Here is a 107,435-nt window from a genome sequence, read left to right as displayed (position 1 = left end):
TTTAGTTTGTTCTCAATGTCCTGTATTTCATTATCAGAGACTTGTCTAAAGTCACAACCCTTAGGCAAGTACTCTCTGATAAGGCCATTGGTATTCTCGTTGGTTCCTCGCTGCCATGACGCATAAGCATCGGCAAAGAAGAAAGGGCTAAAGAGCTTTTGTTTCACCTTCTTATGCTGAGCAAACTCTTTACCATTGTCAGAGGTAATGGTCTTAACCTGCAACCTCACTGGCGCTAAGAGTTCTATCATTGCCTCTGATACTTGCTGTGCTGTTTTATGACCCACACGCTTCATCTTCAGCAGCCCCGTTTTACGTTCAACGAGCGTGACAATCGCTTGCTTGTGATGCTGACCGATAACGGTATCCGCTTCCCAATCTCCAATACGTGAGCGTTCTTCAACAATACAAGGGCGCTCATGAATCGAGACTCTGTCATTGATACGGCCTCGAGTCTCAGCGGTTAGACGCTGCCGGTATGGTTTTCCTTTACGTCTGAGACACTGCCACAATGTACCGCCCTGCCTCTTATCACGCCAAATATAGCGATAAATGCTCATATGACTGATACCAGCATGAACGCCAGATATTTGCTCAGGACTCCAGTTCTCTTTAAGCTTGTCTGTCACCCATGCCCAGAGGTCAGTCACAATAGTTGTGGCGTTGTTAGCCCGTCTGTCACAAGCCTTGTTATTAGCATGCTTTGCTCGGTAACCTCGTAGGCTTTTATTACGCCTAAGCTCTCTTGATATGGTACTGGGACTTCTGTTTAACACCCTCGCTATAAAATTAATACTATGTTTTGCCCCTTTAAGGGCATAAATCTGGTATCGTTCACCTAGGCTTAGATGTGTATAGCTCATGGTTGCAATCTCACTTTGGTCGGTGGATAAAAACTTTGATGCTAGCGCATCTAGGTCTTTTTTTCACCTTGCATTTGGTATTGCACTTCATGTGTTAATCTAAGTAACAATAAACTCTTTACCTGCTGTCCAGATCACCACCAAACTGATCAAAAATAAAATAATATAGTGGCAAATATCGACGAACTCTCTGCCAATATGCTGTAAACGCTCATGAAGATCTACATTTTTTTTAGACATGTGGGAACCTATCAACTTTTTGTTTGGTTGATTTGGTCTGATAATCTATAGCATCAGACGCCTTATCTATGAGCAATGAATATTCGAATCTATCATTTATTTAATCGTTGTACCAGTCTACAAACCTGCAGCCTTTTCTGCAGCTTCAACGGTTTGGCGAATCAAGGTATTGATCGTCATTGGCCCGACACCGCCTGGTACTGGCGTATAGGCACTAGCAATATCAGCCACGCCCGTCATCTCGATATCACCAACGCCGCCGTTATCCGTAGGATGGAAGCCGGCATCGACCACTACCGCGCCGGGTTTAATCCACTCGGCTTTAATCAGCTCAGGTACGCCGACCGCGCCAACGACAATATCAGCGCGCTGTACATGCGCTTGCAAATCTTCGGTTCTTGAATGGCAAATCGTCACAGTACAATTCGCATTTAATAGCATCATCGCCATCGGCTTACCTAAGATCGGACTACGCCCGACCACCACAGCCTGCTTACCGGATAGCTCGATATCATAGTGCGCTAGCAGATGCATGATGCCCTGCGGCGTACAAGAGCCATATGCCGCCTCTCCCATACTCATACGACCAAAACCTAAGCAAGTGACGCCATCAACATCTTTTGCCAAGTCGATTTGCTCAAAACAAGCACGCTCATCGATATGCGCAGGTACAGGGTGCTGTAATAAAATACCATGTACATCTGGATTATTATTGAGCTCGTCAATTTTTGCTTTGAGCTGCTCGGTGGTGGTTTCGGATGGCAGCTCCACCTTGATTGAGTCCATACCGATACGCTTGCAAGCATTGCCTTTCATACGTACATAAGTGGCGGAGGCAGGATCGGCACCGACCAAAATCGTCGCAAGGCTTGGGGTACGTCCCGTCTTATCCTTGAGCGTAGCCACGCGCTGGCTCAGAGACTGCTCTATCTGTTTGGCGAGCGCTTTGCCATCTAACAGCGTAGCGGATTTTTGCTCAGTTGATGGCTGAGTAGTGTTTGACGCACTTGACATGATAACTCCAAAGTTTTGGCGATGAACAGAAAGGAAACCCGTATAATTCACGCGTGATATTGTACCTCTGTTACAGTCAAAAGCCTACCCACTTATACCTATTAAAATGCCTTTCATAAGCTTAGCTGCTTTTTTATATCCAAGTTATATCCAAGTTATATCCAAGTTACATTGAAGCTTATTTAACACGCATTAAGCCTTTTTATCCCTTCTCACATTACTTACTAAGAGTGTCAGTAATAGTGCATATATTAAGATTTGCAGTAAGAGCTGAGCTTGCGATTCTTGCATTCTCACAAAGTTAAGCGAAGAAAAGTTAACTGGGCGGTCAATAGATTTGAAGTTACATCTGTGTTAGGTTATTGACACAAAAATCAAATACTAATGGTCTACTCCTTTGGTATTTATCTTTTTTAAGTTTCTATCTATGTCAGTTTATGACGTCAATGATAATTATAGTGAGGTGCGAATTTGCAAAACGAGTCACTGTTTCAATTTTCGGCGCTAACTGTTATTTTACTGTTAGTCGCTTTTTATGGGGGTACTTACTTACTCTCTTTACTGATCAAAAAAGACAAAGAATCGACCAGTGGGTTTATGGTCGCAGGGCACGGCGTTGGTTTCGGTATGGGCGCCGCTAGTATGACCGCCACTTGGATTTGGGCAGCCTCCTTTTATGCTGCGGCCACTTCTGGTTATAAATACGGTGTGTCCGGTCCGATTCATTATGGCTTTTGGGGCGCATTGATGATTTTATTCATCTACCCATTTGGCATGCGCTTTCGCGAACTGGCCCCTAACGGTCACACTTTAGGTGAGCTTATTCACGCCCGCCACGGCTCATCAAGCCAATTGATTTTAGCCATATCTAACCTTATGGGCAGCTTAATTAGCTTGATGGTCAACTTCACCGCCGCCGGCGCCTTAGTTTCCGTACTCTCACCGTTATCGTTTCAGACCGGTGTACTTATCGCTGGTATCGGCGTCTTAAGCTATACGCTAACCTCAGGCTTTCGAGCATCTGTCTTTACCGATTTCGCTCAGCTTGTCGCCTTAATGGCTATCGGCGTGGTAATTATTCCGGCTGTATTGTTCTCTATGGGTGGTCCTAGCGTCATGGTAGAAGGGCTGTCCAATCTAACTCTTGAGCAGCAAGACTTCTTTTCATCAGAAGCTTTCTTGCAGCAAGGTGCGCCTTTCTTCGTCGCGGTATTAGCATATGCTATCGGTAACCAGACGATTACCCAAAGGCTATTCGCCATTGATCAAGACAAAATCAAACCCACCTTTGTTACTGCCACTATCGGTTACGCAGGTATCGTCATCGGTCTAGGTATGATAGGTCTAATGGCTTTGACCATCGGTGTCGATCCGCTAAATGGCGATATGAATAATCTGATTCCGCAAATGGTCAGCACTTATCTGCATCCGATATTTATTGCGCTGTTCTTTATTTTAGTTATCGGCTCATTATCTTCAACGGCAGATTCTGATTTGTCTGCATTATCGACGATTATGATGGCGGACGTCTACGGTAAAAACATCGCCAAAAAAGGTCAAGTCAAACCAAGAACGATGATGCTAGTCGGCCGTGGTACGATGATTGTCGCCACCGCTGCTGGTCTGATATTTGCAAGCTTTAAGCTCGATATCTTAGTGATGCTCGTATTCGTCGGTGCATTATGGGGCGCGGTCGTCTTCCCGGTCATCGCAAGCGTGTTTTGGAACCGCGTTACCAATGTCGCGTTTACCTCTGCGGTGATTGTCGCCTTGATATTCTTCTGTATCGCTCGTTTTGAGCTGATCCCTATCACAGGTGTTACCGCTCTATTCTTCGAGGCGATGGCGAGTGTTGGCGCAGCTGTCGTTATTGGTCTGATGGTCTTTGGTTTCTTAGGCCGTAAGGCAGGTATGGGTGCAGCCCTGATAACGCTAATCTTGATGTTGATCTTTGCCACTGGCTTCTTACGTGATTATATGGTGTTAGTCGCTTCCCTAACGGCTTATGGCGTTAGTGCGATCGTCTGTACGCTAGTGAGCTTAATGGGTAATGAGCGCTTCGACTTTGATTTAATCAAACAACGCGTCGGTAACTATGATAAAAAAGCTAAGGTCGCCCCCGCCTCTAAGAACCCGTAAGAGGTAGGCTATAAAACTTAGCTTGATATAACTTAGCTTAATTTAGGACGGTTTTGAGTCTATAGCCACTATTGAAAACTGATTTAGTGGCTATGACTGAAACCCTATTTATTAGCCATAAAAAGGAGATAACATGGATAACACTTTTATTTACGGCTTGTATATCCTGATTTGGCCCGCTATCACTTTAGCCGTGCTAGTCTTGATTTGCACTGCAACCTATCGTGATATCAAACGAGCCAAACGCGATAACAAAGATATTGTCTAATCAATGTCATTAAAGCAAGCTAACTGCTTGTATTCGCTCTATTAATTAACACTTGCGTGCGTGCGACGATAAATAAGCACAATTTAGCCAAAAAATAGCTTGTATTTTGAATTAATTTTGCTAATATAGTGACCCTTGGCTGGGTAGCACAGTGGTTATGCAGCGGATTGCAAATCCGTAGACGCCGGTTCGATTCCGACCCCAGCCTCCACTTTTTAGCTCAATTATTGTTAGCGTTATTTTTGATAATTTAGCTCAATTTTGACTTGCATTATTGAGATAACGGCTTATAATAGCGAGCACTTATCTAGTAACTAGATGGTCTATCAGCTAGCTTACTTTTTTAGATAAAACAAGTTTTGCCCGGGTGGTGAAATTGGTAGACACAAGGGATTTAAAATCCCTCGCTCTAACGAGCGTGCCGGTTCAAGTCCGGCTCCGGGTACCATTATAGAAGTACGAAAAACCGCAAACCAACTATGGTCTGCGGTTTTTTTGTGTCTGATACTTTCTTCTATACTGCTTTATTTAGCTTAAGCTATGCACACTGAGTGTACTTATGCAAAGATAAAGCATGAAAAGAAAAGCGATCAGTTTAGACGGAAATATAAACCATCATAACCCTGCAGACAAAACCACACGTCTATAGATAAAAGCTGTCTTCTGCTTATGCAAAAGGCAGCTTTTTGATCCTTAATACTTTTATGTGTAGCTGATAGCTTGTCTAGCCATTCACTCATAGCAAGCTTTCATTATTCATAATTTGCCACTCACTGCTCAACACGACTGCTTCGCATCTAAAGGCTTGTATCCAACAACAATACTTTATTTTTTTTAAACATTGTTTTAAAACTATAAATATTATCTTTATAATCAGTAGTTTATAAATTACAGAAACTATAAAGAACTAGTTATCATCACTAACGGAGAACGGGGATGTTTATGGCAAACTTGTCATTCGAGCCAACTGATAAAGCAGTCTAAACCAAAGTATAGCTCTTCACTAAATTAAGGAGGAAAGGTGACTTCAACCAACTCTTGCGTGAAACAGTTACCTAGCTATATTCAGCCAGAACACTTTGCTGATTATTTATCCGCTCAGCAAAATTACGCTTTGTTTTTGGATTTAGATGGTACTTTGGCAGACTTCACCTTAGATCCCAAAGACAGTGTTATCCCCCAATCAACGATAAAGCTGTTACGACAGATACAGAGCTGCGGCGTTAAAATCGCTATCATCACCGGACGTAGCCTTGCTGAAGCTAAGCAAATGCTCTCCCCTCTAATGCTACCGATTGCTGCTACTCACGGACTAGAAATAACTTTTTATAATAGTACTACTGATGCCAGTACTATGAGCGACGATAAGAAAAGCTTGAATGCTACCGATATCGCCTACGTTAATAGCACTGAGCTTGCTGCAATAAAGCAAGATATCGTCCGATTTAGCTATCCTTATAGCGATCTGAGTATAGAAGATAAACCTTACTCTGTCGCTCTTCATTTTCGAAAAAATCCGGCTTTGGCGGATATAGCTTATAACATTGCGACAAACACCTTAAAAAACCACTCTGATTGGGAATTAAAACCTGGCAAATATGTCTGGGAGATAGCACCAAAAGGCGCTAATAAGGGTACCGCGATTGTCAGCTTACTAAAAAAAATGAGTGCTAATAATGAGCTTTGCCCTATCTTTATCGGTGATGATGTTACTGATGAAGCAGGTTTTATCGCTGTACAGGAGGTATGTAGCTCAACAGGAAAAGATCATAAAGTAAAAGGCATGGGTATTAAAGTGGGTAGTGAAACAAGCTGTGCCCGTTATCGCGTTAATGATATCTTTGAGGTCACCGTTTTACTCAGCAGCTTTTTAAGATTTTGCCAAACCTACTATGCTCCATCGTTTGCTATAGCAGACGTTAATTCCTCACTAGTACAGACAATAGGAGGTCAGTGATATGAGCCGCTTAATTGTCTTATCTAACCGTGTAAAGACGCCCGATAACCAACCTATGGCAGGGGGGCTTGCGGTAGCATTGCAAGATATTTTACAAGGAAACTCAGTTATCTGGATGGGCTGGAATGGTGACATTACCGAGAGCTGCAATGACGGTACTGACAATGAGTTTAGCAGTAATAAAAATAAAGCTTCAGTAGATAATGAGCGGTTACTTGCCGACACTTCTCTGACCTATATGACCACAGCATTCACCAGTGAGCAATATCGGCAATTCTACTGCGGCTTTGCCAATAGTGTGCTGTGGTTATTATTGCATGAACGCCCTGAACTCATGAACCAAGCTGCTGATGACTATCAGGGTTACCAAGAGGTGAATCGGCTTTTTGCTCATAAAATCAAACAAGTGATTGAGCCTGATGATGTGATTTGGGTACATGACTATCACTTTTTGAGTGTGGCCTACCATTGCCGAAGTCTCGGTATCACTAATCGTATAGGCTTTTTTTTACACATTCCATTTGCTCCCCTAGCGTTTTGGCAACAGCTTGACCAAAGTGCTGAGCTGATCCATCACCTTGCCCATTATGATGTGCTCGGTACACAGACTGAGCATGATAAGGCCAACTGTTTAGCGGTTTTACAACATTACTTAAACCGGCGCTTATTATCAAACAACCCTTTAACCCACGTACCTAAAGATATCTTAGCGACAAAGGATAGTTTTATTAGCGCCTATACACCAGCTGTCAAAGAGTTGCTAATTCAGTTAGATATAAAACCTGAGCATTCGTTAATAGTTAATGCCTACCCCATCGGCGTCAACGTCACAAAGATACAGCAACAGGTCGGGCATTTGTGGTCGCCTTCATTATCTGCCGATAAATCGAATAACCTTAAAACGCCTATAAAGCCTGCGGCTCAGCAGATTATCGCGGTAGATAGGATTGATTATTCAAAAGGACTATTGAAGCGTTTTTCGGCGTATCGCTCTTTTTTGCAGCAATACCCCAGTTATCAAACCCAGCTACAATTAAAACAAATTGCTTGTCCTAGCCGCTTAGACTTACCCGCTTACCAGCATCTCTACGATACGGTCAAAGTAGCTATTGCTAAGGCCAATCAGCAGCTTGCAACTAGCATGGATAAGACAGATAGCTTTGATCCTAAAACTTACAAAACTAATAGAGCGATGACTGACTGGCAGGCGATTGACTATAGTGAAAAGGTGCTAGATCACAAGGCTTTGATGATGCTGTTTTTGCAAAGTGATGTTGGCTGGGTCAATTCGCTCAAAGATGGTATGAACTTAGTGGCAAAAGAGTATATCGCAGCGCAAAATCCTGATGACCCTGGGGTGTTATTGCTCTCACGTTATGCAGGAGCAGCTGAGCAAATGCAAGATGCAGTCATTATCGATCCGCTACAACCTGCAAGTATCATTCAAGGATTAAGAGTAGCTTTGACTATGCCACTTGGCGAGCGAAAACTTCGCTATCAAAAACTACTGCAAGGGCTACAGCGAGATGACTTGCAAGCTTGGCAACAACGCTTTTTAGATGACTTATATAAGGATAACGGGCAGCAAACACCAAGCTTGAGTCCTGAACAAAGCGAACTACCTGAATCACAATGATAACTAGGAGATTTTCATGCTAGCGCCAGAGCCAAAACCCCCCTTATTATTAGCGATTAAAGACAGTATAGAAAATATCATACTCGCTAATAGGCAAGCTACGAACGCTTTTAGTTTAACTGATGAGTTACGTCATGACATCTTAAGCACTTTAGTCACTTATAGCGATAGAATCCCGCATCCAGCAAGTGGTGCCTCTAATACAAATAGTCGCTCATCGAACACTTTAATTCGCTGGCAGATTTTGGCGTACGTCGCAGGGATTGATTTAACGATTGCCAAATGGTTCGAATCGCATTTAGATGCTTTAAGTATCTTACGTGAAATTGGCTACGATCAGACGGCTGAAGGGTTATGGGCAGTGTGGGCAGCAGAAGGTCATCCTGATCCTATACGCTATGAGCAAGGTAAAGTGAGCGGCACAAAAGCGTGGTGCTCTGGTGCTAATAGTGTCGATTACGGCTTACTCACTTATCGCGACGAGCAGGGTCAGTCCTGTTTGCTGATCATAAATATGCATCAACAAGGCATTAGTATTGATAACAGCGCATGGCAAGCGGTAGGCATGCAAGCGACTGATACCGCTACTATCCAATTCAATGAGGTGACAGCCCATAACGTAGGCACGGCAGACGCCTATTTAGATCGAGTGGGTTTTTGGCATGGAGCCGCTGGCGTTGCAGCTTGTTGGTATGGGGCAAGCGCAGTAATAGCTGGTTACTTGATAACGGCTTATCAACAAAAACCAAACGATTATAAAGCTATGTATTTAGGACAAGTCAGTACAGCATTAGCAGTCACTCAGCAGTATTTTTATCATATTGCTGAGCTGCTGGATACTCAGCCGCAAAGCAGTCATGAGCTAGCTATTCGTCAGTTAAGAGCGCACGTCGAGCAACTAGCGCGGCAAGTCATAGAAGTCACTGGACAGGCTTTAGGTGCAGCGCCATTTTGTAATAATGCGCATTTTGCAAGATTAGCAGCAGATCTGCCTGTCTTTATTCGCCAAAGTCACGGCGCTTTTGACTGGCAACAGATCGGTAAGCTGGCTGGTGCGTCCACACACTCCTTATGTAAAAACGATTTGCTTAAGCAGGCAAGCTTATGGCAACTATAATGTTGAACAACGATGACGCTTTAGAAGATAGTCGTAATAATATTCATCCTATTGTTGGTGACCGCATCATTACAGGTGACGGCACCAGTCAGGACGCTTGGCAGAATTGGGCAGGGCTGCATAACATGCCGCGACTAGACGTGGCCACTAACTTCTCTTCACAGCAGCGAGTGTGTATTTTTGCACCCCATCCTGATGATGAAATCCTGGGCTGCGGCGGTCTACTACAACAGCTTGCCGCCAATGGTAATCATATTATATTGGTACATGTGACCAACGGCACACAAAGTCATCCTAATTCGCAGATTTACTCCCCAGCAAAACTCAATACCATCCGCCCACAAGAGAGTCTAGAAGCGCTTAAAGTGTTAGGTATCGATCATCAGGTCACGATTATTAGCCTAGATTTGACGGATGGTGAGGTGTTCGCTCAGCAGGCACAGTTCTATAAAAAACTAGCTGCTATTATCCAACCTGACGATGTTCTAGTGACGCCTTTCGTACATGACGGTCATCCTGATCATGAAGCTACGGGACAGGTCGTGGCCACATTTGCTAAACAACAGCAATTAGCTTGTTATCAAGTATTCATTTGGGCTTGGCACTGGGCTGAGCCTGCCGATAATCGTATTCCGTGGAGCCGCGCGATTAAAGTCGACTTGAGCGCTGAGCAATTACAACGCAAAACCGAAGCGATCGCTTGTTTTAAGAGTCAAATCGAGAGTGATACAAGTACCGGTAATCCGCCTATCCTATCGGCACAGACTATTGCTAGAATCAGCCAACTATGGGAGGTTTATTTATATGAGCCTAATGTCTAAATCTACTTTGCTAGTCGATACTGATCATCAGACTGATACCTATTCAGAGACTTATTTTGATGCCTTGTATCGCGATAGTAGCGATCCATGGCAGTACCAAACGCGCTGGTATGAGAAGCGCAAGCGCGATATGTGTTTAGCAGTATTGCCGCAAGCTCACTATGTTAGCGCTATAGAGCTTGGCTGTGGTAACGGCGTATTTAGTGAATTGCTGGCTGGGCGCTGTCAAAGCCTTTTAAGTATTGATGGTAATCAAAAAGCGGTGAAACTGGCCAAACAGCGCTTATTGAAGCATTCTAACGTCAAGCTAATACAAGGGGTAATTCCTCAGGCTTTATCAGACGGCCCAACTGCTGACCACCAGACTTATCATTTAATCGTTATTAGTGAGATTTTATACTATTTGCCTTTAACTGATATTGATAAAGTGATTACTTGGATTAAGCAAAGCCTTGCTCCCGGTGGCACCTTACTGTGTTGTCACTGGCGCTATAATATTGACGGCTTTGAGATGACAGGTGAAACTGTACATCACCGTTTACAGCAAGCGTTTAATATAGAGAAAAGTCTAGCTTTTACCCATCAAAGCCAAATAGTAGACAGTGATTTTTTATTAGACGTTTGGCAGCGCTCTGCGCAAACCATCGCTATGCAAGAACAATTAATATAATGAGTTGGGTCAAAGCATGATAACTAGCAAAATCGTCAACGATATAAAAATTGCTATTGTGATTCCGGCTCATAATGAAGCGTCAACTATTATGGATTGTTTGACCTCAGTTCAACTCGCTATTGAACAATTACCCTCCACTATTATTGCCTATCCCCTAGTAGTGCTAGATAGCTGCACCGATGAGACGCTTAGTCTGATCAGAAGTGCCCAGGTTGAATACAAGATTGAATACTTGACTTGTGACTATCGCTGTGTGGGACGAGTGCGAGACTTAGGGCTTTGTCATGCTATTGCCAACGGTGCGAATTGGCTTGCCTGTACCGATGCAGATTCAATGGTATCTGCAGATTGGCTCACGCAGCAAATGGCTCATATTCAGCAGCAGCCGACCGACATGATCTGCGGGGTAGTCAGTGTCAATAGTTGGGCACATTTAAGCAGTCAGACACAACAAGCTTATGAGGCTCATTATCAAGACATCATGGGTCATCGTCACATCCATGGGGCAAACCTCAGCTTTAGTCGTGAAGCCTACCTCGCCGTTGGCGGCTTTAGCCCTTTAGCTTGCCACGAAGATGTCGATTTGGTAAAGAGATTTGAAAATGAAGGCTATGCCATCACTTGGAGTAACAAGGTGCGAGTAACTACTAGCAGCCGCTTACAAGCTCGCGCAAAAGAAGGGTTTGCAGCGTTTTTAGCGAATTTAGAAAGGTCTGATTTACAGTAGCTTCAGCTCATCTTAATTGCCAGTACCTTAAGGACAATGGTGCTAAGTTCTAAGCTAAGAGCCTTCATTTATAAAACAAACGAAAGCAGTTATAGTTTCGCTTGTTTTTTACTTAAGCGCGAGTATCTGATGAATGGATAGTTCAGTTACCGCTAGATTTATCATGTATTTATTATAATTGTATATTATTCATCATTTATTGCACGCCATCTGCGGGGGTTTGATCTAAGTTTGAGTTATTTTCATTGACGTAGACTGTATCATCAACCTCTTGCTCATCCTCTGCCCCGCCTACCGTAGAGTAATACGCCTCAGCATCCTCATCTTCTGTAGAAGTCGTAGTGGTCGTTGTAGCGTCATCCGTATGAACAGGAGTCATTTCGCTAGACTCTATAGTAGTGTTATTTGAGACTGTTTCGCTCGCTTCGGTATCCGTTGTTTTTTCAGTTTCATTGCTGCAAGCCGTTAGTACAACTGTGCTTGCTAATAGAGCCATCGTAAGCTTACTTACTAGTAATTTCTTGCTTAGTAACTGGCTTAGTAACTGGTCCATGTCAATCTCCTCACTGTGGTTAGGCCAAAACTATTAGCCATGCTATTTATTAAAGATTAAGTTGAATGTACTTTTAATTTTAATAATAAATAACTGAACTAGTATGAGGGTTTTGTTTGCTTTCATTAACGATTTGCTAATGCTTTTACTTTATAAATGACAAGCACATCTATACTTCAATACGCCCTAAATACACAATTATTTGCAGAGTGTTATCTATTAAAAATGATTATACTGCCTAGATGCTAGCAATTAAGCCCATAACCCTTCAACATGAAGAGCGCTGGCGTGAATAGTTGGATAATCTGCAAAGCTTAGCTGATAGCCACCCGCCGTATTAGGGTTAATCGTACAAGACGCTCCTAATGGGAAGCTTGCTTTTTGCGCGATATGGCCAAAGCGCATGCCACTATATATCGGTAACCCTGTTAACTTGTGCAACTGACGAACGACAGTTGCTACATCATAGCGCTTATCATAGCTGTCCTCACCAGTTCCAGAAAATGCACCGAACACGATGGCTTGTTGATTTTTGAACACGCCTGCTAGATATAGCTCATAGAGCATACGCTCGATACGATAAGTCTGCTCACCGACGTCTTCTAAAAACACAATGCCGCCATCGATACGCGGTAGATACTCACTGCCTGTCAGTGCCGATACTACGCTCAAATTACCCCCCCAAATCGTTCCCGTTATTGAACGGCTATCGTTATCTGCCAAAATAGGCGGCAGCTTTGGACTGGTAAGATCGGCATTATCGACATCAATAGTAAGATTCGGATCGGTTAAAGCGGCTACAAATTGACGACAACTGATGCGGTCCGGCATGGCTTTACCAAACTCGCTATAGAGCATAGGTCCTGCCAGCGAGCTCATATTGGCTTTGGCGAGCAGCGCACATTGAATCGCGGTAACATCACTGAATCCGGTCAAGATAGTGCCACGCTCTTGCATAACACGGCCTAGCGTCGCCCAATCAACCATCGGCAATAGACGAGAAGCGCCATAACCACCGCGCACGCCAAGCAGCAGTTTTGGTGCGCTAATCGCGCCCGTCGCGATGTTTTGTAAGTCGCTTGCTCGCTGCGCATCAGTGCCAGCGAAACGTAGATACTGACGGCGGGCAACCTCAGGGTTTTGCACTTGCAAGCCAGCACAGGCTACGCGCTGCAATGCCAGCTGGTTGCGAGCATCATGACTGCCGACGTTTGAGCTTGCAAATAATCGCGTTTCGATGGTTGGCTTAATGCACTGTCTTGTCTGGTTTAACTGCTGAGATGGCGACTCAGACCCAGAGACTGCAGACGGTAACTCATCTTTAGTGAGCGCGGTCAGGTTATCAGTCACTAATAAATCGTCATTCGCCAACGCATTCACCATACTTTGGCTCGCTAATAAACTGGCGCTCGCTCCTACGCCCAAATGACGCAAAAACTGTCGGCGGTTGAGCTTAGATACTATTTTCTTAGTCATCACTATCCTACAAACTGTAATCAGACTTAATAAAACGATACATAATACCCTATCTAGTCATTTGGCGCTCAAGCTTACCCTTGCTATAGTAGCTAACAACAGCAACTAGCAAAATAGTGCGTAAAAACCATAATCAACGACAATGAATAAAAAACAAGGATTTTTTATATGAGTGATAAAAATAAAGAAAAAGATGATAAAGGGCTATTAGAAAGTATCAAGCTGATTGTCAGTAAAGAAGATAAAATAAAGGACCAAGTCGAAAGCGATCGCGGACTTGAGCGTTATGCCAAAGATTTACTGTTGCTCATGAGCTTAGTCAAAGACTATTATCAAGGCAATTATCGCAATATTCCTTACAGAACTATTTCAGCGGCAGTGATTGGTCTTCTTTATGTCCTAAACCCTATTGATATTATCCCTGATTTTATTCCTTTTATCGGTCATATCGATGACGCTTTAGTGTTAAAGTTTTGTTTAAAGCGGATGGAAAAGGATCTATCAAAGTACAAAAAATGGAAAAACGAGCAAACGGCAGCTAACGACAAAAATACTAATAAAAATATGGACAGTAAAGAAGACAAAGACTCTAAAGCAAAAGGTAAAGAAGAGAAGAAGTCAGCTAGAAAGGATAAAGATAGCGAGACTGATAAAAAATCATAAGATCATTAACTTTTCATTCTATTATCGCTGCACAATAAAACCACGGCCAATGAGAGTATCTCGTTGGCCGTGGTTTCGTTTGCTTATCTCTATTATTTTAGTGACAGCTATTCTAAGGGCATTTACTCTAGGGACAGCTACTATAAACCGTTAATCTGGGACATGGTAGCTGGACTTTTCTGGATTGAGTCCAAAGGAGAACACAAAGGTTGCAACGAGGCTATTGACGATAATAAAGGCTAGGTCAATATGGATATGCCCTAGCATATAGCGGCCAATCAACCAAGAGACAATCAGCATAACAATAAAAAAACCGCCCATATACCCTAAGATAGCGGGATGCTTTAGATTATAAGGCTGTTCTGGTGTTTCTTTATCTAAGACTTTTGTGCGAATCAACCAGCCTGCGGCATAAGAGAGGCCGCCTAACACCACGTAACTCAAAAAATTCATAATACCTGACTCGATCATTGACCATTTAATTATAGGATATTGCCACGTGCGCTACCGTCGATGTAGCGGCACTGATACTAACTAATATCAGCACTGGCATAAGGTTTAAATACTTTCATCGACGTTATCGATGACGATATTGGCATGCGGATCAGCCAAAATATCAGTATTGACCTCATCGCACTCGACGCGATAAATAGTATTAGCGCCGCGGTAAATATAAGACAAATACTCACTATCGAGCAAAGGGTCGATATTGGCATAAGCAGGTTTAACATGCGCTAACACTAGCACCCTATCAGGACGAGCGATGACCGCATCGACATTATCGGGATCGATCGAGAAGAATGTTGGAATCTCCTCATTGTCTACGACCTCTAATACTTCAGGATCATCCCAAACTCGCCCACTACTGGCAGGCTCTTTCATTTGCATGACCCACTTTCCATTTTGCTCACTGACTTTTATTTGTGCTGGTTCATCAAAGCTTACGGTATAGCATCCTGCAAATATAGAAACATCTGCCTGAGACACTGTAGACTCAACGCTTGTAGCTTCAGGGTCACTATCGCTACAGCCTGCTAGCCATAATACGCTACAGGCGGTTATACTAGTGAGCAAGGTCGTAAAGGATTTACCAATAACATCTGCGCCTTTAGCCATCGTCAAGTCTTCCTACATTATTGTTTTGGATTGGGATTTAAAGAGTGCCGTTATCATTCTAACAGAAAATGTGAGCGCTGCTTTTGAGATCTGTGATGATAGTGTTTTGTGTCTCCCAGTCGCCTTATCGGTTATAGATTTGCTATAATCAAACTCTCTATTTTAACATCGACCTTACTCCCTTACCGCTGAGTTTTTATGTCAGATAATCGTTCCGCCGCCCAAACTAAAGCTATGCAGACGGCTGCGTCTAATAAAGCAGACCCTTTAGCCGCCAAAGCCAATACTACTATCGCTTATACCGACGGCGCTTGTAAAGGCAATCCCGGCGCTGGTGGCTGGGGCGCACATCTTATTTTGAGTAATGGACAAACCAAAGATCTATACGGCGGTGAAGACGCCACCACCAATAACCGTATGGAGCTGATGGGCGCCATACAAGCCTTGCAGCATAGCGCACGCGATATTACCTTAGAGATCTGGACCGACTCAAGCTATGTCAAAAATGGTATTACCGACTGGATTGACGGCTGGAAAAAGCGCGGCTGGAAAACAGCAAGTAAAAAGCCGGTGGCGAATAAAGACTTATGGCAACAGCTTGACGCGCTATGCCAAAATCGTAAGGTAGAATGGCACTGGGTAAAAGGTCATGCCGGACACGCAGGCAATGAAAAAGCCGATGAGCTTGCCAATCTTGGTGTCACAGCCAGTAGTGAGCATGATGATCATTTATCTGCTGATAGTACCGCAAATAGCGCTGATGATAGTCGTAAAAAAAAAGCCGCGACTAATGAGTCTGCGCTTGATAAAGACGACTGGTTAAGCTTTGACCCTTTAGGACTCGATAACTTTGAAGACATTGACGGCATTGATAATGATGATAACGTAGATAGTATGGACAACAGCACTGACGAGCTTGAAGCTGAGGCGGACCCTAGTCCAGACCACATGACTGCAGTTCAATCGACTAGCCAGCCTTATCAGACCGCCGATACTCATTTAGATTTAGATGCCCATTCAAATACTACTTTAAATAGCACAAATGACGAAGATAACCCAAGCGTCTTGCCCTCTATTACGATTGATACTACGAGTACAGATATGACTGCCGAAACCGATTTACAGCACCCTGATACGCAAGCGGCTGCTTTGCCAGAATTCGATGGTGATACGAGCCGCGCCAACCCTAATTTCAAGCCGCTACTGCCAACGCCTACGCACCGCGGTGAGAGCAATCGTCAACTGATCATGGATACTGAGACGACGGGACTTGATGCGCTAAAAGGCGATCGCATCATCGAAGTGGGTATCGTTGAGTTGGTGGGGCGTAAATTCACTGGTGAAAAGCTTCATGTCTATATCAACCCGCAGCGCGGTATGGATGAAGAGGTGATACGTATTCATGGTATCTCTGAGGCCTTCTTACAAGATAAACCGACTTTCGATCAAGTTGCCCAAAAGCTTTATGACTTTATGGATGGTGCCGAAATCATCGCTCATAATGCCGCGTTCGATATGAACTTTTTGACTATGGAATTTGAAAAAGTCGGACTATCGGACTTTGCCCAGCGGGTACAAGTCACTGACTCACTGCTGATGGCTAAGCAGCAGTATCCAGGGCAAAAAAATACGCTAGATGCGCTAGTGCGCCGTTTAGATGTTGGTAAGCAAGACCGTACCTTTCACGGCGCTTTACTAGATTCGGAGATTTTGGCGGAAGTCTATCTGGCGATGACTGGTGGTCAAGTATCATTAGCGATTGAAGAAGATAGTGCTGGCGACGGCGGCCAGACCGCTCATGCTACCTTTGCCAATTTAGCCACGCTACTGCTGGATTCCAGCCAAGATGATAAGGCAAATCGCGATTGGTTTATGAATTTGGCTGAAGACTATCCAGTAATGAATGATAGCTTATCGAATTGGTAAGCTATGATAAGAAGTACTATGGAATTTAAACGCTATACGCTATCATCCGTTAATGGCTATTAATAATAATCGATAAGGGAACACGATGAGTCAGTCTGAGCAAACCACGTTGAGCGCGCCTACGCTTAGTATCACCAACTTTGACTTACCCTCTTTGCACTTATTGCATGATGAGGTCATAGTTACCCTAAAAAACGCTGAAATCCACTTGAGCGACTTTAATGACAATCAAGCACAAGCGCCTTTATTGCTCGAATCAGTCGAAGTCCTAACCCAGTTATCGCGTATTTTTGAGCTGATATCGCTTAAAGGCGGTCAAGTATTAAGCTTAGCGATCGCCCAAGGCTTGCAGCAGCTGCATGACAGTCAAGACAATACCAATATCGCGTTGATCATGGATCTCTCAGAGGCGATAATGACCTTAGATCGTTATGTTGAATTCGTGCTATTGACTGAGACCGTAGAGCCAAGCTTATTACTGCCGATTATCCATAAGCTACAAGCTTATGGCGATGAAGCACCTATTGATACTGACTACTTTGCCGACTTTGGCCGTAGCAGCGTGATCATCGCAAACCCTGAAGATAATTTTCAATCCTTGGATACACTCGGGCTTGATAGTCATTTATTAACCAACGTTTATCGTAACGGTCTTAGCATTTTATTGGCTAATACAGATTGTAATATCTCGACCCGTGAAGCTAAGAAACTCGAAGCAATGAGCGCTGCCTGTGCTTATATCGCAGGCCACAGTAACAGCTTATTTTGGCAAGCTGCTGCAGCAGCAATAGTCGATATTGAAACTCAGCTTCCTTTGTCTCTAAGCCAAAAACATACCTTAATCTACTTAGAACAGCAGTTTAATAGCTATCTGCCAGTGATGGATATTCGTTTTGCTGATCTGGTCAGCTTCGCTTGTAGCCGTGATAATGAGCAAGCGCAAAAGCTGCGTGAGCAGTACGCCAATAACCAGCTTGAGTCATCACAGCGCGAACAGATGAAACGCTTTTTGTTTGGCCCCAACCGCGCCATCACTGACATCTCAAACGAGCTCATCCAAGAAAAGATCAACCTCATCAAAGAGCAAGTGGATAGCTACGCACGCCGCAATACTGTCACCGCTACCCCTATCGAGCCTACTGATATCGCAACCAAAATAGCTAAGTTGAGCTCTGCCCTGCACCTATTAGGTCTAAGCGACACCGCAGCTCTGCTCACTAATACAGCTAACGCAGTTGCTAAGTGGGACCACCCAAAACCTGAAGATTTTGACGAGCTGCTGTTAGCGCTCATGTCGGCCGAAAATACTTCGATTACAATGGCAAAAATGCATACGCCTGGCGCGACTAACTTATCGCTGAATAACCAGCGAATCTCCTTGCATCAGCTTGATACGGCCTATGATGTTTTAGTACAAGAGAGCCGTAGTAACATCACAAAAGCCGAGCACGCCATCACCACTTATATCACTGCAGATGACGCGCATCTGTCCATGTTAGATGAGTTTCCAGAGATGATCTGCCAGGTCGCAGGAGCGCTACGTTTCTTAGAATTACCTGCTTTGGCAAATATGTTTAGTCAATTGGCAAGCTTCACCCAGACCTGTCTAACAAACGCACAGCCTCTAAGCGAGCAAACCCTCAGTCACATGGCGGATGTACTCATGTCCGTGGATTATCGCTTAGATGGTTTTGAGAATAATCGTCCCGTAAATAAACGCTCGCTAGATGTCGGTCAGCATAGCTTAAGCCAACTACTAGCCGCCTAAAGATTTTGGATAGATGTCAATGAGTGCTGCTTTTATAATCGAAAAAGATACTGTCTTATGTCGCAGGACGCCTAAAGGTTGGCAGCCCTTATCTATCGACTTCTCGGCTGATTCAGACCGCAACCTGCCCCCTTATCAGTTAGGCTGTGTCGAACTGTTAGAGAGCTTAGCGCCAAGCCATTGGCAGCAAAGTGCACATTGGCAAAGAGACAGTAGCAATAGCAGCATAAGTGATGAAGCTGTTCATCCAGCGAATAATGCTCCGGCCGCATATGCTATCAGCTATCACTATGCAAAAACCAATCAACTCACGCTACCGACTATCCGCGATGATATTGAGTCCATCTCAGCGGCAATCAACCAAACTGACATTCAAGCAAATGATGCTGATGACAATGGCGCTATAAACGCTTTTATCTCTTATCGGCAGCTGCTCACTCAGATTCCAGTAGCGCTCGCCGATCAGATCAGTCAGGCCATGCAGCTGCTGCGCTGGCAAGCGGATACTCAGTTTTGTAGTCGCTGTGGTGCGGCGGTCTGTGCAGCGGACTCTGGCGAGCGGGCGATGGTATGCAGCGTTTGCCGCTTACGCCAGTATCCGCGAGTACAGCCATGTGTGATTACGGCCATTACTCGCCCAAACCCTAAGTCCGGCGAGATGCAAATACTATTAGCGCATCATCACCGCTATGGTCAGACCACTCTGCCATTACAATATGGTTTGATTGCAGGCTTTGTAGAAGTTGGGGAAAGCTTAGAGCATGCAGTGGTAAGAGAAGTGTTTGAAGAAGTCGGTATTCGCTTATCAGACATTCGCTACGTCAGCAGTCAGCCTTGGCCGTTTCCTTCTAACTTAATGCTCGGCTTTCGGGCCAGTTATGACAGTGGCGATCTTGTGCTGCAAGAAGATGAGCTGTCGCACGCAGACTTTTTTGATTTATCAAACCTGCCAAAGATACCCTTCAAAGGCAGCATTGCTTACGACCTCATTGCTCAAATTGCTGAAGAGCAAGGGGTTACGCTTGCATAAAAGTCTATTTTGACTGCTAGTCATTATCTATATTATTTAGCCTCTATTATTTATTCTGTATTATTTATTACATGCCCGTTTTAAGGCCAGTACTCCATGTCTGACAATCATACTCACCCTTTACCGACTCGCCTAGCTGATCTGCCGCTATTATTCGATACTCGAGCGTTAGAGTCGCTACCAAAGGCGACGCAAATTAAAATCGCTCAGATCGATGCTTGCTTACCACAGACCCAATGCGGGCTTTGTGACCATCCGGATGGCTGCCTGCCTTATGCAAGAGCGATCGCCGTCGATGACGAACCTCATAACAAATGCGTACCTGGCGGACAGCCGGTCACCGATGCGATTGCCCAAATTCTGGTAGATAGCGATAGCAGTCATAGCTCTATTAGTAGCGCCAGTGCCGACACTCCTGTCATGGCCGAGCCCTCCAAGTGGCCGATAGATGACACGACGATGCGCCCAACCGAAGTGCGTGCCATTATCCGTGAAGACGATTGTATCGGCTGTACTAAGTGTATCCCTGCCTGCCCGGTCGATGCTATCGTCGGTACCGGTAAGCATATGCATACGATCTTTACCGATCTGTGTACTGGCTGCGAGCTATGTCTAGCGCCTTGTCCTGTCGACTGCATTGATCTAGTGACAGTGCATCGCGAGCTGACAGCTGCCGAGCGCGAACAAGAACAAGACGATCTGCGCCAGCGTTATCATACTCATCTAAGACGGGTCACCAAACAGCTGGCCGATAGTAGTAATGCCAAGCCCGTCGTCAGCATGGTAGAGGCTAAGCTCAATAATGTCGCGAGCCAAGCTCTCGATATCAGCGAGCAACAAGCCAAAAATACTATTGCGGCAGCAAAACTACGCAGCAAAATCAAAAAGCTAGAAAAGCAGCTAAGCGTGCGTCCCAATGCCGCTAAGCAAAGCGAGCTTAGCGCCTTACAAGAAGAGCTTGCCACCCTTTAATGGATGCTATAACGAACCACGCGATAAAAATCAGTCAAATTAAGACGTCATCTTATGAGTAAAACCGTTAAACATAAAACCGCTAATACGCCGCCATCGAGACTGATGCCTAAGCGCAATGTGCGGCCATTCTTTGAAAAGCTGGCGGCAACGATAGATGAGCCCGTCACTGAGCTGCACTTCAACAGTAACTTTGAGCTGCTTATCGCCGTTATTCTCTCCGCGCAAGCCACTGACGTCAGCGTCAATATTGCGACAAATCAGCTTTATCCTATCGCTAATACGCCCGAAGCCATTTATGCTTTGGGTGAGGAAGGACTCAAACCTTATATCCAGAACATTGGTCTTTATAATTCAAAAGCTAAAAACGTGATAAAGACTTGCCGCGACTTGATTGATAAGTTTGACAGTCAAGTGCCTGATAATCGTAAAGACCTTGAGTCATTGGCAGGCGTCGGCCGCAAGACTGCTAATGTGGTGCTTAATACGGCATTTGGTCAGCCCACTATGGCGGTCGATACCCATATCTTTCGGGTCGGTAATCGTACTGGCCTTGCAACTGGCAAAAATGTGCTCATCGTTGAGCAAAAGCTAGTCGCGCGTATTCCAGAAGATATGCTAGTAGATGCCCATCATTATCTGATCTTACACGGACGCTATACTTGTCAAGCGCGCACACCGAAATGCGGTGCTTGTCCGGTGTATGAGGAATGTATGTTTAAGGATAAAGCTAAATTTTTGGAGTTATGACTACTCAAATGAAGGTAACACCATGCGACTCTCTCCGCGCGACTCTTTGATATTTATGAAGTTTTAGATTTGTTTAGGACTCTTAAGAGTTTCGAGAGTTTAGTTGAGTCGTAAAGACGCTCTAGAGTTTTAGAGCAAATCACGGTAAGATATGGTAATTTTTTTGACTCATTTTTCTATTTTTATAACTTTTAATAAATACTGACTCGTTTTTATAACAGTCCCTGCCATTAAGCGATCATATTATGCGTGAATACAGTTTATTTACCTCAGAGTCTGTCAGCGAAGGCCATCCTGATAAAATGGCTGACCAAATCTCTGATGCCTTACTCGATGCCATTTTGCGTGAAGATCTGCACGCGCGCGTCGCTTGTGAGACTTTAGTCAAAACAGGCGCTGTCGTATTAGCTGGTGAAATCTCTACTACAGCTAACATTGATATCGAGCGTATCGTTCGTGATACGGTCAATGGTATCGGCTATCATCATTCGGACTTAGGTTTTGATGGTGAGACTTGCGCGGTTATCAACATGATCGGCAAGCAGTCGCCTGAGATTGCCCAAGGCGTCGATCGTAGTAGCCCAGAAGAGCAAGGCGCTGGCGATCAAGGTCTAATGTTTGGTTATGCCAGTAACGAGACGGATGTATTGATGCCCGCTCCTATCGAGTATGCGCACCGCTTGATGCAGCGTCAGTCTGAGCTGCGCCGTGCAGGCGAGCTGCCTTGGCTCCGACCTGATGCCAAAGCACAAGTAACACTCAACTATGATGGCAATCGCCCTGTCGCTATTGATGCGGTAGTACTATCGACTCAGCATGATCCTAGTATCTCACAAGCGGACTTGCAAGAGGCTATCATGGAGAACATCATCAAGCATGTGCTACCAGCTGATCTGCTGCATAAAGGCACGCGCTATCACATCAACCCAACCGGTAAGTTTGTGATTGGCGGGCCTGTCGGCGACGCGGGTCTAACTGGCCGCAAAATCATCGTTGATACTTATGGCGGTATGGCTCGTCATGGCGGCGGGGCTTTTAGTGGTAAAGACCCCTCTAAAGTCGATCGTAGTGCCGCTTATGCGGTGCGTTACGTCGCCAAAAACATTGTCGCAGCTGGCATTGCTGATCGCTGCGAAGTGCAGGTCAGCTACGCTATTGGTGTGGCAGAGCCGACTTCTATTTCTATCAACACTTTTGGCACCAACAAAATCGATAATGACGAGATTATTCGCCTGATTCGTAAGCATTTTGACTTACGTCCTTATGGCATCACGCGTATGCTCAATCTGCTGCAGCCCATGTATCAGCAGACTTCAACCTTTGGTCATTTCGGTCGTCCTGGGTCTGAGACCGCATTTACTTGGGAAAAAACCGATAAGGCTGAGATACTCAAAGCCGATGCCGGTCTGTAGTCCGAAAAGCAAGATTACTATCTATTCTATAAAATTTAGACTATTGAAATAACATACTATTTAACTCATTTACTTAACGGAGTCTTTTATGTCTGACGCCAATATGCCAAACGATACTACCAATACAGACAATATCGAAAACAATGTCGAGATCACTCCTGAGATGCAGTCTTTTTATCAGCGCGCTGATGAGATTATCGGCGTTGCTAATAGCCAACTCGGCGAAAAGGCACACTCAGGCCAAGTCGGCGCTTCCCTACTTTATGCTGCCGCGCGTTATAGCGCTTCGGTCGCCTCTATTGGCTTTGTAAAAGGGGAGGATTTTGCCAAAGAAAAAGAGGACATTATCGAGTTTTATACCAAGCAGTACCGCCAAATGCTCAGCGACAATCTTACTGACTACGCACAAAACTTCGATAACTATGTGCAGCTTAATAAAAACGATACAGTAGGCGAATAAACAAATTCTTAGCGTTTGCCTAGCTTGTTAGTTGCATTAAAGTCTTATGCTCATTAGTATCTCCCTATTAAACCCTAAGCTTAATCATAAGCTTAGGGTTTTTTATTGATATAGCCGTATGGTCAATGCCTACGAATCAGCTATAGCGCTACGAGCGTGCGTCTAAAATAAACTAAAAAGAGTAAGGCATGCCAGTCAAACTTATATCAGTGATACCCTCAAGCCTATGTAATAGCCTGAGATTTTCGCCAACGATAACAACTTAGTGGCTGACTGATGATAAATAAGCTACTATGAATTTGGACTTTGTCATTAATCAAGGTGACTAGATCGATGACAGGACATAATCAAACAATACTGATAAGGAGATACCACTATGAACCCTGTACTCAAATCATGGAGACTAAGCTCTTTATTACTAGGGTTGTCAGCTATTATGGCGTTAGCTGGCTGTAGTAATATTCCAAGTGTCAATACCCCAGACGATGCGGCTATTCATACCGTGGAATATGGCAAGCAGATATCTAGTGACAACCCTTTTACCAAATGTCCCCCTTATGACCCTGAGCAAACCATGTGTACCATGCAGTACGATCCAGTATGTGTCAAAACAAAGACCGACTCAGGATTCAACTATCGTACCGCGGGTAATGCTTGCTCCGCATGTGGCACAACCACTGCAATCGGTTATACCAAAGGACAATGTTCATAAACCAAAGCTTATAAACCAATGCTCATATTCAATGATTATGAATGTTTACCCGCTATCACCCATAAAAAAGCCCTAGCTTAATATATAAGCTAGGGCTTTTCTTACGAATGGTCATTTTTCTACAAAGTCAGATTAAACCTGTCTTACTTATCTTTGGGCTCTACGATTAAGTCAGGAGGCCCTGTTAACAGATCTTCATCACGGAACTCGTTAGCTGAGTTGTGTTCAGCAGACTCCTCAGTAGTGAACCACTGCTTATTACGATACAGAATCAGACGATCTCGGCTCAAACCACGCAGTAGTGAATACATCATAACCATAATCACGATAGCAAACGGGAAGCCTGAAACAATCGATGCCGCTTGCAGAGCCCCTAAACCGCCAGCTGCTAAGAGTACCGCTGCGATAACGCCTTCAGTACCTGCCCAGAATAGACGCTGAATCTTAGGCGGATTGGTATCACCACCAGAGGTCAACATATCGATGACGAAACTTGCAGAATCTGACGAGGTCACGAACCAAAGCACGATCATAATCACGATGAGTAGGTTGACCGCTGCAGTTAATGGATACGATTCCATTAGCTTAAAGATTGCGCTGCCAGTATCGGCTTTGACTGCCTCGATAAGACCAGGACTTGCCACACTTGGATCAGCTGCAGCCATCAGCTCCATGTGTACTGCTGAGCCACCAAAAGCGGTGAACCATAAGAAAAGAATAGTAATGGGGATTAATAACACACCCAAAATAAACTCGCGAATCGTACGGCCACGTGAGATACGAGCGACGAATACACCAACAAAAGGTGACCAGCTAATCCACCATGCCCAGTAGAAGATAGTCCAAGATGACTGCCAGTTATCTTGGCCTTCATAAGACTCAGTCCAAAGACCTAAAGGAATCACTTGATGCAAGTAGTTACCAACGTTTTCAACGAAACTATTAAAGATAAACTGCGTCGGACCTAAGATAATCACAAAGCTGAGCAAGATGACGGTGAATAAGATATTCAGATCACTTAAGCGCTTGATACCTTTATCTAAACCCAAAAACAGCGACATGCCTGCCAATACAGTAATAATAGCAATCAAAATGATTTGTGTAGTGATATTATTAGGTACACCAAATAGCGTATCTAGACCTGAGTTGATCTGTAACACCCCTAATCCAAGCGTCGTCACCACCCCAAACATCGTCCCAAATACGGCAAGTGTATCTACCGTATGACCCATAGGTCCATAGATTTTTTTGCCGAGTAAAGGATACAGGGTTGAGCGAATGGCCAAAGGTAGGCCGACACGATAATGGAAATAAGCCAACGCCAAAGCGACGATACCGTAGATGGCCCAAACATGAAACCCATAATGCAAAAATGAGATATTCATCGCAAGCTTAGCGGCTTCAACACTCTCAGGCGTGCCTAATGGCGGTGCCATAAAGTGATACAACGGCTCAGCAGTACCCCAATACAGCAAACCAATACCGATACCTGCTGAGAAGAGCATACCAATCCATGAGACTAGATTATACTCGGGCCTCTCAGTTTGATGACCTAGTCTGATATCGCCATAACGGCTAAATATCATATAGATACTCATGACTAAGGCTAGATTCACCACCACGATAAAGAACCAGCCAAAGCGCAACGAGACAAACGCTTTTGCCTCGTTAAACACCACTTCAGCTTGCTCATTAAAAAAAGCGCCGAAAATAATAAAGACCAAAATCAAAATAGCTGAGGTCAAGAACACAGGTTTACTTACCCGTGGAAAAGGGCCTAAGCGGCCAACTTTTACATGATCCATAGCGTGTCCAAAAGTTAAAATTGCGTCACCTTACCAAGATATAGGGTGATTATCAAATGCAGTATTAAAAATACAGTGGTTAATATGCAAAAATAATTTAGAAAGAATTAAGGATATTTTGCTATAGCGAATCGAACTTTGAGCCTTAAAAGCTATTATCAATACAATCGCTTAGGCTATTTTAGCTTTTATCATGGATATAAAAAAAGCCTCAATCTGTTTAAAGATTGAGACTAATAATAAAGTTTAACGTACTTAACTGAAGATTAATCGCCTTTGACGATCTTTGGCGGTCCTTTGAGTAGATGCTCATCGGCAAACTCATCAGCGGTATTATGATCGATAGACTCATCAGTAATAAAACGCTGCTGCGCACGATAAAGGATCAAGCGATCGCGGCCAAGACCACGCCACAGCGCGTACATCATGGCAAAAATGACAATGGCAAAGGGTAGACCTGCAACAATCGCTGCTGCTTGCAAAGCACTAAGACCACCTGCTGCGAGCAAGATTGCGGCAATAAAGCCTTCTGCCGTCGCCCAAAATAGACGTTGAATCTTTGGTGGATTGGTATCACCACCTGCGGTTAACATGTCAATGACAAAGCTTGCAGAATCAGACGAGGTGACAAACCACAAGACAATCATGATGACGATCAACAAGGTAATAGGCTTAGCGAATGGATAATACTCAACCAACTTAAAGATTGCGCTACCTATGTCTGCTTGTACTGCCTCTATTAGCCCAGGGCTTACTAGAGCAGGATCAAGTGTTGCTAACAGCTCCATATGGATAGCTACGCCGCCAAAGGCTGTGAACCAAAAGAACAAAATAGTCATCGGTATCAGTAGCACACCTAAAGTGAACTCACGAATTGTGCGACCACGAGAGATACGAGCAATAAACACCCCAACAAATGGTGCCCAGCTTACCCACCATGCCCAATAAAATATCGTCCAGCCACTTTGCCAATCGGTACCACTATACGACTCACCCCAAAAACTAAGTGGAACGATTGCCGCCAGATAATTACCAATGTTTTCAAAGAAGCTATCAAAGATAAATAGTGTTGGACCCAAAATAACCATAAAGGCTAGCAGTAGGCCGGTGAGACCCATATTGAGATCGCTCAAACGCTTGATGCCTTTATCAAGACCAAGCATTAAAGATCCGCAAGCCAGCAGAGTAATAAAGGCGATAATGACAAACTGAACAGCAAGACTATTCTGAAGACCAAATAGGTTTTCAAGTCCTGAATTGATCTGCATGACTCCTAAACCTAGCGAGGTCACAACGCCAAACATCGTACCAAAGACGGCTAAAATATCGACCGTATGTCCCCAGCGCCCATAAATCTTTTGACCCAATATAGGGTACAAAGTTGAGCGAATGGACAGCGGTAATCCGCGTCTAAAATGAAAATAGGCCAAAGATAACGCGACGATAGTATAGATAGCCCAAGCATGTAAACCCCAATGCAAAAACGAGACATTCATCGCCTGCTTAGCGGCCTCCATGGTCTCAGGCTCAGCCATTGGCGGCGCCATGTAATGGTATAATGGCTCAGCCGTACCCCAATAGACTAGACCGATACCGATACCTGCTGAGAACAGCATGCCAATCCAAGACCCCAGGCTGTACTGCGGCCGCTCAGTTTGCTGACCCAAACGTATATCGCCGTAGCGACTTGCTATAAGATAAATACAAAAGACTAAAGCCACGTTCATGAGTAAAATGAAGAACCAGCCAAAATTAGTCGTAATAAAGCTTTGCAGATAACTAAAAAGCGCACCAGCAGTCTCAGTGAAAAATGCGCCAAAGATAATAAAACCAATAATAAGAATACTCGATGTGATGAAGACGGGCTTGCTTACCCTAGGAAAAGGGCCAAGCCTTTCAACCTTTACGTGATCCATTCGTTAAATAACCTTAATTTTTTTGGAAATTTACCTTATCAAGATAACGCGCAACTATCAATTATAAAACAAGTACTTACAAGTCTTTATTGAATAGAAACAAAGTTGTAAGTCATCAATTAGAAAACATTATTTCACTATTGGTAAAACTACTGCCATGTTATATCATAGCATTATGATTAATTAACCTTGGTTTTACTGTGGTAATAAATGTAGCAATCTGCCGTTATCGCCATCTTCCAGTAGCCATACCTGACCATCTATGCTTGATACATTTCGTATTCTTGCGCCCATATCATAGCGATAGCGCTCACTGGCATTACCTGCCGCATCCATATCGACCACGATAAGCGCTTTAGAGGATAAGCCGCTCATTAATGCCTTGCCTTGCCATGCTGGAAAGTCATTTTGACTGCCTGAGGTGTAGATACTCAAAGACGATGGTGAAATAACAGGCGTCCAGCTCACTTTAGGAGGAGTAAATTCAGGACGAGTATCATGGTCGGGTATGTCTGTGCCAGAATAGTTACGACCGTTTGAGACCACAGGCCAGCCATAGTTATTGCCCTTGACGATTAAATTATACTCATCACCGCCACGCGGTCCCATCTCATTGCTCCACAATCTGCCCGACTCATCAAACGCCATACCGAGTACATTTCGATGACCCGTACTCCAAAACTGGGCGCTAATGTCATTATTGTTGGCATAAGGATTGTCACTAGGGACAGTCCCGTCAGGATGCAAGCGGATAATTTTACCAAGATTTAAGCTCATATCTTGCGCAGGCTGTTTTTCTTGACGATCGCCTGAGCTGATATAAAGGTAACGTCCATCAGGTGAGAACAATAAGCGATGACTATAATGCCCTTGCCCATCGATTTTTTTGTTTTGCTGCCAGATAGTGCTGATGTTTTGCAAACTTGGCTTCTCGGTATCTAAACCGCTGAGCGTCGCTTTGATAACCTTTGCCCCATATTTATTACTATCAGCACCACTGCCCGCTTCGGCGTGACTGATATAAATAGCATTACTTGCCCTAAAATCTGGCGCTAAAGTCACATCTCCTAAGCCGCCTTGTCCGCCATAAGCCACCTCTGGCACACCTGCGACTTGGGTTTTGACTCCTGTCTGCGTATCGACCACAAATAGCTCGCCCGACTTTTGCGTGACTAGCAACTCAAGCGCGTCATTTCCTGTTTTTGGTAGTGCAGCCATCGCCCATGGCTCATTAAAGGTTGCGATCACTTGGGTAGTAAAGCTAGGCTTGCTGTCTTCTGTTTGCTCGCTAGTACTAATGTCAACGTCTTGTGTATTGGCTACAGGAGTGGCTGATTCTGAGCAGGCCGCAGTGCTAAATAGTAGAGCGGCTACCATTAGCGGTAAACTAACTTGCTTGTTTTTACTTATCTTGCTGTCGATTGGCATAGCGTTCATCCTTTAATATCTTTAGTCTCATTTTTATTTATCGCTGACATCTGTCTTCTAATATAGCAAGCCTCATGTAACTTCGCCCAGAAATTATGCAACAAAAAACCCTTTATCTACTATGGCAGATAAAGGGTTAGTGTTACTTAGATATTGGCTCTCAATCTAAAATGACTATTAGCTCATTCTAAGCTTATTAAAAGTCAATCTATCATCTTGATCGACATCGACTTTGATGATATCACCTGCGACAAAGTCACCAGCCAATAGCTTTAATGACAATGGATTTTCGATCTCTTGCTGGATCGCACGTTTTAGTGGACGCGCGCCATACACAGGATCGTAACCAACAGCGACTAGTTTGTGCATCGCATCGGCTGACAGCTCGATATCCATCTCACGCTCTTGGAGACGCTGACGTAGACGCTGCAACTGAATGTCAGCAATACCAGCCATCTGCGACATGCCAAGCGGATGGAATACCACAATCTCATCGATACGGTTGATAAACTCTGGGCGGAAATGCTGTCCGACCGAATCCATCACCTCAGACTTGATGTCTTCATAGCTCTCGCCGACCATCTCTTGGATTTTGTGTGAGCCTAAGTTACTGGTCATCACAATCACCGTGTTTTTGAAGTCAACCACGCGGCCTTGTGAGTCGGTCAAACGTCCATCGTCTAACACTTGTAGCAAGATATTAAACACATCAGGATGCGCTTTTTCGACCTCATCAAACAGTATCACGCTATAAGGCTTACGGCGTACCGCTTCGGTTAACGTACCGCCTTCTTCATAACCGACATAGCCTGGAGGCGCGCCCACTAAGCGGCTGACGCTGTGCTTCTCCATATACTCACTCATGTCGATACGGATGATGGCATCCTCACTATCAAACAAGAAGTTGGCCAGTGATTTGGTCAGCTCAGTTTTACCAACCCCCGTAGGCCCTAAAAATAAGAACGAACCCGATGGGCGGTTGGGATCAGACAACCCAGCTCGGCTACGGCGCACAGCGTTGGCGACTGCTTCGACTGCTTCATCTTGACCGATGACGCGCTCATGCAGCTTGTCTTCCATCGCCAACATCTTGTCACGCTCGCCTTGCAGCATTTTGCTGACAGGAATTCCCGTCGCGGCTGCCACCACCTCTGCGATCTCGTTGTCCGTGACTTTATTACGCAGCAGTTTGGCACCGCCATTATCACCTGCCAGCTCTTTTTGCTCGGCCAAATCAGACTCTGTGATACGGCGCTCAAGCTGTGGAATCGTCTCGTACTGCAGCTTACTCATGGTTTCATAGTCGCCTTCGCGGCTGGCTTTATCATAAGCGATACGCGCTTTGTCCAGCTCGTCTTTTAGCTGCTGAGAGCCTTTAACCAGCGCTTTTTCCGCTTGCCAAATCTCATTGAGATCGGCGTACTCTTTTTCTAGCTCCTCGATTTGGCTATCAAGCACTTTACGCTCTGCTTGTGCGCCGGCATCTTCTTCGTTTTTGAGTACTTCGCGCTGCATTTTTAGCTGAATCAGACGGCTATCGAGCTTACCGAGTGCTTCAGGCTTACTGTCCATCTCCATGCGCAGGCGACTGGCTGCTTCATCGATTAAATCAATCGCTTTATCAGGCAGCTTGCGATCGGTGATATAACGATGGCTCATGCGCGCTGCGGCAATAATCGCGCTGTCTTGAATATCGACACCGTGATGCAGCTCATAACGCTCTTTTAGACCACGCAGAATAGCAATGGTGTCTTCAACCGTTGGCTCATCGACCAATACTTTTTGGAAACGGCGCTCAAGGGCGGCATCTTTTTCGATAAATTGACGATACTCATCTAACGTCGTCGCGCCGACGCAGTGTAGCTCACCGCGTGCAAGCGCAGGCTTTAGCATATTGCCTGCATCCATCGCGCCCTCTGACTTACCCGCGCCGACCATGGTATGCAGCTCATCGATAAACAAAATGACATTGCCCTCTTGCTTGGCCAAGTCACTTAGCACCCCTTTGAGACGCTCCTCAAACTCACCGCGGAACTTAGCACCGGCAATCAATGCACCTAAATCCAAGGACAACACTTCCTTACGGCGTAGACCTTCTGGCACATCGCCATTGATTATTTTTTGTGCTAGGCCTTCGACGATGGCCGTCTTACCGACACCTGGCTCACCAATGAGCACGGGGTTGTTTTTGGTGCGGCGCGAGAGCACTTGAATGGTACGACGTATCTCTTCATCACGGCCAATGACAGGGTCTAGCTTACCCATCTCGGCTTGTTCGGTTAGGTTAATGGTGTATTTATTGAGCGCATCACGCTGATCTTCTGCGTTTTGATTATTCACAGTTTCATCACCGCGAAGTTGCTCGATAACCGCTGCTAACTTATCTGCGGTAACCCCAGCACTTTCAAATATCTTTTTGGTTTCGCCTTGCTCCGCAAGTGCCAATAGCACCCATTCAGTGGCAATAAAATCATCGCCTTCTTTTTGTGCTTGGCGATCGGCTAGGTTTAAAATCTTTACTGAGTTTGGGTTTAGATTGACATCGCCTGTTGGGTTGCTAATAGTTGCTTGATTATCGAGCGCTTTGGCCACGCCATTTTTTAGCGCCGGAATGGATGCGCCGGCTTGCTGACAGATCGCGATGTTTGACTCATCTTGCAATAATACTGCTAATAAATGCACCGGATCGATACCGGTGTTATCACGCCCTAACGCTAAGCTTTGCGCTTCTTGTATTGCAGATTGCAACTTTTGGGTGAATTTCTCAAATCTCATATTGTTATCCTTTGATAATTTATCATGGCAACAGGCTTTTATAAGTATTAGGTTAGCCCGTTTGCCTTTGGTTGCTATCTATATAAGGTATAGTGACAGTCATTTCAAGCGAAAAACAATAAAAACCTTACTATTAGCAATGATATAAATCTAGTTTATTAATAAGTATTTATCAGTGCTATTTCAAGAATTTTTAAAGAAAAATAAGTACCTAAATAAGAGTTTATTGCTAATAAAAAAGCGCTTGCCCCATCCAGAACAAACGCTATAACTGGCTCATGAGACGATAAAAAACGCTAAGCTATTCTACAATTTCAATCGGCATTCCTGCTTTGTATACGCTCATAATCTCATCCATCTCATCATTAGTCACCGCAATACAGCCATCCGTCCAGTCACGCTGCTGCGTAATAGCCGCCAGATGACCAAGGCCGTTTTTTTGTCCATGAATCATAATATCACCGCCCGCACTGACCCCGCGTTTTTTGGCTTGGGCTTTATCAGCGGCGTTAGGATAACTGACGTGGATGGAGCGATAGTAGTTAGAGTTTTCGTTTTTATAATCAAGAATATAACTCCCTGTCGGTGTGCGCTCGTCGCCTTCTTGGCGCTTATGTCCCACTGGGCCATCCCCTAAAGCAATGTGATAAGTTTTGATTACTCGATCGCCACTTAATAGCTTTAATACCCGCTCGGACTTATCGACATAAACTTTATCGATAGTGACATCTGTATGGATAGCTTGATTGTGCTTGCTGCTATTTTTGGCTAAGGCCAGCGCGCTCACACTTATCATACTAACAACTATCAGCGTCAGAATAGCCAAAGAGAAGGGTTTGGTTTTGCGAGATGATAATCGAGAAAATGACATAGAAATTGCTTCTTATTAAGTGAGCTTAGTCACAAGATAACAGATCTCTATGCCAAGGTTTGTGCAGAAGTTATGAATAGAAAAAGAGCTAAGGTATCAGACCATACGAATCGCGCCATCTAAACGTATCACTTCACCGTTAAGATAGGCATTATCGATAATATGCATCGCTAGTTTAGCAAACTCTTCAGGAGCGCCTAAACGTTTTGGATAAGGGACAGCTGCCTCTAGTTGTTCGCGGGCTTTTTCTGGGATACTGTGCATCATCGGCGTCGCAAACACCCCTGGCGCTATCGTCATAACGCGAATACCATGACGCGTCAGCTCACGCGCTAGTGGCAACATCATACCAACCACGCCCGCTTTCGATGACGCATAACTGGCCTGCCCGACTTGCCCATCAAAAGCTGCAATAGACGCTGTATTAATAATAATACCGTTATCGGCATTTTGCGCACTATCAGCGTTGGTATTGGCGGCGACACACTTAGCAATACTAGCTGCCACCAAACGTGCGACATTAAACGAGCCGACTTGATTGATAGTAACGCCGCGTGTGAACGCCTCTAGATCCGCTGGGTTATTGTCACGGTCGAGTAGCTTTTGTACCACAGCGATGCCCGCGCAGTTGATAGAGCCTTGCAGACCACCAAAGTCCGTCTCGGCGGTAGCGACTGCCGCTTGTACATCATCGCCGCTGGTGACATCACAGCGCACAAAGCGAACGCTATCGCCAAGCTCACGGGCTAAAGCTGTCCCCGCCTCTTCATTGAGGTCCGCGATGACTACTTTTCCGCCTTGCGCAGTGATAGCGCGAACCACGGCTTCGCCTAACCCTGAAGCGCCGCCAGTGACTAAAAAACTGTTTCCCTGTACCTGCATGATATCTCCCTTATCGTTTGTAGATGATGACTCTTAGTGTATGTCTTCTTAGTGTATATATTATCGATTATATATACGATGCGCTTATATTGTTAAGATAGGAATAAATAAACTATCTTAACGATATAAAAGATAACAGCTTTATCTAAGAAGTCTTAGAGCTATTCATCTACTCATGAGTTATCCAAAAAACGAAGCAGCGCTTTTTCCTCTAAGCTCTGATACTCTCTAGTTCGTCCGCGCCGGGCTTGTTTATACTCTTCATAAAACTTGCCTGCTAAGAACTTCTCAATGATAATGGGATTAATGTAGGAGCTACGGCAGACGCTTGGCGTATTGCCTAACTCTTCAGCGACATCTTTGACCATCTCAGTGACTAACGTTTGCCGCAGTTTACTATCAGGGGCGCTCGCCAAAATGGCTTCACCATTACCGTTTTGTAGCTCATCGTATAAATAACTGGCGGCCAGCACACTGGCCATCCAAGTGCGAAAGTCTTTTGCGCTGTAGAGCCTACTTGTACAGTCCGAGGCGGCCTTGCTCTCCTCACACAGATGCAGGCGTAGATACTCATTCACATCAGAGCTATCAACCACGCGTTTGTCGCCATTGTCATCTAAATACTTAAAAATCTGATAGCCAGGCAGCTCAGAGCAAGACTGTACGATGTCTATCAAGCGCTCGTCTTGTAGCTCGATATGATGCGCTTTGGCACTTTTACCAACGAAATCGAAGGCCAAGCCATTCTCTGTTTCACTCACATGCTTACTACGTAAAGTACTAAGGCCGTAGCTTTTATTGAGCTTAGCATAGCGACTATTACCGATACGAATGAGAGTCGTCTCTAGCAACTTCACCACCGCCGCAAGCACATTATCATGCGATAAAGTCTCAGCTTCTAAATCTTTTTCGACTTGCGCGCGCAGATTAGGCAGGGCGCTCGCAAAGCCAATCATCGCCTCAAATTTGGCACGATCGCGCACACTATCCCACAGCTCATGATACAAATACTGCTTACGCGCCTTGCCATCGCGCCCTGTCGATTGGAGATGACCGTTTTCATGTTGGCATATCCACACCTCAGACCACATCGGCGGAATGACTAAAGCCTCAAAACGTTGGCGCAGTTTTTTATCTTTGACCGTATTGCCTGCTGCATCTCGATAGGTAAAGCCGCGACCATGACGGCGGCGGGTAAAACCCGGCTCATCATCGCTGACATAGCGCAGGTTTGCTTGCTTGGCTAGGCGCTCATAATCGTGACGCAAGTCATCGCTTATCGTCTGTTTGGTTGTCATAGCCCTGCCTTTTATTGTTTATTTATCCTCTTGTTTAAGATAAATAAAATCGACATGACTTGCTATGCAGTTGACGCAGATAATGTGTAATAGTGTGTAAAACTAACAAGATAAAAGGGTTATCAAAAGTTCGGTTTTCAGGCATAATTTAGCATCCATTTTTTATTGAAAGCATCTAAATCATGACTGAAGACAAAAGTATGCAAAATAACAATGTTGTGCAAAACCATGCTACACAAATAGCGCCGTTAACTGACGCAAATTATGAGTCGTGGCTAAGCCTTTGGCAAGACTATCTGACATTTTATGACACTAACTTGCCGCTCGACACCTCAAAAGCCACATGGCAAAAACTGCTTGATAGTGGCACGCCTGTTTATGGGTTTGGTGCATTTAAAGACAAGGTGTTGGTTGGCATAGTTCATGTGGTATTGCATCCCAATACATGGAATGAAACAGACTGCTGCTATTTAGAAGACTTATATGTCAGTGAATCTATTCGCGGACAAGGTGTAGGACGCGCACTGATTGAACAGGTGTATGAATTTGCCAGTGAGAAAAACTGCAATCGCGTTTATTGGACAACCCAAGACAGCAATCAAACCGCGCGCGTACTGTACGACAATCTTGCCAGCCTGACTGATATGGTGCAGTACCGCAAAAACTTATAAAAAAACTTTCATGTTGCTAAAAAAAACGCCAAGTATCAGTTACTTGGCGTTTTTCTTACTAATAAGCTTATTGTACAAAAATGATCTACTGACCATACTCGCATAAATACGCAGTCTCAACCTCAACTTTGACTTGAAATTTTTTGTCCGCTTCAATAGTAAACTGTTGACCGGCGGCAAAGGTCTGCCATTCGCTACTTTCTGGCAGTTTAACGGTCAACGCGCCGCTCACCACACTCATGGTCTCAAATTCGCTGGTGCCAAATTCATACTCCCCAATTTCCATCACGCCGACAGTCGCTGGCAGAGTGGCTGTCTGAAAGGCGATCGACGTGACTTTATCGTCAAAATAACTATTTACGCTTGGCATAAATTTTCCTTAAGTAATGGTGTTTAAAATGTGTTGATAAACCTTACAGTCCTGCTTTAAGGCTGGCTTCGATGAATTGATCGAGATCACCATCGAGTACGGCGCCGGTATTAAAGGTCTCAACGCCAGTACGCAAATCTTTGATCCGCGAGTCATCAAGGACATACGAGCGAATTTGACTGCCCCAACCGACGTCAGACTTATTATCTTCTACCGCTTGTTGGCTCTCCATGCGTTTTTGCATCTCAAGCTCATAGAGCTTAGCGCGTAGCATTTTCATTGCGGTGGCTTTATTGCCATGTTGGCTACGCTCGTTTTGACAAGTGACCACCACGCCGCTTGGTTCATGAGTAATACGTACTGCCGAGTCTGTGGTATTGACGTGCTGACCGCCAGCACCTGATGAGCGATAAGTGTCAATCCGCAGATCAGCAGGATTGATATCGATATCGATATCGTCGTCAATCTCAGGCGATACAAACACAGCCGCAAACGAGGTATGACGACCGTTATTACTATCAAAAGGCGACTTACGCACCAAGCGATGCACACCAATCTCAGTGCGCAGCCAGCCAAAAGCATAATCGCCTTTGATCTCGATAGTGGCAGACTTAATACCGGCGACACTACCTGAAGATACTTCGATAACCTCAACTTTAAAGCCGTGCGCCTCCGCCCAGCGTGTATACATGCGCAGTAGCATCTCCGCCCAATCTTGGGCCTCGGTGCCGCCGCTACCCGATTGGATATCCAAATAGCAGTTGTTCGGGTCCATCTCACCGCTGAACATCCGGCGAAACTCCAAATCGGCGACGCGTTTTTCAGCACTATCAAGCTCGCTTTGCACATCTTTGAGCAGGGACTCATCCTCGGCTTCGACCGCGAGCTCTAGCATTGCAGCGGCATCTTCAAGCGTAGTCTCAAGCGATACCACTATCTCGATGACGCTATCGAGCTGACTTTTTTCTTTGCTAATTTTGGTGGCACGTTCCGGATCGTTCCACAGCTCCGGACTCTCCATCTCTAAATTGACTTCCTCTAAGCGCTCTTGCTTACCATCGAAGTCAAAGATACCTCCGCAGGTCCTGTCCACGCGTCGATAAGTCTTTGATTTGCTCTTGATATGGGTTAATTTCCATCAGTGTTCCTGTATGTATTAAATAATAGTGTCTTTGTAGGCTGGGTTTTTAACCCAGCTTCAGGACTTTGTAAATTCAAAATGCTGGGTTAAAAACCTAGCCTACGCCAAAAATAATAATTATTAAAAGCGATGTTGTTGACTACTCATCGCAATAGCACTGCTAAATGATGATAAACTAAATCGACCAATCCTCAACCGCCCAGCGATTCGCCAATGCATGGGCATGCAAAGCCTTATCCGGCGATACGCAAACGGCAATATCTGCCCATTCTAATAACGGGATGTCGTTTTTAGAATCAGAGTAGGCATAAGTTTTGGTAAAGTGGATACCATCTTGCTGCTTTTTATCAAGCCATTTATCCAGATGATAAATCTTACCTTCTTGAAAGTTAGGCTTATCGGTTAATTTACCGGTGTAGCGCTCATCGACGATTTCAAGCGGCGTCGATAGTACGTTTGCCTCGGTGATGCCAAAACGCTGAGCGATAGCAGACACCACAAAGTTATTGGTCGCTGAGATAATCACCACCTCATGACCAAGCTCCACGTGCTCACACAACACCTCCATCGCCTTTGGGCGAATATGCGGCTCAATCTCTGTTTTTATATAATCTTCACGTAACTTATCAAGCCTGTCCATCGGTAAAGAGCTCAAAAACTGTGCGACAAACTCATTGTACTCAGTCGCATCGAGGGTACCTTCTATATAGTCATTATAAAACTTTTGATTGGCAGTGCGATACTGCGCCTCATCGACAAGGCCATGCTTGACGATATACTCGCCCCACAAATAGTCGCTATCGACATCGAGCAAAGTATGGTCTAAATCAAATAACGCTAAGGTGCGCGCATTGGCAGGGGCTGGTGTAGAAGTGTTATTCATAAAACATACTCGCTGAGGATAAAAGGAGCGTCCTAAAATAAGGACGCTTACTTACTATTCTTACTATTTAAGCTATCGGTTTTCTTATTATAAAACTTATAAAACTATTCAGGCGCTTGGATTTCGGTCAGACCTGTTTTGAACTTTTGACAGCGATCTGCGTAGTGCATGGCGGATAGCTTGAGCATCGCGGCCTGCTCATCAGTCAAAGTTTTGATCACTTTGGCCGGTGCACCCATCACTAGTGAATTATCCGGAATCTCTTTACCTTCAGTGACTAAGGCTTTAGCGCCGATAATACAGTTTTTACCGATTTTGGCTTTATTAAGTACTACTGCGCCGATGCCAATTAAGCTGTTATCACCGATCTCACACCCATGTAGCATCGCTAAATGCCCAATCGTCACATAATCGCCAATTTTGACTTCGATACCCGCATCAGTGTGAATCACGCTGTTTTCTTGCACATTGCTGTAGTCGCCGATATGAATACGCTCATTGTCACCGCGAATCACTGCGCCAAACCAAACGCTGGCTTGATGACCTAAATATACATCGCCAATGACTCGCGCCGTATCGGCAACCCAGCCATTAAAAGGGACGGCAAACTCAGGTTTTTTGTCTAAATACTGATAAATCATAACTATCCTTGTTTATTAAATAAGGGGCATACTACAGCGGCCCTATTATTATTGTCAAAACATCAAAAAACTAATAGAGAATATTAGGGCGTGTTGAACATTCGACCATGGCACTGACAGAGACTATTTTTTAGGCGATTTGCAGATAAAAATGGTAAGTTTAGTCGTTCTAAGCGTCTATTTTTATCAATAAAGCGGCAAAAAAGAGTCCTGTCCCTGCAGGCTGATGCTAAAATCGCCCTGGTCGTTGTGACTGTTTAAATAAAATCAGCTAGCCAATGCAATAAGCATTACCTGCAATTTTCACTTAGACTAGAACTATTTTAGCGATCAGCAGTGCGCATTTGTGAATGTTCAACACGCCCTATAGGTTTTATGGATTGATTGTCTTAAAATAAGGCCACGCAACCCTCACTGACGATGCAAATCATACCACTTTGAGAGTCACAGTAAACCCTTTTAGGAAGATGACTATGAATAGCAAATACTCCCTACCTCTATTAATACTCGTCAGCGGCACGCTAGCTGTAAGCCCTAGTTATGCTGACGACAGCTCTAGTATCGAAAAGGCAGGCAGCGTGGTTGCTGTTGCGATCCCTGCTATCGCTTATGGTAGCACTTATTATAAGGATGACAAAGAAGGACGCCAGCAGTTTTATCGAGGGTTTGGCACTACTGTTGCTACAACTTACGCGCTAAAAGCGGTGATAGATAAGGAGCGCCCTAACGGTGAGGGCGATAACTCTTTTCCCTCTAGTCATGCTTCAGCCGCTTTTCAGGGGGCAAGCTTTATTCATCGGCGCTATGGCCTTGAGTATAGCATTCCAGCTTATTTAGGCGCAGGCTTTGTCGCTTATAGTCGCTTAGACGCCGATGAGCACGATGCATTAGATGTGCTCGCTGGCGCAGCTTTGGGCATGGTGAGTAGCTGGTACTTCACCACTACCTATAATGATCAGTTAACCGTTGCGCCTAATTTATCGCCTGATTATTATGGCTTAAGCGTTAATTATCAATTTAAGTAATTTACTTGCACAATAAGACTAGCTCTCATTATCAAAGTTTAGTACAATGCTCAAAATCTGTGCCTAAGCGAGTGGACATGATGTAAGTTACTCTTCACCCCTATGTGAATTAAGTATCTTTTCATCTATTTGTCTTCTCGCTTTTTTGTGGGAAAATTTCAGCGATAAGCGGTTTTATAACGCTTTGAATTGGTATAAATTATCGATTATCCGCTGAAGTGACAACCACAAATATAGTAGCGCATTCATCATCAATAGCGGAGGCAAATCCTTGAATTCATCGACAACAACACAAGCAATTTTGGCATTAGCAGATGGGACGATTTTTCGAGGTGTCAGTATTGGTAGTACAGGTCATAGGGTCGGTGAAGTGGTCTTCAATACCGCAATGACAGGCTACCAAGAAATCCTAACTGATCCAAGCTACGCGCGCCAATTAGTTACCCTCACCTATCCTCATATTGGCAATACTGGTACCAACGCTGAGGACAGCGAATCTGGCAACACCCAAAGTCATGATAAAGTCTGGGCAGAGGGTCTTATCATTCGCGATGCCACTTTAACCACTTCAAATTTCCGTAGCTCTGAATCACTAAGCGATTATCTAAAACGTAACGATACTGTGGCTATTGCTGAGATTGATACCCGTCAGCTGACGCGTTTACTGCGCGAGCAAGGCGCCCAAAACGGCTGTATTATGACCGCGTCGAACGGCATTGAGGTAAGCGACTCAGACGTACAACAAGCCATTAAGCTTGCGCAAGAGTTTACCGGTCTCAAAGGCATGGATTTGGCAAAAGAAGCCACCCATCCAGAAGGTTTTGAATGGACGTCGGGCACTTGGGAATTATCCGATACGCTACTCAATCGTGATGCACCCGGTAGTCATGACAGCGGTACGGGCGGCTTCTTCAAGCAACTTGGCACGCACATCGAGCACAAATACGATGTCGTCGCTTATGACTTTGGCACGAAGACTAATATCTTACGTATGCTGGTGGATCGCGGCTGCAAGGTTACTGTGGTACCCGCGCAAACACCGATCGAAGAGGTGCTAGCGATGAATCCAGACGGTATCTTCTTATCTAATGGCCCAGGCGATCCGGCGGCTTGTGATTACGCTATTGACAGCGTGCGTCATATCATTGAAGAGACTGATATCCCTACCTTCGGGATTTGCCTCGGCCATCAGCTAGTTGGACTGGCTAGCGGCGCGAATACGGTTAAGATGAAGACCGGGCATCATGGTGCCAATCATCCAGTACAAGATTTGGGCACTAGCGCGGTGATGATTACCAGTCAAAACCATGGTTTCGCAATCGATGAAGATACCTTGCCGGATAATGTCAAATCAACGCATCGCTCATTATTCGATGGTACTAACCAAGGCATTGAGCTGACCAACAAGCCAGTCTTTAGCTTCCAGGGTCACCCAGAAGCGAGTCCTGGCCCTCATGACGCGGCTGAGCTGTTCGATAAGTTTGCGGCTATGATGGAAAAGGCAAAGGCTTAATAGACCTTAATAGATTTGCCCCACTCTTAACTCCTAGCATAAGTGTAAGCGTAGAGTTAACCTTAAAAACAAACTATCTAGGCGCTAAGACTTATCATAGCGTCTAAAATGGCAGCAGCTAAATATCGTTAAAACGAATTGCAAATTGTAGTAAGCATCTAAAAATCCCAATCCGCCAAAATAGGACTTAAAAACATTATGCCAAAACGTACCGACATAAAAAGCATTCTTATCATTGGCGCAGGCCCTATCGTTATCGGTCAAGCATGCGAGTTTGACTACTCAGGCGCACAGGCGTGTAAGGCCTTACGCGAAGAAGGTTACCGCGTTATCTTAGTCAACTCAAACCCTGCCACTATCATGACTGATCCTGTCATGGCGGACGCCACTTACATCGAGCCCATTACATGGCAGACAGTCGAGCAAATTATCGATAAAGAGCGTCCTGATGCGATTTTGCCAACGATGGGCGGTCAAACGGCGCTCAACTGTGCGCTAGAGCTAGATCGTAACGGTGTGCTAGAGAAATATGGTTGTGAGCTGATTGGCGCAACCAAAGATGCCATCGAGATGGCAGAAGACCGCGATTTATTTGACAAGGCGATGAAGCGTATCGGCCTTGAGTGTCCGCGCGCAGAGATTGCCGAAACCATGGAAGAGGCTTTTGCCACCCAAGAGAAAATGGGCTATCCGTGTATCATTCGTCCCTCTTATACGATGGGCGGCTCGGGCGGTGGTATCGCTTATAACCGCGAAGAGTTCATCGAGATTTGTGAGCGCGGTTTTGACTTGTCCCCTACTCATCAGCTACTTATCGATGAATCGCTAATTGGCTGGAAAGAGTACGAGACTGAAGTCGTGCGTGATAAAAACGACAACTGCATCATCATCTGTACCATTGAAAACTTCGATCCGATGGGCGTGCATACTGGCGACTCAATCACGGTCGCGCCGGCGCAAACCTTGACCGATAAAGAATATCAAATCATGCGTAATGCCTCATTGGCAGTACTACGTGAGATTGGTGTTGAGACGGGCGGCTCAAACGTGCAGTTCGGTATTAATCCAAAAAATGGTCGCATGGTCGTCATTGAGATGAACCCGCGTGTCTCGCGCTCCTCAGCGCTAGCCTCAAAAGCCACGGGCTTCCCGATTGCTAAAATCGCTGCCAAACTAGCGGTCGGTTATACCTTGGACGAGCTACAAAACGACATCACCGGCGGCGCTACGCCTGCCAGCTTCGAGCCGACGCTTGATTATGTCGTCACTAAGATACCGCGCTTTAACTTTGAGAAGTTCACGCAAGCCGACAATATATTATCAACGCAGATGAAATCGGTCGGTGAAGTGATGGCTATCGGCCGTAACTTCCAAGAGTCTATGCAAAAAGCCCTACGCGGCCTCGAGACTGGCGCAGACGGCTTCGATGAGCAAATCGACTTAGCGGCAGTGAAACCAGAAAAAGCGCGTAGCGAGATTATTAATCGTTTGACTGTACCAACTCCCGATCGCATCTTTTATATCGGCGATGCCTTTCGTATCGGTATGAGCGTGGAAGAGGTGTTCAAATTCACTAACATCGATCCTTGGTTCTTGGTACAAATCGAAGATGTTATCAAAACTGAAGAAAACGTAAAAGCGCTTGGCTTTGGCGACTTAAATGAGAACAATCTGCGCCAGTTTAAACGCAAAGGCTTGTCAGATCTACGTTTGGCTAAACTGCTTGGCATCTCACAAAAGCAGCTACGCGCTAAGCGTTGGGACTTAAATATCCATCCCGTCTATAAGCGTGTCGATACCGCAGCAGCAGAGTTTGCTACGAGTACCGCTTATATGTACTCAAGCTACGACAGCGAATGTGAGGCTGAGCCCACTGACAACAAAAAAATCATGGTCATCGGCGGTGGCCCGAACCGTATCGGTCAAGGTATTGAGTTTGATTATTGCTGCGTCCATGCGGCTCTTGCCATGCGCGAAGATGGCTATGAGACTATCATGGTCAACTGTAACCCTGAAACGGTCTCTACCGACTATGATACCTCCGACCGTCTCTACTTTGAATCTATCACTCTAGAAGATGTGCTAGAGATCGTCCGTATCGAGCAGCCTGACGGCGTTATCGTGCAGTTCGGTGGCCAAACGCCATTGAAACTGGCCCGCGCTTTAGAGGAAGCTGGCGTGAAGATCATCGGTACTAGCCCTGACGCTATCGACCGCGCTGAAGACCGTGAGCGCTTCCAGCACATGATTCAGCAATTGAACCTCACCCAACCGTCGAACGCACTAGCCACTAGTCTTGAGGATGGCTTGATAAAAGCCAAAGACGTCGGCTATCCGCTTGTGGTACGCCCGTCTTATGTACTCGGCGGCCGCGCAATGGAGATCGTCTATAACGAAGAGGAGCTCAAGCATTACCTGCGCACCGCCGTACAAGCGTCCAATGAAGCGCCAGTACTACTCGATCGCTTCTTAGATGATGCCGTCGAAGTCGATGTCGATTGCGTCTGTGATGGCACAGATGTAGTGATCGGCGGTATCATGCAGCATATCGAACAGGCGGGCGTGCACTCTGGCGACTCGGCTTGTTCACTGCCGCCTTACTCACTGTCAGATGAGCTGTGTGATGTGATGCGCGAGCAAACCATAGCGATGGCAAAAGAGCTTGGCGTTGTGGGTCTGATGAACGTACAGTTTGCGGTCAAAGGCGAGACCGTTTATATCCTTGAGGTCAATCCCCGCGCCGCGCGTACCGTACCTTTTGTCTCAAAATGTATTGGTACATCGCTTGCGCAAGTGGCCGCACGCTGCATGGCAGGTACGTCACTCAAAGACCAAGGTTTCACACACGAGATCAAACCTGATTTTTATGCGGTAAAAGAGTCGGTATTCCCGTTTGCTAAGTTCCCAGGCGTCGACCCCATCCTTAGCCCTGAGATGAAGTCGACTGGTGAAGTCATGGGCGTTGGCAAAACCTTTGGTGAAGCTTTTTACAAAGCGGTTATCGGTAGTAATGAGCGCTTGCCAGGTCTACCGACTGAAGGTGAAACCAAAACTGTCTTTATCTCAGTGCGTGATAGCGACAAAGAACAAATCGTTGCAGTCGCTAGTCAGCTACAAGACTACGGCTTTGAGATAGTCGCGACCACTGGCACGCAAGCGGTATTGGCTGATAACGGTATCGACTGTAAGCAAATCAATAAAGTCACCGAAGGTCGCCCGCATATCGTTGATGCGGTCAAAAACGGCAAAATTGACTTGATTATCAATACCACCGAAGGCAAACAAGCGCAAGAGGATTCGTTCTCTATCCGCCGTAACGCGCTACTAGGCAAAGTCTTTTATGTCACGACCTTAGGCGCCGCCGAAGCCGTTTGTAAATCTTATGCAATCGACTTGCCTTTCGATGTTTATAAATTGCAAGACTTACATGCAAGAGCTAAGCCTGTCGCTTAGTAGCACTCGCGGTCTGTATTGATATTCTATTGACTTGGCAGCTTAAATTCAGTAGATTAGACCTATCGTAAAGCATGTTTTAAAAGTTTATAAATCCTATTCGGCTTAAAAAAGCATAGTAGCATCACTGCTACTATGCTTTTTATTGTGCTTTGAGCAAGTCAATCAGCGTCTGTTAAACTTTTATTACTTAGCTTTTGTTAGCTGGCTTTAATTACATAGATTTATCTCCATAATCTTTATATACTCTCTCACACTCATTGCAACAACATAGCACCATCTCACTATTCACTAGGAGATGGTGTGCTGTTATTGGTTTAAGGAAAAAACATGCAACGTTATCCTATGACTCCCCAAGGTCACGCCGCTTTAGAGGCCGAGCTTAAACAATTAAAAACCATCGATCGTCCGCGTATTACCGCCGACATCGCTGAAGCCCGCGAGCATGGTGACCTAAAAGAAAACGCTGAATATCATGCCGCTCGTGAGCAACAAGGCTTCTGTGAAGCGCGTATCCGTGACATCGAAGCGAAGCTTAGCGCCGCGCAAGTCATCGACCCTGCTACCCTGAACAAAGAAGGCCGAGTGGTGTTTGGTGTCACCGTTGTTATCGAAAACGTCGATACGGAAGAAGAAAAGCAGTATCAAATCGTCGGTGATGATGAAGCGGACTTTAAAGCGGGTAAAATCTCCGTCAACTCGCCTATCGCGCGCGGCTTGATTGGTAAGTTTGAAGGCGATGAAGCCCGTATCGAGACGCCAAAAGGTATGGTTGAGTATGAGGTGATGAAGGTTATTTATAACTAATCAAGCTCAGCCCTAGCTTTCTATCAATACCTCAATGGATTAAGTTTCCTTAATCCATTGAGGTATTTTTATGCGTATTATTGCCTGCCTTATGCCTGCCTTAGCTCAGTAAATATTCATTGATGTACTTTTGGCAAATTACACAATGCTACTATTTAACTTCCTTATATTTAGCAGATAATCAGTTAACTTTTGAGCCAATCACGGACTGTCTACTTTATTATAAGGAATTTATGATGACTACGAACACTATTACGAATAAAACGGTTTTTGCAGCTACAATGACCAGCTTCGTGCTGTTCTCTTTTAGCGCCAATGCTGCTTCTGAGATTATTATCAATCAACCTGCGACTGGCAGTACTACTGTCGTTGAGCAGTATTCTGATGGCAATACGGCGACTATTACCGCCACCCCCAACGGCATCTCTATGCGAAATGGCATGCCCTACTCAGTGACGCAAGTGACTAGTGTGCCGCGTTATACAGTTAGTCAAGGATCATCGACTGTCGTTGCTAGAGGTCCGATAACCAGTCAAGTCACTCAGCAAATCGGTAATACGCCAATGACGACAGTGACTACTCCCATCCATACTGCTGCCCAAGTGATGACGCCAGTGACAACAGCTGCTGTCGTTAATAATCAAATCGTGACAAGCCCAGTCGTTACCAGTCAGACGGTGACCACTTTAGATACCCTACAACTGAACCCCACTTTTAGCACTCCTGGTGTCGTCAATGCTCATACTAAAGTGATGAAAATCCTAAAAGACAGTAGTGGCCGTGATGTCGCGGTCCCTGCTAATAGCATTAAGCCTGGTGATATCATCGAATATCAGACCACTTATGTTAATAATAGCAATCAGCCTATCAATGATGTGAATGCTATGGTTGCTTTGCCAAGTGGCGTAAGAGTGGTGTCGTTAAACAGTCCACTACCGACCTTAGCGACTACTGGCGGCGATAGCTATCAGACGATTCAACAAGTCGGTAATACTGTGACGGTGCAAGAGAATTATTCAGCTCTCAAGTGGAACTTGGCAAACCTGCCTGCTAATACGCCACAAACAGTCGTGATACGCGCTAAGGTGCAATAGTTTTATACTTAATCAATATTTAACCTCTTTATCTAAAGACGATAAGCCTTGATTCATTAAGGCTTATTCTATGTCATAGGCGACAACAGTTGTCGCATACTATTGATAATTTGCTATTAAATACAATGACTTAACGCCAAATTTGATAAAATAGCACTCTACTAATGAATGGGTACTATAAGTTATGGCAACCATCAATTATGACAGGCTACAAGGTAAGCTCAATATCTTAGCGGATGCGGCTAAATATGATGTCTCTTGCTCCTCCTCCGCTGGCACCCGTAAAAACCAAGGCGGCGGCCTCGGTGATGCCTCAGCGACAGGTATTTGTCACAGCTACACAGAAGACGGCCGCTGCGTCAGCTTGCTCAAAATCCTACTGACCAACCACTGTATCTATGATTGCGCGTACTGCACCTCGCGTAAAAGCAATGACACGCCGCGCGCGGCTTTTACGGTTGAAGAAGTGGTTGATTTGACCATGCAGTTTTATCGCCGCAACTATATCGAAGGGCTATTTCTAAGCTCAGGTATCTTTAAAAGTGGCGACTACACGATGGAGCGACTGGTGGAAGTGGCAAAGATACTGCGCACTCGCGAGCGTTTCAATGGTTATATTCATCTAAAAACTATTCCTGGCGCTTCAAAAGAGCTATTGTTAGAGGCAGGACTCTATGCAGACCGTCTGAGCGTCAATATTGAGATTCCGACTAAGTCAGGGCTTGCACTGCTTGCGCCTGAGAAGTCACATGATGAGCTAAAAGCGCCGATGGAAACGGTTAAAGAAGAGATTATCACTATCCGTGAGAGCCGTAAAACTCATAAAAAAGCGCCAAAGTTCACCCCAGCGGGCCAGACTAGTCAGATGATCGTCGGCGCTAGTAACGAGACCGATTTGCAAGTGATTCAGTTATCGAGCCACTTCTATAAACAGTACGACCTCAAGCGCGTCTACTACTCAGGCTATGTGCCGATGCTGTCTGATAATCGACTGCCTGCTATCGGCACGCCGGTACCTATGGTGCGTGAGAACCGCCTCTATCAAGCGGACTGGTTAATGCGTTTTTATGGTTTTGGCGCGCATGAGATCGTTGAGCCTGACTCGCCGTTTTTGGATTTGGACTGTGATCCAAAGCTCGCTTGGGCAATTCGTCATCGTGAGCATTTCCCCGTCAACATTCAGACAGCAAGCTATGAGATGATCGTGCGTATCCCCGGTATCGGCACTAGAACCGCACGAAAGATTATCAAAGCGCGCAAGTTCAATCAGCTGACTCTAGAGCATCTCAAAAAGATGGGCGCTGCGGTCAATCGCGCCAAGTACTTTATCGCGACTACAGGTAAGAATGAGCATCTCTCGCATTTGACTCGCAATAACTTTCGCCAATATGTGCTCGCGCAAACGCAAACCAAGTACAAAGATCAGCGCAGTGGTCAGATGGCGTTATTTTAAAAGGTTGGTTTAATTTAGTATGCGTAGGCTGTGGCTTTAGCCCAGCAAAAGTTATGTAGGATTATTATCGCAGACAATAAAAATAGTTTATGAAATAAGTAGTCTATTTTGTACTAGGTTTAAAAATCAAAAGCGCTGGGCTAAAGCGCCAGCCTACGGTAATAGCTAGCTACCTCAATCTAAATCACTGTGAGGGAATAATGTCAGTACTTAGTATCAATCAGACTTACTCTGTCGGTCATCTAACGCCGAACATCTTACTTTACGAGCCAAGCTTTGAGGGTTGGCTTAGCGCAGTCTATCAGGTGTATGAGCGTAAGCTGCAATATGATCAGTCCTTGCAATTGATCGCTGAAGATCAGTATGTACCCTCACTAATAAGCACCGCCGCTCATGTCACAACTGATGATGAGCAAGCTCAGCGCGTGCTTGTTAAGCTCAATAAGCTGCTTGGGCGCTCAGGGATGCGCCAGATCCTTTGGGGGTTTTTATCAGAAAAGCCTAACATCGGTACTACCCTATTTCATATCGTCAAATATGCTATTGATCATCCTAAACGCCAAGTGTTAGAGGATTTGGGACGTTTAGAGGTGTTGGAGCTTGCGCAAACGGTGAAGTCCGTACACCGAGAAAAGCACCGTATGGAGGCTTTTGTACGCTTTGAGCACACCACCGATGATATTTATTTTGCACGTGTTGAGCCGGATTTTAATGTATTGCCTATTATTGGCGAGCATTTTCGTCAGCGCTATCAAGATCAGCATTGGGCGATATACGACTTAGCGCGCGGTTATGGCATTTATTATGACAAAAGTCAGAGTACGCCATCACATCCTGCTGAGCTACAAACCATCACTAATCTTGATGAGGCAGTGCTACGTAATCCTGCTAGCATCCATAGCGTGGATGAGCAACGTTATCAGCGCTTTTGGCAAGGCTACTTTACCAACGTCAATATCAAAGAGCGTAAAAACACCCGTCTCCATAGACAGCACATGCCGCAGCGCTACTGGAAATATTTAAGCGAAAAACAAATACTGCCCAACGCTGATTACCTTGAGAAAAAAAGATAGCAAAAATCGTCAGACCACCTTTGCACCTACTTACAAACCTTAAGCGCTTTTATCATCCGTACTCTCGCTGTAAGGTTGAGTTTTACTCTTTTTTAACTGACAATAGCAGCTTACCTTTTTGATACTTTAAATCTTAACTTAAAGAGTGCTTGCCGCTATTATGATCGTTATGCGCTTACTATCTTCCTTAAAACACGATGAGTCCGAACGCGGAATCTTTCATCTTGGGCGCGCTTTGGTCAAGAACGGCCACACCTCTATTATCGTTTCTAGCGCGGATGAAGATAACGAACTGGTCAAGCGTCTAGAGCGTGATGGTAACTTATACCATCAGCTGCATATGAATAAAAAATCTTGGCGGTCTTTACTGCAAGTAGTACCGCTGCGTCATCTGATCGAAAAGTATAATCCAGATATCATTCATGTCCACTCTAGAACGCCGGCTTGGATACTACATTTGGCGCTTAAACGCGCCAAAGTGAAGCGCCGCCCGAAGCTTGTGTCTACTATGTATGGGTTTTATCCTATTAATAAGTACTCGCAGGCCTTGTTGGATGTGGATACTATCATCACCGTTTCTGACAGTGTCACTAACTATTTGATCAAAGGCATCCGCCGTGAGGAGCTTGGTCCTAGGCACATTAAGCGTATTTATCGCGGGGTCGATACGCGCCGTTATCCCTATCGGCACAACCCTTCTGTCTACTGGCTACGCCGTACCTTCGCTGAACACCCTGAGCTTGAGCACAAAAAATGGCTAGTGTTTCCGACGGTTATCGGTAACGAATATGGGCAAGAGTGGCTTATCGATATCTTAGGTAATCTACAAGAGCAGTTCCCTAACATTCATGTCATCATCATGGACGAAGATTACCGTGAAGGCGATGTGGTGCATGAAGACTTTCGTCAGCGCAGTAACACGTTAGGCTTAAGCGAGCGTATTACTTATGTCGGCAGTAAGCGTAACGATATGCGTGAGTGGCTGTCAGCGGCGAATATCGTCATGGCGCTCGCCAATCAGCCCGAATCTATCGGTATCAATGCCCTACAAGCGATCCATTTAGGTACACCGGTCATCGGTTGGGATCAAGCTGCCTTTAGTGAGATTTTGCAGCCCCTCTATCCGCAAGGCCTCGTCAAAAAATATAATGCTAAAGCGCTTTGCAAAGTAGTCAGAAGTCAGCTTGAGAGTGTCACGCGCCCTGAGATGACCAATAAATTCACTATGCGTAAAATGATTACCGAGACTCTAGGTATTTATCAGAAGCTGTATGAAGACTCGTTAATAGAAGGGCAGGCAAAACTGAATAAGCAATCCGATAAAAAACTAACCAAAACGCTTAAGTCAGCAGCGCAATCTTTGAACAAACCCTCTGATCATCTGACTGAACAGCAGCCAGTGAAAAAACGCCCTGCCAAAGACTCCATATCATTAACCAAGAAAAGCTGAGTCAAATCTAAAACACATCTAAAACATATCTAAGTTACCAGAGCTTTCATGTTTTATTACAAAAAGAGCCCAACCTTAAAAAGTTAAGCTCTTTTTTCTAACGTACTCGTATTGATACAGATACAATCATCATATTATACATACATAGCGACTCCCAAGCACTCTACGAGCTTGAGCAATGTTAGCTCACAGCGCTGCACCAGTATTTAATCGAGACATATTCTTCAATACCGTATTTTGAACCTTCTCGGCCAAAGCCAGATTGCTTGATACCGCCAAAAGGCGCTACTTCGGTTGAGATAAGGCCAGTATTATGACCGACGATGCCGTATTCTAATGCTTCGGTAACGCGCCATGAACGCGCATAGTCACGACTATAAAAGTAAGCCGCTAAACCAAAGATGGTATCATTGGCTTTTTGAATGGCTTCGGCTTCCTCTTCAAAAGTAAATATCGTGGCAATAGGTCCAAATATCTCCTCTTGAGCAATATCCATCTCGGAGGCGACATTCGTCACTACTGTTGGGTTAAAGCTTAGCTTTGAAGCATCATTTTTATCGCCGCCCGTCACCACTTTAGCGCCTTTATCGAGCGCATCTTGCAGCAGGGTTTGTACTTTTTCTAAGCCGTCCTCATTAATAAGCGGACCAATATCAACGTCTTCATCCATGCCATTACCGACTTTGAGCGCGGCGACTTTTTTGGTAAAGATATCTAAAAACTTATCTCTTACGCTCGCCTGTACATAGATTCGGTTGGCACAGACACAAGTTTGACCGGCGTTACGGAATTTTGAGGCGATTAGGCCATCAGCAGCGGCTTCTAAGTCGGCATCATCAAAGACAATAAATGGTGCGTTACCGCCAAGCTCTAAAGAGAGTTTTTTGATCGTCGGCGCGCACTGTGCCATAAGCGTACGCCCAACTTCAGTAGAACCTGTAAATGAGAGCTTTTTCACACGATTGTCGCTGGTCAAAACCTCGCCTATCATTGAGGATTTACCCGTGACTATCTGAATCACACCAGCTGGAATACCGGCCTGCTCAGCTAACACCACAAGCGCTAATGCGGAAAAAGGAGTTTGCGTAGCGGGCTTGATAACCACTGTACAGCCTGCCGCGAGAGCCGGTCCAACTTTGCGCGTGATCATCGCCGCCGGAAAGTTCCAAGGAGTAATAATGGCGCATACGCCTACCGGCTGCTTGATAATCACATGACGCAATGAGGTTTTGGTCGCCGGTATAACGTCACCATACACGCGCTTGCCTTCCTCAGCAAACCAGCGGATAAAGCTATTGGCATAAGCCATCTCGCCGCGCGACTCTGTCAAAGGTTTACCTTGTTCAGCAGTCATAAGCACAGCGAGATCTTCTTGGTTGTCATCAATCAGATCCGCCCACTTCTGTAACAGCTCACCGCGCTCTTGGGCTGTTTTGGCGGCCCACGACGCTTGTACCTTGTCAGCATAAGCTATGGTGTCGATGACGTCTTGTTCTGTGAGACTAGGGATAGTGCCTATGGTTTGCCCGCTAAAAGGGTTAGTGACCTCGATGGTCGCACCATCACTTGAGTCTTGCCAGCTATCTTTGATTAAGCATTGCTGTTTGAGCAGCTTTGGATTAGAAAGGGTTAAAGTATCAGACATTATTATTTTCCTTATTCTTAATTATATAGGATGTATCGATAGCCGTACGCCGATGTGTTTTTATTTATAGAAGCACATTTTATATACTGCTTTGATATGTCGGTGTAGTCGCTTGTATTTGCATCACTGTGATAGCGTATACCTTTGCAGTTGTAAACGGACTCCCTCATTATAAGAAGATGAGGAGAATATTTACAACGGCCACTAACACTTCTATTACTAATACTAGTATCAGCTATAAAACTCATACTAGGCTACCTTTTATGACCTCCCTATTTCTCATAGCATTCTCATAACCTTCTTAATATTCATTGTTACTTCTTGTTGTACTTTTAAATTCAAAATAAAAACGCACGCTAGAGTTAAGCGTTTAATAGCCAACCCCTAGCGTGCGTTAGTGTAAATCGATTAAGATAATTTAAAAGAAAGCCTGAATACCCGTTTGCGCGCGGCCTAAAATTAGCGCATGTATATCGTGGGTACCTTCATAAGTATTGACTGCTTCTAGGTTCATGACATGACGAATAATATGGTACTCGTCCGAGATACCATTACCGCCGTGCATATCACGAGCGCTGCGGGCGATATCGAGCGCTTTGCCGCAGTTGTTACGCTTAATGAGCGATATCATCTCAGGCGCTGCATTGTGTTCATCTAATAAGCGACCAACGCGAAGAGCGGCTTGCAGCCCAAGAGTAATCTCGGTCTGCATATTCGCTAGCTTGAGCTGAACCAGCTGCGTGGCGGCTAGCGGACGACCAAACTGTTTACGATCTAGAGTGTATTGACGGGCCGCTTTCCAGCAAAATTCTGCCGCGCCCATAGAACCCCAAGCGATACCATAACGCGCTTTATTTAAGCAACCAAAAGGGCCTTTTAAACCGCGAATATCAGGAAAAGCATTCGCTTCGGGTACGAATACCTTATCCATGACAATCTCACCGGTGATAGAAGCGCGTAGTGAAAACTTGCCTTCAATCTTCGGCGCGGATAGACCTTTCATGCCTTTGTCTAGGATGAATCCGCGAATTTTATCTTCATCATCTTTGGCCCAAATGACAAATACATCAGCGATCGGGCTGTTGGTTATCCACATTTTATTGCCCGTCAGCTCATAACCGCCATCGACACTGCGCGCACGTGTGGCCATCGAAGCAGGGTCAGATCCAGAATCTGGCTCGGTCAAACCAAAACAGCCTACATATTCGCCTGAGGCCAGTTTTGGTAGATACCTCTCTCGCTGCTCTTCAGTACCGTACTCATAGATAGGATGCATCACGAGGCTCGACTGTACGCTCATCGCCGAGCGATAACCTGAGTCCACCGCTTCGACCTCACGCGCTAGTAGACCATAAGCGACATGCGACAAGCCGGCACAGCCGTAGCCTTCGATAGTCACGCCAAGCAAGCCCATCTCCCCCATTTGCCGCATGATATTGCGATCAAAGCTCTCGTTACGATTGGCAGCAACGATACCAGGCATCAGCTCTTTTTGAAAAAACTGCCGCGCGCTATCACTGACCATGCGCTCTTCATCGGTCAGCTGGTCGCGCAATAAAAAAGGATCTTCCCAATCAAAGCTTGGGCTGGACTGCTTAACATTGTGCGTAGTACTGTGCGTAACATTGGTAGGTGCTTGCATATTGCTTTCCTTGGCTTTATAGCATAATTTGTGACGGGTTAGCTTATGATATATGGAATAAACAGTAAATCATAACGGTTCGTTTCATTTTAGTAGATAACAGCCGCTAGTCAAAAGCTGTGTTTAAAAGATGATAAAATCTTAATCACCAAGATGTTTGATGAGGTCTGGTCTTTGAAATAGCACACCGTTACGCAACTCTCATTTAGCCGTGATATTATAGACGTATAATATTTTTATACCTGCCTTTGAGCGGTTATTCATTGTCATACTGCTGAGTCGTCCCATGCCCCAATCTCGTACCAACCTAAACGCTGAACCCAAAGGAAGCCTTCCCTACCTTATCGGCGTATTGTTACGCTATAGTACCTTTGCCGCTGCTGCCTTTTTGTTTTTGGCAGGACTACTGCTGACGAATTGGTGGCTGATTATCATCGGCGGCCTGCTAGTGGCTTTAGGTATCTATGATATTATGCAATCCAAGCACGCCATCTTAACCAACTACCCAGTTGCCGGTCACGTCCGCTACGTCTTAGAGGATTTTCGGCCTGAGATACGTCAGTACTTACTAGAAGATGATAAAGAACAAGTGCCTTTTTCGCGCCAGCAGCGAGCGCTCGTGTATCAGCGCGCTAAAAACGTTAGCGACACCAATGCCTTTGGTACTTTAGATAATTTATATGCCCAAGGCAAAGAGTGGTTCTTACAATCTGCCCTTAGCCATCCGCTAGAAAAACAAGACTTTCGCATTACGGTTGGCGGCGAGCGCTGCATACAGCCTCATGATATGTCAGTATTTAATATCTCAGCGATGAGCTTTGGTAGTCTCTCTGCCAACGCCATTATGGCGCTTAATCAAGGCGCTAAGATTGGCGGCTTCACGCACGATACCGGTGAGGGTGCTATCAGCCCTTATCATCGCAAGTTTGGTGGTGACTTGATTTGGGAGCTTGGCACTGGCTACTTTGGTTGCCGTACTGCCGAAGGCAATTTTGATGCGCACTCTTTTGCCGAAAAGGCAGTCGACAGCCAAGTGAAGATGATTGAGGTTAAGCTATCGCAGGGCGCGAAACCTGGCAAAGGCGGCGTACTGCCAGCCGAAAAAATCACCCAAGAGATTGCCGATACCCGGCAAGTACTTACAGGGCAAGATTGTGTTTCGCCCTCTTCGCATAGCGCTTTTAGTACGCCGCGAGAGCTAGTCGCGTTTTGGCAACAACTGCGCGACTTATCAGGCGGTAAGCCTGTTGGATTTAAGCTGTGCATCGGTCAGCCATGGCAGTTTATGGCGATTGTCAAAGCCATGATGGAAACCGACAACTATCCTGATTTTATTGTCATCGATGGCGCTGAAGGCGGCACGGGAGCGGCGCCTGTTGAGTTTATGGACAGTGTCGGCATGCCGCTTATTGATGGCTTCTTATTCGTGCATAACACCTTAGTTGGTGCCGGTATCCGTGAGAAAATCAAGCTTGGCGTCAGTGGTAAGATTGTCTCAGGCTTTGATATTGCGCGTATGCTAGCGCTAGGTGCAGATTGGTGTAACTCTGCGCGCGGCTTTATGTTTGCTGTGGGCTGTATCCAGTCGCGCTCATGTCATACCAACACTTGCCCTGTCGGCGTGGCTACCCAAGACCCGTATCGTCAAAAAGCACTAGATGTCCCTAGCAAAGCAGAGCGCGTTGCCAGCTTCCACAAAAACACGCTGAAGTCCTTATCGAGTATCGTTGGCGCGGTAGGGCTTGAGCATCCAAGCCAGTTGCAGCCTTATCATATCGCTCGCCGCCTTGATGATGGGCAAATCAAGCTCTTATCGAAGTTCTTTTACTTTGCTGATGAAGGTGCGCTACTCGATCATAGCGCCCGCGCTGATGTCTTCAATCAGATGTGGGTGATGGCTGATGCTGATACTTTCTTACCAGATAATGATGCGCTCATCGCTTACAATAAAGACTCGCGTGATAAGGGTAAAAACACAAAGCTCAAGCACGAAAAAACGCTTGAAGATGTGACTGAAAACATGAATACCAATCTAAAAGAACAGTAATGTCTCTTAGCCTATCGACTACTCTGAATCGCCAGATACTGCAGCTTAGCGCAGCTTTCTTTTCAGCGGCAGCTTTGAGTGCTTGTCAGCCTTCTAGTACAGATAAGCCTGATAAAACAGCGCAGGTTTGGTCCTGTACAACTGAGCAAACTCCTTTTAGTTATAGTGCTTGTCGCATCGACAGCCAAGCACTAACCGAAGATCGTTATCAGCTAAAGCTGTTTTGGCAAGATGCTAATAAACAGACGCTACTGACTTTTGACAAACTTATTGACAGCCTACCGAGTACCCAGTCACTAAGCCTTGCGGTGAATGCAGGCATGTATAACGACAGCTACGCGCCCATTGGCTATACGGTCATCGAGGGCGAAGAAAAGCGGGCGCTAAACCTAAAAGAAGGCGGCGGTAATTTTCATCTGCTTCCTAATGGCGTGCTATGGTGGGATAAATCAGGCAAAATACAAATTACTGAGAGTCAGGCTTTAGATGACTTAATCAAAGACGATAGAGCCCAGCCTTGGTATGCCACGCAGTCAGGCCCGATGCTGGTAATCGATAATGAGATCCATCCTAAATTCAACCCTGACAGCCAGTCTTTAAAGTTTCGTAATGGCGTAGGCGTCTGTAGCGATGGCAGTATGCATCTGGTCAATAGCGAGAAGCCCGTGAGCTTTTATCAGTTTGCTGAGCTATTCAAAGAGGATCTGCACTGCCCTAATGCGCTATTCTTGGATGGTGGTATTGCCTCAGCGCTTTACGCGCCTAGCATCGACAAGCATGATAAAAAACAGATGGGCGTGATGATTGGCGTGGTTGATACTCAGTAAATACGTTAGATCTGAGTTATGAGCTAAATATAAAGCCTTACCTATTTGCTTAGCCATTAGTTTTTTGTACTTGGCATATCTCAGATATCAGCTTATGCCAGTCTTGCTTTAAGCAAAACTTATAAAATCTGATTTTTAGCGCGGTTTTTTTGCGGTATAAGGGGCTGGTTTGCCATTTACACAGGTGCTGCTCTATACTGGAGACGATATACGCTTCGCTAAAGCCTTTGTGATTACTTGGACTCAAGACCAATAAGTTGCTCATACATACAGGCGCAACGTCATAAAACAAAATGCGCTCCACCTCACTAATAGGCAGATGGGCTACTCGTTTGGCGATATACTCATAGCTTATCTCGTTATCAACAAACAAATCAGACAATGCCATCCATGCCACTTTTTTATCGCTAACCTCACTCATAGAACTTCTTTACGATCGCATGACATACCATGCCTTAGCTTAAAATTAGCACATCTATCTGCCCCTTAGTAGCTAATAGTGGCTAAATTTTGCTACAATAGCGCCAATTTTTATGCTAAACAGCAGCACCTTACAAATTACTGATTTTATTAACGTATTGAGAGACCATTATGGGTTTTAACTGCGGTATTGTCGGCCTACCCAATGTAGGCAAATCCACTTTATTTAATGCTTTGACCAAAGCGGGAATCGCCGCTGAGAACTTTCCCTTTTGTACCAAAGATCCCAACACAGGTATCGTGCCGGTACCCGATCCACGTCTCAAAAAGCTTGCCGATATCGTCAATCCTGAGCGCGTATTGCCAACAACGATGGAGTTTGTCGATATTGCCGGACTCGTCGCGGGCGCGTCAAAAGGCGAAGGCATGGGTAATCAGTTCTTAGCCAACATTCGTGAGACTGACGCTATCGCCCACGTGGTACGCTGCTTCGATGATGATAACGTGGTGCATGTCGATGGCCGCGTCAGCCCAATCGACGATATCGAAACCATCAATACCGAGCTGGCTTTAGCTGACCTCGAAGCCGTTGAGCGCGCTATATTGAACCTCTCCAAAAAAGCCAAAGGCGGCGATAAAGATGCCACTGCAATGCTTGAGGTATTCAAAAAGATTGAGCCCCTACTTGCAGAAGGCCGAGCGGCGCGCGCAGCCAACTTAGATGATGATGAGAAAAAACTGATCAGAAGCTATGGTCTTATTACCCTTAAGCCTACTATGTATATCGCTAACGTTAGTGAAGATGGCTTTGAGAATAACCCTTACTTGGACGCGGTGCGTGACTACGCTACGGGTGAAGACTCTATCGTCATCGCGCTTTGTAACCAAATCGAAGCGGAGATTGCCCAATTAGATGAAGAAGATAAAAAAGACTTCTTAGCTGAGATGGATATGGAAGAGGCAGGTCTTGATCAAGTGATTCGCGGCGGTTATGATCTGCTTGATATGCAGACTTACTTTACCGCTGGGGTCAAAGAAGTTCGTGCGTGGACGGTCGCTATTGGCGCGACAGCACCGCAAGCGGCTGGCGTGATCCATACGGACTTTGAGCGTGGCTTTATCCGTGCTGAGGTCATCGCTTATGACGACTTTATCGAGTATAACGGCGAAAAAGGTGCAGCTGCAGCCGGTAAATCGCGCTTAGAAGGCAAAACATACATCGTGCAAGATGGCGATATCATGCATTTTAGATTTAACGTATAATCTCATACGGTAATCCCTGTTTATTGAGCATTACACACTACTCATTCAGCCGGTGTTGGTACTTTATCAGCATCGGCTTTTTTTTATTTCTTTTTTGTTATATTATAACATATCTTATTTCTGACATATTTTGAAATTTCTATATAAATGAGGATTTTATGGTTACTAAATTTGCGGGTTTTGTACTTGTGGGAAGTGTCGCAATGGGGTCGTTACTGGGTTGTCAACCTAATACAGATACAGTCGATTCTGAAGCAGTCACCGAAGAACATGCTGAGCCTAGTCAAGAAGAACACGTTCATCATGAGCATGATGGACACGATCATAACGGACACGATCATGATGATCACGAAGGACATGATCACGCCAGTGCAGGCACACCGTTTGTTTGTGAGCCTACCACTACTATTAGAGTTTTTTATAATAATGATAGTACACCACAAACGGCCAGCCTACTCATTGATGGTCTCGAATACGATTTAAATGCTAGAGAAAGCACTGACAAAACAGTCTATATGAGCGATATAGGCCTAGATGACACTCATGGCATTATATGGCAAGTAGATAGAGATAAGGCAACTTTGCGCAATAAGACACTAGATGGCAGTGTGGCTATAGAAGAAGAAGATGTGATATTTAATTGCCAAAAATCTTAGTTGCTGGCTGTACCGAGAGTACTATTTTGTTATGCTAAAGGCTCCCTTGGTTCGGATATGTCACTATGCTAGGTACGCCAACTTCTTTATCGTCTCCTACCGCACAATGGTCTCACCTTCTCAACTCTCAACGTCTTGGTTCTACAAAAAAATTCGTTACTCATGGAGTTACCCGTTCCCAGTTCCATAAAGATTACGACAGATTGGTGTTTTCACACTCGTTTCGGCAGCTTAACCAAAAAACGCAGGTGCATCCTTTAACCAATCAGCTTGGCATCCACACGCGCTTGACCCATTCGCTAGAGGTGTCCTGTATCGGGCGCTCTCTTGGGATGATGTCTGCCGAAAAGCTCCATGAAAAGCTCGCTGGCGGCCTGCCTATTGGAGTGTCGTCGGCTGATGTTGGGGTGATAGTGCAAGCCGCTTGTCTGGCTCATGATATTGGCAATCCGCCTTTTGGTCATGCTGGCGAGTACGCCATACGTGATTGGTTTATTCATGCTGAGCGCCGCTCGGTACTAAAGCATTTAAGCGCCGAAGAGCGGTTAGATCTATTAGCTTATGAAGGTAACGCACAAGGCTTTCGGCTACTGGTGCGTAATGAGCATCATCCTGATAAAGGCGGTATGCGCTTAACTTGCGCCACGCTCGGCGCTTTTATGAAGTACCCTTGGCAAGCCAGCCATAGCAATATCATAGATTTTGATAATAGCTACCCCGTAGATAAAGTACAGAAATTTGGCAGTTTTGTCAGTGAAGCGCACCAGTTAGAGGAGCTCGCAACTTGCTTGCAGCTGCCACGCTCACAACTGCACGATGGCTTTGCGCGTCATCCGCTCGCTTATTTGTTAGAGGCCGCTGACGATATCTGCTACGCCTTGATAGACTTAGAGGATGGCATCCAGCTTAATATGCTCAATTTCAATGAAGTTGCAGAAATATTTTATCAGCTCATTGGTGAGCGCCCTGCTGCTATCACTTTACCAGCAAAGCTATCGGTCAGCCAGCAGTTGGCCTCTTTGCGAGCGCGCGCTATGATGCGGCTCGTCAATACAGTGACGGATGCCTTTGTAGATAATAGCGAGGCGATGCTAGCTGGCGAGCTGACTGGTAGTCTATTCGCCCACTGTGATGCAGAAGTGCAAAGCGGTATTACTCAGGCTAAGCTATTGGCTCGCGAGCGCATTTTTAATCATCCAAGTAAGGTGCGAATGGAGCTGATGGCCAATCAATGCTTGCAGCGATTGCTCGACGCTTTTATGCCGCTTGCTTGGACTGTATCGAATCATGCATCAATGCCCTTTGAGCAGCAGCGCCTGCTTAGCCTACTACAGCCGCATCTCAGCGAGCAACAGCGCCAGTTGTCTGACAATATTTATCACAACATACTGATTATTTTGGACTTTATTACCGGCATGAATGATCATGAAGCTTATCGGTTAGCGCAAGAGTTACAAGGTCACTGGGGCACGATGGTATAAGGTGTTTTTAGGCTATAATAAAAACCTAGTATAAGTGTTCTGATTTTATTCGTATTTTCATCTTTAAATCGGTATGATAAACAACAACTCAGCCACAATAGATATCTTATGAGCAGCCGCGAACAAAAAAAACTTCAAACCAGACGGGCTTTTTTTAATGCCGTTTTAGATCTGTGTATGACTGGGCAATCTTTTAGCTCGATTAGTCTGCGCCAAATCACTCGTGAAGTGGGCGTAGTGCCCACCGCATTCTATCGGCATTTCGATGATATGGAATCGCTCGGTCAAGCTTTGGTGATTGAGGAGCTTGGCGGTACGATGGCTACTTTAAGTGAAGGCTTGCATATCGGCAAGACTCGCAGCTTTGAGCGCCAGATCGCCAAGAGTATTCAGCTGTTCTTACAGATGGTCAGCGAGCAGCCCTACTATTGGCAGTTTCTAGTCAGTGAACGCTTTGGCGGCTCGGAGGCGGTGCGCAACACCATCGATAAACTATTAAAGCTGCATATACAGAGCTTATCAGAAGATTTAGCACTGCAGCCGGCTTTTAGTCACATCAACGACTATGACCGTCTTCTGCTGGCTGATGCTGGTATCAACATGTTTTTTTCTTGGATTATTGATTGGTTAGAGCTGACTTATTCTGAGGATCATGACGATGAAGCCGATTTGGATGAGATTGAGCGCAAAAAGCACCAGATGCAGCACAACTGTACTCGTCAAGCCCAGATGCTCTTTTATGGCGCTTATAATTGGAAATCTACCGAAGAGACTTTGCTTGATGAATAACGTCTACAATTCTTAAAGGATAAAACTAGCTTATTGAAAGTTAGGCGCAAAGGCCCAAAGCCGCTGCGACACTACTCTAACGGTCTTTGCGGATGTCTTATTAGAGCCGTCATTGTTGTTATTAGCAGCAACAGCAACGTTGTCAGTATTATTACCCTCAGAAGTATCGATTTTACTAATTAGCACTGTGGCAAATCTTTGTCGCGCTGCGCCTAAGTTAGCGCTATCGGTGGCAGTAATCAGCGCCGTAAAAGCTTGGCTATCGGCACCCAATAATGGCGTCAAAAGCTGACGCTGCTCAGTGCTGACCGCATTTAAAGGCGGCTGTTGCCAGATACTATCGACTGACTCGATGACTTGTTGCTTTTGCAAACGCTCTAACCCTTGCATCTGCTGCGCGCTGACATCCTCGACCAAAGCAGCCAGCACCTCAGGGTGAGCGGTATTGATATTGATCGGTAGATAATAAGGCACCGCAGTCAGATAAGGGCGCAAATTCGCTAAATCCTCCGCGCTCATATTAGGCATATCTTGCAGCTGATCAACACTGACGAACGGCTGATTGGGTAAAGCGGCGCTTAAGCCAGCGCCTTGTTGAGCATAAACTACGCCCTCCTCTCCGCCATCCTTATAGACTTCCCTATCCCCATCTTGCCAATCTAGAGCGGCGATAGCGATTTGTGGATCTAGATTGAGCTGAGTCAATAGCCGCTGAAAAACACCCAACGCGGCAACGTCTACTGTTCCGTCGTGATAAAGATTATTGATATTAAAGCGGGCGGCCTCATCGCGCAGCTCCATAGTCACGGTGTGCGACCCTAAAGGATAAGGTGGCAGCGGCTGCGCCCAAATATCTTGCAAACTATCGGTGTCATTGAGCATACTATCTGCTCGAATCAAAGTGACTGCCAGTTGCTGCGCGGCATCAATATCTTGTAGCAGTTGATTCTGATTGAATAATAAGCCGCTGCGACGAATGACAATCTTTTGACTAGCGAGCATAGCTCCTGCCACCACAGTGATACTGACCACCAATAACAGGATAGTCAATAAAGCCACGCCGCGTTGAGATCTGATTGCTATCGTCATAAGTCAGTTATTATTGCCAGTGTTGTTATTATCATTATTGCTATTACTACTGCTCAGCGCATTATCAGTCACAGGTAGAGGCTGCGGCGCTAACGCCCATTGCCAAGTAATCGGCATGTCCTGATAGGTAAAGCTAACGGCGACACCTTGTGGCAATAACTGAACGGTGTTTGCTGAGCTTGACTGCGTTACACCGTTGACTTTGTTATTAAGACTACTGCTATTCGCACTATTTTTATTGTTATTGGGAAAGGTATTAGCAGGCTCAGGCAGTAATGCTTGCCAGTTGGCAGCGGTTACGCCTTCGAGTAATACGCTATCTAAGCTCACATTTTGGCTCGTATTATCTCTGTCGCTTTGAATACGAGTATACTGACGACGAATCAAACGCTCGTCGGCAAAAATATAATCGACATGCTGCAAACTTGGGCTAGTTTGATAACGGGGGTCTGGATCAGCGAAACGCACAAAGCTTATCTGCTCGCTATATAGACGCATAAACGGCTCAGGCATCTGTACTGACGCAGTATCGCCAGTATTATTGCTCGGATTGTTATTATCGTTGTTATTGCCATTAGAGTCGTTAAGCTCACCTGCAGTTTGAGCATGAGGTGCTTGATAAGCAATAATCTGTCCCATATCCTGCTGCAGCTGCAAATAGGCGTACTGTAACGCTGCCAAATTATCCGCCTGCAATTGCGCCCTATCGCGCGCACGATTGACGCTATCGAATACTTGCCAGCCTGCCACCGCAAGCATCGCAAATATCGCCATAGCGACCATCAGCTCCAGCAAAGTAAAGCCGCGCTGCGCACTCATGGCGAGCCCCCATCATCGCTGTTATCCAAACCAAAGAAGGCGGCACGACTACTTGCTGTCTCAGGGTTACTGACTATCACTGTGATGTCCGTGACGACCGAACGCGGCTCACCATTGAGTATTGGCGCCACCTCAATAGTCACCTGTTTTAAGGCTGGGCTCAAAGTGTCGGCCACGCTCATCTGTACTTGCCAATCCCGTCCTTGCTCATTGACCGTTTGGCTGCGATTGGCAGTCAGCCAAGTCTGCTGAATACGTAAGTCAGCCGCAGCGTTTTGAGCAACGAAATGCGCTAAGGTTCGCGTTTTTAGGGTATCGACTGAAGACAGATAAGCGCTACTAGCACGGCTAGCGGCGACGGCGACGACGGCTAAGATAGCGAGCGCTACCATCACCTCAATCAAGGTAAAACCGCGCTCTGATCGGCGCACGTTTATCACTGAAGGGCTGTTAAAGGAGTAGCAAGGCTTATATGACGTATCAGGCACTTTTACAGAAGGCGGTTTATCTGTTTTTAGACTTAAGCGCGTAAATCTTTTGGTGTTCATACGCTATAACCCTTGCCCTATCATCATACTGCCATCCGGCATGATGGTAATCACCTCACCCACTAGCCGCGACTGATAACGCACTTCTATAGTGACAGGACTGGCTTGACCGGTCCCAAACCAGAGGGCTTGCGGCACCGCTTGTCCAGTAAACCACGGCTGTAGCGCCTGCGCTTTGGTGCCGCCATTGCTCGCGCTCGTATTACTAGACTCTAAGCTTTGAATCACTAAACTGACGCCTGCAGGCATCTGCGGCAAAACAATCTCTGGCTCTAGCTCCCAGCTTGGGGTCGCTACGGCCTCTTTTGGATCCGCAGACATGGCGGAGAGCTCCATGGCGTTTTTGGAGGTAGTATCGATAGCACCACTAGCGCCAAGGTTACCAGTAGCTTGATAGGCTATATAGGGATTGGAGAGACTGACGATCGCAGGGCTGATCTGTCCTTGTTTATCCGCTTGCAAGCTAAGCCCCATCGGCTGCATACGCTCAGCGGATAATAAGCGAACGTAGCTGAGTGAATCGGTTAAATGCTCATAAAAAGCTAAGTGTTTACGCGATTCACTGCTGCCAACAGACAAGCTAATCATACCGGCAAAGATGGATAAAATGACCACCACCACTATAATTTCTACCAAAGTAAAGCCAGTCTGCGCGTGTTTCATGATAGAAGGCAAACCTTAATCATTGATCATTAGCAATCAACAGCATTGCTCGCTGATGATTAGCTATTAATACTGAGTATTGCGGTGCTCTGCTGATTCTGTTTCGATTTGCTCGACGAGATCCTGCATGTCTTCATCATTGAGACTCTCATCAGCAGTATGCGCCGGATAGTGTCCAGGAAGATCTAGCATCTGCTGAACGAGCGCGTAGCGTAGCGTATCACGGCGACCCAGATAGCGCTGATAAAAGCTAGAATTAAGCAGTCCTGCCCCGCCTTGCCCCATCGCCCAAATCGTACACAGATAGTCGCGTGTGGTCATGCTGCTGTGCTGCTCTTTGAGATATGCACTGACGATATCGATCAGACGCTTCATACGCTGACGACGGATATCATAAAGCTCGGCAAATAAACGATTAAGCCCAGTCACTGAAGCGGCTAGACGCTCTTCAATCTGGTTGAGTAGCATCGCTTTTTGTGGGTTGAGTAGCTGCTGAAAAATCATCCGCGCTACCCCTGCTGAGGCGCAATCATCGACGCGGTTGATCTCAAATAGCTGCTCTTCGTAGCGAATAATAATGCGCAGATATAGCTCATCTTTACTAGAAAAATGCTTGTATAGGGTACCTTTGGCTAAATCAAGCTGATCGGCTAGGCTGTCTAAAGTAATATCACCATCGCCTGACTCAAGTAGCAACTGCTCAGCCATCGCTAAGATATTCTCTTCTCTTACTTTGAACTGGTGCTGACGACTCATAACTTCTCCTAAACTTGGTGAAATTAAGCATACAGTTATAGTTCAGCGCATCGTACGATTAACAACTCAGCTCTAAAGAGTCGCTAGTGAGGGGCAACTATAACAAGTAGCTATGCTTAGTAGTCAGTCATCGATTATCTTTGTCTCATAACAGCGGCTGGGCAAGGATACTCATTACCCAGCACTACTGGCAAATGCTTTTATTAAAAGAGATAAGAGAACGCTCAATGCTATAACAAACAAGATTTGAGTGCTCAAAGTTGAGCCATACGCCTTATTTATAAATGACTGACTGGTCATAGCATAACGACTTTAATGATATTGTGCTAGTAAATTTTCAAAGTTTTTTGCAGTTAATTGGCCGATCTCTTCGCTACTGCAGCCATACATATCAGCGATAAAGCTGGCGACATAGGGCACATAGGCCGGCTCATTGGGGCGTCCGCGTTTGGGCACCGGTGCTAAATAAGGGCTATCGGTTTCGATGAGTATCCGATCTTTGGGCATATTTTTTGCAGCTTCTTGAATCGTTTGGGCACTCTTAAAGCTGACAATACCCGAAAACGAGATGTAAAACCCTAGATCTAGCGCGCGCTTGGCAGTGTCCCAATCTTCAGTGAAACAGTGAATAATACCGTGCTCTGCGCCTTCAGACTTCAATATATCGATAGTATCTTCTTTTGCATCACGCATGTGCACCACTAGCGGTTTTTTGAGCTGTTGACTGGCATGGATATGACGCGCCAAACTGTCCTGCTGCGCAAGCTTATTTTCAGTGGACCAATAGTAGTCCAATCCCGTCTCGCCGATGGCCCAAACCTGCTCTTCTTTGGCCGTTTCCATCAGCCGCTCTACGCTCGCCGATTGCAAGACATCGATATCTTCGCAAGGATGGATACCCACGCTCATACCTAGACGCAGATCATCGTCGCTGTAACAGCTGACGATATCAGCGATCTCATCATATTCGGCAAAATCGCACATAATCGCCATCGCTCGAGTGACATTAGCTTCTTTCATAGCGGCAATGGCACCCGAAAGCTGACCGTCATATTTAGTCAAATCGAGACGGTTGAGATGGCAATGAGTGTCAGTAAACATAAATACTCTCTTTATAATCATTTAGCGAATAGTTTACTATTCATTGCTGTTAAGAAAGCGTTTTTCAAGGTTTCGTTTATGAGCTGCCAAGTCTATTTTTTTGCTAAATACACTATAACGGCACCACTCGCATCACCTCTTCTATTGTGGTCAGGCCTTCAGAGATACGCTTAGCACCAGACAGTCTTAGCGGCTGCACGCCTTCGCGGTACGCTTGCTGCTTAAGACTGTCTAGATTGACATCCGCCGCAACTAGCTTTTTGAGCTCGTTCGATAGCGGCATAATCTCATACAGGCCGATACGTCCTTGATAGCCAGTATGGCGGCAGTGCTCACAGCCTTTTGCCATATAGATCTGCGGCGGCAGTGTAGCGCGCCACGGCTGTACTAGCTCCTGCCACTGCAGCGCCATCTCACTATCGTCACTAAGTGCTTGTGCCTGTTTGCAATGCGGACACAGCGTTCTGATGAGTCGCTGCGCCATCACTCCTAGTATGGTGGCTGAGGTCAAAAATGGCTGCACGCCTAAATCATGCAAGCGCGGCAATGAGCTGGGTGCATCGTTCGTGTGCAAAGTTGAAAGCACTAAATGTCCAGTAAGCGAGGCTTGCACCGCCATGTTCGCGGTTTCAGAATCACGTATTTCTCCAACCATAACGATATCAGGGTCTTGACGCATGAGCGAGCGAATCCCATCGGCAAAATGCAAATCTATCGCGGGGTTCACCTGCATCTGATTGAAATCAGGCTCAATCATCTCAATAGGATCTTCGATGGTGCAGACATTGACCTCATCAGTGGCGAGCTGTTTGAGCGTACTATATAAAGTAGTCGTCTTACCAGAGCCGGTCGGCCCAGTGACCAAGATAATACCGTTTGGATGGCTAGTTAATTCGTGCCACATCTCGAGCTGCTTGCCGGAGAGGCCCAACTGTGCAAACGAGCGCACAAGCACTTCTGGATCAAATACACGCATGACTAGCTTTTCGCCAAAAGCCGTCGGCAAAGTCGATAAACGCAGCTCTGTCTCTAGGCCTTTATGAGTACGCGTCTTTAGCCGGCCATCTTGCGGTTTACGCTTTTCGGCGACGTTAAGCCGCCCTAAGATTTTAATCCGCGCGATCACTGCCATCAAAATCGCAATGGGCATCTCATACACAGTATGCAGCACGCCATCGATACGAAAGCGCACTTTACCCGTCTCGCGGCGCGGCTCTAAATGGATATCACTAGCACGCTGCTCAAAGGCATATAGCAGTAGCCAATCAACGACTTTGACGATATGCTGATCATTAGCATCGGGATTGGCATTATCGCCTAACTGTAGTAAGGCCTCAACGTTAGTGACGTCGGCGGCGGCGCGTCTATGGACGCTATTAGCGCCTGCGATCGCTTGGGTGACTTGATAAAACTCTTGGCGATAGCGGTTGATCTGATCTGGGCTGATATAGACGCTGCGATAGCTTTTATTACCAATTATTTTTTCGATATTGCTATGCCAGTCGCTATAAAAAGGCTGATCAGTGCCGATGACGATCTCATTAGCTGCCACCTCAATAGGCAAAATGTGCTGCGAGCGTGCATACTCAAACGACATCAGCTGCGTCACTGCTGGCACGTCCGTCTTTAAGGGGTCGATACGCACTAAAGACATATGAGCTTTAGCAGCCAGCCACTGATTGAGCCAAGCCAGTGTCAGCTTAGTATCGCCCTCTTTATCGTGCCCGTTAACTAATCCAAACTCGCTAATTGTAATCAGGGGGTGCTGAGACTTATCACGGCGACTGGTCATTACTAGATTATAACCGCGCTGATCGATCACCCTATCTGCTAGCAGCTCATCGAGACACCAGCGCAAATCTACTAGTAAAGAATAATCCGGAACCGACATAGTTATCTTCTTTTATTAGTCATTATTTAATGCTACTACACCACCTCGACCACTGAGCTAATCTGCAACTCCCCCGTCGCCACTTGGCAAAAGCTGACATCGACTGACTTGTAGCGCATGGTAAAGCTCGTATTAATCTCATTACGGCGGTAAGCGGGCCGAGGATCCTGCGCAATCAAAGCTTTTATTAACGGCAAATCTGTCGCCACTAAACGCTGCTGTATATCCTCAATAACGGACTTGCTGCTTATAGGTACGCGGCTTTTTATATCACTGTCGACCAAGACTGCAAACTGCTCCTGAGCATTAACCGTCATAGTAACCGCTGACGGGGTCGGCGATGCTGGCGCAAATCCGCTCGTCGCATGCTCAATACTATCACTATAAGCGACATAAGGCTTAATATCGATAATAGGCGTAGCATCGATTATATCGGCACCGCTGATAATCAGTATCACTCGGCCTGCGACCACCTCAATGCGTTCAAGCTTGACGACAGACAGACCCATCTGCGAGGGCCGATACATACTGCGGCTAGCAAAAACGCCGATCTTTTGATTGCCGCCGAGTCTTGGCGGCCTGACTTGCGGTCGAAAGGATTGGCTATTATAAGTGTCTTTATTATGATGAAACTGCCAGCTGAGCCACAGATGACTGAAAGCTTCTAAGCCGACAAAGGCTGCGGGCGTATCAAAAGGTGCAATCATCTCAATAGCACTCATTAGCGCGACTAGATTGGGCTGTCTTGGCGCCCCAAATTTCTGCGATAATGGCGCACGATGATAGCCAATGATAGGCGACATGTGGGTCTGTATTTGCTTACTCATGAGTTATTCCAAAACCAAAAACGCGCGGTCGTCAGAGACGCTCTATCAATCATACAAAAATAATCACTAACGATATTCCATTTTATCATGGTCAGTACGCATAACATGGCGGATTTTTATTTTGAAATTTGTTATGATGTGCCCCATTGTATATTGAGAATAACTTGCATCTGGCAGCTTGCCACTTGATGCGTTTATCGATTAATTAGAGGGCTTTATGTCAAAACTCCGCACAGAAACGGTCACAGACGTTCACCACTGGAACGATTCGCTCTTCTCTATCAAGACCACTCGCGACGATGGCCTACGTTTTCGTAACGGTGAGTTTGCGATGATTGGTATCTTAGTTGATGGTAGACCGCTACTGCGAGCTTACTCGATTGCTAGTCCTAATTATGAAGACCATCTAGAGTTCTTTTCGATCAAAGTACAAGACGGCCCACTAACCTCACGCTTGCAGCATATCAAAGTTGGCGATGAGCTACTCGTCAGTAAAAAGCCGACTGGCACGCTAGTCTTAGACGACCTACTGCCCGGTAAGAACCTTTACATGCTGGCGACTGGTACTGGCCTTGCCCCTTTCTTAGCCTTATCACGCGACCCTGAAGTTTACGAGCGTTTTGACAAGATTGTCCTCGTGCATGGCGTGCGTAACGTCGAAGATTTAGCGTACCGTGAGATGTTCGAAAATGAGCTGCCCAACGATGAAATCTTCGGCGACTGGTACAAAGAGAAGTTTGTTTATTACCCAACGACGACGCGCGAAGAGTTTAGAAATATGGGCCGTATCACCGACTTGATGGAATCAGGCAAACTGTTTGAAGATGTCGGATTGCCACAAATGAATAAGGACGATGACCGTGTATTGATTTGCGGTAGCATGCCGTTCAACGCTGATGTCTCTAGAATATTAGATGGTTTTGGTCTTACCGTGTCGCCACGTATGGGCGTGCAAGCCGATTACGTTATTGAGCGTGCCTTTGTAGGATAGGAAATACAGAGTAGAAATCTGCGCAATCAAGATAAATAATTCTTGACGGTGATAATTAGGCTGTTATAATACGCCACCTATACAGCGCAATCTGTAGCCCAATTCATAAAGCGCCTTGCTTTATACCTAACATGCCAGTGTGATGGAATTGGTAGACATGACGGATTCAAAATCCGTTGCCTTTAAAAGCGTGTCGGTTCGAGTCCGACCACTGGTACCACTATACGAAACCCTTACAGTCTATAGATTGTGAGGGTTTTTTATTGCGTGAATTATTTATAAATTGGTCGAGTAATAACAGCGTAAAATAAAATTTTGATACTATCTTGATACTTTAATACATCTGCATGTTCACGTATTATAGTGCTATAGTCGATCCTAAATAAAACTGAAACATTTTTGTCATGTGTTGTTGGTATGAATTTTACGCAGCCTCTGGAGTGACAAAGTCGCACAGCAAGCAAGAAAAATTTATACCAACGGCACTACACCGTTTTCGAAGTGTCTTAACTATATTAATATAATAACTGCGGCGTGACGGATGAATTATGAAAGTTAAGCTTAGTAAGAAGTTTATCGATTCAGTTGCATATGCTTCAAATGGTACAGACATCTACATGGATGAAGTATTAACGGGTTTTGCACTTCGTGTGGGTAAGCAATCTAAGAGATACACGCTTCATAAACGCATCAATGGTAAGCTCTATCGTGACGAAGTTGAAGAAACACATCTAATCACTTTGACTGAAGCTCGTGAAAAAGCGAGCACGATGATGGTCAACATAAAAAAGGGACTTGATGTTTACGATGGTTATCACGCTACTCCAAAGTTAAAAGACATTCAAGATTCTGATATACCAACACTTAATGAAGCATATACCTACTTTAAATCTATGAAGCCAAATCTTGCCAGCCGTACTATTGAAACTTATGATCAGCAAATACTTGGTCGACTCGATGACTGGCTTGATATATCGTTAAACGATATAACTAAAACTATGATAAGTGAAAAACATAAGGAAATCAGCAAATCTAGTCCAGCTCAAGCGAATGCTACTATGCGAGCTCTTCGATCAGTATGGAATTATTGTCAAGATAGCTTCTTAGATGACGATGAGGAGTACATAATAAAGGATCAACCCATTCGAATACTGAATGCCAAAAATGATTGGAACAAAATTAAACCTCGTACTCGTCATGTTGAAGAAGAGTATTTAGGAGTATATTTTAGAACTTTGATTGAACACCGTGACGGTAGTTCTTTCAAACAAGCATCTTATAGCAATAATGCTCGTGATCTTTTACTGCTTTTTATGTTTGCTGGAGTTCGCTTAAATGAAGCGCAGACACTAAGATGGGAAGATGTAGATCTTGACGCTGCTCGTATCGTTTTTAAAGCCACTAAAAATGGTTCTGATTACCATATGCCTACTGGAAAAATACTTCAAGCCATACTTAGTGAACGCTATAGATTGAGCAATGGAGAGCGTTGGGTATTTCCGAGTGATTTGAAAAGAAATAGCGACCACGTTAAAGATTTGAGCGGTAGTTATCATTCAATATCAAACAAAGCTGGCTTGCACATTACGCCTCACGATTTGCGTCGTACATTTGGCACTGTCGCTAATGGTCTTAATGTAACCTATCCAGTGTTAAAGAGACTGCTCAATCATCGTGAGGCTAAATCTAGTGATGATGTGACACTACATTACATACAGGTATCACAGCGACAATTACGTGAAGCTTTAGATGAGATTGAAGCTTTTTATTGCAAGCATATAGGAATGACTCAAGATGAGGTGATTAAGAGTCTCTTACAGACATAACTTCATATAATTTTTTAAAGTTCTGTACAACTAACTAATCGATAGAACATGTAATGACATTTTGATTAGGAGACATACTATGGGTATCAAACTTGAATTTGGTATGACACAGAATAGTAGAGATCAAAAAATCTGTGTTGATTATTGGGCATATGATCATAAGGAGGATTATCTTGAACATGTACAAATGCTATGGCAGAAATATAGAATCAGCTCAAATCTATTGTTTGAGACGATTGCTCAATGTTACGCTTGTTTAGATGATATGCTCTGTGAGTACTGTGCAAGTGCTTGCCCGGTAGAGATGCCAGCAGATATCCTATATATGCGTGCTCAAGATAGTTGGTGTTGTATGGTTTGAACCGCCCCGAGATTGTCGGAGACTCAACGCTCCAAGAGAATACGACAATGAAAACACGAAACTATACCCCTGAAATGAAAGAACGAGCCGTCCGTATGCTAGTTGAAGCTAAAGACGACTACCCATCCACATGGTCAGCCATCAAAGCCATAGCACCAAAGATAGGTTGTACGCCTGAGACCCTACGATCATGGCATAAAAAGCACATTGATAAAACCATTCCTGCAAAGATTCAAGCTCAAAGCCAAGCCGAGCGCATCAAAGAGCTTGAACGTGAGAACAAAGAATTAAAACAAGCCAATGAGATCATAAGGAAAGCAGCCGCTTTTTTCGCCCAGGCGGAGCTCGACCGCAAACCCAAGTAATGGTTGATTTTATAGATGACCACAAACAACAATATGGAGTCGAGCCAATCTGTAGAGTACTACCGATTGCTCCATCCACATACTATCGTGCTAAAGAGCTAGAAGAAAATCCTGAAAAACGTTCACAGCGTAGTCAGCATGATGACTTCTATCTTAATGAGATTAAACGTATTTGGAAGGACAGCAAATGCCGTTATGGTGCTCGTAAAGTCTGGAAACAGTTGAAATCTGAAGGTGTACATCCTGCACGTTGCACTGTAGAGCGGTTAATGCGGCAGCATGGTATGCAGGGTATTTGGCGAGGTAAAGGTAAGATAACCACTAAGTCTCGTGATGATCAAAAGCGTGCTGTTGATTTAGTTAATCGTAACTTTAATGCCCATCGCCCTAACCAGCTATGGGTTGCTGACTTTACTTACGTTAAAACATTGAGTGGTTGGGTCTATACTGCCTTTATCATTGATGTGTTTGCTCGCGCTATCGTTGGTTGGAAAGTATCAGATCGTATGAACTCTGATATGGTGATGGCGGCACTAAACCAAGCCATTGCAGACAGAAACAATCCTAAAGATGTGATTCACCATAGTGATAGAGGTGTACAGTACTTATCCATTCGCTATACTAATAAGATGGCTGATTCTGGCGTTATTGCATCTGTTGGTACAACCGGTAATTCATATGATAATGCGTTGGCTGAAACGGTTAACGGGCTTTATAAAACAGAGGTGATTGAATATTTAAAACAGCAGTGGCGGGATGCGTATGATGTTGAATTAGCAACCCTTGAATGGGTCGATTGGTTTAACAAAACTCGCATTCATAGTACGATTGGCTATGTGTCGCCTTTTGAGTTTGAGAGACGATACTATGATAGTTTTATTGAGTCAGACAAAGCTGCCTGACTCAAGCAATCAAGTCTCCGATATAGTCGGGGCGGTTCACTATGCTATATATAGCGTTAGTAGCCTTCGTTTAAATTGATATTTTACTCAGGTGAGGTTGTTAATATTAGGGTTTGAAGTTTGCTAAGAGTATGATGTGAATATCGCACGACCGCTAAGAGTATGATTGTTTATCCCAACCGTAGACTGTATCAATAGAACGTAAATAACATTTCACCCTCGGAGAAAGCCTATCAAGAGGATTACCAGTAAGATTGATACATCTCAAACTATTCAGCTGTGTAAAATTATCTGGCAGGTTTCTAAGATTACAATAAACAAGCTCAAGCTTAACAAGATTATTAAGCTCACCAATACTATTAGGTAGCTTGCCCAATTTACAATAACTGATAAAAAACTCAGTCAGACTCTTAAGTTGCCCTATGATTTCAGGCAGCTCTTTGAGGCTACAATGGTTAATATAAAGCTTCTCTAGATTAGTAAGTTGACCTACGCTATCAGGTAGCTTGTCAAACTTGCCATGACTAATAAAAAGCTCAGTTAAGCTAATAAGCTGCCCTATGCTATCAGGTAGGACTTCAAGCTTAGAGTGATTAAAATTGAGCTTAGTTAAGTTAACGAGCTGTCCGATGCTATCAGGCAATACTTTAAGTTTACAGTTGATAATATTAAGCTCAGCAAGGTTAATGAGGTGTCCAAAGCTATCGGGTAGCTCCGTTAGTTCAAGGTGAAGCAGGTCAAGGTGAGTTAAGCTCAAAAGCTGGCCTATGCTATCAGGTAGCTCTTCAAGCTCACAATGAGTAATAAAAAGCTCTGTAAGACTGCTCAGTTGTCCAACGCTGGCGGGCAACTCTTTAATACGACAACGATTAATATAAAGCTTGTTGAGGTTGGTAAGCTGTCCAATACTACTAGGTAGGTCTTTGAGATCACAGTTAATAAGATCAAGGTCATTTAAATTTTTGAGTTGCCCTATGCTGTCAGGCAAGTGCTTGAGCGGGCAATAACTAATAAAAAGCTTAGCGAGGTTAATAAGCTGCCCTATGCTGTCAGGCAGTTCTTCAATCTCACAGTGAACCAGATCAAGTACCGTAAGCTTAGTAAGCTGTCCTACGCTCCCAGGTAGATAACGAAGTTTACAGCGACCAATAAACATCTTAGTAAGGTTATGAAGTTGTCCAATACTATCAGGTAGCGCTTCGAGCTCACTTTGATCAATAAAGAGTTCAGTAAGATAACTCAGTTGCCCGATGCTCTCAGGTAATGCGACAAGTTTAGAGTGACTAATAGACAGTTTGGTTAGGTTAGTGAGCTTACCGATATTGGGCGGTAGCTGGCTTGAAGATATGCCACTGATAGTTATTTCTACTAGATTTGTAAGCTTGGTGAGCTCATCGGGTAGATAGGCTATTCTATAGACGTCTCTTGAGTGCTGCTCATCGAGTTCAGGCTCTACGATCTCTAGCTTTTTTAGGGCTAGCAATGGCTCTTTGTCACGAGGAATTTCAGAGTCCTTAAGCTCAAACTCATCTGCCCACGCCCATATTTTCTTAATCCAGTTGTCATCAGTATTTAACGTTTTATTAGCAATAGCAGACTGATGAATGTCTTGTTGGTCTTTATTGTTTGGATTCATAGCTTTATTCCTTATAACGATTTGAACTATTTTTTCTGTGTCAGAATAATATCGGTGTCCTGACGTGAGTTATGGATCTCAGCGCGACCTATAGTTGAGAGAGCTTGTAGCTAACTTGAGAGGGGTTTTTTACCACTCATGACCTGAAGAACAAAGCTTCCAGAGGCTGTGATCAGTAGGAAACCGTGAAAGGCTTCCATCGCGGCCATAAATCGTAGATGTCCAGTAGGCATGAGATCGCCTCGCCCAAGCGTTGTGAAGTTAACTAGCGAGAAGTAAAAGTAGTCCATAAAATTAAGGGAGCTACTATCGCTAGATGAGGACGATACGAGGTTACCGATTTCAAAGCCGTAAACAGCAATCCAAAAGCCAGCAGCGTAAAGCAAGGCCTCGAACGTGTGAGCAATTACAATTGAGCCGACTGCGACCCCAAGGCAGTGTCCCGGATGGCGCGACGGCGTCACAAACTGTGACGAGAATTTTAATACGCCATAATGTATTGCTGTGCAGACAGCGATTAGAATCGCTGCCATTATAATTGCCAGAATCATTTTTTATCCTTTTTGAGGAAGGAACGACATTAAAGGAAGATTACCCTATTTATTTTAACTAATCCTGTATAATTTTTTCACTATAGCTAACGACTACGCATAAGCACTAGAGTCTATTCAGATAGGTCATTACGCAGTCATTTGAATCAGTCAGCATATGTAGTAACAATCCTAGACCAATTATTCTATAGGGCTTTGGTAGAAATAGCATAGCCGCATAAACTGCCATTGCATAGTAAGTATGTAATGGATGAAAATTAATACTACAGCGATCAGGTAAGAAAACAGGTGTTGCTAGCAAGTGATCTAAATCTACCAGCATGGTTGCTAAAAGAATCAAATATACTCGTTTGTAATCATCACGAAAAAAAGTATAGGCAATAATCAACGGCATGCCAAAATGCAGGAAGTAGTGGATAACGGTTTGGATCATCATCTTTCCAATTCAGCATGATGTTTTATTGATAAGTTGGTATGCAGAATAATTAAACTAGTAAACGTTACTTAAGAAGCCAAAGCTACATGTTCATGCTATGTTCAGACTTGAAAAACAGGCGCAAAGCCACCCCCTGGTGTGCGAAAGTTAGTCGCTTGGCCTTGATAGATACGCCCAGCAGTTAGTAGCAGCTGTCCTGCATAGGTATAAAGACGTATATCTACCTTTCTAGTCGTCACCACATCATCAATCTTTATTGATCGCTCTGTAGCAGGGATAAAGGTCTGCGCAATATAGCTTTCATCTAAAATAGTCTCGAATACGCGGCGGGTAATCTTGCTGCCACGGTAAACGCCCTTACTACCATAACCAGCTACTGGCTTAAAAAACAATTGTCTCCGAGTACGCCATAATTCTGCTGCATCCTCTTTTGTAACCATTCTGGTAGTTGGTACTGACTTTTTTAGATATTCTGCATCATCATCACCTAGTCCCCACGACTGCAAAGTTTGCGTATCGGATAGTAAAGTCAGGTTGCGCTTATTAGCGAATATAGCATGGGCATGCGGATTGGGGGTTACTACTACCGCACCCTCTAAATAGGCACTTTTAAGCACGGCGTGGTTGGGGTTTTCAAAGGCGAAATCGACTAACCGATTATAGATCATATCAATGGGCTTGCTATGAGCTGTCAGTACACCATCAGCATAGTTAAGCTCAGACGGATCGAGTATAACGGTATCAATGCCTTTAGCTTGAAGTAGTTGGCAGGCCAGCTGAAACTCCAAATACATGAACTGGCTTTTGGGCTCATTATCCACAATAGCAATGCGATTGGGCATGCTAGTTGCCGATTGTCGCTGCCATTCTTGTATGAACATATTAGCGACCGCTTCTTCAAACCCATCAAGCATTTTAGTAGTAGCAACACTTTGCTCTGAGGGGCGACAGCAGTGTTTTTGTGCGCGGGCAAGTGCTACGTTTAAAAATGCGCCTCCAGCATTGGTATTGATCTCAATAAGCTTGGGGTCATCGCTCCCCAAGTGAAAGTCATAACCCATGAGGGCCCCTATTGGGCCTGGGTCGAAAGCAGCTATTTCTGGTGCCCACGACAGTACTTGCTGTTGATATGACGGTAGTCTAGCAGTCGACTCAATAGCTGCGATGATTCGCACCATTGCTTCTATCTCTGTCTTAGGGACAAACACCGGTGTCGCTGAAAACAGCTTATTAAGCTCATTGGCTCCTAGTGGATTATCTCTTGTGTTTACTAATTGATCTTGCAGGCTGTTATTAAGCGCTTTACGATCTAAAGTACGGCAATAGCACTCTTGATTAAGCTGATTTGCCAGATTATCATTCGTTTTGTTTTTATTATTAATTAGGAATTCCATTTAAATCTCATTACTAAGTTGAATGTACTGATAGGGTTTAGGGGACAGCCAAAATAAAAAAAGTGTCTTAAATGTTTAAGATAAGGTTATTTTTATAGTTACTTTACGAAATAGTCATTTTGCAAGATACTTAATTTGCAATATATCTAGTTTATAAATTAGCTACTTTGCAAGGTTATACGGTTTTACGCTCTTCTTTAATGAGTACTTTCGCTAAAAACAAACCTAACTCGAACAGTAGCCACATTGGAATCGCGAGCAATAGCATTGACACCCCATCGGGCGGTGTGACTACCGCTGACACAGCAAAACAACCGACGATGATATATCGGCGCTTACTCTCTAGACTCTGAGTGGATATGATACCGACCATTATCAATAATAAAGTAACCACTGGAATCTCAAAAGTGAGTCCAAATACCATAAATAACTTTAGCGCAAAGCTTAAATAACTGTCGATATCGGTCATAGGTATAACGTTTTGCGGAGCGAATAAAATAAAGAACTTCAATACGCCTTTGAGTACCACAAAGTAGGCAAAAGCGACACCAGAATAAAATAGGAATATCGAAGATATCAGCACTGGAATAGTGATTTTTTTCTCTTTTTTATATAATCCAGGCGCTATAAATGACCAAATTTGATACAGAATATACGGCATCACTACAAAGGCAGCAACGAAAATCGTCAAGCGAATAGGTGCCATAAAGTTCGAGGTAATATCAGTAGCAATCATAGTCGAATTCGCAGGCAGCTGCGCAACCAGAGGGTCTGATAAAAGATTGTAGAGCTCACGCGAAAACCCTACCAATGCTAAGAAGACGATCAAAACGGCTACGCATATTTTGATGAGATGCTTGCGTAATTCAATCAAATGCTCAGTAATAGGCATGTCGCTAAGCACATTCAGCACATTATCAGTCTCAACATTATGGGTAGCATCTGACGCCTTAGCATCTGTATTTGCTAACTTTCTTTGGCGACTTTTTTGGCGCTTAAATAAGCTCATTTATCCCCCTTCTCTATAGCTGAAGAAGAGGAAGTATCTGGCTGATGATTTTGCTGCTGAGGAGTGTTTGACTGATAGGAAGTATCTAAGCTTTGGTTTTGCGAGTTTTCAAACTTATCCATACTACCGCGCATCTCGGCTAACTCACGCCGCATGTCTGTCTCAGTCTGACGAATCTTTGCCAGCTCATCTTGCATCTGTTTTCGTGTCTCAGCTAGATCAAGCTCAGCTTCTATTTCAGATTGTAGAGTGGATACTGTACGGCGCAGTTTGGCATACCATTGCCCAGCGGTACGTGCGGCTTGCGGCAGTTTTTCTGGGCCCAATACGATTAAAGCAATGACGCCAAACAAGAGTAATTCGGAAAACCCAATATCAAACATAACAGTCACATATATTAATAGACTACTTAGTGCCGCTATTTATAAGCGGCGCGCTTCATATTTTAGGCTGGTCATCAGTGGAAATAGGGCTGATTTCCATATCATCAGCCTGATTACCTACACGCGTATTTAAATCATTACTTGCAGCTGGCGTACTATTTTCATGGCTAAGCACATGATTTTTGCGAGCATTCTCAGGTTCTTCATCTTTGACCGCTTCTTTAAAACCCTTCACCGCACCGCCTAAATCTTTACCTGCATTTTTAAGCTTGGCAGTACCAAATACGACCACCACTACGACCAATAAAATCAGCCAATGTGTAATAGAAAAGCTGCCCATAACGGTATCCTTATATTTTGTGATCTTGTTTAGACCAGTATGTGTCAGTGTGCTTTAGAACACTTTTTACCGTACCAGAATTATAGTTTCAAACGGCGCAATCGCAGCGCGTTAGCAATCACCGAGAATGACGACAAGCTCATCGCTGCCGCTGCTATCATCGGACTGAGCAGAAGCCCAAATATGGGATAGAGCACACCTGCGGCAATAGGAACACCAAGTGCATTGTAGATAAAGGCAAAAAACAGATTCTGTCTGATATTGCGCATGGTGGCGTGGCTAAGCTTATAAGCTTTGGCAATGCCCATTAAATCACCTTTTAGCAGGGTAATGCCCGCACTCTCCATCGCCACATCGGTACCGGTTCCCATAGCGATACCAACATTAGCTTGCGCTAGCGCTGGTGCGTCGTTGATACCATCACCCGCCATAGCGACCAATTTACCGCTGTCTTGCATTTCTTTGACGATACGGTTTTTATCCTCTGGTGAGACATCCGCATGAACTTCATCAATACCTAGTTTATTGGCGACTGCCTGCGCGGTTTTTTCGTTGTCACCGGTTAGCATCACAACTTTTAAACCTGCGTCATGAAGCAGTGAAATAGCCTCTTTAGTGCTTGGTTTAATAGGGTCAGCAACTGAAATAATACCAGCAGCTTTACCGTCTATAGCCACAAACATTACCGTTTCACCGTCTTTTCTACGGACATCAGCTTTAGTGGACAGCTCATTATCAAAACTATTTAGGCTTTCCATAAGCTTAGAGTTACCAATAGCGACTTTCTTACCATCGACCACGGCTTGTACGCCTTCGCCAGTAGTCGAATTAAAGTCAGTAGCTTTAGGAATAATGAGTGATCTTTCTTGAGCTGCTCTAACGATAGCTTCTGCTAAAGGATGCTCGCTAGCGCTTTCTACTGAGGCTACCAATGCGAGGAACTCGTCTTCATCTTGACCTACCTGCGCATCAATTGCGGTAAGCTCGGGCTTACCAGCGGTCAGTGTTCCGGTCTTGTCGACGACAATGGTATCGACTTTTTCCATACTCTCTAACGCTTCAGCATTTTTGATGAGGACGCCGTTTTGCGCGCCTTTGCCGGTACCAACCATAATGGACATCGGCGTCGCTAGACCAAGGGCACAAGGACAAGCAATAATCAGTACCGCAATCGCGTTAACCAAAGCATAGGCCATAGCGGGCTCAGGGCCGAATATCGCCCAGACAATAAAGGTTATGATAGAGGTGACAATAACAATAGGTACGAACCAACCCGCCACTTGATCTACCAAGCGCTGGATAGGCGCGCGGCTACGCTGGGCTTCAGCAACCATTTGTACAATTTTAGATAATACTGAATCTGCTCCAACATTGACCGCTTCGACTAATAGCGTTCCGGTGCCATTTACCGTACCACCAGTCACTGTATCTCCTGCTACTTTTGATACAGGGATTGGCTCACCCGTCACCATTGATTCATCAACACTACTATTACCATCGATCACTGTACCATCTACGGGTAGTTTCTCACCTGGTTTAACCCGTAGCTTATCGCCAGTGACGACCTCATCAAGCGAGACTTCGACTTCTTCACCGTTTTCATCGACACGTCTTGCGGTTGGTGGTGCGAGCTCAAGCAAAGCTCTAATCGCACCTGAAGTTTGACTTCTAGCTTTGAGCTCTAATACTTGACCCAGTAGCACCAAGGTTACAATGACAGCTGCTGCTTCATAGTAGACTCCGACTTGACCAGAGGCATCTCTGAAACTGTCTGGGAAAATATCGGGAAAAAAGGTCGCGACAATACTAAAAATATAAGCAGCGCCTACGCCTATCGCAATCAAAGTAAACATATTTAGATTGCGGCTTTTTATAGACTGCCAGCCACGAACGAAAAACGGGGCGGCGCCCCAAAGCACTACAGGGGTCGCGAGCACTAACTCAGCCCATTGTAAAACCTGTGAAGGTATACCATACTGACTAAAGTCAACTCCAAACATACCGCTCATCACATATATTAATAGCGGTACAGTCAACACGGTACATATCCAAAAACGACGAGTCATGTCGTCAAGCTCTGAGGTGTCCTCTTCACCGATAGTAAGCGTTTCGGGCTCAAGCGCCATACCACATATCGGACAACCGCTATTTCTAACGTCTCTCACTTCAGGATGCATAGGACAGGTATATACCGTGCCATCGTAATCAGCAGGTACTTTATCGTATTTACCGCCTTTAACAGATTTTACTCCGCTACTATCAGTATCCTTTCCATGACAGCTAGCGTGACTATCATCTTTAGCAACTTCGTCTTCAGGTTTAAGAAACATGCCACATATTGGGCAGTCACTTTTTTCAACATCTCTTACTTCTGGATGCATAGGACAAATATAGACCGTACCGCTATAATTTTCCGGTATCTTGTCGTACTTATCGTCTTCGACAGACTTTAACTCAGTACTATTATTAGCATCCGCTTTATGACAATGCGCATGACTATCTTCATGGTTGTTGGATTCAGCAACCTCGTCTTCAGGTTTAAGAAACATGCCGCATATCGGACAATCGCTCTTTTCAGTATCTCTAACCTCAGGATGCATCGGGCAGATATAAACCGTACCACTATAATTTTCTGGTACTTTATCGTACTGACCACCTTTGATAGATTTTTCATCGGCAATATGTTTCATAAAACCACTCCTTGAAGACAATAAATATTTATAATAAGTACAACTCTTAAAGCACTATCATCAATCCTCGATTGCTATTCATCTAATCATTAATCTAAAAACCTCTAAAAAATAATTTCTATACTTTTCAATTGGAATTTAGTTTTTATCACGCAAATACTTGAGCAGTGCCATGATTGTTAGTACTAGTACTGCGAAAAATAGTAGGGTGAATAACAAACAGATAAGCATCATAACCCAGCCCATGCCATACATCATTGAGCCGTTCATCATGCCATGCATTGACCCATTCATTATGATTTCTCCTCAGTCTAAACTGTGATCACTCCAACTCTTCAATTAATTTTTACTCGAACCGAAGAGGTTTACTGACTGTTAATATATCAATATCTTTAGCGCACTTTGGCGAACCAACGATATAGTGGCACGAACAAGATGGCGAAATACCAACCGTAAAGATATGATTCTACAAGTCCAATTAGAAAACCTGTCCATGTTAACCACTCAAAGCCAGGTAGTAGAGGTGCCCAAGCTTCGTGCATCGCTATCTGTTCGGGTGCGAGTAAACCAAACCCTATGCATAATAGATAACTAATAAGTAGAAACAACGATACACTATTGCCAACAGGGGCAATCCTTAAAGTACTTGTTGTTAAGTTTGATTTGACCATCTTAGTAATCCTCACTATTGTATGATGTGGTTCAAGCTCAAGATAACCAATCGTATCTAACCATGCTAACTCTAAGGATTTGTATGAATTAAAGCTTTATCCTGTATTGATATTACTTTTTAACTCGTGCGGCGGCGGCAAGTTGACGCCATTGACCCCATTGAGGAATAAACATTGGCACTTGCTGTTTGTAAGTAAGGTAGTCTTTACCAAACTCTTCAAACATATGCCGTTCCTCACGTCGAGCTAACCATGTGTATACAAGCACAATCACTGGAAACAGACCGATTGAAAACAGAGTTGGCCAATGCACCACACCCTCACCGAACAGTGCAATAAACAACCCGGTGTACTGAGGATGACGTACGTAGGCATAGAGTCCATCAGTTACTAAACGATTTTCCCCTCGTGCTTTGTGGACTTGGCGCCAACCTTGAGCAAAAAGACCGACTCCTAAAAATGCAATAGCATAGCCGAGTAGCATTGAGATCATCATGCCTGTCTCACCTAAACCAACAAGGGTCGACCATAAGCTAGCGCTGACATATTGGCTGTCCAAACCAAAAAACCGTACTAATAAATATATAGTGAGCGGAAAGCCATACATTTCTGCGTAAAGTGCAATAATGAAAGCCTGAACTACACCAGCACCCGCCCATTCACGCCAGTTCTTTGGTGCGAAATAACGGTAAAAGAACCAAGAAATCAGAACAATAACAATTAGTGCGAGACCCCAAGTTCCAGCGTGATTAAATGACTCATTCATAGCTTACTTTCCCTGTTGTCTTTATGAATATCGTATTGCATGAAATCAATTCTTGAAGATAGTAAGCAGACACTTAAATCTATGCAATTTTTAACCAAACAATTTTCTGTAAACTCTTTGATGTTACTGTCAATGATGGTCTGCAAGCGTATCTTTTTCGATAGCTTTTTTCCTCGCTGAAGATTTCAGGTAAACCTGCTCAGCCACAGCAATCACTACAATAGTGACGACTGCTACGCCAAGTACGAATGGATCTGAGTTTAGTTTAATCCAGACAAAACCGCCGAGAACCAACAGGTCAAGAAGTATGGCCACTATAGGCACCCACATCACCGCCTTTATATCCTGACGAAGGTATCGCAAAACACCCCAATGAATGGCGATATCCATAATTAGATAGAAAACAATGCCAAGCGCTGCAATTCGTGATAAGTCAAATAACGTCGTAAAAGCTAAACCCAACACCACAGTATAGACCAACGTATGTTTTTGAACGCTTCCCGGCATTCCCAAATGACGATGAGGCACCAGCTTCATCTCAGTCAACATAGCAAGCATACGAGAGACTGCGAAGATGCTAGCAAGGAGGCCGCCAGCGGTAGCTACCATTGCGATTGCAACTGTGAACCATAGACCATAGTCGCCAAGTGCTGGGCGTGCGGCGGCAGCCAAGGAGTAATCTTTAGTTTCGATGATTTCGGCAAGAGATAGATTACTAGACACCGCGAAACCGACTAGAGTGTAAATAACTACGCATATTGCGATTGATATTACAATGGCACGGCCGACGTTGCGATGAGGATTTTTTACTTCCGAGCCACTGTTGGTAATCGTGGTAAAGCCTTTAAATGCCAGTATGCCTAGCGCCGTTGCGCCAAGAAAGTCACCAACAGTATTAGTGTCACCTAATGTAGAAGAATCAACTGCAAAGCTATCAGCTAGCCAGATACCAACCAACCCGAATATAAGAATACCGACAATTTTTATAATACCGATAACCGATGCAACCCCCTGAATCCAACGATTACCAAGTAAATTGATAAAGAACGCAGCAAGAATAAGCGCGGCGCCAAGGATGGATACCATGCGACCGCTGTCATCGCCACCGAATAACTGCATAGTGTATGACCCGAACGTCCGGGCCAAAAAGCTCTGCGCTATAACCATGGAGAAATACATCAGCATGGCATTAAATCCAGTCGGTAAACGATCTCCGTATGCCTGATGCAGGTACATTGCAACACCGCCAGCCGACGGGTAAGCGTTAGAGATTTTGATATAAGAATAGGCACTAAAAGAAACAACGATTGCGGCGGCTAGAAAAGCAAGTGGGAAAAGCGAACCCGTCATCTGAGCCATCTGACCGGTCAGAGCGAAAATACCAGCACCGATCATGACACCGGTACCTAGCATAACTGTTCCTGATAATGTCAAACTATCCTTCTGATAGCGAGTCGTTCTATCTTGTTTCATACTTATTCGACCTTAATCTATTTCTTCGTAGAACTTCAGTTTTACAGGTTATTTTTGAAGTAAGGAGTAGGTATAGTTAGAATTAAAAGACGCGATATAGTAAATAGTTTTTAAAGAAGAGCTTACTTATTGGTATCATAATATATTATTCCAACTCATCAATAAGTGCTTGCATCTCACCGATTTCACGCTTTTGTGCTTCGATAATGTCATCAGCAAGCTGACGTACACGTGGATCTTCGATATCAGCACGCGAACTGGTCAAAATAGCAATCGAGTGATGCGGTATCATCGCCTGCATCCAATCCACTTGATCGACCGTTTGTTGTGATCTAACGCCCCATAAACCAAAGGCAAATAGCACGACACTAATCCCATAAACCATTAGATTGACCTTAGTCTTTTTATACATATTGGTCATAAAGGCGAGCATAATAATAGCCATCATAGCGCCCATATATAACGCCATATAAGCTCTGGTTTCGCTAAAATAAACGTGATCCCATTGATAAGTATTAAAATACATCATGATAAACATCACCACTGTGGATGTTAAAATCATGATTGTGAACTTTACATAAGGGTTCATTTGCTTCTGTTTATTATCCATATGGTTATTCATATTCTTGTCCTTAATTTAGTAAAAAGGCACCTAAATAAAGAGGTGCCTTTTTTTAGAGCTAGTGTTATAAACTGTTGTTACTTACATGGTTAACACTAGAACCAAAACATCACACCAGCAGTCAGACTATTAGAATCAACGTCTTCGTCCTCTTGACGACGTAAGTCTCGCGCATCACCCAAGGCGCTCTTGTAGCTGAAACCAACATAAGGCGCGAGCTGACGACTGAATGTCTCATAAGCCAGCCTAACTTCAGCTTCAAACTCATTAAATCCTTTAGTAATACCGTTATCGGTATCATCTTTACTAAAGGCAGTCAGCTCCAGCTCTGGTCTGACCACCCAACGCTGATCTAAGCGCCACTCGTACGCTGTCCCAAGATCAAGCTGGACTTGACCATCAGTATATAGATAAGCTCTTGCGTCAGTCTCAACGAAGTACGGCGCCGTACCAACAATGCCTGCCATGATTGCGGACTTATCGTTTTCAGTATTATAAGCAATACCCGCTTCTCCATTCCAGAAGATACCGAGCGGCTTCCAATAAGCGAGTGAGGTTAAGCTATCAATTTCTTTATCATCGTTAGTTTGAGCACTACCTTCACTGCGTAGAGTGACACGATTACTATCAGTACCGTACCACGTATCAAACTCAAAATCGATTTGGTCATTCTCAAACTGATAGCCCAAAGTTTCTACTGACACACCCCATAACGGTAAGCTATCCATCATCACAGGCTTACCAAAGCGACCATAGGGAACACCGTTCGAGTAGTCAGGACTGCGAGCATCAGCTGGAGCTTTACCACCTTGCATACCTCCTGACATATCCATACTGCCATGGTCCATGCCTGACATATCCATGCCACTATGATCCATACCTGACATATCGCCCGACATATCCATGCCACTGTGATCCATATCTGACATGTCACCTGACATATCCATACCACTGTGATCCATATCCGACATATCGCCTGACATATCCATACCACTATGATCCATATCTGACATATCCATACCAGACATGTCCATGCTGCTGTGATCCATATCTGACATATCCATACCAGACATGTCCATACTGCCATGATCCATGTTCGACATCTCAGCAGCGTTTGCTAAAGGTGACATTAGTAGCATCAAAGATGACATGCCAATAAACGGTAGACCTACTTTATATATTTTCATAATAAGGCTCATATTCGAAGGTTTATTAAACAACGGCAACTTCTCTAAACATCCCTGCTTCCATGTGATAGAGCAAGTGGCAATGCCATGCCCATCTGCCAGCTTCTCCGGTGACATCAAAGCTTATCTTTTGTGCAGGCTGTACCATTATCGTATGCTTACGTACTTGAAACTCACCTGAAGGCATCCGCAGATCGCTCCACATACCATGCAAATGCATGGGATGATTCATCATGGTGTCATTGACTAAGGTAATACGCACGCGCTCACCCGGCTTAATATTGACCGGTGCGGCATCTTTGAACATAACCCCGTCTAGAGCCCAAATATAGCGCTCCATGTTTCCCGTCAGATGTATTTCAATCTCTCTGGTGGGTTTGCGCTGCTCTGCCATTATCTCATCGCCGACAGAGCGCAACTGACTATAATTCAAAACCTTTCTATCAATGTTACGTAGATTAATACCAGGGTCATCAAGGTTCATACGCGGACTATCAACGCGCATATCGGACTTAAAGTCATATTCTGTTTTGGCATGTTTAGCGTTATAGCCATTCGATCCCATGGCGCCCATCATGTCGGCCATCGTCAGCCATTCGATTTTGTCCATAGCAGGTATCGCAGGACGAGCACCTTTTTTGGTAGCAAGCGTTGTCGCAACATAGCCTGACCGATCTATGTTTTGAGCAAATATGGTATGCGCGTCTTTAGTGGGCGTCACGATGACATCATAAGTCTCGGCCACCCCAATACGGAAATCATCGATATCGACGGGACTGACATCAATCCCATCCGTCGCGACGACTTTCATTTTTAGGCCGGGGATGCGTACATCAAATATCGTCTGCGCTGAACCATTGATAAAGCGTAGTTTGACAGGCTGTCCAGCCTTGACAAGTTGCGTCCAGTTAGCCGCTGTCGTTTTACCATTCATAAGATAAGTAAACGTGGTCTCACCAGATAAATCAGTAAAATCAGTCGGCATCATGCGCATCTGGTTCCACACTTTACGTTTATCATAAGCCGCCTCAAGATCCGTAGCGGCAATATCGGACAATAGCTTTTTAAAGTCTGGCAGATGATAATTATCAAAGTCAGCACGCTGCTTAAGTAGTTTTAGCAGATTATGCGGATCGCGATGCGTCCAATCACTAAGCAGGATAACGTGATCTTCCTCGATAGGATAGCGTTCGCGCCCTTTAGGTTCAATCACAATAGCCCCGCGCATACCGGTCTGCTCTTGGAAGCCAGTATGCGAGTGATACCAATAAGTGCCTGACTGTGTCAGTTTAAATTTGTACGTGAAGGTGCTACCCGCAGGAATACCATCAAAGCTGATACCCGGTACGCCATCCATCTCAAACGGCACTAAGAGGCCATGCCAGTGAATAGAGGTCGACTCATTCAGCTGATTATGGACTCGAATGGTGACCGTATCGCCTTCTTGCATCTTAAGCGTTGGCGCAGGCAGTGAGTCATTTATCAGCGTTGCCATGCTTGACTTGCCGTTGACCGTTATCATCTTCTCACTGACATAAAGATCAAATTCATTACCCGTTAGTATAGGTACAATGTGATCGGCTCTATCACTATTGACTACGACATTTTGGCTTTTAGTTAAAGCACTATTAGCCATCGTCGGTAGTGTGGATAGCATCGACGCGCCGAGCAAGGTGGATGACCCTGTCAAAAAACGCCTGCGGTTAAATCTGTTTTTATTCATAATATTGACCTAAGTTAATCCATGAAATGAGAGTTGAACTTATATATCTGATAACTTATTAATAGAACTACATCTGCTGCGCTGGCGACTCAATAGCCGCATACACTTGAGTGCTGCCATCCTTGTTCAATTGCATGACTTTATAGGGCATAAATTTATCTTGATATTCCATGCCCGGACTACCAACTGGCATACTCGGTACCGCAAGACCGATGGAATCAGTTGGCGGATTGGCTAGAAACTGTGCCATGTATTTGGCAGGAACGTGACCTTCAAAAACATAACCATTAGTAGTGACGGTGGTATGACAAGAGCGCATTTGCTGCGGGACACCGTAACGCTCTTTAAATAAAGATAAATCTGTAACGTCTTGCGCAGTTGCGCTTAGACCATGACCTTCGGCATAGCCTACCCATTCTTTGCAGCAGCCACAATTAGCATCTTTGTAAACTGTAGCCGAGACGTTTTGTAGAATTGTCGACCCAGTACCTGAATTAGCACTGACAGACATCATTTGCGGTTGTGGTTGCTCTATTTGAGCACTTTTGGTGGCAAGCGTTGGCTCAGTTTGAGTAGAATTTGAAACACTAGTATCGGGCTGACTACAAGCCATTACTGTTGACGTTGCTACTAGTAAAAGAGCAGAAGCTGATACCTTTTTATGTCCATTGCCCATTATATTTATATAGCGTCTCATAACTTACTCCTAAGCGTCTGCTTATCTGTTGAACTTTCTAAAGATTTATACCCTATAACTAGTAGTATAGGCAAAGTTTAAATCCCAAAAGGCAGCACTATTTAACACTGCGCTTTTATAAAGGAATATGGAAGAATTAATGCTGCATTCCAGCTCCACCTTCTGACATATCCATCATGTCGCTATTCAGTGACATATCCATCATGTCATCATCCAGTCTAGTGGTTAGCATGGTATACTGATTCTCATTTAACTCAGGTAGTGATCTAATAAAAGCGACCATTGCCCACATTCTATCGTCGTCATGAGAAGCACCCCATGCTGGCATGCCTGATGCCATAATACCGTGCTTAATCGCCCAAAAACTTTGCTGAGCTCCTGCATCCGTTTTATAACGATCAACTACTTGCGCATTAGTGAAATTAGGTGGCTTAGGGTATAGGCTCTCACTAAAATCAGTGCTCTCTACCCCAGGAGACAAATGGCAGCCTGCGCACATATCTTTGTAATCGGCACCGCCTGAGCTAATCATCTCTACTTTTTCTAAATCTGGAACAATAATGTCCTTGCTAGCGTAGGCTATTGAACGGGTGCGAGCCGTCTCCAAGAAATTATAAACCAATGGACTATGTCCTTGATCAGCGCCAATATTAATGACACCACTCATAACCACAGTAAAGACACCAACAATAGCGACCACGACAGTGAAAAGTACTCCTAGTAAAAACTTCATGGGTTTATCCTATAATCCATTTTCTTTAATACCCTACTCTTAGCGTCTACAAATATTTCCTACAAACCCTTATTACTGATTGATGAAACTATCTAGCAGTAATAAAGGATTTATAAAATCAATGTTTAAGAGTCACTTTTATCTGTTACGCAGTGTTTTTGGTACATTTGCTTCATTTTACCCATGTTAGCCATCATCGCTTTCATGGCAGGATCGCTCATGTCCATCTTGCTATGATCCATTTTTCCCATCATATCCATATGCTTTTGCATTTTTTCACAGTTCATTTGATCTTTTTCAGCATGCATTTTAGGATCATGTGCTAGAGCTGAGGTTGAAACGACTAGAGCGACGGCAGTGGCTACGATTGCTTTAGGTAAAGACTTTGATTTAAAGAGTGACATGGTTAATCCTTAATTGATTTAGTTGAGGGTACATAAAGCTTTAGGATATTAATTCAGTCTAAAGCATAACCAGTCTAAAGCATAACTTATTGATTCTGACAGAGAGATGACAGCAAGATGACAATATTGTCATCTTGCTACTTTTATATTTTAATCCGGCACGTATTCATTTAGTATGGCATCAGCATTTCTATCACGATCGCTACCATATTTTTTTATAAAATACTTTTCAGACTGCAGATGTTGATCTTGATGCTGAACTTGGCAAGCGACTCGTGCATCAACATAGCTTTTCATTTGAGCATCAGACATCTGCGCGTTATTGTGATCTAGATTTCTGGCAAACGTAGTTAAGTTATCGCAATTATCGATAATTGAAGTGCTTAGATTGGTAGTATGCGCATTAGCTGCTGATATACCGATAAGCATCGAAGCGGATAGCAGCACCACTTTTTTGAATGAACGATAGCTTTTCATATAACATCCTTAATAAATTATTAAATATTGAAACTAATTACCTGTAGTAATAATTCATAGTAGCTACTCGTATCAAGAATGAGCCGCTATGTACTATAGGTATAGATTAACAAACGAAGACTGACCATTTGATGACGAGCGCATGACATCTTTGTCAGATACCAGTCCGTTTTGTCATTTATATTGATTTGGGTATTATAAAATCATAATTATATTGAAGGATTACTATGAAAGTACTACTAGTAGAAGATGAATTAAAACTCGGCGAATATGTAAAAAAAGGCTTAAGTGAAGCAGGCTTCATTGTTGATCATCAGCTGACAGGTTTAGATGGCTACCATGCTATGATGACTGAAGAGTTTAGCGTGATACTCATGGATGTTATGCTGCCTGATGTTAGCGGTTTTGAGCTAGTACGTAATTACCGAGCGGCTGGCAAGCATACGCCAGTGTTATTTCTAACCGCAAAAGATGATTTAGATGACAAAATCAAGGGGATTGAGATTGGCGGTGATGATTATCTGACCAAACCTTTTGCCTTTGCAGAGTTAATAGTCAGGATAAAAAGCTTATTACGACGCGCCAATCAAGCCGACTATAAAAGTACGCTCATGCAAATAGCGGATCTCAAAATGGACATTGCCAAGCGCACTGTACATAGAGGAGACACGCCCATTAAACTAACCGCAAAAGAGTTCTCCCTATTACAGTTTCTATTAGAGCGCCGCGGTGAAGTATTACCACGCTCAATCATTGCTTCACAAGTATGGGATATGAACTTTGATAACGATACTAATGTGATTGATGTGGCAATAAGACGTCTGCGTATAAAAATAGACGATGAGTTTGATACCAAGCTAATTCATACTGTGCGTGGCATGGGCTACCGATTAGATGCTGTCGACGTTTCAGCTAGTAATAAAGCTGCCAGCGAAACGGAAGATAGCCAATATGATAAATAGATTGGACAATCGACGCTTACCCTTACTATGGCGAACTGTGTTTTTATTGACGATATTTGTCGTTTTATCGCAGTTGATAGTCTATATCTGGGTACAGCACTCTGTTAAAGGCCATTTTGAGCAAATGGATGCTGAAATCATTACCCACGCAGCCTTTAATCTACGTAAGCGCGTAACAGAGGCGGATAACCAAATAGCCTCTCAGACACTACCTAAGCCTCAAAGTCCATCAAACACTCAACAACCGCTAAGCTCGAAAGCTTCTTCAAATCTACTTCCTACAATAGCCACAGAAAATGATGATCACCTGCATTCATCAGCGCTAGATTACGATCTAAAAACTATCATTGCTGATAAAGAGGGGCGATTGCTATCTAGTACTCCCAAAAACTTTGCTAATGAATTAAGTGCCGACTTTAACCTATTATCATTACAGCAAAATCATGATGACAGACAGTTTGTAATAAATATTAAAGACAGACGTTATCGAGCTATGGTTATTGGAGACGATGACATGCTTGCCCTTATCGCCTTACCCATTGACGTGCATCATCAGTATTTATTACAGTTTAACCGTCAACTTAGTCTGATCCTATTTGCCATCACACTACTGTTGGTTTCAATAGCAGCCTTAAGCGTGTATTGGGGTTTTGCCCCTTTATCCACTATCGTGCAAAGGATGAAAGGTATTCATCCTGAAAGATTGAGCGAAAGAGTAATAGTTAGTGATATGCCATTAGAGCTAAGACCTTTAGCAGAATCCTATAACTCGATGATGGCTAAGCTTGAAAGCAATTTTGAGTCGTTGTCGCGATTTTCAGACAATATCGCGCATGAGCTACGCACGCCAATAGCGACGCTGATTACGCAAACGCAAGTCATGTTAAATAAGCCTAGAGAGGAAGAGGAATATGTCGAACAATTACATCAGCAACATGACACCTTAGAGCAATTATCGGCGATGATTAACAACATGCTACTGCTAGCAAAAACCCAAAAAGGACTGAGTGATTCGCAAGTGACTACTGTAGATACTGAGGTCCTAATCAATAAGCTGTTAGATTACTTTGAAATGATTGCCGAGGATCGTAAAATAACTTTTGTAAAATTAGGAGATTTTAAGGCAGTATTAGGCGATGAAGGTTTATTACAAAGGCTATTTGCTAATCTGCTATCAAACGCGATCTACTACGCCGCTAGTAATAGCGTCGTCACAATATCAGCCACTGTCAACACTCCAAATACTTCCGTTAATAATTATAAGATGCTTGAAGACGATCAAAGTAACACTCAAACCGCGAAGCAATCTTGGCTAGAGATAACTTTTACTAACCTTCTAGAAAAACCTCTAAACCAAAGCGAAGCAGATCGATTGTTTGAGCGCTTTTATCGTCATGATAAAACTAGCCAGCACCATTCAGGATCAGGTTTGGGTTTATCTATCGTTCAGGCTATTGCTAATGCTCATAAAGGGACGGTCAATATCACTAACAAAGATGAGTATTGTTTTGAAGTTACTGTAGGATTATTGATTGCTAAGTAGCATACACCTCAATATCCTAGTGTTCAAAATATTAATAATATGTAGACCTACTATAGGTCTATTTTATTTTGATAAGTCGAAAGGCTCTGAATGCTATTATTCATATAGTGTATAAGGCTAGATTATGAAGTCTAATTTTCTTAGGTGATGTTGTTGATATGGGGGTTTGTTCCAGACAAGGCACAAAGCGACGATAATGCAGATGCCTTAGCGAGATTTGTAACGCAGTATGGGGCAATTTTAGCATCAGCCCTCACGACAACAACAGGGACAGGACTCTTTTTTGCCGCTTCATCGTTAAAAATAAGCGCTTAGAATGACTAAACTTATTATTTTTAACATCGAATCGCCTAAAAAATAGTCGCTGTCAGTGCCATGGTCGAATGTTCAACACGCCCTATATTTTTTTAAAATTGAGGACAAATCTATGAAAGCCGTATCGTATGTTATCAATAACCATGATGATTTTAAAAATTCATTGGTAGATATTGAAAAAGCGAAGCCTACGCTTAAAGAGCGTGATGTACTAGTAAAAGTTCAGACAATCTCTGTGAATCCAGTGGATACCAAAGTGAGAAAAAATTCGTCTGAAGCAGACGATCGTATTTTAGGTTGGGATGCCGTTGGGGAAATTATTGAAATTGGCTCAAAAGTTACCTCGTTTAAAGTAGGAGACTCTGTTTGGTATGCTGGCGATTTAACCCGAGATGGTAGTAATGCTGAGTATCAAGCAGTCGATGAACGAATTATCAGTCTTAAACCAACTACCGTATCTAATGCAGAAGCAGCAGCATTGCCATTAACTGCAATAACGGCATGGGAAATGCTGTTTGATCGGCTTCAAATTTCAGAAACCGAAGTTGGCAGTATTTTAATTATTGGTGGTGCAGGCGGTGTAGGATCAATCGCTATCCAACTCCTAAAAGCAAAAACAAATCTGACCGTTATAGCAACAGCATCACGTGAAGAAACGAAATCTTGGGTGGAATCATTGGGTGCCGACCATGTCATTGATCATAGCAAAGATTTAAATGCACAAATCGAGACACTAGGCATTGCAAAACCAAAATACGTATTCTCTACCAATCATACAGAAACCTATATCAAGCAAATAGTTTCTCTGATTGCACCACAAGGCAAGCTTGGATTGATCGATGATCCACAAACATTTGATATTATGCCGTTTAAGACTAAATCTATTTCTATCCATTGGGAGTTGATGTTCACACGTTCAATGTATGAAACCGATGATATTGAAAAGCAAGGTGATCTATTGCAACAGGTTGCCCAATTAGTTGACCAGCAAAAAATTAGAAGTACCCTCAACCAAAATCTAGGCAACATTAACGCTGCAAACTTGGAGAAGGCGCATAAGTTGCTTGAATCAGGCAAGTCAAAAGGCAAAATTGTACTAGAAAATTTCTAGAGCGTGTCCCTAATTCAAGCGTTTATGACTAAATGGGCTAAAAATGGCTAAATCTTTGGCAAACGGTGTCAAATAGCTGACCAATATCTTGATATTACCTGCGCTATTTTTCTTGTTTGCCTTTAATTTATCTCATTTTTATCATCATTTTTAAAATAGGGACAAGCCCTAAAACAAATTCAAGGTGAAATAATGACTATTTCAATAATTGCGAACTTTAAGGCAAAATCAGATCAAAAAGAGACGTTAGAAGCGCTTTTAAAAAGTGTAATAGAGCCTACGCTTCAAGAAGAAGGATGAACCGCCCCCGGTAGTGTTCAAAATTCTGTCGCAACAATGCGACCCTTATAACCTAGTGCTTTCATAGTTTTTTTAACCTTACGCATACCCCATAATTTGATAAAGGCTTTCTTTTGACCCTGTAGTAGATCATCTAAGTTATCACCGACATGGTGAGTATTGGTAAACGTGATTAGATACACTGCACCACCTTGAGTCGTCCAGTTGTCCATACCTGTACTTAATTCTTGTCTTCTACCCTCACTAATTTAGGCTGAACATACAGGGCACACCCAAACAGAAACACAGCGTTGAACATTACTAAAATGAGCCTTTTCTCTTTTCTCGTTATATCTAACATCAATCCCACTGTCGTTTGAAATGCGATACCGTAGGCAACCCCTGACCCTTTCAGTGGGTAATAATCGAATTGACTCATTTTGTAACTCGTACTTTTCGGCTCGTTTTAGGGCATCCCTCTGTAGCCCTTTATCTTCAGGCGTGGCCTGCAATTTCTTATATATACCGAGAGATTAAACAACGAGAACAGACAAATGGCGAACATCAACGCACAGCAGAACGATTTACTCACCAAGTTATTAGGGAAGTCCAAAATGAGATAAACCCACAGCAGAGCAAGGGCATGGAACGCTAACGTCTCTTTATGACATTTTGCTCAGGGTTTTCATTAAAAAACAAGATTGTGCTTTAATTCGTAACTAGCTATAATCATTAGACTTTCTATAATACAAGGCAATAAATATGCAAGCACATTGGTTATTTTTGGCAGGGGCAATTTTGAGCGAAGTTTTTGCATCCTCAATGTTAAAATTGAGTGAGGGTTTTTCTAAGCCTTTGCCAACTGTTGGGGTTGCAGTTGGGTTTATCGTGTCATTTTATTGCTTATCATTGGCACTTAAAACTTTGCCGTTAGGTACGGGATATGCTATTTGGGCAGGGGTCGGATTGGTTTTGACATCTTTGGTTAGCATCATGTTTTTTGGTCAAAAAGCCGATTTAATGGGAGTTATTAGTATTGGATTAATTTTGCTAGGCGTGATTTTACTTAATACCATGTCGCATATGTCAGGGCATTGAAATCAATAAAAAAAACAACCGCCAAGCATGGCGGTTGTTATGTGTAGAACAATGCGACTTCAAGTGTGAACCGCCCCGACTATATCGGAGTCTGGTTTACTTGAGTCAGGCAGCTTTGTCTGACTCACTAAGACTATCATAGTATCGTCTCTCAAACTCAAAGGGCGACACATAACCAATTTTACTATGCAAACGGGTTTTGTTAAACCAATCGACCCATTCAAGGGTTGCCAGTTCAACATCGTTCCCACCAGTCCAGTTTTGCTTTAAATAATGAATCACCTCGGTTTTATACAGCCCGTTAACCTTTTCAGCCAACGCATTGTCGTATGAATCACCTTTGGTACCAACAGAGGCAATGACGCCAGAATCCGTCATCCTAGAAGTATAGCGAATGGATAAGTACTGAGTCCCGCGATCACTATGATGAATGATATCTTTGGGATGGTTTCTATCTGCTATTGCTTGATTTAATGCCGCCATTACCATATCAGTATTCATACGATTAGAGACTTTCCAGCCCACAATAGCGCGGGCAAACACATCAATGATAAAAGCGGTATAGACCCAGCCACTCGTTGTCTTGATATAAGTAAAGTCTGCAACCCACAACTGGTTAGGGCGATGGGCCGTGAAATCACGGTTGACTAAATCATCAGCGCGTTTTTGGTCATCACGGCTGTTGTTGGTAATCTTGCCTTTGCCACGCCAGACGCCTTGCAGACCATGCTGTCTCATTAATCGCTCAACCGTGCAGCGTGCGATATGGATACCATCCGCTCTCATCTGCTGCCAGACTTTACGCGCACCGTAACGGCATTTACTGTCCTGTCAAATACGTTTCATCTCACTGATATAATAGTCGTCATGCTGACTACGCTGTGAACGTTTTTCAGGCGTTTCTCCTAGCTCTTTAGCCCGCTAATAGATAGGTTTGTCTGCGTCCACCGATACTACTGCTGACATATAAAAGGGAAACCAGCTCGATGCTGGCATAACGGACAAGCCATGCTGCGCCAATAGGATCTGAGATGGGGGTATTCATTATGAGTGGCTCAATCGATTATAGATAAGCTATTTTGCGTAAAAACAATTATGAATGCAATATAATGATTATAATGAGGCATTATTGCATTAAAACGATTTTCGTATGACATTGCGATTCCTTTAAATCAAGACCAAAGATCACGTTGAGTCGATATTTAAAACACCTCAGCTATTAACCTGCTTTAAGACACGATAAACGGTAGCTACGCCAACACCAACCGCCTTAGCGATCTCTTCTTTTATCATATTGTTTTGACTGGCCAATGCTTTAATACGATTGTGTTTTGCGGTATTGGCTTTCTTACCAGTGGGTTTATAGCCACTGTTGGCCAATCCTTGTTTAATGCGCTCTCTACGCTTGTCATTATCAAGCTTTGCCATGGTCGCTAATAAATCGATCAGCATATCGTTAATCACTTTTAGAATCTCACCTGTCATACCGTCACTCATCGTATGTGTGGTTGGTAGTCAGCCACCACCAATCGTAAGCCCTTGTCTTTAATACGCTGCTTTAGAATCGCAAAATCATCTTGAGATAGCCTGCTTAACCTATCCACGCTTTCAACCAATAAAATATCGCCTTGCTCGGCGTCCTTTAGCAACTTAGCTAATACTGGTCTATCGAGCTTTGTACCACTGAAGTGCTCAACGTAATCAACATAGCTATCACCATAGCGGCTACTGAAGGCAACCAAATCTATTAATGCTCTAGTAGCGTCTTGGTCCTTAGTGCTGGCTCTCACATAAATACGAACGGACATAATGCCCCTCTATTACTTAGACTTAATAATTGATGTTCATTGATAATAGCAAGATATTACTATCATTTAATATCAAAAAAAGTCAAATGATAGATAGGTTATCGTTTAGAGGTTTTATGTTTTGGGTATAGTGCAATGGGAAGATAGAACTAAGACAATTAAAGAGCTGATTAAAGAACTCCAAAGTTTTGGGGATCAAAACTTGATTGTTATGATAACTAATGATGAAGGTGAAACATTTAACTCGGTAAAGTTGGTTAGCAAAGGGTTTGTAGCTAATAAAGATGATCCTGATAAATATAAGAAAGTTTATTTTGCTTTACACTTCTAAGCTTTAAGACCATCTAAGACAGTTAGTTAGTTTTTTTAATCCCTAAACCCATGAAAATCGGTTGGGGGATGATTTTTTTGCCGTGTGCAGAGAAAAGCAAGTCAAAGATTTTTTTACTAGCTGCTTTAGCGATAACCATTATTTAAGACAATCTCGTTAAAGCAGCTATGACCTAACCTTTAAATGTTAAAAGTAAAGGGTAAATTTGAAAAATTAAGGAGTTAAAATGACTTTACGACATTCTTCTTCACGCTTTTCGAAAATTTCATAACCTTTAGCAGCGTCAGACAAATTCATACGGTGAGTAATAATAGCTTCAGGTGATAAATCACCATTTTCAATATACTCTAATAACTGTGGTAAATACTTGTGTACATGGGTTTGGCCCATTTTGAAAGTAAGCCCTTTATCAAAAGCGTCACCAAATAAGAAACCATGAATGGGTCCTGCATACACACCAGGAACACTAACGACCCCGCCACGACGCACAGCTGCAATACATTGACGTAAAGCTGCACCACTTGACCCTTCAATTTTCAAATTGGTCATTATTGTTTCTAGCATACTGCCTTTGGCTTCAAAGCCAATCGCATCAATAACGCCGTCAACGCCGCGATGTCCTTTGGTCTGTTCAATGATGAATTCAGCAGCATCTACCTTATCGAAATTAACCGGAATAGCCCCGTACGTATCTTTGGCATACTGCAAACGGTAGTCATTATGATCTACCACGAAGATCTGCTCAGCGCCTAACATTTTGGCACAAGCTGCTGATAACAACCCCACAGGACCCGCACCATAAATAGCTACGGTTGAACCTTTAGTAATATTGGCATTAGTCACGGCCTGCCAAGCAGTTGGTAAAATATCTGATAAAAATAAAACCTTCTCATCTGACAGTGAGCCATTTACTTTGAACGGATTAAAATTACCTTTAGGAACCCGTACAAATTCTGCTTGTCCACCAGGAATCCCACCATATAAATGGCTAAAACCAAATAAAGCAGCCGGTGGCGGAATTATTTTTTTATTAATAGCAGCGCCTGGGCCTGTATTTGTAGTCTCACAAGCGGACATTAGGTCATGCTGACAGAAAAAGCAGTTACCACATGCAATAACAAAAGGAATAACAACTCTATCGCCTTTTTTAACAGCAGTGACTTCAGAGCCTACTTCTTCAACCACACCCATAAACTCATGACCGAAGATATCGCCTTCCTCGGTTGCAGGCATTTTGCCACGATATAAGTGTAAATCTGAACCACAAATTGCAGTTGCAGTCACACGTAAAATAACATCATCTTTTTCTTGCAGTTTAGGCTCTGGGACATTGTCCACTCGCACATCTTTAGCACCGTGGTAAGTTAAAGCACGCATAATTTCTCCAGTTAAGTAAAGCTTGCAAAATCTCGATAAACAATAATCTGTGATAATACAAGATGAAAGTTATTAGAATTAATGGTTTATGTTATCTAAGTTAAGTATTACTCAATTATATTAGCACCTTGAAAAAAAAGATTTATAATCAACGTGTGTTAAAAAGGTTGCGTGTTGTAAGTAAAAAATTGTAGTGGTCAACTAGGGTGTGTTGACATATATAGAATAATCGATAATCATAGTGTTATGACTAGATTAACCCTAAGTGATGCCCAGTGGGCAAAGATAGCACCGTATTGTTCAGGTAAAGAGACCGATGTTGGTAGAACAGCGGTAAATAATCGACTATTTATCGAAGCTGTTCTATGGATTGTCCGAACAGGTAGTCCGTGGCGAGACTTACCCCCTGAATTTGGTAACTGGAACAGTGTTTATAAGCGCTACCGTCGATGGGTAAAAAGCGATAGATTCAGTAAGCTATTTAATGCTCTGAATGACTCAGATTTAGAGTATGCCATGATTGATGGCACTATTGTTAAGGTACATCGTCATGGACAAGGCGCAAAAGGGGGGCTTGTCATCAGGCAATTGGCAAATCAAGAGGCGGTATGACCACTAAAATCATGGCAATGGTTGATGCATTAGGCAACCTTGTTGATTTTACTTTATTGAAAGGACAACAGCATGACATGGCTGGCGTTAAACCTTTAATTAAAGACAAAGAGTTTGGTGCACTGCTTGCCGATAGAGCCTTTGACACGGATTGGCTACTGCTAGACTTAGAAGAGCGTGGTAGCAAAGCGGTCATACCCCCTAAACGCTCTCGTTTAAAGCAACGAGATTTCGATAAAGAAATGTACAAGTGGCGTCACTTAATCGAGAACTTCTTCTGTAAGCTGAAAGATTTCAAGAAAATTGCCATGCGTGCTGAAAAAACGGATGAGTCGTTTGCTGCTAATATCTATTTAGCAGCGACGATTATCCATTTACGGTAATTGTCAACACACCCTAATTTAGGACACTAATAAAATTCAAACATACATCGCCATTCCTTATAACCCTGAGTCGAGAACGGATAATAATTATAAGCGTTGGGGCAACTTTTATGACCGCCAAGATCTTGTAGTGGCATAATTAAATCGGACCATGTTTAAGAGGTTATACTACCCCAAAGAGGATAATTAGTATGACTACCAAACGCCAAAAATACACCCGAGAATTCAAGTTAAAAGCCATTAGCTTAGTCGTTGAGCACAAACGCAAAGTTGCTGAGGTTTCCCAGTCGCTAGGCATTGGTACTTCCACCTTAGACAATAGGTTGACGCGCTACCTAGCGTCTAAGTTTATGAAAGGCATGGGACTAATGAGCTGTCAGCTCAAGACGCATAAATACCAGCAAGCTGATCAAGAACACAAAGCCCATGACAATCTCTTAGATCGCAACTTTAGCCCAGAAGCGCCTAATCAAGAGTGGACAGGTGATGTAACCTATGTCCGTATCAAAGGTGGCTTTAGTTATCTAGCCGTTGTTTGAGATTTGTATGCCCAGCGTGTGGTCGGCTTTTCTATGCCAGACTCACCTGACAGTGCTCTGACCGCTAAAGCGCTGCAGATAGCGTATCAAACCAGACTTAAACCTAGTGGCGTCCTGTTTCATTCCGATCAAGGTACCCATTACACCAGCAAGAAGTTTGCTGATTCAGTCGCTGGTTGTGACGGTATGATACAAAGTATGAGCCGTCGTGGTAATTGTTGGGACAATGCCCCAACTGAAAGGTTCCTCAGGAGTTTTAAAACGGAGTGGATGCCAAAGAGCGGTTACGAGGATATGGATGCAGCATCGGCCGCCATTATTGATTATATCTGGGGCTACTATCAAACCGTGAGACCGCACCGTTTCAATGATTATTTATCACCAGCAAATGATTATTTATCACCAGCAGAAAAAGAGAGACGTTACTTTAACCAAAATCTCTTATCAGCTGTCCTAAATTAGTTGACCACTACACTTTTAGCCTGTCAACGATAAAATCTATCATCGCCAGTACTCGGTTTGGCGATGGGCGATGTCCGGGGTAGACCGCATAGAGATTGATCAGCTGATGTGTAAAAGAAGTAAGCACACACTCTAAACGTCCTGCTTTAAGGTCTTCCTCAATGTCGAATTCACCTTTTACAACCACACCTGCACCATTAATAGCCCATTGGCGTAGTACACCTCCATCATTGGCCAATCTGTTGCCGGATATTTTAACTGCAAATGATTTTCCTTGTTCGATAAAGTGCCATTCCGATTGCGAAGCGTTGGGACGAGCTAAAACCAGACAGTTATGCTGTAAGAGCTCTCTAGGATGCGTGGGCTTCCCGTTGTTTACCCAATAAATCGGGGCTGCACATACGTAGCGCTTTTGACTCATTAATCGGCGTGCTTTGAACTCTGAATCGACCAGAGGTCCGGTTCGAATGGCGAAATCAAAGCGTTCACCGATCAGATCCACGACACCATCCGATAGATGAAGATCCACTTTTATTTGTGGGTGTAACTCTAGAAATTCATCAATGATCAATGGTAATCGAGTACGACCAAAATCATTGGTTGCTGTAAAACGAATGGTTCCTCGTAGTGGTCCATTTTGATTAACATGATCAAGCGCTTCTTTTATTTTTCCGAGTATGGAGCGGCAGTGATGCAGAAACTGCTCTCCCTCCGGTGTAAAGTACATGCGCCGAGTAGTACGCATAATCAGTGTTACGCCTACGTACTGCTCTAATTTTTGTAATGCTTGCGTGACTGCTGAGGGAGCGATGTTCCTTTGTCTGGCTACTCCAGCCATAGAGCCGATATCGTGAATATCCACATATATCTGCATTAAGTCAAGTCTGTCCATTATTCAATATTCCTGAATAAACTATTCTTTATATGGTTAATTATTAGTTGATTTAAATATTGTATCATAAAGACCAATTAACGATTTAGGCAGAATAAAATGACAACACCACTGATACAGAGCAATGATGGTCAAGGCTCACTGAAAGGCAGAAAATTTTTTATTGTTGGTGCAGGCTCAGGAATGGGGGCGGCGCTTGCAACGATGGCGGTCGCTCGTGGCGCCAAAGTGGCCTTAGCTGGGCGAAAGCAAGATAAGTTGGATAAGGTTGCAGCAGAACTGGGTGACAGTGTATTAGGTACTTATGCGCTAGATATTAGTGATGCGAAGCAAGTTGATGTAGCACTTGCAGAGCAGGCGCCATACGATCACATTGTATCGACCGCTGCTGATCTGGTGTTTAAGCCATTTTTAGAGTTGTCGGATATGGAGATTCAAAGTATGGTTGCCAGCAAGCTTTATGGTCCGATCAACTTAGCGCGTAGCGCTGATAAGCACCTGACAAATTCAGGCTCTGTGTTATTTTATTCAGGCCTTGCCGCTTATCGACAAGGAGTAGGCTCGTCTATTGTTGGTGTTGTAAACATCGCATTAGAAAGCCTTGTGGCTAATTTAGCCATTGAAATGAAACCAAAACGTTTTAATGTTATTTCTCCCGGAGTCGTCGATAGCGCAACTTGGGATATGCTCAATGATGAAGATAAAGCTGCTCTCTTTAATGATGTCGCTCAATCGCTTCCTGTTGGACGAGTTGGTCAAACGAAAGACCTCTCTCACGCAGCATTGGCTATTCTTGAAAATGGCTTTATTAATGGCACCGTGGTCAATGTTGACGGCGGTGGTCGTATCGCCTAATCTATAAGACAATTAATTTTTGATACCAGCCACTGCTAGTGGCTGGTTTCTATCAAAAAAGTTGACGTTACCTAAGGAGATATAATGCAACCTCATATGCTTGTCGTAGGTGGTTCAGGTGTGACCGGAAACGGGGCTGTTGTCGCATTACAAGATGCTGAGTGGAAGGTAACAACTCTTTCAAGAGCGATTGAGCCTCCCCATGAGACAGCACATTTATCTGCTGATTTACTTGATAGAGCTTCACTACAGAAGCATTCAGACAGTCTGGCCCATGTGACTCATATTTTTTATGCAGCAATCAAACCCTCCGATGATGCAAAGACAGAAGCGGAAGAAAATAGCTTGATGTTTAAGAATATCATCGAAAGTGTGATAGCCGCTGGGGCGGATTTGAAGCGGGTGATATTTCTGCAAGGGGGCAAGGTTTATGGTGCTCATCTTGGTGTGTATAAAACGCCAGCTCGAGAGGATGATAGCCGTCATTATCCACCAAACCTATATTTTGAACACGAAGACTATGCTCGCACGTTAGAGAGTAAAGGTATCAGGTGGACCGCTTTGCGACCGGATATCATGATTGGTCATTCGCTTGGTTCTGCTATGAATATGGGGAACTTGATTGGTCTCTATGGTACGTTATGTAAACACTTTGGCGTTGCTATGCAATTTCCGGGTTCTGCAGCGGCTTATAGTGTATTGATCAACTTTACGACTGCGAGTTTATTGGGTGAGGCGGTCGTGTGGGCGGCCGACAACGAAAAGGATGGTGCTTATAACGTTACCAACGGTGATGTATGTCGCTGGAAGTATCTCTGGCCAAAAGTGGCGGAATGGTTCGGACTGGATGTCGGCGAGCCACAGCCAATTAATCTTCAGCAACGTTTGAATCAGGCATCAGATTCCGAATGGAAGAATATTGCAACTCGATATGACTTGCGAGAGCCTGATATTAATCGTATTGCTCAAGGCAGTTTTGGTGACTTCCTTTTTCATGTCGAAACCGATGGGATATTTGATGTGACGAAAGCTCGTCAGGCTGGATTCAATGAAATGAGTTTGCGTACAGATAATGAAATCATTGAGCATTTAGACAACATGGTAAAAGATGGATTAATTCCCAATCCCCAAACTATGTAATGATTGTTTTTCTCAAATTTTTTTGAAAGTCATCATTAGATTAAAAAAGTTGCTGGGTATCAAGAAGCTGGTGTCGTCACGGACGAGACGTTTAATCACAAGCTGAATGAGATTATCAGTACGCTTTAAGCTTTGATGTAACTGAAAGAGATGAATAAAAAAACACTCAACTTGGTTGGGTGTTTTTTGTTAAATAAATCTCTAGACAATAAGTAAAGGTTAGTACTCTGCTTCACTAACTATTGTGCTATCTTTAGAGTTGTTGCCAAATAACTAAAAGTAGTTTGTTAAAAGGAATTTGAAAGTGGCCGAAAACTCTAAAAAAGAGCAGAAACCACCCTCGATGTTAGAAATGAGTGAAATGCTTGATAGGGTTCGGAGTCAAATGTACCCGTTATCTTACTGTAGTGGTCAAATATTTTTAGACAGTACTTAAGAGGTTTTTGTTGAAATAAAGTCTCTCTTTCTCGCTCGGTGTTAAATACTCATTAAAGCTGTGTGGTCTTACACTTTGATAATATACCCAAATATAATCATTTACTGCCTGCCGAGCCTCATAAATATTGTCATAGCCGTTTTTTGGCATCCACTCTGTCTTAAAGCTTCTAAAGAACCTCTCTGTAGGTGCATTGTCCCAACAGTTGCCTCGTCGGCTCATACTATGCGACATACCATTGCACTTGGCTACGCATTTAGCATACTCTTCACTGGTATAATGACTGCCTTGATCTGAATGAAACAGCACGCCACTAGGTTTAAGTCTGGTTTGATACGCTATCTGCAGCGCTTTAGCGGTCAGAGCACTGTCAGGTGAGTCTGGCATAGAAAAGCCGACCACACGCTGGGCATACAAATCTCAAACAACGGCTAGATAACTAAAGCCACCTTTGATACGGACATAGGTTACATCACCTGTCCACACTTGGTTTGGTGCAGTGGGCGCAAACTGACGGTCTAGTATGTTTCCATAAACTTTATGGAATTTTTCACAACGCCTGTACTTATGTGATTTTATAAGAAATTCTACGTTTGAGCTGTGTTAGTTTAGGGGATAGTTACAGAGCCTACGCTTCAAGAAGAAGGGTGCTTGAAATATGAGCTTTATATTTTAGCGAAAATGACTCGAGTGAATATTTCTTCTTAGAAGAATGGCGTAGCAGGGAGGATTTAGATATCCATATGGCCTCTGATTATATTCAAAGTTTATTTGGTAATATCCAATCGCTCATTGAATCAAGTGATATTGTAGAAATCAAAAAAATATAGCTGTATATAGAAAATACCGCTAACCTTTAAGCTTAGCGGTATTTTTTTGTCTATTACTTCTACAAATTAACCTTCTATAAAAAACCCTACTCAGCTGCATCTATCTTTTCATTGAGCGCGTCTGCCATGGCATCATCGATAATATGATCTTCGATATAATTGACGACAGCGTGGACAGTAGTCAAGTCCATCTCTCTGATGCCTAATTTATTGAGCTCAGCGTTAATAGACTCTAAGCTTATGACATCGTCAGGATTTCCCAATAAATGCTCGTCAAAACCGTCGTGAACGAACCAATAAAGCTTCTCAAGTACGGTGTTCTTTTCGGTCAAAGTCGAGTAGCCATCGCCTTGTATAAATAAGTTAAAATGATACGGTATTTTGATATCGTTGATATAAAAGGTGCGTAGACAGTCGATGGTAAAAGCTTGTGCATTATCAATGTCATCATTAGCGCTCTCTTTAACAAGCTCGCCCAATAGCTGATAGTCGCCTACTTTGATTTTATGATTATAAATAATAGCGGCGTCGCCAATAGCGTCAAAAATCACGGCGCTGATATCTAAGGTATTATCGTCGATGTCATAAAAGGCTTTTAGCGCGGGCAAAAACTCGGTGAGCTGATCGTCAGGCACTTCGGTCAAAAACTGCTGCTCATAGATAGTAATCATGTCATCAGGAGAATAGAGATTGACGTTATCTGTCTCATTTCTACCTGTGGGTATCAGTGGAATCAGGTTAAAGGGATTGTTATTGGTCATGCAAAGCAGCCTTGTACTAGAGATTTGCGGTATTGATGTCTGTGGCTATTATTCTAGCGCGTAACACCGATTAGGGCGTCACAGAATCTATAACGAGCATTATCGCTTATTTAGGCTTGTTTTGATATATGCTCTACTCTCGCAAAACTCCAAGTATAAAAGTAACAGGGTTAAGTGGCACGTAGACTAGGGTTTTAGTCTCATAGACTTATAAGTGGTTATATAGGCGATTGTCTTACATATCGCAAATCGACATTGCTGATAACTATGGATTTATCGGATCATTTGTCAAAAACCCTCTATAGCTATTTTCTAAATAGCTCTTAGAAGATAGCTATAGAGAGTTAAGTCATACTCTTATAGAGTCATCATATAGTATCGTTTATCACGATATAACAAGGCAACTCTTCGATCTTAAATTCTGGGCTAAATGATAATATTACTTCAAACTAAATAGCCATACTAACCGGACTAAATTCTTCTTCTATAGGACTTTGTCCGACTGCGACTATCCTTATAGGTACCGCAAAAGCCCAAGCTCTACCATGATTACAATAAAAATAATCATTATCAAAAGACACGATATAAGCGGTGAAGTCGTTACCATAGTGATCTAACATGGCCTCCTCATCACTCTCATCGCTTATAGCGCACCAAACTTTTGTACTGCCACTCATCAGCATTGAACGGGTCAAATCACTACCTACTATTTTAGTACTATTCATCATAAGCTCCTTAATTATTGAAACTCTAAAATG

General features: G+C 44.0%; 101 protein-coding genes, 3 tRNA genes, 4 pseudogenes and 1 other annotated feature. Of the genes and pseudogenes, 51 read left to right on the top strand and 57 right to left on the bottom strand.

Annotation, left to right across the window (positions count from 1 at the left end; all coding sequences use genetic code 11):
• The 3 genes from W234_RS0106465 to folD form a co-directional block, all read right to left on the bottom strand.
• Positions 1 to 863, bottom strand: an 863-nt coding sequence (locus tag W234_RS0106465; protein ID WP_025644112.1) for an IS30 family transposase, incomplete at its 3' end; no start/stop codon positions are given.
• Positions 864 to 962: 99 nt separating this feature from the next.
• Positions 963 to 1,103 carry a hypothetical protein gene (locus W234_RS14320; protein WP_227501893.1) on the bottom strand — a complete coding sequence of 47 codons (141 nt, stop codon included), beginning with the start codon at positions 1,101 to 1,103 and terminating at the stop codon, positions 963 to 965.
• 117 nt (positions 1,104 to 1,220) lie between these two features.
• A complete protein-coding gene (gene folD / locus W234_RS0106455; RefSeq protein WP_025645821.1) occupies positions 1,221 to 2,117 on the bottom strand; it encodes a bifunctional methylenetetrahydrofolate dehydrogenase/methenyltetrahydrofolate cyclohydrolase FolD in 897 nt (298 codons plus the stop codon).
• Positions 2,118 to 2,603: 486 nt separating this feature from the next.
• Here folD and W234_RS0106450 point away from each other — a divergent pair, with 486 nt between their 5' ends.
• From W234_RS0106450 to W234_RS0106405, 10 genes are all read left to right on the top strand, one after another.
• A complete protein-coding gene (locus W234_RS0106450) occupies positions 2,604 to 4,256 on the top strand; it encodes a sodium:solute symporter family protein (protein ID WP_198013321.1) in 1,653 nt (550 codons plus the stop codon).
• 133 nt (positions 4,257 to 4,389) lie between these two features.
• Positions 4,390 to 4,524 (top strand): putative transporter small subunit, encoded by a 135-nt coding sequence (locus W234_RS14800; protein ID WP_213017893.1) that lies wholly within the window; start codon positions 4,390 to 4,392, stop codon positions 4,522 to 4,524.
• Between the two features lie 137 nt (positions 4,525 to 4,661).
• Positions 4,662 to 4,735: transfer RNA gene (locus W234_RS0106440), tRNA-Cys, on the top strand.
• 150 nt (positions 4,736 to 4,885) lie between these two features.
• A tRNA-Leu gene (locus W234_RS0106435) sits at positions 4,886 to 4,972 on the top strand.
• 573 nt (positions 4,973 to 5,545) lie between these two features.
• On the top strand, positions 5,546 to 6,481 hold the full coding sequence (gene otsB, locus W234_RS0106430) for a trehalose-phosphatase (protein WP_025645818.1): 936 nt from the start codon (positions 5,546 to 5,548) through the stop codon (positions 6,479 to 6,481).
• Position 6,482: 1 nt separating this feature from the next.
• Positions 6,483 to 8,117, top strand: coding sequence for an alpha,alpha-trehalose-phosphate synthase (UDP-forming) (locus tag W234_RS0106425; RefSeq protein ID WP_025645817.1), 1,635 nt, complete (start codon positions 6,483 to 6,485; stop codon positions 8,115 to 8,117).
• Positions 8,118 to 8,133: 16 nt separating this feature from the next.
• Positions 8,134 to 9,234, top strand: a complete 1,101-nt coding sequence (locus W234_RS0106420) for an acyl-CoA dehydrogenase family protein (RefSeq protein WP_051397391.1) — start codon at positions 8,134 to 8,136, stop codon at positions 9,232 to 9,234.
• Positions 9,222 to 10,055 carry a PIG-L deacetylase family protein gene (locus tag W234_RS0106415; RefSeq protein ID WP_025645813.1) on the top strand — a complete coding sequence of 278 codons (834 nt, stop codon included), beginning with the start codon at positions 9,222 to 9,224 and terminating at the stop codon, positions 10,053 to 10,055. The genes W234_RS0106420 and W234_RS0106415 overlap by 13 nt, the downstream gene beginning before the upstream one ends.
• Positions 10,048 to 10,725, top strand: coding sequence for a class I SAM-dependent DNA methyltransferase (locus tag W234_RS0106410; protein WP_025645811.1), 678 nt, complete (start codon positions 10,048 to 10,050; stop codon positions 10,723 to 10,725). Before W234_RS0106415 ends, W234_RS0106410 begins: the two co-directional genes overlap by 8 nt.
• A gap of 43 nt (positions 10,726 to 10,768) precedes the next feature.
• The gene (locus W234_RS0106405; protein WP_025645810.1) at positions 10,769 to 11,455 is read left to right on the top strand and encodes a glycosyltransferase; all 687 of its coding nucleotides are present in this window, start codon (positions 10,769 to 10,771) and stop codon (positions 11,453 to 11,455) included.
• Positions 11,456 to 11,651: 196 nt separating this feature from the next.
• On the opposite strand, the gene W234_RS0106400 is transcribed toward W234_RS0106405, so the two are convergent.
• Positions 11,652 to 12,008, bottom strand: coding sequence for a hypothetical protein (locus W234_RS0106400; protein ID WP_025645809.1), 357 nt, complete (start codon positions 12,006 to 12,008; stop codon positions 11,652 to 11,654).
• Between the two features lie 252 nt (positions 12,009 to 12,260).
• Positions 12,261 to 13,484, bottom strand: a complete 1,224-nt coding sequence (locus W234_RS0106395; RefSeq protein WP_025645808.1) for an LD-carboxypeptidase — start codon at positions 13,482 to 13,484, stop codon at positions 12,261 to 12,263.
• A gap of 168 nt (positions 13,485 to 13,652) precedes the next feature.
• On the opposite strand from W234_RS0106395, the gene W234_RS0106390 reads away from it, so the two are divergent.
• Positions 13,653 to 14,147, top strand: a complete 495-nt coding sequence (locus W234_RS0106390) for a YkvA family protein (RefSeq protein WP_025645807.1) — start codon at positions 13,653 to 13,655, stop codon at positions 14,145 to 14,147.
• Between the two features lie 150 nt (positions 14,148 to 14,297).
• Here the strand turns inward: W234_RS0106390 and W234_RS0106385 are convergent, their stop codons facing one another.
• A complete protein-coding gene (locus W234_RS0106385) occupies positions 14,298 to 14,600 on the bottom strand; it encodes a hypothetical protein (protein ID WP_025645806.1) in 303 nt (100 codons plus the stop codon).
• Between the two features lie 105 nt (positions 14,601 to 14,705).
• Positions 14,706 to 15,263: a hypothetical protein gene (locus W234_RS0106380; RefSeq protein WP_025645805.1), complete on the bottom strand. Its 558-nt coding sequence runs from the start codon at positions 15,261 to 15,263 to the stop codon at positions 14,706 to 14,708.
• Positions 15,264 to 15,461: 198 nt separating this feature from the next.
• On the opposite strand from W234_RS0106380, the gene dnaQ reads away from it, so the two are divergent.
• The 8 genes from dnaQ (at position 15,462) to W234_RS0106340 (ending at position 24,293) form a co-directional block, all read left to right on the top strand.
• Positions 15,462 to 17,189, top strand: a complete 1,728-nt coding sequence (dnaQ, locus tag W234_RS0106375; protein ID WP_025645803.1) for a DNA polymerase III subunit epsilon — start codon at positions 15,462 to 15,464, stop codon at positions 17,187 to 17,189.
• Positions 17,190 to 17,274: 85 nt separating this feature from the next.
• Positions 17,275 to 18,957 (top strand): hypothetical protein, encoded by a 1,683-nt coding sequence (locus tag W234_RS0106370; RefSeq protein WP_025645801.1) that lies wholly within the window; start codon positions 17,275 to 17,277, stop codon positions 18,955 to 18,957.
• 19 nt (positions 18,958 to 18,976) lie between these two features.
• Positions 18,977 to 19,987, top strand: a complete 1,011-nt coding sequence (gene nudC / locus W234_RS0106365) for an NAD(+) diphosphatase (protein ID WP_025645799.1) — start codon at positions 18,977 to 18,979, stop codon at positions 19,985 to 19,987.
• Between the two features lie 96 nt (positions 19,988 to 20,083).
• Entirely contained in the window at positions 20,084 to 20,959 is an 876-nt protein-coding gene (locus W234_RS0106360) for an RnfABCDGE type electron transport complex subunit B (RefSeq protein WP_025645797.1), read from the top strand.
• Positions 20,960 to 21,013: 54 nt separating this feature from the next.
• Positions 21,014 to 21,709: an endonuclease III gene (gene nth, locus W234_RS0106355; RefSeq protein WP_037059157.1), complete on the top strand. Its 696-nt coding sequence runs from the start codon at positions 21,014 to 21,016 to the stop codon at positions 21,707 to 21,709.
• A 245-nt stretch (positions 21,710 to 21,954) separates the two neighbouring features.
• Positions 21,955 to 23,121, top strand: coding sequence for a methionine adenosyltransferase (gene metK, locus W234_RS0106350; RefSeq protein WP_025645793.1), 1,167 nt, complete (start codon positions 21,955 to 21,957; stop codon positions 23,119 to 23,121).
• 88 nt (positions 23,122 to 23,209) lie between these two features.
• Positions 23,210 to 23,581 (top strand): DUF3144 domain-containing protein, encoded by a 372-nt coding sequence (locus W234_RS0106345; protein WP_156923964.1) that lies wholly within the window; start codon positions 23,210 to 23,212, stop codon positions 23,579 to 23,581.
• 376 nt (positions 23,582 to 23,957) lie between these two features.
• Positions 23,958 to 24,293, top strand: a complete 336-nt coding sequence (locus tag W234_RS0106340; protein WP_025645789.1) for a hypothetical protein — start codon at positions 23,958 to 23,960, stop codon at positions 24,291 to 24,293.
• Between the two features lie 143 nt (positions 24,294 to 24,436).
• On the opposite strand, the gene W234_RS0106335 is transcribed toward W234_RS0106340, so the two are convergent.
• The 7 genes from W234_RS0106335 to W234_RS0106305 form a co-directional block, all read right to left on the bottom strand.
• A complete protein-coding gene (locus tag W234_RS0106335; RefSeq protein ID WP_025645787.1) occupies positions 24,437 to 26,098 on the bottom strand; it encodes a BCCT family transporter in 1,662 nt (553 codons plus the stop codon).
• Between the two features lie 266 nt (positions 26,099 to 26,364).
• Positions 26,365 to 28,014, bottom strand: a complete 1,650-nt coding sequence (locus W234_RS0106330; protein WP_025645785.1) for a BCCT family transporter — start codon at positions 28,012 to 28,014, stop codon at positions 26,365 to 26,367.
• A gap of 195 nt (positions 28,015 to 28,209) precedes the next feature.
• On the bottom strand, positions 28,210 to 29,442 hold the full coding sequence (locus W234_RS0106325) for a PQQ-dependent sugar dehydrogenase (protein ID WP_025645783.1): 1,233 nt from the start codon (positions 29,440 to 29,442) through the stop codon (positions 28,210 to 28,212).
• Between the two features lie 177 nt (positions 29,443 to 29,619).
• Positions 29,620 to 32,217, bottom strand: coding sequence for an ATP-dependent chaperone ClpB (gene clpB / locus W234_RS0106320; protein WP_025645781.1), 2,598 nt, complete (start codon positions 32,215 to 32,217; stop codon positions 29,620 to 29,622).
• A 301-nt stretch (positions 32,218 to 32,518) separates the two neighbouring features.
• A complete protein-coding gene (locus tag W234_RS0106315) occupies positions 32,519 to 33,088 on the bottom strand; it encodes a L,D-transpeptidase family protein (RefSeq protein WP_025645780.1) in 570 nt (189 codons plus the stop codon).
• A 96-nt stretch (positions 33,089 to 33,184) separates the two neighbouring features.
• Positions 33,185 to 33,970, bottom strand: coding sequence for an SDR family NAD(P)-dependent oxidoreductase (locus W234_RS0106310; RefSeq protein ID WP_025645778.1), 786 nt, complete (start codon positions 33,968 to 33,970; stop codon positions 33,185 to 33,187).
• 173 nt (positions 33,971 to 34,143) lie between these two features.
• A complete protein-coding gene (locus W234_RS0106305; protein WP_025645776.1) occupies positions 34,144 to 35,268 on the bottom strand; it encodes a DNA topoisomerase IB in 1,125 nt (374 codons plus the stop codon).
• 182 nt (positions 35,269 to 35,450) lie between these two features.
• On the opposite strand from W234_RS0106305, the gene W234_RS0106300 reads away from it, so the two are divergent.
• Positions 35,451 to 35,939: a GNAT family N-acetyltransferase gene (locus W234_RS0106300; protein ID WP_227501894.1), complete on the top strand. Its 489-nt coding sequence runs from the start codon at positions 35,451 to 35,453 to the stop codon at positions 35,937 to 35,939.
• A gap of 85 nt (positions 35,940 to 36,024) precedes the next feature.
• Here the strand turns inward: W234_RS0106300 and W234_RS0106295 are convergent, their stop codons facing one another.
• The 4 genes from W234_RS0106295 to W234_RS0106280 form a co-directional block, all read right to left on the bottom strand.
• Positions 36,025 to 36,309 carry a pyrimidine/purine nucleoside phosphorylase gene (locus tag W234_RS0106295; protein WP_025645772.1) on the bottom strand — a complete coding sequence of 95 codons (285 nt, stop codon included), beginning with the start codon at positions 36,307 to 36,309 and terminating at the stop codon, positions 36,025 to 36,027.
• A gap of 43 nt (positions 36,310 to 36,352) precedes the next feature.
• Positions 36,353 to 37,448 (bottom strand): peptide chain release factor 2 gene (prfB, locus tag W234_RS0106290; RefSeq protein ID WP_198013319.1). Its coding sequence is split into 2 segments (ribosomal slippage): positions 36,353 to 37,375 and positions 37,377 to 37,448, totalling 1,095 coding nucleotides; the frame shifts between segments, so codons are not numbered across the junction.
• 177 nt (positions 37,449 to 37,625) lie between these two features.
• Positions 37,626 to 38,333, bottom strand: a complete 708-nt coding sequence (locus W234_RS0106285; RefSeq protein ID WP_025645769.1) for an HAD family hydrolase — start codon at positions 38,331 to 38,333, stop codon at positions 37,626 to 37,628.
• Positions 38,334 to 38,437: 104 nt separating this feature from the next.
• Entirely contained in the window at positions 38,438 to 38,974 is a 537-nt protein-coding gene (locus W234_RS0106280) for a gamma carbonic anhydrase family protein (RefSeq protein ID WP_025645768.1), read from the bottom strand.
• Between the two features lie 473 nt (positions 38,975 to 39,447).
• On the opposite strand from W234_RS0106280, the gene W234_RS0106275 reads away from it, so the two are divergent.
• The 8 genes from W234_RS0106275 (at position 39,448) to W234_RS0106240 (ending at position 50,842) form a co-directional block, all read left to right on the top strand.
• Positions 39,448 to 39,999 carry a phosphatase PAP2 family protein gene (locus W234_RS0106275; RefSeq protein WP_025645766.1) on the top strand — a complete coding sequence of 184 codons (552 nt, stop codon included), beginning with the start codon at positions 39,448 to 39,450 and terminating at the stop codon, positions 39,997 to 39,999.
• Between the two features lie 271 nt (positions 40,000 to 40,270).
• Entirely contained in the window at positions 40,271 to 41,512 is a 1,242-nt protein-coding gene (gene carA, locus W234_RS0106270) for a glutamine-hydrolyzing carbamoyl-phosphate synthase small subunit (protein ID WP_025645764.1), read from the top strand.
• Between the two features lie 198 nt (positions 41,513 to 41,710).
• Positions 41,711 to 44,965 (top strand): carbamoyl-phosphate synthase large subunit, encoded by a 3,255-nt coding sequence (gene carB / locus W234_RS0106265; protein ID WP_025645762.1) that lies wholly within the window; start codon positions 41,711 to 41,713, stop codon positions 44,963 to 44,965.
• A gap of 330 nt (positions 44,966 to 45,295) precedes the next feature.
• Entirely contained in the window at positions 45,296 to 45,772 is a 477-nt protein-coding gene (greA, locus tag W234_RS0106260; protein WP_025645760.1) for a transcription elongation factor GreA, read from the top strand.
• A 236-nt stretch (positions 45,773 to 46,008) separates the two neighbouring features.
• On the top strand, positions 46,009 to 46,866 hold the full coding sequence (locus tag W234_RS0106255; protein ID WP_025645758.1) for a hypothetical protein: 858 nt from the start codon (positions 46,009 to 46,011) through the stop codon (positions 46,864 to 46,866).
• A gap of 184 nt (positions 46,867 to 47,050) precedes the next feature.
• Positions 47,051 to 48,319 carry a putative DNA modification/repair radical SAM protein gene (locus W234_RS0106250; RefSeq protein WP_025645756.1) on the top strand — a complete coding sequence of 423 codons (1,269 nt, stop codon included), beginning with the start codon at positions 47,051 to 47,053 and terminating at the stop codon, positions 48,317 to 48,319.
• Positions 48,320 to 48,519: 200 nt separating this feature from the next.
• Positions 48,520 to 49,392: a TIGR03915 family putative DNA repair protein gene (locus W234_RS0106245; RefSeq protein WP_025645754.1), complete on the top strand. Its 873-nt coding sequence runs from the start codon at positions 48,520 to 48,522 to the stop codon at positions 49,390 to 49,392.
• Between the two features lie 160 nt (positions 49,393 to 49,552).
• Positions 49,553 to 50,842: a glycosyltransferase gene (locus W234_RS0106240; protein WP_025645752.1), complete on the top strand. Its 1,290-nt coding sequence runs from the start codon at positions 49,553 to 49,555 to the stop codon at positions 50,840 to 50,842.
• A gap of 181 nt (positions 50,843 to 51,023) precedes the next feature.
• On the opposite strand, the gene W234_RS0106235 is transcribed toward W234_RS0106240, so the two are convergent.
• Together W234_RS0106235 and W234_RS0106230 are read right to left on the bottom strand one after the other, a co-directional pair.
• Complete coding sequence (locus W234_RS0106235; RefSeq protein ID WP_037059151.1) at positions 51,024 to 52,487, bottom strand: NAD-dependent succinate-semialdehyde dehydrogenase; 1,464 nt, start codon at positions 52,485 to 52,487, stop codon at positions 51,024 to 51,026.
• Positions 52,488 to 52,905: 418 nt separating this feature from the next.
• Positions 52,906 to 54,129, bottom strand: coding sequence for an acyl-CoA dehydrogenase (locus tag W234_RS0106230; protein WP_025645748.1), 1,224 nt, complete (start codon positions 54,127 to 54,129; stop codon positions 52,906 to 52,908).
• A 286-nt stretch (positions 54,130 to 54,415) separates the two neighbouring features.
• Between W234_RS0106230 and W234_RS0106225 the strand changes: the two genes are divergently transcribed.
• Both W234_RS0106225 and W234_RS0106220 read left to right on the top strand, forming a co-directional pair.
• Positions 54,416 to 56,176, top strand: coding sequence for an FMN-binding glutamate synthase family protein (locus W234_RS0106225; RefSeq protein WP_025645746.1), 1,761 nt, complete (start codon positions 54,416 to 54,418; stop codon positions 56,174 to 56,176).
• Positions 56,176 to 57,003: a phosphodiester glycosidase family protein gene (locus tag W234_RS0106220; protein ID WP_025645744.1), complete on the top strand. Its 828-nt coding sequence runs from the start codon at positions 56,176 to 56,178 to the stop codon at positions 57,001 to 57,003. Before W234_RS0106225 ends, W234_RS0106220 begins: the two co-directional genes overlap by 1 nt.
• A gap of 49 nt (positions 57,004 to 57,052) precedes the next feature.
• Here W234_RS0106220 and W234_RS14165 read toward each other — a convergent pair whose 3' ends face one another.
• Positions 57,053 to 57,424: a hypothetical protein gene (locus W234_RS14165; RefSeq protein WP_025645742.1), complete on the bottom strand. Its 372-nt coding sequence runs from the start codon at positions 57,422 to 57,424 to the stop codon at positions 57,053 to 57,055.
• A gap of 170 nt (positions 57,425 to 57,594) precedes the next feature.
• On the opposite strand from W234_RS14165, the gene ychF reads away from it, so the two are divergent.
• The 4 genes from ychF (at position 57,595) to W234_RS0106195 (ending at position 61,612) form a co-directional block, all read left to right on the top strand.
• The gene (gene ychF, locus W234_RS0106210) at positions 57,595 to 58,686 is read left to right on the top strand and encodes a redox-regulated ATPase YchF (RefSeq protein WP_025645740.1); all 1,092 of its coding nucleotides are present in this window, start codon (positions 57,595 to 57,597) and stop codon (positions 58,684 to 58,686) included.
• Positions 58,687 to 58,844: 158 nt separating this feature from the next.
• On the top strand, positions 58,845 to 59,342 hold the full coding sequence (locus W234_RS14660) for a hypothetical protein (RefSeq protein WP_025645738.1): 498 nt from the start codon (positions 58,845 to 58,847) through the stop codon (positions 59,340 to 59,342).
• Between the two features lie 65 nt (positions 59,343 to 59,407).
• Positions 59,408 to 60,823: a deoxyguanosinetriphosphate triphosphohydrolase gene (locus W234_RS0106200; RefSeq protein WP_025645736.1), complete on the top strand. Its 1,416-nt coding sequence runs from the start codon at positions 59,408 to 59,410 to the stop codon at positions 60,821 to 60,823.
• A gap of 108 nt (positions 60,824 to 60,931) precedes the next feature.
• Positions 60,932 to 61,612, top strand: a complete 681-nt coding sequence (locus W234_RS0106195; RefSeq protein ID WP_025645734.1) for a TetR family transcriptional regulator — start codon at positions 60,932 to 60,934, stop codon at positions 61,610 to 61,612.
• A 30-nt stretch (positions 61,613 to 61,642) separates the two neighbouring features.
• On the opposite strand, the gene gspK is transcribed toward W234_RS0106195, so the two are convergent.
• The 8 genes from gspK to tsaA all read right to left on the bottom strand — a co-directional run bounded on the left by gspK (position 61,643) and on the right by tsaA (position 69,306).
• Positions 61,643 to 62,701: a type II secretion system minor pseudopilin GspK gene (gspK, locus tag W234_RS0106190; protein WP_025645732.1), complete on the bottom strand. Its 1,059-nt coding sequence runs from the start codon at positions 62,699 to 62,701 to the stop codon at positions 61,643 to 61,645.
• A gap of 3 nt (positions 62,702 to 62,704) precedes the next feature.
• Entirely contained in the window at positions 62,705 to 63,520 is an 816-nt protein-coding gene (locus tag W234_RS0106185) for a prepilin-type N-terminal cleavage/methylation domain-containing protein (protein ID WP_025645730.1), read from the bottom strand.
• Positions 63,517 to 64,068, bottom strand: a complete 552-nt coding sequence (gene gspI / locus W234_RS0106180; RefSeq protein ID WP_084212631.1) for a type II secretion system minor pseudopilin GspI — start codon at positions 64,066 to 64,068, stop codon at positions 63,517 to 63,519. The genes W234_RS0106185 and gspI overlap by 4 nt, the downstream gene beginning before the upstream one ends.
• A 3-nt stretch (positions 64,069 to 64,071) precedes the next feature.
• Entirely contained in the window at positions 64,072 to 64,731 is a 660-nt protein-coding gene (locus W234_RS0106175) for a prepilin-type N-terminal cleavage/methylation domain-containing protein (RefSeq protein ID WP_025645727.1), read from the bottom strand.
• A 66-nt stretch (positions 64,732 to 64,797) separates the two neighbouring features.
• Positions 64,798 to 65,487 (bottom strand): TetR/AcrR family transcriptional regulator, encoded by a 690-nt coding sequence (locus tag W234_RS0106170; protein WP_025645725.1) that lies wholly within the window; start codon positions 65,485 to 65,487, stop codon positions 64,798 to 64,800.
• Between the two features lie 312 nt (positions 65,488 to 65,799).
• The gene (locus W234_RS0106165; protein WP_025645723.1) at positions 65,800 to 66,588 is read right to left on the bottom strand and encodes a TatD family hydrolase; all 789 of its coding nucleotides are present in this window, start codon (positions 66,586 to 66,588) and stop codon (positions 65,800 to 65,802) included.
• A 112-nt stretch (positions 66,589 to 66,700) separates the two neighbouring features.
• Positions 66,701 to 68,479, bottom strand: a complete 1,779-nt coding sequence (locus tag W234_RS0106160; RefSeq protein WP_025645721.1) for a GspE/PulE family protein — start codon at positions 68,477 to 68,479, stop codon at positions 66,701 to 66,703.
• Between the two features lie 35 nt (positions 68,480 to 68,514).
• Entirely contained in the window at positions 68,515 to 69,306 is a 792-nt protein-coding gene (gene tsaA, locus W234_RS0106155; protein ID WP_025645719.1) for a tRNA (N6-threonylcarbamoyladenosine(37)-N6)-methyltransferase TrmO, read from the bottom strand.
• Between the two features lie 217 nt (positions 69,307 to 69,523).
• Between tsaA and W234_RS0106150 the strand changes: the two genes are divergently transcribed.
• The 5 genes from W234_RS0106150 (at position 69,524) to W234_RS0106125 (ending at position 73,751) form a co-directional block, all read left to right on the top strand.
• Positions 69,524 to 70,297: a ferredoxin--NADP reductase gene (locus W234_RS0106150; RefSeq protein WP_025645717.1), complete on the top strand. Its 774-nt coding sequence runs from the start codon at positions 69,524 to 69,526 to the stop codon at positions 70,295 to 70,297.
• A 133-nt stretch (positions 70,298 to 70,430) separates the two neighbouring features.
• Positions 70,431 to 70,517: transfer RNA gene (locus W234_RS0106145), tRNA-Leu, on the top strand.
• Positions 70,518 to 70,845: 328 nt separating this feature from the next.
• Positions 70,846 to 72,123: a tyrosine-type recombinase/integrase gene (locus tag W234_RS0106140; RefSeq protein WP_025645715.1), complete on the top strand. Its 1,278-nt coding sequence runs from the start codon at positions 70,846 to 70,848 to the stop codon at positions 72,121 to 72,123.
• 79 nt (positions 72,124 to 72,202) lie between these two features.
• A complete protein-coding gene (locus tag W234_RS0106135; protein WP_025645713.1) occupies positions 72,203 to 72,484 on the top strand; it encodes a hypothetical protein in 282 nt (93 codons plus the stop codon).
• Positions 72,485 to 72,531: 47 nt separating this feature from the next.
• Positions 72,532 to 73,751 (top strand): IS3 family transposase gene (locus tag W234_RS0106125; protein WP_413771572.1). Its coding sequence is split into 2 segments (ribosomal slippage): positions 72,532 to 72,820 and positions 72,820 to 73,751, totalling 1,221 coding nucleotides; the frame shifts between segments, so codons are not numbered across the junction.
• Positions 72,807 to 72,923, top strand: a sequence feature (AL1L pseudoknot). Its footprint overlaps the gene before it by 117 nt.
• A gap of 154 nt (positions 73,752 to 73,905) precedes the next feature.
• Here W234_RS0106125 and W234_RS13765 read toward each other — a convergent pair.
• The 19 genes from W234_RS13765 to W234_RS0106030 form a co-directional block, all read right to left on the bottom strand.
• Positions 73,906 to 75,387, bottom strand: coding sequence for a leucine-rich repeat domain-containing protein (locus W234_RS13765; protein ID WP_025645706.1), 1,482 nt, complete (start codon positions 75,385 to 75,387; stop codon positions 73,906 to 73,908).
• A gap of 110 nt (positions 75,388 to 75,497) precedes the next feature.
• Positions 75,498 to 75,938, bottom strand: a complete 441-nt coding sequence (locus W234_RS0106115; RefSeq protein WP_025645703.1) for an ion channel — start codon at positions 75,936 to 75,938, stop codon at positions 75,498 to 75,500.
• Between the two features lie 106 nt (positions 75,939 to 76,044).
• Entirely contained in the window at positions 76,045 to 76,371 is a 327-nt protein-coding gene (locus tag W234_RS0106110; RefSeq protein ID WP_025645701.1) for a DUF6122 family protein, read from the bottom strand.
• 104 nt (positions 76,372 to 76,475) lie between these two features.
• On the bottom strand, positions 76,476 to 77,768 hold the full coding sequence (locus W234_RS0106105) for a hypothetical protein (protein ID WP_025645699.1): 1,293 nt from the start codon (positions 77,766 to 77,768) through the stop codon (positions 76,476 to 76,478).
• Positions 77,769 to 77,943: 175 nt separating this feature from the next.
• Entirely contained in the window at positions 77,944 to 78,777 is an 834-nt protein-coding gene (gene tatC / locus W234_RS0106100; RefSeq protein WP_025645697.1) for a twin-arginine translocase subunit TatC, read from the bottom strand.
• Positions 78,774 to 79,160 carry a Sec-independent protein translocase protein TatB gene (tatB, locus tag W234_RS0106095; RefSeq protein ID WP_025645695.1) on the bottom strand — a complete coding sequence of 129 codons (387 nt, stop codon included), beginning with the start codon at positions 79,158 to 79,160 and terminating at the stop codon, positions 78,774 to 78,776. The genes tatC and tatB overlap by 4 nt, the downstream gene beginning before the upstream one ends.
• A gap of 55 nt (positions 79,161 to 79,215) precedes the next feature.
• Positions 79,216 to 79,500 (bottom strand): Sec-independent protein translocase subunit TatA, encoded by a 285-nt coding sequence (gene tatA, locus W234_RS0106090; RefSeq protein ID WP_025645693.1) that lies wholly within the window; start codon positions 79,498 to 79,500, stop codon positions 79,216 to 79,218.
• An 80-nt stretch (positions 79,501 to 79,580) separates the two neighbouring features.
• Positions 79,581 to 82,190 carry a copper-transporting P-type ATPase gene (locus W234_RS0106085; RefSeq protein ID WP_025645691.1) on the bottom strand — a complete coding sequence of 870 codons (2,610 nt, stop codon included), beginning with the start codon at positions 82,188 to 82,190 and terminating at the stop codon, positions 79,581 to 79,583.
• A 138-nt stretch (positions 82,191 to 82,328) separates the two neighbouring features.
• On the bottom strand, positions 82,329 to 82,484 hold the full coding sequence (locus W234_RS14525; RefSeq protein WP_156770962.1) for a hypothetical protein: 156 nt from the start codon (positions 82,482 to 82,484) through the stop codon (positions 82,329 to 82,331).
• Positions 82,485 to 82,582: 98 nt separating this feature from the next.
• Complete coding sequence (locus W234_RS14920; RefSeq protein WP_025645689.1) at positions 82,583 to 82,861, bottom strand: DUF5676 family membrane protein; 279 nt, start codon at positions 82,859 to 82,861, stop codon at positions 82,583 to 82,585.
• Between the two features lie 112 nt (positions 82,862 to 82,973).
• On the bottom strand, positions 82,974 to 83,627 hold the full coding sequence (locus W234_RS0106070) for a methyltransferase family protein (protein ID WP_025645687.1): 654 nt from the start codon (positions 83,625 to 83,627) through the stop codon (positions 82,974 to 82,976).
• 129 nt (positions 83,628 to 83,756) lie between these two features.
• Positions 83,757 to 85,100, bottom strand: a complete 1,344-nt coding sequence (locus W234_RS0106065) for an APC family permease (protein WP_037059147.1) — start codon at positions 85,098 to 85,100, stop codon at positions 83,757 to 83,759.
• A gap of 145 nt (positions 85,101 to 85,245) precedes the next feature.
• Positions 85,246 to 85,722 carry a DUF305 domain-containing protein gene (locus tag W234_RS0106060; RefSeq protein ID WP_037059145.1) on the bottom strand — a complete coding sequence of 159 codons (477 nt, stop codon included), beginning with the start codon at positions 85,720 to 85,722 and terminating at the stop codon, positions 85,246 to 85,248.
• Positions 85,723 to 85,817: 95 nt separating this feature from the next.
• Positions 85,818 to 86,909 (bottom strand): copper resistance protein B, encoded by a 1,092-nt coding sequence (locus W234_RS0106055; RefSeq protein WP_025645681.1) that lies wholly within the window; start codon positions 86,907 to 86,909, stop codon positions 85,818 to 85,820.
• 25 nt (positions 86,910 to 86,934) lie between these two features.
• Complete coding sequence (locus W234_RS0106050) at positions 86,935 to 88,632, bottom strand: copper resistance system multicopper oxidase (RefSeq protein ID WP_025645679.1); 1,698 nt, start codon at positions 88,630 to 88,632, stop codon at positions 86,935 to 86,937.
• Between the two features lie 67 nt (positions 88,633 to 88,699).
• Positions 88,700 to 89,329 (bottom strand): DUF411 domain-containing protein, encoded by a 630-nt coding sequence (locus tag W234_RS0106045; protein ID WP_025645678.1) that lies wholly within the window; start codon positions 89,327 to 89,329, stop codon positions 88,700 to 88,702.
• A gap of 136 nt (positions 89,330 to 89,465) precedes the next feature.
• Entirely contained in the window at positions 89,466 to 90,062 is a 597-nt protein-coding gene (locus W234_RS0106040) for a c-type cytochrome (protein WP_025645677.1), read from the bottom strand.
• Between the two features lie 125 nt (positions 90,063 to 90,187).
• On the bottom strand, positions 90,188 to 90,466 hold the full coding sequence (locus W234_RS0106035) for a hypothetical protein (protein ID WP_025645676.1): 279 nt from the start codon (positions 90,464 to 90,466) through the stop codon (positions 90,188 to 90,190).
• A gap of 150 nt (positions 90,467 to 90,616) precedes the next feature.
• Positions 90,617 to 90,943, bottom strand: coding sequence for a hypothetical protein (locus W234_RS0106030; RefSeq protein ID WP_025645674.1), 327 nt, complete (start codon positions 90,941 to 90,943; stop codon positions 90,617 to 90,619).
• 227 nt (positions 90,944 to 91,170) lie between these two features.
• On the opposite strand from W234_RS0106030, the gene W234_RS0106025 reads away from it, so the two are divergent.
• From W234_RS0106025 to W234_RS14655, 4 genes and pseudogenes are all read left to right on the top strand, one after another.
• Entirely contained in the window at positions 91,171 to 91,905 is a 735-nt protein-coding gene (locus W234_RS0106025) for a heavy metal response regulator transcription factor (protein ID WP_025645672.1), read from the top strand.
• Positions 91,895 to 93,448, top strand: a complete 1,554-nt coding sequence (locus W234_RS0106020) for an ATP-binding protein (RefSeq protein ID WP_025645671.1) — start codon at positions 91,895 to 91,897, stop codon at positions 93,446 to 93,448. The genes W234_RS0106025 and W234_RS0106020 overlap by 11 nt, the downstream gene beginning before the upstream one ends.
• Before the next feature lie 427 nt (positions 93,449 to 93,875).
• Entirely contained in the window at positions 93,876 to 94,874 is a 999-nt protein-coding gene (locus W234_RS0106010) for a zinc-binding alcohol dehydrogenase family protein (protein WP_025645670.1), read from the top strand.
• Positions 94,875 to 95,066: 192 nt separating this feature from the next.
• Positions 95,067 to 95,171: pseudogene (locus tag W234_RS14655) on the top strand (putative quinol monooxygenase); the annotation flags it as partial.
• 20 nt (positions 95,172 to 95,191) lie between these two features.
• On the opposite strand, the gene W234_RS0106000 reads toward W234_RS14655, so the two are convergent.
• Complete coding sequence (locus tag W234_RS0106000; protein ID WP_025645669.1) at positions 95,192 to 95,386, bottom strand: hypothetical protein; 195 nt, start codon at positions 95,384 to 95,386, stop codon at positions 95,192 to 95,194.
• Positions 95,387 to 95,915: 529 nt separating this feature from the next.
• On the opposite strand from W234_RS0106000, the gene W234_RS0105990 reads away from it, so the two are divergent.
• Positions 95,916 to 96,251: a DMT family transporter gene (locus W234_RS0105990; protein ID WP_025645667.1), complete on the top strand. Its 336-nt coding sequence runs from the start codon at positions 95,916 to 95,918 to the stop codon at positions 96,249 to 96,251.
• 105 nt (positions 96,252 to 96,356) lie between these two features.
• Here W234_RS0105990 and W234_RS13755 read toward each other — a convergent pair.
• The 3 genes and pseudogenes from W234_RS13755 to W234_RS13750 form a co-directional block, all read right to left on the bottom strand.
• Positions 96,357 to 97,172 (bottom strand): annotated as a pseudogene (locus tag W234_RS13755) (IS3 family transposase); the annotation flags it as partial.
• Positions 97,165 to 97,296 carry a hypothetical protein gene (locus W234_RS14850; protein WP_264673169.1) on the bottom strand — a complete coding sequence of 44 codons (132 nt, stop codon included), beginning with the start codon at positions 97,294 to 97,296 and terminating at the stop codon, positions 97,165 to 97,167. The gene W234_RS14850 and the pseudogene W234_RS13755, both read right to left, overlap by 8 nt.
• A gap of 167 nt (positions 97,297 to 97,463) precedes the next feature.
• Positions 97,464 to 98,059 (bottom strand): annotated as a pseudogene (locus W234_RS13750) (recombinase family protein).
• 130 nt (positions 98,060 to 98,189) lie between these two features.
• On the opposite strand from W234_RS13750, the gene W234_RS0105975 reads away from it, so the two are divergent.
• Entirely contained in the window at positions 98,190 to 98,390 is a 201-nt protein-coding gene (locus W234_RS0105975) for a hypothetical protein (RefSeq protein WP_156923965.1), read from the top strand.
• 213 nt (positions 98,391 to 98,603) lie between these two features.
• On the opposite strand, the gene W234_RS0105965 is transcribed toward W234_RS0105975, so the two are convergent.
• Positions 98,604 to 99,767: a zinc-dependent alcohol dehydrogenase gene (locus W234_RS0105965; protein WP_025645663.1), complete on the bottom strand. Its 1,164-nt coding sequence runs from the start codon at positions 99,765 to 99,767 to the stop codon at positions 98,604 to 98,606.
• A 246-nt stretch (positions 99,768 to 100,013) separates the two neighbouring features.
• Between W234_RS0105965 and W234_RS14315 the strand changes: the two genes are divergently transcribed.
• The 3 genes from W234_RS14315 (at position 100,014) to W234_RS13745 (ending at position 101,763) form a co-directional block, all read left to right on the top strand.
• Positions 100,014 to 100,762, top strand: a protein-coding gene (locus W234_RS14315; RefSeq protein WP_156923961.1) for an IS5 family transposase whose coding sequence is annotated in 2 segments (ribosomal slippage) — positions 100,014 to 100,344 and positions 100,344 to 100,762 — 750 coding nt in all. Because the reading frame shifts where the segments join, the coding sequence is not laid out codon by codon here.
• A gap of 191 nt (positions 100,763 to 100,953) precedes the next feature.
• Entirely contained in the window at positions 100,954 to 101,301 is a 348-nt protein-coding gene (locus W234_RS14310; RefSeq protein WP_084212630.1) for a transposase, read from the top strand.
• A gap of 3 nt (positions 101,302 to 101,304) precedes the next feature.
• Positions 101,305 to 101,763: an integrase core domain-containing protein gene (locus tag W234_RS13745; protein ID WP_084212629.1), complete on the top strand. Its 459-nt coding sequence runs from the start codon at positions 101,305 to 101,307 to the stop codon at positions 101,761 to 101,763.
• Positions 101,764 to 101,770: 7 nt separating this feature from the next.
• Here W234_RS13745 and W234_RS0105945 read toward each other — a convergent pair whose 3' ends face one another.
• Complete coding sequence (locus W234_RS0105945) at positions 101,771 to 102,655, bottom strand: LysR family transcriptional regulator (RefSeq protein ID WP_025645657.1); 885 nt, start codon at positions 102,653 to 102,655, stop codon at positions 101,771 to 101,773.
• A gap of 99 nt (positions 102,656 to 102,754) precedes the next feature.
• On the opposite strand from W234_RS0105945, the gene W234_RS0105940 reads away from it, so the two are divergent.
• Positions 102,755 to 103,510, top strand: coding sequence for an SDR family oxidoreductase (locus tag W234_RS0105940; protein WP_025645655.1), 756 nt, complete (start codon positions 102,755 to 102,757; stop codon positions 103,508 to 103,510).
• Between the two features lie 84 nt (positions 103,511 to 103,594).
• Complete coding sequence (locus tag W234_RS0105935; protein ID WP_227501895.1) at positions 103,595 to 104,650, top strand: SDR family oxidoreductase; 1,056 nt, start codon at positions 103,595 to 103,597, stop codon at positions 104,648 to 104,650.
• Between the two features lie 421 nt (positions 104,651 to 105,071).
• Here W234_RS0105935 and W234_RS13740 read toward each other — a convergent pair whose 3' ends face one another.
• Positions 105,072 to 105,503, bottom strand: coding sequence for an integrase core domain-containing protein (locus tag W234_RS13740; RefSeq protein WP_084212628.1), 432 nt, complete (start codon positions 105,501 to 105,503; stop codon positions 105,072 to 105,074).
• A gap of 201 nt (positions 105,504 to 105,704) precedes the next feature.
• Here W234_RS13740 and W234_RS13735 point away from each other — a divergent pair.
• Positions 105,705 to 105,916: pseudogene (locus W234_RS13735) on the top strand (putative quinol monooxygenase); the annotation flags it as partial.
• A gap of 86 nt (positions 105,917 to 106,002) precedes the next feature.
• Here W234_RS13735 and W234_RS0105920 read toward each other — a convergent pair.
• Both W234_RS0105920 and W234_RS0105915 read right to left on the bottom strand, forming a co-directional pair.
• Positions 106,003 to 106,677, bottom strand: coding sequence for a hypothetical protein (locus W234_RS0105920; RefSeq protein ID WP_025645651.1), 675 nt, complete (start codon positions 106,675 to 106,677; stop codon positions 106,003 to 106,005).
• 449 nt (positions 106,678 to 107,126) lie between these two features.
• Complete coding sequence (locus W234_RS0105915; RefSeq protein ID WP_025645649.1) at positions 107,127 to 107,402, bottom strand: hypothetical protein; 276 nt, start codon at positions 107,400 to 107,402, stop codon at positions 107,127 to 107,129.
• Positions 107,403 to 107,435: the final 33 nt, after the last annotated feature.

The sequence above is a fragment of the Psychrobacter sp. TB15 genome (assembly GCF_000511655.1).
Taxonomy (GTDB): domain Bacteria; phylum Pseudomonadota; class Gammaproteobacteria; order Pseudomonadales; family Moraxellaceae; genus Psychrobacter; species Psychrobacter submarinus.
This window is presented reverse-complemented; position numbering and strand designations above follow the sequence as displayed.

Excerpts from the sequence above, each read along its gene's own strand:
- W234_RS0106200 (WP_025645736.1), top strand. The coding sequence starts at position 59,408 with ATGCTAGGTACGCCAACTTCTTTATCGTCTCCTACCGCACAATGGTCT.
- W234_RS14660 (WP_025645738.1), top strand. The coding sequence starts at position 58,845 with ATGGTTACTAAATTTGCGGGTTTTGTACTTGTGGGAAGTGTCGCAATG.
- W234_RS0106370 (WP_025645801.1), top strand. The coding sequence starts at position 17,275 with ATGAGTCAGTCTGAGCAAACCACGTTGAGCGCGCCTACGCTTAGTATC.
- W234_RS0106345 (WP_156923964.1), top strand. The coding sequence starts at position 23,210 with ATGTCTGACGCCAATATGCCAAACGATACTACCAATACAGACAATATC.
- W234_RS0106035 (WP_025645676.1), bottom strand. The coding sequence starts at position 90,466 with ATGTCACTCTTTAAATCAAAGTCTTTACCTAAAGCAATCGTAGCCACT.
- W234_RS0106110 (WP_025645701.1), bottom strand. The coding sequence starts at position 76,371 with ATGATCCAAACCGTTATCCACTACTTCCTGCATTTTGGCATGCCGTTG.
- gspK (WP_025645732.1), bottom strand. The coding sequence starts at position 62,701 with ATGACGATAGCAATCAGATCTCAACGCGGCGTGGCTTTATTGACTATC.
- W234_RS0106295 (WP_025645772.1), bottom strand. The coding sequence starts at position 36,309 with ATGCCAAGCGTAAATAGTTATTTTGACGATAAAGTCACGTCGATCGCC.
- metK (WP_025645793.1), top strand. The coding sequence starts at position 21,955 with ATGCGTGAATACAGTTTATTTACCTCAGAGTCTGTCAGCGAAGGCCAT.
- nth (WP_037059157.1), top strand. The coding sequence starts at position 21,014 with ATGAGTAAAACCGTTAAACATAAAACCGCTAATACGCCGCCATCGAGA.
- W234_RS14920 (WP_025645689.1), bottom strand. The coding sequence starts at position 82,861 with ATGGTCAAATCAAACTTAACAACAAGTACTTTAAGGATTGCCCCTGTT.
- W234_RS0105990 (WP_025645667.1), top strand. The coding sequence starts at position 95,916 with ATGCAAGCACATTGGTTATTTTTGGCAGGGGCAATTTTGAGCGAAGTT.
- folD (WP_025645821.1), bottom strand. The coding sequence starts at position 2,117 with ATGTCAAGTGCGTCAAACACTACTCAGCCATCAACTGAGCAAAAATCC.
- W234_RS0106390 (WP_025645807.1), top strand. The coding sequence starts at position 13,653 with ATGAGTGATAAAAATAAAGAAAAAGATGATAAAGGGCTATTAGAAAGT.
- W234_RS0106255 (WP_025645758.1), top strand. The coding sequence starts at position 46,009 with ATGACTACGAACACTATTACGAATAAAACGGTTTTTGCAGCTACAATG.
- W234_RS0106380 (WP_025645805.1), bottom strand. The coding sequence starts at position 15,263 with ATGGCTAAAGGCGCAGATGTTATTGGTAAATCCTTTACGACCTTGCTC.
- W234_RS0106115 (WP_025645703.1), bottom strand. The coding sequence starts at position 75,938 with ATGATTCTGGCAATTATAATGGCAGCGATTCTAATCGCTGTCTGCACA.
- W234_RS0106415 (WP_025645813.1), top strand. The coding sequence starts at position 9,222 with ATGGCAACTATAATGTTGAACAACGATGACGCTTTAGAAGATAGTCGT.
- W234_RS0106165 (WP_025645723.1), bottom strand. The coding sequence starts at position 66,588 with ATGTTTACTGACACTCATTGCCATCTCAACCGTCTCGATTTGACTAAA.
- W234_RS0106085 (WP_025645691.1), bottom strand. The coding sequence starts at position 82,190 with ATGAAACATATTGCCGATGAAAAATCTATCAAAGGTGGTCAGTACGAT.
- W234_RS0106025 (WP_025645672.1), top strand. The coding sequence starts at position 91,171 with ATGAAAGTACTACTAGTAGAAGATGAATTAAAACTCGGCGAATATGTA.
- dnaQ (WP_025645803.1), top strand. The coding sequence starts at position 15,462 with ATGTCAGATAATCGTTCCGCCGCCCAAACTAAAGCTATGCAGACGGCT.
- W234_RS0106150 (WP_025645717.1), top strand. The coding sequence starts at position 69,524 with ATGTCAAAACTCCGCACAGAAACGGTCACAGACGTTCACCACTGGAAC.
- ychF (WP_025645740.1), top strand. The coding sequence starts at position 57,595 with ATGGGTTTTAACTGCGGTATTGTCGGCCTACCCAATGTAGGCAAATCC.
- W234_RS0106230 (WP_025645748.1), bottom strand. The coding sequence starts at position 54,129 with ATGCAAGCACCTACCAATGTTACGCACAGTACTACGCACAATGTTAAG.
- W234_RS0106140 (WP_025645715.1), top strand. The coding sequence starts at position 70,846 with ATGAAAGTTAAGCTTAGTAAGAAGTTTATCGATTCAGTTGCATATGCT.
- tatC (WP_025645697.1), bottom strand. The coding sequence starts at position 78,777 with ATGAGCTTATTTAAGCGCCAAAAAAGTCGCCAAAGAAAGTTAGCAAAT.
- W234_RS0106310 (WP_025645778.1), bottom strand. The coding sequence starts at position 33,970 with ATGCAGGTACAGGGAAACAGTTTTTTAGTCACTGGCGGCGCTTCAGGG.
- W234_RS0106170 (WP_025645725.1), bottom strand. The coding sequence starts at position 65,487 with ATGAGTCGTCAGCACCAGTTCAAAGTAAGAGAAGAGAATATCTTAGCG.
- W234_RS0106315 (WP_025645780.1), bottom strand. The coding sequence starts at position 33,088 with ATGTCATTTTCTCGATTATCATCTCGCAAAACCAAACCCTTCTCTTTG.
- W234_RS0106240 (WP_025645752.1), top strand. The coding sequence starts at position 49,553 with ATGATCGTTATGCGCTTACTATCTTCCTTAAAACACGATGAGTCCGAA.
- W234_RS0106175 (WP_025645727.1), bottom strand. The coding sequence starts at position 64,731 with ATGAAACACGCGCAGACTGGCTTTACTTTGGTAGAAATTATAGTGGTG.
- W234_RS0106105 (WP_025645699.1), bottom strand. The coding sequence starts at position 77,768 with ATGGAATTCCTAATTAATAATAAAAACAAAACGAATGATAATCTGGCA.
- W234_RS0106305 (WP_025645776.1), bottom strand. The coding sequence starts at position 35,268 with ATGACAACCAAACAGACGATAAGCGATGACTTGCGTCACGATTATGAG.
- tsaA (WP_025645719.1), bottom strand. The coding sequence starts at position 69,306 with ATGAGTAAGCAAATACAGACCCACATGTCGCCTATCATTGGCTATCAT.
- W234_RS0105915 (WP_025645649.1), bottom strand. The coding sequence starts at position 107,402 with ATGAATAGTACTAAAATAGTAGGTAGTGATTTGACCCGTTCAATGCTG.
- W234_RS0106330 (WP_025645785.1), bottom strand. The coding sequence starts at position 28,014 with ATGGATCACGTAAAGGTTGAAAGGCTTGGCCCTTTTCCTAGGGTAAGC.
- W234_RS0106250 (WP_025645756.1), top strand. The coding sequence starts at position 47,051 with ATGGCAACCATCAATTATGACAGGCTACAAGGTAAGCTCAATATCTTA.
- W234_RS0106300 (WP_227501894.1), top strand. The coding sequence starts at position 35,451 with ATGACTGAAGACAAAAGTATGCAAAATAACAATGTTGTGCAAAACCAT.
- W234_RS0106010 (WP_025645670.1), top strand. The coding sequence starts at position 93,876 with ATGAAAGCCGTATCGTATGTTATCAATAACCATGATGATTTTAAAAAT.
- W234_RS0105945 (WP_025645657.1), bottom strand. The coding sequence starts at position 102,655 with ATGGACAGACTTGACTTAATGCAGATATATGTGGATATTCACGATATC.
- W234_RS0106220 (WP_025645744.1), top strand. The coding sequence starts at position 56,176 with ATGTCTCTTAGCCTATCGACTACTCTGAATCGCCAGATACTGCAGCTT.
- tatA (WP_025645693.1), bottom strand. The coding sequence starts at position 79,500 with ATGGGCAGCTTTTCTATTACACATTGGCTGATTTTATTGGTCGTAGTG.
- W234_RS0106185 (WP_025645730.1), bottom strand. The coding sequence starts at position 63,520 with ATGAGTGCGCAGCGCGGCTTTACTTTGCTGGAGCTGATGGTCGCTATG.
- W234_RS0106325 (WP_025645783.1), bottom strand. The coding sequence starts at position 29,442 with ATGCCAATCGACAGCAAGATAAGTAAAAACAAGCAAGTTAGTTTACCG.
- W234_RS0106425 (WP_025645817.1), top strand. The coding sequence starts at position 6,483 with ATGAGCCGCTTAATTGTCTTATCTAACCGTGTAAAGACGCCCGATAAC.
- W234_RS14525 (WP_156770962.1), bottom strand. The coding sequence starts at position 82,484 with ATGAATGGGTCAATGCATGGCATGATGAACGGCTCAATGATGTATGGC.
- W234_RS0106040 (WP_025645677.1), bottom strand. The coding sequence starts at position 90,062 with ATGAAGTTTTTACTAGGAGTACTTTTCACTGTCGTGGTCGCTATTGTT.
- W234_RS0105920 (WP_025645651.1), bottom strand. The coding sequence starts at position 106,677 with ATGACCAATAACAATCCCTTTAACCTGATTCCACTGATACCCACAGGT.
- W234_RS14320 (WP_227501893.1), bottom strand. The coding sequence starts at position 1,103 with ATGTCTAAAAAAAATGTAGATCTTCATGAGCGTTTACAGCATATTGGC.
- W234_RS0106340 (WP_025645789.1), top strand. The coding sequence starts at position 23,958 with ATGAACCCTGTACTCAAATCATGGAGACTAAGCTCTTTATTACTAGGG.
- W234_RS13765 (WP_025645706.1), bottom strand. The coding sequence starts at position 75,387 with ATGAATCCAAACAATAAAGACCAACAAGACATTCATCAGTCTGCTATT.
- W234_RS0106360 (WP_025645797.1), top strand. The coding sequence starts at position 20,084 with ATGTCTGACAATCATACTCACCCTTTACCGACTCGCCTAGCTGATCTG.
- W234_RS0106050 (WP_025645679.1), bottom strand. The coding sequence starts at position 88,632 with ATGAATAAAAACAGATTTAACCGCAGGCGTTTTTTGACAGGGTCATCC.
- W234_RS0106385 (WP_025645806.1), bottom strand. The coding sequence starts at position 14,600 with ATGAATTTTTTGAGTTACGTGGTGTTAGGCGGCCTCTCTTATGCCGCA.
- W234_RS14165 (WP_025645742.1), bottom strand. The coding sequence starts at position 57,424 with ATGAGTGAGGTTAGCGATAAAAAAGTGGCATGGATGGCATTGTCTGAT.
- W234_RS0105940 (WP_025645655.1), top strand. The coding sequence starts at position 102,755 with ATGACAACACCACTGATACAGAGCAATGATGGTCAAGGCTCACTGAAA.
- W234_RS0106280 (WP_025645768.1), bottom strand. The coding sequence starts at position 38,974 with ATGATTTATCAGTATTTAGACAAAAAACCTGAGTTTGCCGTCCCTTTT.
- W234_RS0106045 (WP_025645678.1), bottom strand. The coding sequence starts at position 89,329 with ATGAGACGCTATATAAATATAATGGGCAATGGACATAAAAAGGTATCA.
- W234_RS0106235 (WP_037059151.1), bottom strand. The coding sequence starts at position 52,487 with ATGTCTGATACTTTAACCCTTTCTAATCCAAAGCTGCTCAAACAGCAA.
- gspI (WP_084212631.1), bottom strand. The coding sequence starts at position 64,068 with ATGAACACCAAAAGATTTACGCGCTTAAGTCTAAAAACAGATAAACCG.
- W234_RS0106285 (WP_025645769.1), bottom strand. The coding sequence starts at position 38,333 with ATGAATAACACTTCTACACCAGCCCCTGCCAATGCGCGCACCTTAGCG.
- W234_RS0106020 (WP_025645671.1), top strand. The coding sequence starts at position 91,895 with ATGATAAATAGATTGGACAATCGACGCTTACCCTTACTATGGCGAACT.
- W234_RS0106335 (WP_025645787.1), bottom strand. The coding sequence starts at position 26,098 with ATGGATCATGTAAAAGTTGGCCGCTTAGGCCCTTTTCCACGGGTAAGT.
- W234_RS0106060 (WP_037059145.1), bottom strand. The coding sequence starts at position 85,722 with ATGAATAACCATATGGATAATAAACAGAAGCAAATGAACCCTTATGTA.
- W234_RS0105965 (WP_025645663.1), bottom strand. The coding sequence starts at position 99,767 with ATGCGTGCTTTAACTTACCACGGTGCTAAAGATGTGCGAGTGGACAAT.
- W234_RS14800 (WP_213017893.1), top strand. The coding sequence starts at position 4,390 with ATGGATAACACTTTTATTTACGGCTTGTATATCCTGATTTGGCCCGCT.
- W234_RS0106225 (WP_025645746.1), top strand. The coding sequence starts at position 54,416 with ATGCCCCAATCTCGTACCAACCTAAACGCTGAACCCAAAGGAAGCCTT.
- W234_RS0106400 (WP_025645809.1), bottom strand. The coding sequence starts at position 12,008 with ATGGACCAGTTACTAAGCCAGTTACTAAGCAAGAAATTACTAGTAAGT.
- greA (WP_025645760.1), top strand. The coding sequence starts at position 45,296 with ATGCAACGTTATCCTATGACTCCCCAAGGTCACGCCGCTTTAGAGGCC.
- W234_RS0106395 (WP_025645808.1), bottom strand. The coding sequence starts at position 13,484 with ATGACTAAGAAAATAGTATCTAAGCTCAACCGCCGACAGTTTTTGCGT.
- W234_RS0106070 (WP_025645687.1), bottom strand. The coding sequence starts at position 83,627 with ATGAATGAGTCATTTAATCACGCTGGAACTTGGGGTCTCGCACTAATT.
- W234_RS0106055 (WP_025645681.1), bottom strand. The coding sequence starts at position 86,909 with ATGAAAATATATAAAGTAGGTCTACCGTTTATTGGCATGTCATCTTTG.
- W234_RS0106160 (WP_025645721.1), bottom strand. The coding sequence starts at position 68,479 with ATGTCGGTTCCGGATTATTCTTTACTAGTAGATTTGCGCTGGTGTCTC.
- W234_RS0106275 (WP_025645766.1), top strand. The coding sequence starts at position 39,448 with ATGAATAGCAAATACTCCCTACCTCTATTAATACTCGTCAGCGGCACG.
- W234_RS0106135 (WP_025645713.1), top strand. The coding sequence starts at position 72,203 with ATGGGTATCAAACTTGAATTTGGTATGACACAGAATAGTAGAGATCAA.
- W234_RS0105935 (WP_227501895.1), top strand. The coding sequence starts at position 103,595 with ATGCAACCTCATATGCTTGTCGTAGGTGGTTCAGGTGTGACCGGAAAC.
- W234_RS14850 (WP_264673169.1), bottom strand. The coding sequence starts at position 97,296 with ATGAATACCCCCATCTCAGATCCTATTGGCGCAGCATGGCTTGTCCGT.
- carB (WP_025645762.1), top strand. The coding sequence starts at position 41,711 with ATGCCAAAACGTACCGACATAAAAAGCATTCTTATCATTGGCGCAGGC.
- nudC (WP_025645799.1), top strand. The coding sequence starts at position 18,977 with ATGAGTGCTGCTTTTATAATCGAAAAAGATACTGTCTTATGTCGCAGG.
- clpB (WP_025645781.1), bottom strand. The coding sequence starts at position 32,217 with ATGAGATTTGAGAAATTCACCCAAAAGTTGCAATCTGCAATACAAGAA.
- W234_RS14310 (WP_084212630.1), top strand. The coding sequence starts at position 100,954 with ATGACTACCAAACGCCAAAAATACACCCGAGAATTCAAGTTAAAAGCC.
- W234_RS0106195 (WP_025645734.1), top strand. The coding sequence starts at position 60,932 with ATGAGCAGCCGCGAACAAAAAAAACTTCAAACCAGACGGGCTTTTTTT.
- W234_RS0106030 (WP_025645674.1), bottom strand. The coding sequence starts at position 90,943 with ATGAAAAGCTATCGTTCATTCAAAAAAGTGGTGCTGCTATCCGCTTCG.
- W234_RS0106410 (WP_025645811.1), top strand. The coding sequence starts at position 10,048 with ATGTCTAAATCTACTTTGCTAGTCGATACTGATCATCAGACTGATACC.
- W234_RS0106000 (WP_025645669.1), bottom strand. The coding sequence starts at position 95,386 with ATGGACAACTGGACGACTCAAGGTGGTGCAGTGTATCTAATCACGTTT.
- W234_RS0106245 (WP_025645754.1), top strand. The coding sequence starts at position 48,520 with ATGTCAGTACTTAGTATCAATCAGACTTACTCTGTCGGTCATCTAACG.
- W234_RS0106420 (WP_051397391.1), top strand. The coding sequence starts at position 8,134 with ATGCTAGCGCCAGAGCCAAAACCCCCCTTATTATTAGCGATTAAAGAC.
- W234_RS0106065 (WP_037059147.1), bottom strand. The coding sequence starts at position 85,100 with ATGAAACAAGATAGAACGACTCGCTATCAGAAGGATAGTTTGACATTA.
- tatB (WP_025645695.1), bottom strand. The coding sequence starts at position 79,160 with ATGTTTGATATTGGGTTTTCCGAATTACTCTTGTTTGGCGTCATTGCT.